This window comes from Planctellipticum variicoloris (assembly GCF_030622045.1).
Classification (GTDB): domain Bacteria; phylum Planctomycetota; class Planctomycetia; order Planctomycetales; family Planctomycetaceae; genus Planctellipticum; species Planctellipticum variicoloris.
Genome location: NZ_CP130886.1, coordinates 461,371 through 576,713, shown reverse-complemented (window position 1 = coordinate 576,713; position 115,343 = coordinate 461,371). Strand labels below are relative to the sequence as shown.

General features: G+C 64.1%; 93 protein-coding genes and 1 tRNA gene (1 of these 94 running past the window's edge). 53 read left to right on the top strand and 41 right to left on the bottom strand.

Annotation, left to right across the window (positions count from 1 at the left end):
* Nucleotides 1-471 precede the first annotated feature (471 nt).
* The gene (locus tag SH412_RS02275) at nucleotides 472-834 is read left to right on the top strand and encodes an HDIG domain-containing metalloprotein (protein WP_336521886.1); all 363 of its coding nucleotides are present in this window, start codon (nucleotides 472-474) and stop codon (nucleotides 832-834) included.
* Between the two features lie 265 nt (nucleotides 835-1,099).
* On the opposite strand, the gene SH412_RS02270 is transcribed toward SH412_RS02275, so the two are convergent.
* Entirely contained in the window at nucleotides 1,100-2,386 is a 1,287-nt protein-coding gene (locus SH412_RS02270) for an acetyl-CoA hydrolase/transferase family protein (protein WP_336521885.1), read from the bottom strand.
* Between the two features lie 236 nt (nucleotides 2,387-2,622).
* Between SH412_RS02270 and SH412_RS02265 the strand changes: the two genes are divergently transcribed.
* Genes SH412_RS02265 through hypE form a run of 12 tightly spaced genes read left to right on the top strand, consistent with a single transcriptional unit; the run spans nucleotide 2,623 to nucleotide 13,380 of the window.
* Nucleotides 2,623-3,132, top strand: coding sequence for a cyclic nucleotide-binding domain-containing protein (locus SH412_RS02265; protein ID WP_336521884.1), 510 nt, complete (start codon nucleotides 2,623-2,625; stop codon nucleotides 3,130-3,132).
* A 35-nt stretch (nucleotides 3,133-3,167) separates the two neighbouring features.
* Nucleotides 3,168-4,274 carry a 4Fe-4S dicluster domain-containing protein gene (locus tag SH412_RS02260; protein WP_336521883.1) on the top strand — a complete coding sequence of 369 codons (1,107 nt, stop codon included), beginning with the start codon at nucleotides 3,168-3,170 and terminating at the stop codon, nucleotides 4,272-4,274.
* On the top strand, nucleotides 4,271-5,110 hold the full coding sequence (locus SH412_RS02255) for an FAD/NAD(P)-binding protein (protein WP_336521882.1): 840 nt from the start codon (nucleotides 4,271-4,273) through the stop codon (nucleotides 5,108-5,110). The genes SH412_RS02260 and SH412_RS02255 overlap by 4 nt, the downstream gene beginning before the upstream one ends.
* Complete coding sequence (locus SH412_RS02250; protein WP_336521881.1) at nucleotides 5,110-5,904, top strand: NADH-quinone oxidoreductase subunit B family protein; 795 nt, start codon at nucleotides 5,110-5,112, stop codon at nucleotides 5,902-5,904. Before SH412_RS02255 ends, SH412_RS02250 begins: the two co-directional genes overlap by 1 nt.
* The gene (locus SH412_RS02245) at nucleotides 5,901-7,202 is read left to right on the top strand and encodes a Ni/Fe hydrogenase subunit alpha (RefSeq protein WP_336521880.1); all 1,302 of its coding nucleotides are present in this window, start codon (nucleotides 5,901-5,903) and stop codon (nucleotides 7,200-7,202) included. The genes SH412_RS02250 and SH412_RS02245 overlap by 4 nt, the downstream gene beginning before the upstream one ends.
* A complete protein-coding gene (locus SH412_RS02240; protein ID WP_336521879.1) occupies nucleotides 7,199-7,645 on the top strand; it encodes a hydrogenase maturation protease in 447 nt (148 codons plus the stop codon). The genes SH412_RS02245 and SH412_RS02240 overlap by 4 nt, the downstream gene beginning before the upstream one ends.
* Nucleotides 7,638-8,009 (top strand): hydrogenase maturation nickel metallochaperone HypA/HybF, encoded by a 372-nt coding sequence (locus SH412_RS02235; RefSeq protein ID WP_336521878.1) that lies wholly within the window; start codon nucleotides 7,638-7,640, stop codon nucleotides 8,007-8,009. The genes SH412_RS02240 and SH412_RS02235 overlap by 8 nt, the downstream gene beginning before the upstream one ends.
* On the top strand, nucleotides 8,000-8,674 hold the full coding sequence (gene hypB, locus SH412_RS02230; protein ID WP_336521877.1) for a hydrogenase nickel incorporation protein HypB: 675 nt from the start codon (nucleotides 8,000-8,002) through the stop codon (nucleotides 8,672-8,674). Before SH412_RS02235 ends, hypB begins: the two co-directional genes overlap by 10 nt.
* Before the next feature lie 10 nt (nucleotides 8,675-8,684).
* Nucleotides 8,685-10,973, top strand: coding sequence for a carbamoyltransferase HypF (gene hypF / locus SH412_RS02225; RefSeq protein ID WP_336521876.1), 2,289 nt, complete (start codon nucleotides 8,685-8,687; stop codon nucleotides 10,971-10,973).
* 4 nt (nucleotides 10,974-10,977) lie between these two features.
* Nucleotides 10,978-11,229, top strand: coding sequence for a HypC/HybG/HupF family hydrogenase formation chaperone (locus tag SH412_RS02220; RefSeq protein WP_336521875.1), 252 nt, complete (start codon nucleotides 10,978-10,980; stop codon nucleotides 11,227-11,229).
* Entirely contained in the window at nucleotides 11,226-12,332 is a 1,107-nt protein-coding gene (gene hypD, locus SH412_RS02215; RefSeq protein WP_336521874.1) for a hydrogenase formation protein HypD, read from the top strand. Before SH412_RS02220 ends, hypD begins: the two co-directional genes overlap by 4 nt.
* Complete coding sequence (gene hypE / locus SH412_RS02210) at nucleotides 12,325-13,380, top strand: hydrogenase expression/formation protein HypE (RefSeq protein WP_336521873.1); 1,056 nt, start codon at nucleotides 12,325-12,327, stop codon at nucleotides 13,378-13,380. The genes hypD and hypE overlap by 8 nt, the downstream gene beginning before the upstream one ends.
* Nucleotides 13,381-13,465: 85 nt before the next feature.
* Here hypE and SH412_RS02205 read toward each other — a convergent pair whose 3' ends face one another.
* From SH412_RS02205 to SH412_RS02195, 3 genes are all read right to left on the bottom strand, one after another.
* Complete coding sequence (locus SH412_RS02205) at nucleotides 13,466-13,609, bottom strand: hypothetical protein (protein WP_336521872.1); 144 nt, start codon at nucleotides 13,607-13,609, stop codon at nucleotides 13,466-13,468.
* Nucleotides 13,590-14,438, bottom strand: a complete 849-nt coding sequence (locus SH412_RS02200) for a hypothetical protein (RefSeq protein WP_336521871.1) — start codon at nucleotides 14,436-14,438, stop codon at nucleotides 13,590-13,592. The genes SH412_RS02205 and SH412_RS02200 overlap by 20 nt, the downstream gene beginning before the upstream one ends.
* Nucleotides 14,439-14,572: 134 nt before the next feature.
* Entirely contained in the window at nucleotides 14,573-15,244 is a 672-nt protein-coding gene (locus SH412_RS02195) for a hypothetical protein (RefSeq protein WP_336521870.1), read from the bottom strand.
* Between the two features lie 606 nt (nucleotides 15,245-15,850).
* On the opposite strand from SH412_RS02195, the gene SH412_RS02190 reads away from it, so the two are divergent.
* The 9 genes from SH412_RS02190 to SH412_RS02150 all read left to right on the top strand — a co-directional run bounded on the left by SH412_RS02190 (nucleotide 15,851) and on the right by SH412_RS02150 (nucleotide 27,255).
* Nucleotides 15,851-17,092, top strand: a complete 1,242-nt coding sequence (locus SH412_RS02190; RefSeq protein ID WP_336521869.1) for a GspE/PulE family protein — start codon at nucleotides 15,851-15,853, stop codon at nucleotides 17,090-17,092.
* Nucleotides 17,093-17,463: 371 nt separating this feature from the next.
* A complete protein-coding gene (locus SH412_RS02185) occupies nucleotides 17,464-18,654 on the top strand; it encodes a DegT/DnrJ/EryC1/StrS family aminotransferase (protein ID WP_336521868.1) in 1,191 nt (396 codons plus the stop codon).
* 204 nt (nucleotides 18,655-18,858) lie between these two features.
* Nucleotides 18,859-20,001 (top strand): hypothetical protein, encoded by a 1,143-nt coding sequence (locus SH412_RS02180; RefSeq protein WP_336521867.1) that lies wholly within the window; start codon nucleotides 18,859-18,861, stop codon nucleotides 19,999-20,001.
* 601 nt (nucleotides 20,002-20,602) lie between these two features.
* On the top strand, nucleotides 20,603-21,796 hold the full coding sequence (locus SH412_RS02175) for an HlyD family secretion protein (RefSeq protein WP_336521866.1): 1,194 nt from the start codon (nucleotides 20,603-20,605) through the stop codon (nucleotides 21,794-21,796).
* Nucleotides 21,797-21,836: 40 nt separating this feature from the next.
* On the top strand, nucleotides 21,837-22,538 hold the full coding sequence (locus SH412_RS02170; RefSeq protein ID WP_336521865.1) for an ABC transporter ATP-binding protein: 702 nt from the start codon (nucleotides 21,837-21,839) through the stop codon (nucleotides 22,536-22,538).
* 31 nt (nucleotides 22,539-22,569) lie between these two features.
* Nucleotides 22,570-23,835: an ABC transporter permease gene (locus SH412_RS02165; protein WP_336521864.1), complete on the top strand. Its 1,266-nt coding sequence runs from the start codon at nucleotides 22,570-22,572 to the stop codon at nucleotides 23,833-23,835.
* A gap of 36 nt (nucleotides 23,836-23,871) precedes the next feature.
* Nucleotides 23,872-25,245 (top strand): ABC transporter permease, encoded by a 1,374-nt coding sequence (locus tag SH412_RS02160; RefSeq protein WP_336524186.1) that lies wholly within the window; start codon nucleotides 23,872-23,874, stop codon nucleotides 25,243-25,245.
* An 84-nt stretch (nucleotides 25,246-25,329) separates the two neighbouring features.
* The gene (speB, locus tag SH412_RS02155) at nucleotides 25,330-26,271 is read left to right on the top strand and encodes an agmatinase (RefSeq protein WP_336521863.1); all 942 of its coding nucleotides are present in this window, start codon (nucleotides 25,330-25,332) and stop codon (nucleotides 26,269-26,271) included.
* A 270-nt stretch (nucleotides 26,272-26,541) separates the two neighbouring features.
* On the top strand, nucleotides 26,542-27,255 hold the full coding sequence (locus tag SH412_RS02150) for an RluA family pseudouridine synthase (protein WP_336521862.1): 714 nt from the start codon (nucleotides 26,542-26,544) through the stop codon (nucleotides 27,253-27,255).
* Nucleotides 27,256-27,264: 9 nt separating this feature from the next.
* Here SH412_RS02150 and SH412_RS02145 read toward each other — a convergent pair whose 3' ends face one another.
* Both SH412_RS02145 and SH412_RS02140 read right to left on the bottom strand, forming a co-directional pair.
* Nucleotides 27,265-27,576: a DUF1559 family PulG-like putative transporter gene (locus SH412_RS02145; RefSeq protein ID WP_336521861.1), complete on the bottom strand. Its 312-nt coding sequence runs from the start codon at nucleotides 27,574-27,576 to the stop codon at nucleotides 27,265-27,267.
* Nucleotides 27,577-27,627: 51 nt separating this feature from the next.
* Nucleotides 27,628-28,995, bottom strand: coding sequence for a hypothetical protein (locus tag SH412_RS02140; protein ID WP_336521860.1), 1,368 nt, complete (start codon nucleotides 28,993-28,995; stop codon nucleotides 27,628-27,630).
* Nucleotides 28,996-29,105: 110 nt separating this feature from the next.
* Here SH412_RS02140 and SH412_RS02135 point away from each other — a divergent pair, with 110 nt between their 5' ends.
* On the top strand, nucleotides 29,106-30,227 hold the full coding sequence (locus SH412_RS02135; protein WP_336521859.1) for a mandelate racemase/muconate lactonizing enzyme family protein: 1,122 nt from the start codon (nucleotides 29,106-29,108) through the stop codon (nucleotides 30,225-30,227).
* Between the two features lie 82 nt (nucleotides 30,228-30,309).
* On the opposite strand, the gene SH412_RS02130 is transcribed toward SH412_RS02135, so the two are convergent.
* The 4 genes from SH412_RS02130 to SH412_RS02115 all read right to left on the bottom strand — a co-directional run bounded on the left by SH412_RS02130 (nucleotide 30,310) and on the right by SH412_RS02115 (nucleotide 38,180).
* Nucleotides 30,310-31,653: an MFS transporter gene (locus SH412_RS02130; protein WP_336521858.1), complete on the bottom strand. Its 1,344-nt coding sequence runs from the start codon at nucleotides 31,651-31,653 to the stop codon at nucleotides 30,310-30,312.
* Between the two features lie 277 nt (nucleotides 31,654-31,930).
* Nucleotides 31,931-33,064 (bottom strand): mandelate racemase/muconate lactonizing enzyme family protein, encoded by a 1,134-nt coding sequence (locus tag SH412_RS02125; protein ID WP_336521857.1) that lies wholly within the window; start codon nucleotides 33,062-33,064, stop codon nucleotides 31,931-31,933.
* Between the two features lie 355 nt (nucleotides 33,065-33,419).
* Entirely contained in the window at nucleotides 33,420-34,682 is a 1,263-nt protein-coding gene (locus SH412_RS02120) for a Gfo/Idh/MocA family protein (protein WP_336521856.1), read from the bottom strand.
* 114 nt (nucleotides 34,683-34,796) lie between these two features.
* Complete coding sequence (locus SH412_RS02115) at nucleotides 34,797-38,180, bottom strand: DUF1553 domain-containing protein (RefSeq protein WP_336521855.1); 3,384 nt, start codon at nucleotides 38,178-38,180, stop codon at nucleotides 34,797-34,799.
* A gap of 244 nt (nucleotides 38,181-38,424) precedes the next feature.
* Here SH412_RS02115 and SH412_RS02110 point away from each other — a divergent pair, with 244 nt between their 5' ends.
* The 7 genes from SH412_RS02110 to SH412_RS02080 all read left to right on the top strand — a co-directional run bounded on the left by SH412_RS02110 (nucleotide 38,425) and on the right by SH412_RS02080 (nucleotide 48,960).
* Nucleotides 38,425-41,202, top strand: coding sequence for a WD40 repeat domain-containing protein (locus SH412_RS02110; protein ID WP_336521854.1), 2,778 nt, complete (start codon nucleotides 38,425-38,427; stop codon nucleotides 41,200-41,202).
* An 89-nt stretch (nucleotides 41,203-41,291) separates the two neighbouring features.
* The gene (locus SH412_RS02105) at nucleotides 41,292-42,395 is read left to right on the top strand and encodes a DUF2156 domain-containing protein (protein WP_336521853.1); all 1,104 of its coding nucleotides are present in this window, start codon (nucleotides 41,292-41,294) and stop codon (nucleotides 42,393-42,395) included.
* A 181-nt stretch (nucleotides 42,396-42,576) separates the two neighbouring features.
* On the top strand, nucleotides 42,577-43,368 hold the full coding sequence (gene dapB, locus SH412_RS02100) for a 4-hydroxy-tetrahydrodipicolinate reductase (RefSeq protein WP_336521852.1): 792 nt from the start codon (nucleotides 42,577-42,579) through the stop codon (nucleotides 43,366-43,368).
* Nucleotides 43,369-43,549: 181 nt separating this feature from the next.
* Nucleotides 43,550-44,581 (top strand): ComEC/Rec2 family competence protein, encoded by a 1,032-nt coding sequence (locus tag SH412_RS02095; RefSeq protein WP_336521851.1) that lies wholly within the window; start codon nucleotides 43,550-43,552, stop codon nucleotides 44,579-44,581.
* Nucleotides 44,582-44,614: 33 nt separating this feature from the next.
* A complete protein-coding gene (locus SH412_RS02090; protein ID WP_336521850.1) occupies nucleotides 44,615-45,559 on the top strand; it encodes a ribonuclease H family protein in 945 nt (314 codons plus the stop codon).
* Between the two features lie 63 nt (nucleotides 45,560-45,622).
* Nucleotides 45,623-45,796 (top strand): hypothetical protein, encoded by a 174-nt coding sequence (locus tag SH412_RS02085; RefSeq protein ID WP_336521849.1) that lies wholly within the window; start codon nucleotides 45,623-45,625, stop codon nucleotides 45,794-45,796.
* A 281-nt stretch (nucleotides 45,797-46,077) separates the two neighbouring features.
* Nucleotides 46,078-48,960: a fused MFS/spermidine synthase gene (locus SH412_RS02080; protein WP_336521848.1), complete on the top strand. Its 2,883-nt coding sequence runs from the start codon at nucleotides 46,078-46,080 to the stop codon at nucleotides 48,958-48,960.
* Between the two features lie 84 nt (nucleotides 48,961-49,044).
* Here SH412_RS02080 and SH412_RS02075 read toward each other — a convergent pair whose 3' ends face one another.
* Nucleotides 49,045-49,557, bottom strand: coding sequence for a hypothetical protein (locus tag SH412_RS02075; protein WP_336521847.1), 513 nt, complete (start codon nucleotides 49,555-49,557; stop codon nucleotides 49,045-49,047).
* A 312-nt stretch (nucleotides 49,558-49,869) separates the two neighbouring features.
* On the opposite strand from SH412_RS02075, the gene SH412_RS02070 reads away from it, so the two are divergent.
* Nucleotides 49,870-51,507, top strand: a complete 1,638-nt coding sequence (locus tag SH412_RS02070; protein ID WP_336521846.1) for an SGNH/GDSL hydrolase family protein — start codon at nucleotides 49,870-49,872, stop codon at nucleotides 51,505-51,507.
* A 117-nt stretch (nucleotides 51,508-51,624) separates the two neighbouring features.
* Here SH412_RS02070 and SH412_RS02065 read toward each other — a convergent pair whose 3' ends face one another.
* The 5 genes from SH412_RS02065 to SH412_RS02045 all read right to left on the bottom strand — a co-directional run bounded on the left by SH412_RS02065 (nucleotide 51,625) and on the right by SH412_RS02045 (nucleotide 57,315).
* Nucleotides 51,625-51,918, bottom strand: coding sequence for a DnaJ family domain-containing protein (locus SH412_RS02065; protein ID WP_336521845.1), 294 nt, complete (start codon nucleotides 51,916-51,918; stop codon nucleotides 51,625-51,627).
* Nucleotides 51,919-51,927: 9 nt separating this feature from the next.
* Nucleotides 51,928-54,357, bottom strand: coding sequence for a transglutaminase TgpA family protein (locus SH412_RS02060; RefSeq protein WP_336521844.1), 2,430 nt, complete (start codon nucleotides 54,355-54,357; stop codon nucleotides 51,928-51,930).
* A gap of 2 nt (nucleotides 54,358-54,359) precedes the next feature.
* A complete protein-coding gene (locus SH412_RS02055; RefSeq protein ID WP_336521843.1) occupies nucleotides 54,360-55,829 on the bottom strand; it encodes a DUF58 domain-containing protein in 1,470 nt (489 codons plus the stop codon).
* An 85-nt stretch (nucleotides 55,830-55,914) separates the two neighbouring features.
* The gene (locus SH412_RS02050; RefSeq protein WP_336521842.1) at nucleotides 55,915-56,787 is read right to left on the bottom strand and encodes an NAD-dependent epimerase/dehydratase family protein; all 873 of its coding nucleotides are present in this window, start codon (nucleotides 56,785-56,787) and stop codon (nucleotides 55,915-55,917) included.
* Between the two features lie 27 nt (nucleotides 56,788-56,814).
* Nucleotides 56,815-57,315: a hypothetical protein gene (locus SH412_RS02045; RefSeq protein WP_336521841.1), complete on the bottom strand. Its 501-nt coding sequence runs from the start codon at nucleotides 57,313-57,315 to the stop codon at nucleotides 56,815-56,817.
* A 376-nt stretch (nucleotides 57,316-57,691) separates the two neighbouring features.
* Here SH412_RS02045 and SH412_RS02040 point away from each other — a divergent pair, with 376 nt between their 5' ends.
* Nucleotides 57,692-58,852, top strand: coding sequence for a M24 family metallopeptidase (locus SH412_RS02040; protein WP_336521840.1), 1,161 nt, complete (start codon nucleotides 57,692-57,694; stop codon nucleotides 58,850-58,852).
* A 105-nt stretch (nucleotides 58,853-58,957) separates the two neighbouring features.
* Here SH412_RS02040 and SH412_RS02035 read toward each other — a convergent pair whose 3' ends face one another.
* The gene (locus SH412_RS02035) at nucleotides 58,958-60,223 is read right to left on the bottom strand and encodes a pyridoxal phosphate-dependent aminotransferase (protein ID WP_336521839.1); all 1,266 of its coding nucleotides are present in this window, start codon (nucleotides 60,221-60,223) and stop codon (nucleotides 58,958-58,960) included.
* Nucleotides 60,224-60,276: 53 nt separating this feature from the next.
* Nucleotides 60,277-61,020 (bottom strand): hypothetical protein, encoded by a 744-nt coding sequence (locus SH412_RS02030; RefSeq protein ID WP_336521838.1) that lies wholly within the window; start codon nucleotides 61,018-61,020, stop codon nucleotides 60,277-60,279.
* Nucleotides 61,021-61,198: 178 nt separating this feature from the next.
* Here SH412_RS02030 and SH412_RS02025 point away from each other — a divergent pair, with 178 nt between their 5' ends.
* The 3 genes from SH412_RS02025 (at nucleotide 61,199) to SH412_RS02015 (ending at nucleotide 66,251) form a co-directional block, all read left to right on the top strand.
* Entirely contained in the window at nucleotides 61,199-61,789 is a 591-nt protein-coding gene (locus SH412_RS02025; protein ID WP_336521837.1) for a methylated-DNA--[protein]-cysteine S-methyltransferase, read from the top strand.
* 190 nt (nucleotides 61,790-61,979) lie between these two features.
* Complete coding sequence (locus tag SH412_RS02020) at nucleotides 61,980-62,360, top strand: BlaI/MecI/CopY family transcriptional regulator (protein ID WP_336521836.1); 381 nt, start codon at nucleotides 61,980-61,982, stop codon at nucleotides 62,358-62,360.
* Between the two features lie 78 nt (nucleotides 62,361-62,438).
* Complete coding sequence (locus tag SH412_RS02015) at nucleotides 62,439-66,251, top strand: carboxypeptidase regulatory-like domain-containing protein (RefSeq protein WP_336521835.1); 3,813 nt, start codon at nucleotides 62,439-62,441, stop codon at nucleotides 66,249-66,251.
* Between the two features lie 80 nt (nucleotides 66,252-66,331).
* Here the strand turns inward: SH412_RS02015 and carB are convergent, their stop codons facing one another.
* From carB to SH412_RS01990, 5 genes are all read right to left on the bottom strand, one after another.
* Nucleotides 66,332-69,589, bottom strand: coding sequence for a carbamoyl-phosphate synthase large subunit (gene carB / locus SH412_RS02010; RefSeq protein WP_336521834.1), 3,258 nt, complete (start codon nucleotides 69,587-69,589; stop codon nucleotides 66,332-66,334).
* Nucleotides 69,590-69,921: 332 nt separating this feature from the next.
* On the bottom strand, nucleotides 69,922-71,091 hold the full coding sequence (lpxB, locus tag SH412_RS02005; RefSeq protein ID WP_336521833.1) for a lipid-A-disaccharide synthase: 1,170 nt from the start codon (nucleotides 71,089-71,091) through the stop codon (nucleotides 69,922-69,924).
* A gap of 144 nt (nucleotides 71,092-71,235) precedes the next feature.
* Nucleotides 71,236-72,312, bottom strand: coding sequence for a mannose-1-phosphate guanylyltransferase (locus SH412_RS02000; protein ID WP_336521832.1), 1,077 nt, complete (start codon nucleotides 72,310-72,312; stop codon nucleotides 71,236-71,238).
* A gap of 91 nt (nucleotides 72,313-72,403) precedes the next feature.
* Nucleotides 72,404-73,462, bottom strand: a complete 1,059-nt coding sequence (locus SH412_RS01995) for a PDZ domain-containing protein (RefSeq protein ID WP_336521831.1) — start codon at nucleotides 73,460-73,462, stop codon at nucleotides 72,404-72,406.
* Nucleotides 73,463-73,670: 208 nt separating this feature from the next.
* Nucleotides 73,671-74,510, bottom strand: a complete 840-nt coding sequence (locus SH412_RS01990) for a SirB1 family protein (RefSeq protein WP_336521830.1) — start codon at nucleotides 74,508-74,510, stop codon at nucleotides 73,671-73,673.
* 327 nt (nucleotides 74,511-74,837) lie between these two features.
* Here SH412_RS01990 and ppc point away from each other — a divergent pair, with 327 nt between their 5' ends.
* The 3 genes from ppc to SH412_RS01975 all read left to right on the top strand — a co-directional run bounded on the left by ppc (nucleotide 74,838) and on the right by SH412_RS01975 (nucleotide 80,258).
* Complete coding sequence (gene ppc, locus SH412_RS01985; RefSeq protein WP_336521829.1) at nucleotides 74,838-77,606, top strand: phosphoenolpyruvate carboxylase; 2,769 nt, start codon at nucleotides 74,838-74,840, stop codon at nucleotides 77,604-77,606.
* A 116-nt stretch (nucleotides 77,607-77,722) separates the two neighbouring features.
* The gene (locus SH412_RS01980) at nucleotides 77,723-78,967 is read left to right on the top strand and encodes a M16 family metallopeptidase (RefSeq protein ID WP_336521828.1); all 1,245 of its coding nucleotides are present in this window, start codon (nucleotides 77,723-77,725) and stop codon (nucleotides 78,965-78,967) included.
* Nucleotides 78,968-79,028: 61 nt separating this feature from the next.
* Nucleotides 79,029-80,258 carry a M16 family metallopeptidase gene (locus tag SH412_RS01975; protein WP_336521827.1) on the top strand — a complete coding sequence of 410 codons (1,230 nt, stop codon included), beginning with the start codon at nucleotides 79,029-79,031 and terminating at the stop codon, nucleotides 80,256-80,258.
* Nucleotides 80,259-80,284: 26 nt separating this feature from the next.
* Here SH412_RS01975 and SH412_RS01970 read toward each other — a convergent pair whose 3' ends face one another.
* From SH412_RS01970 to SH412_RS01950, 5 genes are all read right to left on the bottom strand, one after another.
* Nucleotides 80,285-81,310 (bottom strand): S1C family serine protease, encoded by a 1,026-nt coding sequence (locus tag SH412_RS01970; RefSeq protein ID WP_336521826.1) that lies wholly within the window; start codon nucleotides 81,308-81,310, stop codon nucleotides 80,285-80,287.
* Nucleotides 81,310-81,783: a hypothetical protein gene (locus SH412_RS01965; protein WP_336521825.1), complete on the bottom strand. Its 474-nt coding sequence runs from the start codon at nucleotides 81,781-81,783 to the stop codon at nucleotides 81,310-81,312. Before SH412_RS01965 ends, SH412_RS01970 begins: the two co-directional genes overlap by 1 nt.
* 48 nt (nucleotides 81,784-81,831) lie before the next feature.
* Nucleotides 81,832-82,365, bottom strand: a complete 534-nt coding sequence (locus SH412_RS01960) for an RNA polymerase sigma factor (protein ID WP_336521824.1) — start codon at nucleotides 82,363-82,365, stop codon at nucleotides 81,832-81,834.
* A gap of 67 nt (nucleotides 82,366-82,432) precedes the next feature.
* Nucleotides 82,433-84,706: an efflux RND transporter permease subunit gene (locus SH412_RS01955; protein WP_336521823.1), complete on the bottom strand. Its 2,274-nt coding sequence runs from the start codon at nucleotides 84,704-84,706 to the stop codon at nucleotides 82,433-82,435.
* A 66-nt stretch (nucleotides 84,707-84,772) separates the two neighbouring features.
* Entirely contained in the window at nucleotides 84,773-85,672 is a 900-nt protein-coding gene (locus tag SH412_RS01950; protein ID WP_336521822.1) for a peptidylprolyl isomerase, read from the bottom strand.
* Nucleotides 85,673-85,838: 166 nt separating this feature from the next.
* Here SH412_RS01950 and SH412_RS01945 point away from each other — a divergent pair, with 166 nt between their 5' ends.
* From SH412_RS01945 to SH412_RS01930, 4 genes are all read left to right on the top strand, one after another.
* Nucleotides 85,839-87,503 carry an NAD+ synthase gene (locus tag SH412_RS01945; RefSeq protein ID WP_336521821.1) on the top strand — a complete coding sequence of 555 codons (1,665 nt, stop codon included), beginning with the start codon at nucleotides 85,839-85,841 and terminating at the stop codon, nucleotides 87,501-87,503.
* Nucleotides 87,504-87,592: 89 nt separating this feature from the next.
* The gene (locus SH412_RS01940; protein WP_336521820.1) at nucleotides 87,593-88,792 is read left to right on the top strand and encodes a cofactor-independent phosphoglycerate mutase; all 1,200 of its coding nucleotides are present in this window, start codon (nucleotides 87,593-87,595) and stop codon (nucleotides 88,790-88,792) included.
* Nucleotides 88,793-89,151: 359 nt separating this feature from the next.
* Entirely contained in the window at nucleotides 89,152-89,946 is a 795-nt protein-coding gene (locus SH412_RS01935) for a sensor histidine kinase (RefSeq protein ID WP_336521819.1), read from the top strand.
* Between the two features lie 88 nt (nucleotides 89,947-90,034).
* Nucleotides 90,035-90,766, top strand: a complete 732-nt coding sequence (locus SH412_RS01930) for an SDR family oxidoreductase (protein ID WP_336521818.1) — start codon at nucleotides 90,035-90,037, stop codon at nucleotides 90,764-90,766.
* Between the two features lie 208 nt (nucleotides 90,767-90,974).
* On the opposite strand, the gene SH412_RS01925 is transcribed toward SH412_RS01930, so the two are convergent.
* The 8 genes from SH412_RS01925 to SH412_RS01890 form a co-directional block, all read right to left on the bottom strand.
* Nucleotides 90,975-92,000, bottom strand: a complete 1,026-nt coding sequence (locus tag SH412_RS01925) for a glycosyltransferase (protein ID WP_336521817.1) — start codon at nucleotides 91,998-92,000, stop codon at nucleotides 90,975-90,977.
* A gap of 1 nt (nucleotide 92,001) precedes the next feature.
* Nucleotides 92,002-93,345, bottom strand: a complete 1,344-nt coding sequence (locus SH412_RS01920; protein WP_336521816.1) for a glycosyltransferase — start codon at nucleotides 93,343-93,345, stop codon at nucleotides 92,002-92,004.
* Between the two features lie 40 nt (nucleotides 93,346-93,385).
* Nucleotides 93,386-95,647, bottom strand: a complete 2,262-nt coding sequence (locus tag SH412_RS01915; RefSeq protein WP_336521815.1) for a serine/threonine-protein kinase — start codon at nucleotides 95,645-95,647, stop codon at nucleotides 93,386-93,388.
* Between the two features lie 166 nt (nucleotides 95,648-95,813).
* A complete protein-coding gene (locus SH412_RS01910; protein ID WP_336521814.1) occupies nucleotides 95,814-96,425 on the bottom strand; it encodes a DUF7691 family protein in 612 nt (203 codons plus the stop codon).
* 35 nt (nucleotides 96,426-96,460) lie between these two features.
* Complete coding sequence (locus tag SH412_RS01905; RefSeq protein WP_336521813.1) at nucleotides 96,461-98,890, bottom strand: DUF1553 domain-containing protein; 2,430 nt, start codon at nucleotides 98,888-98,890, stop codon at nucleotides 96,461-96,463.
* Between the two features lie 53 nt (nucleotides 98,891-98,943).
* Nucleotides 98,944-99,204 (bottom strand): hypothetical protein, encoded by a 261-nt coding sequence (locus tag SH412_RS01900; protein ID WP_336521812.1) that lies wholly within the window; start codon nucleotides 99,202-99,204, stop codon nucleotides 98,944-98,946.
* Between the two features lie 18 nt (nucleotides 99,205-99,222).
* The gene (locus SH412_RS01895) at nucleotides 99,223-100,611 is read right to left on the bottom strand and encodes a DUF1501 domain-containing protein (RefSeq protein ID WP_336521811.1); all 1,389 of its coding nucleotides are present in this window, start codon (nucleotides 100,609-100,611) and stop codon (nucleotides 99,223-99,225) included.
* Between the two features lie 197 nt (nucleotides 100,612-100,808).
* Nucleotides 100,809-101,240, bottom strand: coding sequence for a GNAT family N-acetyltransferase (locus SH412_RS01890; RefSeq protein ID WP_336521810.1), 432 nt, complete (start codon nucleotides 101,238-101,240; stop codon nucleotides 100,809-100,811).
* A gap of 192 nt (nucleotides 101,241-101,432) precedes the next feature.
* Between SH412_RS01890 and SH412_RS01885 the strand changes: the two genes are divergently transcribed.
* From SH412_RS01885 to SH412_RS01870, 4 genes are all read left to right on the top strand, one after another.
* Nucleotides 101,433-102,155 carry a hypothetical protein gene (locus SH412_RS01885; RefSeq protein WP_336521809.1) on the top strand — a complete coding sequence of 241 codons (723 nt, stop codon included), beginning with the start codon at nucleotides 101,433-101,435 and terminating at the stop codon, nucleotides 102,153-102,155.
* A gap of 40 nt (nucleotides 102,156-102,195) precedes the next feature.
* On the top strand, nucleotides 102,196-103,146 hold the full coding sequence (locus SH412_RS01880) for a Gfo/Idh/MocA family protein (RefSeq protein ID WP_336521808.1): 951 nt from the start codon (nucleotides 102,196-102,198) through the stop codon (nucleotides 103,144-103,146).
* A gap of 163 nt (nucleotides 103,147-103,309) precedes the next feature.
* Nucleotides 103,310-104,728, top strand: coding sequence for an aspartate aminotransferase family protein (locus tag SH412_RS01875; protein WP_336521807.1), 1,419 nt, complete (start codon nucleotides 103,310-103,312; stop codon nucleotides 104,726-104,728).
* A gap of 14 nt (nucleotides 104,729-104,742) precedes the next feature.
* Nucleotides 104,743-105,417: an HAD family hydrolase gene (locus SH412_RS01870; RefSeq protein ID WP_336521806.1), complete on the top strand. Its 675-nt coding sequence runs from the start codon at nucleotides 104,743-104,745 to the stop codon at nucleotides 105,415-105,417.
* A 307-nt stretch (nucleotides 105,418-105,724) separates the two neighbouring features.
* Here SH412_RS01870 and SH412_RS01865 read toward each other — a convergent pair whose 3' ends face one another.
* Nucleotides 105,725-106,975, bottom strand: a complete 1,251-nt coding sequence (locus SH412_RS01865; RefSeq protein WP_336521805.1) for a hypothetical protein — start codon at nucleotides 106,973-106,975, stop codon at nucleotides 105,725-105,727.
* Nucleotides 106,976-107,200: 225 nt separating this feature from the next.
* On the opposite strand from SH412_RS01865, the gene SH412_RS01860 reads away from it, so the two are divergent.
* Complete coding sequence (locus SH412_RS01860; RefSeq protein ID WP_336521804.1) at nucleotides 107,201-108,301, top strand: cis-3-hydroxy-L-proline dehydratase; 1,101 nt, start codon at nucleotides 107,201-107,203, stop codon at nucleotides 108,299-108,301.
* Nucleotides 108,302-108,350: 49 nt separating this feature from the next.
* A complete protein-coding gene (locus tag SH412_RS01855; RefSeq protein WP_336521803.1) occupies nucleotides 108,351-109,355 on the top strand; it encodes an NAD-dependent epimerase/dehydratase family protein in 1,005 nt (334 codons plus the stop codon).
* Here the strand turns inward: SH412_RS01855 and SH412_RS01850 are convergent.
* Nucleotides 109,352-109,993, bottom strand: a complete 642-nt coding sequence (locus SH412_RS01850; protein ID WP_336521802.1) for an RsmD family RNA methyltransferase — start codon at nucleotides 109,991-109,993, stop codon at nucleotides 109,352-109,354. The genes SH412_RS01855 and SH412_RS01850 overlap by 4 nt on opposite strands.
* Before the next feature lie 45 nt (nucleotides 109,994-110,038).
* Nucleotides 110,039-110,584 carry an FHA domain-containing protein gene (locus tag SH412_RS01845; protein WP_336521801.1) on the bottom strand — a complete coding sequence of 182 codons (546 nt, stop codon included), beginning with the start codon at nucleotides 110,582-110,584 and terminating at the stop codon, nucleotides 110,039-110,041.
* Nucleotides 110,585-111,074: 490 nt separating this feature from the next.
* Here SH412_RS01845 and SH412_RS01840 point away from each other — a divergent pair, with 490 nt between their 5' ends.
* The 5 genes from SH412_RS01840 (at nucleotide 111,075) to SH412_RS01820 (ending at nucleotide 114,229) form a co-directional block, all read left to right on the top strand.
* Entirely contained in the window at nucleotides 111,075-111,395 is a 321-nt protein-coding gene (locus SH412_RS01840; protein ID WP_336521800.1) for an HU family DNA-binding protein, read from the top strand.
* Nucleotides 111,396-111,917: 522 nt separating this feature from the next.
* Nucleotides 111,918-112,139 carry a carbon storage regulator CsrA gene (gene csrA / locus SH412_RS01835; RefSeq protein ID WP_336521799.1) on the top strand — a complete coding sequence of 74 codons (222 nt, stop codon included), beginning with the start codon at nucleotides 111,918-111,920 and terminating at the stop codon, nucleotides 112,137-112,139.
* Nucleotides 112,140-112,277: 138 nt separating this feature from the next.
* Nucleotides 112,278-112,350: transfer RNA gene (locus SH412_RS01830), tRNA-Glu, on the top strand.
* Nucleotides 112,351-112,433: 83 nt separating this feature from the next.
* Entirely contained in the window at nucleotides 112,434-112,703 is a 270-nt protein-coding gene (locus SH412_RS01825; RefSeq protein ID WP_336521798.1) for a hypothetical protein, read from the top strand.
* 92 nt (nucleotides 112,704-112,795) lie between these two features.
* Nucleotides 112,796-114,229, top strand: a complete 1,434-nt coding sequence (locus SH412_RS01820) for an IS1380 family transposase (RefSeq protein ID WP_336519468.1) — start codon at nucleotides 112,796-112,798, stop codon at nucleotides 114,227-114,229.
* A gap of 193 nt (nucleotides 114,230-114,422) precedes the next feature.
* On the opposite strand, the gene SH412_RS01815 is transcribed toward SH412_RS01820, so the two are convergent.
* Together SH412_RS01815 and SH412_RS01810 are read right to left on the bottom strand one after the other, a co-directional pair.
* Entirely contained in the window at nucleotides 114,423-114,845 is a 423-nt protein-coding gene (locus SH412_RS01815) for a hypothetical protein (protein WP_336521797.1), read from the bottom strand.
* Between the two features lie 21 nt (nucleotides 114,846-114,866).
* On the bottom strand, nucleotides 114,867-115,343 hold the final stretch of the coding sequence (locus tag SH412_RS01810) for a HEAT repeat domain-containing protein (RefSeq protein WP_336521796.1). It continues 1,098 nt past the right edge of the window; only the last 477 of its 1,575 coding nucleotides appear in the window; its start codon lies off the right edge, out of view; its stop codon occupies nucleotides 114,867-114,869.

Below are 115,343 nucleotides of genomic sequence, written 5' to 3'. Positions count from 1 at the left end.
TCCCGGAGCGAATCCGAATCCGTTCAAGTTTCCGCCAGCAGAACCGTCATCCCCGACGGGCGGGTTGGAGTTGATCGCACGATCGGGGATGACTCGTCTCGTCCCGACAATCGTTTCCGATGAAGTTCCGAGGCGATGCTCGAACCTACTTCATACTTTGCGCAAGACAACTCGCGACTTGCGTTCACATTTCCGCGTTTGGGCCGCCAGCCGACCGGGACGCTGCAATCGCTGTATTCAGGAGAATCGGTATGATCGATTTCGGGAGACTCCGTGCCGGAATCGTGACCATCGCGTTGAAGAATTCCGGCAAGAGTCCCGGGCAGGAATGACTGGGGCGCCTTTTCCGAAGAATTCTCGTCAGTTGGGACAGACAATCCTGTCTGTCTCCAATTCTTTAACAGGCTGTTGCGCGCCGGGAGGCGGGCGCCGGGGCGAGAGAGTTGCTAAGCAGCACGAGGGCGAACCGGGATGCCGTCAATCTGTCCGCCGCGCGAGGCGAGCCTGCTGCTGGTTCGCGAGTACGTCAGCAATGAGGGACTCATTCGCCATATGCTGGCGGTCGAGGCGGCCGTGCGGGCCTACGCCCGGAGATTCGGCGCGGACGAGCATCTGTGGGGGACGGCTGCGCTGCTGCACGACTTCGACTATGAGCGCTGCCCGAATCCTCCGGAGCACCCGCTGCGGGGGTCTCGGATTCTTCGGGAGCGGGGATACCCGGAGGAGATGATTTACGCGATTCTCTCGCACGCGGACTCCCTGCAGGCCGAGTTCCCGCGCCGCTCATTGCTCGACAGACGCTGTATGCGTGCAATGAGCTGTGCGGCTTCCTGATGGCCTGCGCCCTGGTGCGTCCCGAGCGGCTGGCGGGCATGAAGCCATCGAGCGTGCGCAAGAAGATGAAACAGGGGAGTTTTGCCGCGGCGGTCCGTCGCGAGGATCTGCTGCGGGGGGCGGCGGACCTGAGGGTCGAGTTCGACGAACACGTCATGTTCTGCGCGGCGGCGCTGGACGCGATCGCGGGGGAACTGGAATTATACCGCCGGCGAGTGATTGATCGGCAGCGACGAAGAAGAGGGCCTGGCGCGCCCGGCCCTCCTCAGATGAAGCGTTTCAGATTTCGGAGCTGGTTGCGCAGTTCGGCCCGGAAGTCGGGATGGGCGATTGAGACGAGGGCTTCTCCCCGTTCGCCCAAAGCCTTGCCGTGCAGGTTGACGGCGCCGAATTCGGTGACGATCCAGTGGACGTGGCCGCGGGTGGTGACGACCCCGGCGCCGGGATTCAGCTCGGGAACAATGCGGGAAATCTTGCCTCCCGCGGCCGTCGAGGGCAGGGCGATGATCGGTTTGCCGCCGCGCGAGACTGCTGCACCGCGGATAAAGTCCATCTGGCCTCCGATACCGGAGTAAATCCGGTGGCCGATGGAGTCGGCGCAGACCTGGCCGGTGAGGTCGATCTGGATCGCCGAGTTGATCGCGATCATGTTATCGATCTTGCGGATCAGCGACGTATCGTTGGTTCGGTCGCAGGGGTGGAACTCGACGAGGGGATTGTCGTCGATGAAGTCGTAGAGCCGGCGGGAGCCCATGACGAAGCTCGTAACAATCCGCCCCGGATGAATGGATTTGAAGCGGTTGGTGATGACACCTGCTTCCGCGAGAGGGACGACGCCGTCGGAGAACATTTCGGTGTGGATGCCGAGATCTCGCTTATTGCCCAGTCGGCTGAGGACGGCGTCGGGGATGCCGCCGATGCCGAGCTGCAGACAGGCCTGGTCTTCGACAAGGTCGGCGATCAACTCGCCGATGCGGGCTTCCACTTCAGTTTCGACCTGCAAGGCATGAGCCGGCAGTTCGCGACGGGTGGCGGCGAATGCTCTGACGCGCGACAGCGGGAGTGCGCTGTGTCCGTGCGTGCGGGGCATGCGTTCGTTGATCTCGGCGAGGAGCAAGGGGGCTTTCTGGACGGCGGCAAGGGCAGAGTCCACGGAGGTTCCGAGCGTACAAAGTCCATGAGTGTCAGGGGGCGACAATTGGAGCAGAGCCGCGTCGAGTCGGATCTGACCGCTGAGAAACAGTCCGGGAATGTCGGAGAGGAAGACCGGTATGAAGTCGGCGCGTCCCTCCGCGACCGGAGTGCGGAGTCCCGGACCGGTGAAAAGCGAGATGGAGCGAAAGCGGGGGCTGTGCTCCGGTTCGGCGAAGGGGACGGGACCATCCAGGTGCATGTGGTAGAGACGGATGTTTTCCAGGTCCGGACGGCGGACCAGGGCTTCGAGGAGGGGCGCGGGGGTGGCGGCGGCGCCGTGAACGAAGACGTTCATTCCGCTGCGCAGGTGAGCCACGACCTGGTCTGCGTCAACGGCATGCTGCTGCCACTCCGTCATGACTGTCCCTTGTCGAGTCCGTGCCACGTTGACTCCCGACGACCATCGATTCCGACGAGTCGGATGCGTCGAGTTACATCAGCTCGCTGTCAGTTCAGTTCGTTCGTGAGATTTCGAAGATTCCAGAATGGGAGCCGGCCCCATCGGGACGCAGGGGTTTGTTATAATGAACCTTGCGACATGTCGACAGGCATGGGCGGGCAGCATCCCGAGAAACGCGGCACGGAGGAGGGATCATGGCGCTTCCTGAAGCTGTTGGAGAGAGCGATTTTCTCCGGGGGTTGCCGCAGCGCTGCCTGGAGCGAGTGTGCGAGCAGATCTCGGTGCGGCGCTACGATCCGGGCGCCACGCTCTTCGAGGAAGGCTCGCGGCACGACGAATTGCACATTGTGGCGTCCGGGCATGTCCGGCTCGACATGCGCGTGCCTGGTAAGGGGCGGATTCCCATTCTGACAGCCGGTCCGGGGGACGTGCTGGCGTGGTCAGCGGTCATCGGTAATCAGGTGATGACCAGTTCGGCGACGGCGCTGGAGCGGGTCGAGACGGCCGCGATTCCCGGGGCCGAGTTGCGGGAGTTGTGCGGGGCCGATCACGAATTGGGTTACCATGTGATGCGACAGCTCGCCGCTGCGCTGTCGCGGCGACTGGTGGCCACGCGGCTGCAGTTGCTGGACCTGTTTGAAGGGCACGTCCCGTTTCTCCCCGGTTCCGACATTCGCGGGCGTCAGCTCGATCCGGAATGCTGAGCGAGCACGACGGACCGGGAGAGGAAGTGCGTTCTATGCCGGATAGCGAGCGTTTTCTGCCGAAGCCGGGCCTGCAACAGCTTATCGACGAGCTGCACCGGCGGGGCTACGTGGTCGCGGGGCCGACGATCGCCGAGGAGGCGATCACCTACGACGCGATCGACTCGGTCGACCAGCTTCCGGCCGGCTGGACCGACGAGCAGGGACCGGGGCACTACCGGCTCAAGCGACGCGAGGACGAGGCCTGGTTCGGCTATGTCGTGGGGCCGCACTCGTGGAAACGGTATCTGTTTCCGCCGCAGGTGGTGTTGACAACGTCGACGCCGGAGGGGGCCGGCTGGACGTTTTCGACGCCTGCGGACGATGTTCCGCCGCATGCGTTTCTGGGGGTCCGGGCGTGCGAGCTGGCGGCGATTCGGATTCAGGACAAAGTGTTTCTGGATGGGCCGTATCAGGATCCGATCTACCGTCGGCGTCGGGAACAGACAGTGCTGATTGCTGTGAATTGCACGCAGGCGGCCAGCACGTGTTTCTGCCAGTCGATGGAGACGGGGCCGCGCTGTCAGTCGGGGTTTGATCTGGCGTTGACCGAGCTGGCGGACGGTTTCGTGTGTGAGATCGGGACCGACCGCGGCCGGAAACTGCTGGAGGCCTGCGAGACTGTGACCGTCGCGGACGGACAGTTCGATGCGGCCGAAATTGCCCGGCAGCAGGCGGTCGATCAGCAGGGGCGGCAGCTTGAAACGGCGGGACTGCCGGAACTGTTGGCCGCGACGCGGAATCATGCGCACTGGGAGGAGGTGGGGGATCGGTGCCTGTCGTGCACCAACTGCACGATGGTCTGTCCCACCTGTTTCTGCAGTTCGGTTGATGAGGTTCGCGATCTGACTTCGGGACGGGTCGACCGCGAGCGAAAGTGGGACTCCTGCTTCCACACGGACTTCAGCTACATGAACGGCGGCGTGGTCCGGACCGAGACGGCCCATCGATACCGGCAGTGGCTGACGCACAAGCTGGGAACGTGGCATGCCCAGTTCGGAACATCGGGCTGCGTCGGGTGCGGGAGGTGCATCGCCTGGTGTCCGGTCGGCATCGACATTGTGGCCGAGGTCCAGGCGCTGCGGGAGGAACCCCGGGAATGACGCCATCACTGCACGCCGATCCGTGGCAGCTTCAGGCGGCGACGATCCGGGAGATTGTGCCGGAGCTGGATGACATTGCCACGTATCGTCTGGAAACGAGTACCGGCGGCGATTTCTCGTTTCAGCCCGGGCAGTTCAATATGCTCTACCTGCCGGGTGTGGGGGAGGCGGCAATTTCAATGAGCGGCGACCCGCATCGGCGGGGCGCGTGGATTCACACGGTGCGCGTGGCGGGGAATGTGACGCGGACGCTGGCGGGGTTGCGCGTCGGAGACACCGTGGGAGTGCGCGGGCCGTTCGGAACCGGCTGGCCGGTCGACGACTGGATCGGGAAGGACGTCGTGCTGGTGGCGGGCGGCGTGGGCCTCGCGCCCCTGCGGCCGGTGATTTATGACATTCTGCATCGGCGGTCGCTGTTCGGTCGCGTCTGGCTGATCCTCGGTGCGCGCACGCCTGGGGGTCTGCTGTATCCGGCGGAACATGCTGCGTGGACGCAGGGCGGGATTCGGGTCGAGCAGACGGTCGACCGGGCGCTCGGTGACTGGACAGGGCATGTGGGAGTGGTGACGCTGCTGCTCGACCGACTGCGACTGCCGTCGCCGGAAAACACCTGCGTGGCGACGTGCGGACCTGAAGTGATGATGCGGTACACGGCGATCAGCGCGGAGCGGCGCGGGATTTCCGCCGAGCGGGTGTGGGTGTCGCTGGAGCGGAGCATGCAGTGCGCGGCCGGACTGTGCGGGCACTGTCAACTGGCCGAGCAGTTCGTCTGCAAGGACGGGCCGGTCTTCCGGTACGATCGCGTGGCGCGACTGATGACTGTGGAGGGACTGTGATGAGCCAGCGACCGCGAGTGGCGGTGGCCAAATTCACTTCGTGCGACGGCTGCCAGTTGTCGCTGCTGGACGCGGAGGATGATCTGCTGGCCGTGTGCGAGCGAGTCGAGCTGGCGCACTTTGCGGAGGCCAGCAGCGATCTGCAGCCGGGGCCTTACGATGTGGCGCTGGTCGAGGGTTCGATTACGACAGAGCACGACGCCGAGCGATTGCGCGAGCTCCGGCGACAGGCGCGGTACCTGGTGACGATCGGCGCGTGCGCCACCTCCGGGGGCATACAGGCGTTGCGGGCATGGGGCGATGTGGGGGAGTGGGTGGAGGCGGTCTACCCGACGCCGGCCTTCATCGACACGCTGGCAACGTCGACGCCGATCGCCGAGCATGTCCTCGTTGATTTTGAGCTGCGGGGCTGCCCGATTTCCGCGAAGCAACTGGTGACGGTGATTACCGCCCTGGCGGAAGGCCGGCGACCGAAGCTGCCGTCGCACAGCGTCTGTCTGGACTGCAAGCGGCGGGGGACTGTCTGCGTGGTGGTGGCTCAGGGAACGGCGTGTCTTGGACCGGTGACGCAGACCGGCTGCGGCGCGATCTGCCCGGCTTACAATCGCGGATGTTACGGTTGTTATGGACCGATGCCGCAGGCGAACGGGCGCCGGCTGGTCGATCAGTTTCAGCGACTGGGACATGGAGCGGACCGGCTGGTGCCGCTATTGCGGAACTTCAACGCGGCAGCCCCGGACTTTCGGCGGGAGTCGGAACGGCTGGAGCAAGCTGCGGACGGAGGCGCGTCGTGAGCGATGAGCTGGTGGACGTGCCGATTCTGACTCGCGTCGAAGGGGAGGGAGCGCTGACGCTCCGGCTGCGCGACGGGAAGCTCGTCGATGCGCAACTGCGGATCTACGAGCCGCCCCGGCTGTTCGAAGCCCTGCTGCGCGGCCGGCCGTTGGAGGATGCGCCGGACATCACGGCCCGGATCTGCGGGATCTGTCCGGTGGCGTATCAGATGAGTGCGGTCCATGCGTTGGAGATGGCGCTGGGGGTGATGATCTCGCCGGAGATCCGCCGGTTGCGCCGGCTGCTGTATTGCGGCGAGTGGATCGAGAGTCATGCGCTGCATACGCACCTGCTGCAGGCGCCGGATTTCTTTGACGCAGCCAGCGGAATCGAGCTGGCGCAGCGGTTTCCGGAGGAAGTCACCCGTGGGCTGCAGCTCAAGAAGTTTGGCAACCGGCTGCTGGAGATGCTGGGGGGGCGGGCGATTCATCCGATCAATGTGGCCGTCGGCGGGTTCCATCGCTGGCCGCCCCGCGCGGAGTGGGACGCGTTGATACCCTCGTTCGAATGGGGGCTGGAAGCGGCCCAGGCGGCGGCCCGCTGGGTGGCGACGTTTCCGTTTCCGGACTTCGAACAGGATTATGAAAGCGTGTGCGTCGCGGGGCCGGGGGAATATCCTTTCAACGAAGGAGACATCGCGATCGGTCCGTCCATGACGATTCCTGTCGCCGAGTATGAGCAGCATTTCGCTGAGCGGCAGGTGGCGCATTCGACGGCGCTGCAGTCGGTGCGGCTGCCGGCGGAAACGGCCTATCTGGTCGGACCGCTGGCGCGAATCAACCTGCAGAGGGAGCATCTGCGGCCCGTGGCCCGGCGGCTGGCGGATGAGATTGGATTCGAGAATCCCTGTCGGAATCCGTACCGCGCCATCGTGGCCCGCGGGCTGGAACTGGTGCAGGCGTACGAGGAAGCTCTGACGATTCTGCGGGAAGGAGTTCCGCGGGGGCCGAGTCGGATTTCGTACACGCCGCGGGCGGGGCAGGGCTGCGCTGCGACGGAAGCTCCGCGCGGGCTGTTGTATCACCACTACGAGGTGGACGACGCCGGCCGGCTGGTGTCGGCGCGGATCATTCCGCCGACGTCGCAGAATCAGGGGCAGATCGAGAATGATTTGCGGGCCTATGCGACGCGGCAGCTACTCACCACAACGCGGCGGGATGTGATTGCGACCGGTTGCGAACGGCTGGTGCGGTCGTACGATCCGTGCATCAGTTGCGCGACGCACTTTCTGAAGGTTCGCTGGGAGGACGCGGTATGACGTTCCCCCTGATCGTCGGCCTGGGGAGCCCGCATGGCGATGACCAGGCCGGGTGGCTGGTGATTGACTGGCTGCACACGCTGGGAGCGGACGTGCAATCCGCGCGCAAAGCGGTTCATCCGGGGGACCTGTGGAGCTGGGCGGAGGCGGGGCGCGCGCTGACCGTCTGCGATGCCGGTCACGCAAACGGGCAGCCGGGGAGGGTTGGCCGGTGGACGTGGCCGGAGGATCGGCTGGAAGGGTCGCGGCTGGGAGGGACGCACGATCTGCCGCTGGCGGATGTGCTGATGCTGGGACGTCAGACCGGGTGTTGTCCGGAGCGGGTGGAGATCTGGACGATTGAAGGCGTTCAGTTTGAGCCGCTGGGGGCCGTCAGCCCAGCGGTGGCCGAGGGCGCCCGGCGAGTGGCGGAGACGTTGTGGCGGGGAGTTGACCATGCATGAACGGTCTCTCGTCCGGGCGCTGCTGGAGCAGGTGCGCGAGACGGCGGCAGCGCGGGAGCTGCCGCCGGTGCGGGAAGTCGTGCTGGAGGTGGGGGAGTTCTGCGGGGTCGACGCGGAGCTGTTGGAGCTGGCGTTCGCGGAGATGGCTCCGGGGATTCTGGGCGAGGATGTGAAGCTCGAACTGAGGTCGACGCCGTTAACTGTCGAATGCCGGCGTTGCGGGCATGGGTTTGCTGTCGAGCGGTTCCGGTTTGTGTGTCCGCTCTGCAGCGGCGATGTGACGGTGACAGGCGGAGAAGAGTTCCGGCTGGTGAGCCTGCGCGTGGCGGCCGGTCCGGTCGGGGAGGAACAGGCATGTCGCTGACGGAAGTGCCGATCCAGCGCGATCTGCAGGCGGAGCGCCGGGCGGCGGCCGAGGTCTTTCGCGCCGGTCTGACGCGTCAGGGGATTCTGTGTCTGAATCTGATCTCGTCGCCCGGGGCGGGGAAAACGACGCTGCTGCAGGCGATGGCGAAATACTGGGAGGGCCGTCGGAGGATGGCGGTGCTGGTGGGGGATATCGCCACCGATCGCGATGCGCAGCGGCTGGCGCCGTTTGTGCCGGTGCGGCAACTGACGACGGGGGGGGCGTGTCATCTGGAATTGCCGCTGGTGGAGCGCGGGCTGGGGGAACTCGATCTGGAGGGGCTGGAGTTTCTGGTGATCGAGAACGTCGGTAACCTCGTTTGCCCGGCGTCGCACGATCTGGGAGAGCACTTGCGGGTGGTCGTGCTGAGCGTGACCGAAGGTGACGATAAACCGGGGAAGTATCCCAAGGCATTTCGGACGAGCCAGGCGTGTGTGATCAACAAGGCGGACCTATTGCCGCATGTGCCGTTTTCGATCGAGGCGGCGACGGCGGATGCTCATCTGGTGCAGCCGGGGTTGCCGGTATTTACCGTTTCGGCATGGCGGGAGACAGGGATTGCTGAGTGGTGCGCGTTCCTGGAAGCTGCCCGCGCCACGATGCTGACTTCTGCGACGGAATAGCGACACGACCATGCCCCGCGTCGCTTACCAGTTTCTGCTGCAGGGGGCCGTCCAGGGGCGGGGAGTTCGCCCGGCGATTGCGCAACTGGCCGAGCAGAATGGCTGGTGCGGCACGGTTCGCAATACGGCGGAAGGGGTTGAGCTGCGGGTGGCGAAGGACGGTCTGCAGCCCGCGGACCTCGAATTGAGGTTGCGGAGTTTGCTGCCGAGGCTGGCAGCGCTGCGGATCGAATCAGTTCCCGATGCCGGCTGGACAGGATTCACGATCGAACCGTCGACGGAGGATGCCGGACTGACTGTTCCCGTGCCGCGTGACGTCGCGATTTGCACCGAGTGTCTGAGTGAGACTGAAGGCACGGGCAATCGACGATTCCGGTACGGGCTGACGAGCTGTGCGACGTGCGGGCCGCGATACAGCGTGATCCGGGTAATGCCGTTCGATCGGCCGAGGACATCGCTGGACGGCTTCCCGCTCTGCCCGGCCTGTCGGGCGGAGTATGGATCTTCCACTGACCGGCGAAGGCATGCGCAGACGATGGCCTGTCCGCTCTGCGGTCCGCAGGTGTGGGCGAGCGATCGGGAGGGGCGGCTGTTGGCGGAGGGTGACGAGGCCGCTGTGATGGCCGGCCGGGTCCTGCTTGAGGGGCGGATTGTGGCCCTGCGTGGCGTGGGAGGGTATCAGTTGCTGGCGGATGCGACGAACGGCGTTGCCGTCGACGAGCTTCGCCGTCGCAAAGCCCGCCCGGCGAAGCCGTTTGCAGTTTTGTGCCGGTCGATTGAGGCCGCACGTGAGCTGGCCAAACTGGATGCCGTTGGCGAGCGGGAGCTGCTTTCGGGGGCCAATCCGATTGTGCTCGCGCCCCGGCGAATCGGGAGCATACTTGTGGCGGGCGTGAGCCCGCACCTGAGGGACATCGGCCTGCTGCTGCCGACGACGGCGCTGCATGCGCGACTGGCGGAACTGACGGACCGTCCGCTGGTCTGCACGAGCGCCAATCACGACGGCGATCCGCTGGCCTTTCAAGTCGAAGACGCGGAACGCGTGCTGAACGGGATTGCCGACCTGTTTCTGCATCACGACCGTGAGATTGTCCATCCGATCGATGACAGCGTGGTGCGGCCGATGGGGGGAACGGCGGTCACGCTTCGCTGTGCCCGAGGTCTGGCGCCGCTGCCGTTGCCGCTGTCCGGATCGCCGATCTTGGCGCTGGGGGCGCAGCTCAAGTCGGCCTGTGCGTGGTCAAACGGGCGGCAGGGGGTGCTGGGACCTCACGTGGGGGATCTGCAGGGGCTGGCGACGCGAGATCGATGGAACGAACACATCGCGGCGATGTCCGGACTGTATGGACTCGCGGACGCGAGGATCGTGGCCGATGCCCATCCGGACGGGTTTTCGCGGCAATGGGCGCAGGAGACGGGACGAGACGTCTTGCCGGTGTGGCATCACCATGCGCATGTCGTGGCTGGCATGGTCGAACACGGGTGGCTCGACGAGCAGGTTCTGGGAATCGCGGCGGATGGGACTGGCTGGGGACCGGACGGGACGTTGTGGGGCGGTGAAGTTCTCTGGGCGACGGCGACGGAATTTCGTCGGGCGGCCCACGTAAGGACTTTCACGCTGCCGGGTGGTGAGGCGGCGATTGGCGAGATCTGGCGGGTGGCTGTCGCTGCTGCGGGACAGATTGAGGGCATGACTCCGGAGTCGTTGTCGCAGGTTGTCGGTCTACCGGAGCAAGTGGTGCGACGAGTGCTGCATGTCAGCCGTTCGCGATTGTCGGCGGTCACTTCCAGTCTGGGACGGCTGTTTGATGTCGCGGCGTGCCTGGTTCTCGGGTTGAATCGCGTCAGTTTCGAGGGGGAGGCGGCGATGCGGCTGGAAGCTGTGTGCGATCCGGCGGGCGATGGCGAGTATGCTTGGCATATTGAATCGGGAGACCCGGTTCAACTCGACTGGCGGTCGGCGCTGCAGGCATTGCTGGCGGATCGCAAGCGCGGCGTGGCTGCCGGTGTGATGGCGGAGCGGTTTCATCGGGGGGTGGCATCGTGGATGATCGACGTAGTCCGCAGGCTGTCTCAGACATCGGCGATTCCGTCTCGCATTCCGGTGGTTTTGTCGGGGGGCGTCTTTCAGAATCGGCGGCTGGTAGAATTGCTGGTCGAGCACTGGCCGGCGGACTGCAGCCTGTTGGGACTGCCGGGGCGGATTCCGCCCAACGACGGCGGGCTGGCCGCGGGACAACTGGCGATCGCGCTGGCGCGTGGTCGCGCGGGTCGAGCAAGTTTCCGGAAGGAGTGGTGACGGCATGTGCCTGGGCGTTCCCGGACGGGTCCAGCGGTGGATCGATCGCGACCCGCTGACCGGTCTGGCGGAGATCGACTTCGGCGGCGTGCGCCGGACGTGCCATATGGCGTGCGTGCCGGAAGCGATCGAAGGGGATTTCGTGCTCGTGCACGCGGGCGTGGCGCTGACGATCGTGGATGCCGAGGCCGCCCGCAGGACGCTGGAGGATCTGGAGCGGCTGACCGCCGAGCCGTCCGGCGAGTCGACGCCATGAAGTACCTCGATGAATACCGTGCCCCCGAGGCGATTACGGCGAGTCTGGATCGCATCCGGCGGAAGTGTTCGCGGCGGTGGGTGGTCATGGACGTCTGCGGCGGGCAGACGCACAGCCTGCTGAAGCATGGACTGGAGCCGGCGCTGGAAGAGTCGCTGGAACTGCTGCATGGTCCGGGCTGTCCAGTCTGTGTGACGCCGGCCGCGGTGCTGGATGCAGCCACGTCCCTTTCGCTGGAGCGGAGAGTCACGCTGTCCAGCTTCGGGGATATGCTGCGGGTTCCGGGACGGTCCGGTTCGCTGCTGCAGGCTCGGGCCCGCGGGGGTGACGTGCGGACCGTGTACTCGCCGCTGGATGCGGTTGACTGGGCGGTTCGCCATCCGGAGCGGGAAGTCGTCTTTCTGGCGGTCGGTTTTGAGACGACCGCGCCGGCGACGGCGCTGGCGATCCTGCAGGCGCAGCGAAGCGCGGTCAGGAACTTTTCCGTGCTGGCTCACCATGTCCGGGTCGAGCCGGCGATGCGGCAGATCGCCGCCGACCCGGCCGGACGGGTGCAGGGCTTTCTGGCGGCGGGTCACGTCTGCACGGTCACCGGTTACGAGGAGTATCACGCATTCGCCCGCGAAACGGGTCTGCCGGTCGTCGTCACCGGTTTCGAGCCGCTCGATCTGCTGCAGGGGCTGGAAACGTGCGTCGAGCTGCTGGAGTCGGGACGGTCCGAGGTGGTGAATGCCTATGCCCGGTGTGCGCGGCCGGAAGGAAATCCTCATGCGAAAAGGCTCCTCGACGCGGTTTTTCGCGTGGCTGATGTGCCGTGGAGAGGACTGGGAGTCATTCCGTCCGGAGGGCTGAAGATTCATTCGTCGCTGGCGAAGCTCGACGCCTGTGAGCGTTTTGGCCTGACAGCGTCCGACGTTGAAGAAACCAGCGGCGAATGTCGGAGCGGCGAGGTGTTGACCGGGCGCCTCAAGCCGCCGGACTGCCCGCTCTTCGGCAACGGCTGCACTCCCGATACGCCGCGAGGAGCGCCGATGGTGTCGTCCGAAGGGGCCTGCGCCGCGTATTTCCGCTATGCGCTGAGCGGAGGTCGGGCTCATGTCTGACAGTGCCCCTGTCTGGCAGCCCGCCTGTCCGCCGCTGGCCAGCCACGACGGCGAGCGGATTACGCTTGCCTATGGCGAGGGAGGGCGGCTGACCCGGCGGTTGATCCAGGACCGGATCGTGGCGCGGTTTGGAAACGCGACACTGGCGGCGCTCGGCGACGCGGCGCTGATTGACCTGCCGGCAGGTCGCTGCGCGATGACGACCGACGGGTATACGGTGACGCCGTTGTTTTTTCCGGGGGGCGATATCGGCCGGCTGGCGGTTTACGGGACGGTCAACGATCTGGTCGTCAGTGGAGCGCGGCCGCGTTTTCTCAGTTTGGCGATGGTGATCGAGGAGGGGCTGCCCTGGGAGGTCCTGGATCGCGTGCTGGACAGTGTTCGTGATGCTCTCGACGCGACCGGGGTCCAACTGGTGACCGGGGATACCAAGGTGGTTCCACGGGAGGCCGTCGATCAGCTCTTCCTGACGACGACTGGAATCGGCGAGGTGATTCAGCCGTTGGCGGGACCGGCAGGCTTGCGAGCTGGAGACGAGATCCTGGTGAGCGGGCCGATCGGGCGTCACGGTGCTGCAGTGCTGTGCGCCCGGGAGGAATTCGGCTTCGATCCGCCACCGCTCAGCGACTGCGGCCCGCTGACCCGACCGATTGAAGCCCTGTGGCACGCCGATTTGCCGGTCCGTTGTCTGAGGGATGCGACGCGTGGCGGCGTGGCGGCGGTGCTGCACGAGTGGTCCGCGGTGGCGGGGCTCGGGATCACTGTCGCTTCTGCGCTGCTGCCGGTGTCGGCGGACGTGCGTGCGGTCTGTGAATTGCTCGGGCTGGAGCCGCTGCATCTGGCCTGCGAAGGAACATTTGTGGCGGCTGTCGCGGGGGGGCAGGCTCAGCGGACGCTGGATGTCATGCGCGCGAATGGATGCCCTGCCGCTGCAGTGATCGGCGAGGTGACGACAGCTCGTTCGACGCCGGCCCGGCTGCGGACGACTGCCGGGCGCGAGATTCCGCTGGATGAGCCCGCGGGGAGTCCGTTGCCGCGGATCTGTTGAACGGCTGCTGGAGTGGAAACGAAATCACCCTGCAGAACCGAGCGGTTCTGCAGGGTGAACGAATTCAGTTTGGACGAACTGCGGCTTATGGAGCCAGCTTGCCGCCGTACTTGGACAGCTCGAGGACCAGGAAGATAATTCCGGTCACGAGGGCGGCGAACGAGACGAACAGCAGTCCCACATAGATGTCGGGGGCGGGGTCGTTCTTCTCAGAATTTCGTGGTGACATTGTCGCCTTTCTCGATGATGGCGTTCTTGGCTTTTTCTTCGATGGTTCCGACAGCCCGATCGCGCTCGACCGATACGAGTCGGATCCGGCCGAGGAACTGGTCGCCACGGTAGAGCGTGGCCCTGTGCCCGCGGACGAGTCCGTCGTTGCTGCCGAGAGAAATTTCGACGTATTCCAGATTGCCCTTCTCGGCCTTGCGGACTTCGTTGACCAGCCCACGAACGATCGGAGCGGCCTGCTCTCGCACCAGCATTTCGCGGGTGTCGGTGGGCAGCCCGTTCGATGCGAGGAACTCGCGCATCTTGGCGTTGTCCCGCAAGGTCTTCTCGTGCTTCTCGTTGAGCTGCTGGATCTGGACGTCCTGGCCAAACAGCTTGTCTTCCATGTCCCGGATTCTGGCGACCATTTCGCCGCGGCTCTTGAAGAGATCGGCGTTCTGGGCGCGGAGCAACTGCGATTCGCGGACTCGCTCGCCCGCTTCGGTGCTGTTGTTCTGGGCGAGATTCCGTTCGGCGTCGAGCGCCACCTTGAGCTGCTTCGATTCGGCTTCCAGCCCGGTGACGGCGGCCTGCAGGTTGGTCCGCTCGCCGGTAAGCTGTGTGACCTGACCTTCGAGGGCGGCGATCTTCTGAGCCGCTTCAGTCCGGGCCGCCTGCAGCTCGCGATCCAAGTCCTGGGCCTTTCGCTGTTCCTGCTGGTACTGAGTCTGGGCCGAGTCGCGGGCCTTCTTCCAATTCGTATGGGCGTTGAAGACCGCACCGGCGAGCGCCATAAACATGATGCTCAGAACCAGATGCAGCACAACCAGCAGTTTGCCAACCCACGTCATGACCACACTCCGCCGAACGTCCGGCAGCACCTGCCAGACAGAATCCGGTTCAATCCGTAATCGTCAAGACACTCTCATGTTCGAAATCGCGACCGGAACTACTGCCCGGGAGCGATGGTAGCCCGGCGTCAAGGCTATGGATAAGGCTTGCCGTCGAGCTGATTCTTCAATTGCTGATTCCGCCGGGCGAGACGTTGCTCAATTTCGTTCAGACGGACCAGTTCGTCGGCCAGTGCGTCGCGCTGTTTCTCGACGGCGTAAAGATCGTTCCGGAGAAGTTCCAGTTGATTTTTCAGGCGAAGGCCTTCATTGCGGCGTTCTTCGGCGTCGGCCCGGATCGCCTGAGCGTCGACCGACTTCTGCTGAATTTCCGTCGTCAGCATCTGAATCTGCATCTCAATCTGACTCAACTGCTCACGGAGGAGCTGCAGGCGCTGGTCGGCCCCTTTCAGATCGGCGGCGATCCGGACGGAGACTTCCGCGATCCGCGGTTTGATCTGTTCGATCTTCTGATTCGTGTCGGTTAATGCCGTCTGAGCGTTCTGGACCTGCTTCAGGCGTCCCTGAACCAGCACTTCCGGGAGCAAAGTGGAACTGCCGATCTGCTGATCGGTGACGCGATCCTTGACGCTGAACTGTGACGGGGGTCCCGGGCGTTCTTCGAGCGCCAGGTCATTCGCGAAGCTGGGGACGGCGGCTTCCGCGCGCCAGTTCGGACCGCCGCTGACCAGCGCCCCAGCGAATGCCGCAAAGCCAAGGCTTGCAGCCGCCGTAAATACGACGAGGATTCGACCGAGGGTATTCATGAAGCGGCCTGCAGGCAGTTTGAAGAAATGCCGGCGAGGGATCTCGACGGTCACTCGACATGGGATGCGAAAATCGGGAGGCGGACACGCCCCGGAACATCCGTTCCCCGCGAGCCGGCCAAGACGGCCTCCCTGCTGCTCAATGCAGCTTACCGGTGCGGAAAAACGGGTGTCAACGACAAACTCAAACTCGGGAGCCCCAATCGCCAGCCCCAGGAGACCCTGCCGATTATTCCAGTCAGCGGGTCTCGGAAAGGCTAACGCTTTCAGAGTCCGACGGACGGACCCTCCGGCCGATGAGAACCGGGACTCACAAGTCTCATTCGGCGTGCGGACGGCGTCGCTGGAACTTGGACCGTACCGAGCGATTTTTCGGCACAAGCCGACTAATCGCGCGCCGAATTGTCGGGCTTCGGTCCAGCGCCGCCAGTCTCATGGGGAATTTCGCGTGACTTCGGTCCACCCGCTCACCGCATCGCCTGCAGCAGACAGTTTCGCGGGCGGGGGTTACCGGTTACAACCGAGTGGCCGCCGGCAGTTCTTGACTGCGGTCAGGCCGCCGCTGCCTGGACGGCCGAGAGCTGTCCCGACTGGAGACTAAAGATCATGACCGACGCGAATGCCCTGCCCGCCGAGACACGAGAACGGGCGCTCAAAGAAGAACTGCGGGAACTGGTGAACGTTGTCGGTCCCGGGCCGCTGGTCGATCTGCTGCTGGAGCGGGCGTTTCAGCTCAACGTGACCGATATTCACTTCGATCCGGCCCGGACGGGCTTGCGGATCCGGTTGCGGGTGGACGGCGTTCTACACGACGTCCTGCAGCTTCCGACCGACATGATGTCGCACATCGTGTCGCGCGTGAAATTGATGGCGAACATGGACATCACCGAGCGCCGATCCGCGCAGGACGGTCATATCACCAGCGCTTCGCTGAAGCGGCAGAGGGATGTGCGGGTCGGCAGCGGGCCGACGATCTATGGCGAACGCCTGGTGCTCCGGCTCATGCCGGACGAGCAAATCTTCTCGCGTCTGGAGGATCTGGGCCTGGAGGACTCCCAGGCGGAATCGGTGCGCCGGTGTCTGGCTCGTCCGTATGGCATGGTGCTGAGCGTCGGACCGGTCGGCAGCGGGAAGAGCACCACGATGTACAGTTGCCTGGAGATGCTGAATCTACCTGGGCGGAGCCTGGTTTCGATCGAGGACCCCGTCGAGCGTCGAATCGAGGGGGTGAACCAGATTCAGGTCGAGCCGAAGATCGACTTTTCGTTCGTCGAAGCGCTGCGCGGCGTGCTGCGCCAGGATCCCGACGTAATCATGGTGGGGGAGATTCGCGATCCCGAAACCGCCCATATTGCCGTCCGGGCCGGTCTGACGGGGATTCGGGTTCTGAGTACGCTGCACGCCAACGATACGACGGCGACGATCGACGTGTTCCGCGAATTCAGCATTCCGCCGATGTTCATTGCCGACAGCGTGAACGGGATCATTTCGCAGCGGCTGGTGCGAAAGATCTGCACGCAGTCCCGGGAACTGCATCACCCGGACCTGCTGACCTGCCAGCAGCTCGGAATTCCGGCGGCGGACGCCGGTTCGATCGAGCTGGCCCGCGGGATTCCGGCGGATTGCAACTTTCATACGGGGTATCTGGGGCGGACGGGGGTTTTCGAGGTTCTTCCGATCGATATGGAGCTCCGCTCGGCCATTCTTTCGGGGGCCAGTTCCGCGGAGTTGAGGCAGCTTGCGCTGGCGGGGGGAATGCAGACTCTGGAGCAATCGGCGATCAAGAAGATCCTGGCCGGCATGACGACCGTGGAAGAGATGCATCGGGTCCTGATGACGGATCTTTGACAAGTGGATCGCGGGCGACCGGCAGGAACTGCGGACTTGTGATTGGGCCCATCCAGCTTGCGGGAATCTCAGCCACCCAACGCCCCTCAGAGTTGTCCGGGAATTGCCGCAAACTGTTGGCTGGAAAACACTTTTCGGGAATGGGCAGCCGTCGCGGTCCATCTTGACACACTGGATCGAGCGGCCTAGATTCCTTCGGTCCATCCAAGTTCGCTCAGGTTTGACCGAATTCTTGCGAGTTCGTCGAGTTGTTAGAGAGCCGCGGCCCGGCACATGGCGCCGCGCACCGTCGTCCGGTCGATCCAGGAAGGGTCGTCGGTCCACGGGTTGCCGGAATTGTTAACGTCCGTCGGATGCGAATGGAGTCGCTGATGACTTACACAGTGTCGATCAATGCCGACCCCGAGCGGTCGGTGCCGTTCATCGATCTGGTGCCGCAGCACCGCGAGATTGCGGCAGATGTGATGAGCGCCGTCGAGCGGGTCTTTTCCGAGCAGAAGTTCATCCTCGGCGACGAGGTGGTCGCTCTGGAAAACGAAATTGCCGCGTACTGCGACGCCGATCACGCGATCGGCTGCAACTCGGGGACGGACGCGCTGATCATCGCCCTGCAGGCTCTCGGCATCGGCCCGGGGGACGAGGTGATCACGACGCCGTTCTCGTTCTTTGCGACGGCCAGTTCAATCTGCCGGGCCGGCGCGACTCCCGTGTTTGTGGATATTGAGCCGGACACGTTCAATCTCGATCCGAACCGGGTTGAAGATGCAGTGACGCCTCGCACAAAAGCGATTATGCCCGTGCATCTTTACGGGCAGTGCTGCGAAATGGATCCGCTGCAGCGGATCGCGACCCAGCACAATCTGGCGATCGTGGAAGACGCGGCTCAGGCGATCGGGGCGGAGTACCGGGGCCGTCGGGCCGGCGTGCTCGGTACGATCGGCTGTTTCAGTTTCTTCCCGACAAAGAATCTGGGCGGCGCGGGCGATGGCGGCATGATGACCACCGACGACCCCGAGCTCGCGGCGCGGATGAAGCGACTGCGGGTGCACGGCGACGTGGGGGGCTACGAGCACGTTGAGATCGGCATGAACAGCCGGCTCGACGCGCTGCAGGCGGCTGTGTTGCGCGTGAAGCTGCAGCACCTCGACCACTGGTCGGTTCGCCGGCAGCATCATGCGAAGCGTTACGGCGAGCTGTTCCGGCAGACTGGAGTGCTCGACCTGATCGCCCCGCCGAGAGTCCGGGCCGACCGTCGTCACGTCTACAACCAGTACTGTGTGCGGGTTCGCGAAGGACACCGCGATGCGGTCCTGCAGGGGCTGAAGTCGCGCAAGGTCGGCTGCGCCGTTTACTACCCGAAGCCGCTGCATCTGCAGACTTGCTTCAAGTCTCTGGGCTACACTCCCGGGGATTTCCCGCATGCAGAGGCGGCCTGCCACGACGTGCTGGCGCTCCCGAGTTATCCGGAGCTTCCGGCGATCGATCAGCAGCGCGTCGTCGACTGCCTGGCGGACATCTGCCAGGAATTGCGCGGCGTCCAGCGGCGTCGGCTGGCGGCTTAAGTTCTCGTCGAATCGATTGCAGAACACAACGAACGGCACGGCGTCCTGAGGGATCGCCGTGCCGTTCGGCGTTTTTTGCGCCGTTGAGACTTCGAAATCTGTGTGAATCGTCGAACGCGGGACTTGCACGGTCGTCGCGTCTGTGAAAGGCTGCTGCTCCAGTCGGTCAGTTTCCATCAGCCAGTTCTGGTCTGGAGCCATGCAATGGGGGGCTTTCTTTACACGCTGCTGATCGGTTTTCTCGGCGCGCTGCTGTTCTTCGTGCTGTTGATCGTCGGCGGCTATTTCGGAGTGAAGTTCTGGTTCCGCTGGAAATTTGGCAAGATTCTGGAACAGATGAAGAACCTCGGCGGCGCCATGGCGGGTGCGATGGTGCCCCCCATGCGATTGACATTCCAGCGCGAGGACGAGTTGAACTGGGCCGATGAGGAAGCCTTGAAACGGGACACGGCGTTTCTGATCGCGGAAGGTTTTCAGCAGGTCGGCGACTTCGAAGGGGAAGAGAGTCCGGTCTCGATGCGGGCGTTCGTCCACACGGAGCACCACATCTGGGCCGCCATTCAGAGCGCGTACGGCATGAAGCAGTGGACCGACCTCGTCACGCGCTACGCCGACGGAACAAGCTGGACGTTCGCGAATCTCGCCGATCATGGCATGGATTGTCCGCCGTGGCGGACGGCGAACTACCTGCCCGATTCGCCGATCCCCGATCTGCTGGAACGCTGCCTGGCGGATCGTCCGCAGGGCAAAGCGATGTTGCCGGCGTCGGCCGCCGACTTTCCGCAGGTCGTATCCGACGCCTATGCCCGCGAGATGGACTGGCGGATGGAACGGGGGGGCGTCACGGCGGAAGAGATTGAACGGACGCTGGCCAAGGACAATCAAACGGCGGAGCCGCAGTCGATTCGCATGATTCAGTTCGGCTGGACGCAGGCCATTTCGACGTTTCTGGACGAGCAGTGCCGGGAGCGGTTTCTGGAGGGTGGGGGAGTCTCGGCGCGCGAATGGGAAGAGGTCCGCGACCGGGTGCTGGTGATCCATGACCGTACGCCGGCCAACGTCCTTTTCGACATATTGCCGGGAGCCGAGGACGACGACGAGTCCCCGCCGGAAGACCTCTGGTCGGGCGCAGAGGGCGACGATGCGGATGAGCTTCCGCGCCTGCAAGCTCTCCGCAAGAGGATGGCGGTCGATGGTCCGCGGACGGTATTTGCAGAGCTGAACGCCGAGCTTCCGGAAGGTCGGCGTTCCCGGAAACTGGGGCAGGTGACCGTGGAAGCGGTCACGGCCGATCTCTACGTCCAACCGGAGTGGGAGGACGACTTCGACGATGATGATGACGACTGAGTCTGCCAGCTCACTCCGGGAGAGTTTCCGCGGCGGGACGCTGATCGGCTCGCGTCCGCGCGGGTTTTGAATCCGCTGCCGCGCGACTCGTTCGCGCCCCGCCGTCTGCCGGGGCCGTATCGGACTGGACTCCGCTCGGACATTGCCCGGTCAGCGGGTTGCATCCGACCGATCCCGGCGCGAAGGCCGAACCTGCCGAGCCAATCGCAGCGGCGAACAGCAGAAAATTGCGAATCTGGCGCTCCATATGCCGCGTGCCTCCGTCAGTCATTGTAACGGCAGCGCCACGCCGGGCTCAAGATTGGTGGCCGTCCGTTTGCGATGGCGGGTTCCGCGGGATCGGGCGAGACGGCACTGGCTTTTCGGAAGCATCGTGTAATGATGTCGGGTATGCGAATCACTGCATGAGCCGCTCTGTCCCATTCGAAACCGGCCCGTCAGGCTGCGACCCGCTCGTCATTGCGAGGAATCCGTGGAAGTATCTTCGTCCGGTTCGATGACCAGACCGGCTTCGACAGGAGCGCGTCCAGCCCCTGGAGACTCGCCCCTTTCGCAGCGAGTTCAGTCGTTGCGACTGCCTGCGCAGAAATCATCGACAGGAGTGAGCGGCAGGCTCGGCTGGCTGCTTGCCGTCCTGTTTGCCAGCTCGACGGTCTGGCTGTTCCTGTTTCCCATCGGCCAGGGCGTGAAGAGCGAGACGTCGCCGAGCCCTGAAGCGGCTGCGCTGCGTGAGAAACTGAGATCCGCTAGCGACGGAGGGGCGATATCGGTCGGACATGATGCGGCGGCGCCCGCGACGATCGTGCTGGAGTCCAAGGGCTACATCATTCCGGAACAGCAGATTCTGGTCAGCCCGCAGGTCAGCGGTCGCGTGATCGAGCTGAATTTTGACGCAGGCTATCAGGTTCAGGAAGGGGACGTGCTGGCGGTGCTCGACAGCACCGAATATCGGGCCGATCTGGACCGGGCCAACGGCATGGTGGCGGCGGCCAGAGCCCGCTACAACGAGCTTCACGTGGGAAGCCGGCCGGACGAGATCGTCCAGGCCCGGGCGGAACTTGATGAAGCGGAAACGACGCTCGAGCAGACCGAGCGGGACTATTTGCGGACCAAAGATCTTCGCCGGCAGAACATTGCCACGGTCCAGGAATACGAACAGGCCGAGAGCACGTTCCGGGCTCAGGCAAAGCGAGTCGCGAGGCTGGAAGCGGCGCTGCGGCTGATGCAGGAAGGGCCGCGTGAAGAAAAAGTCCTGGCGGCAATGGCCGAATTGCAGCAGGCGGAGGCGGAAGTCCGGCGATCAACGTGGAGACTCGAGAACACGACGATCCGTGCACCGATCTCGGGCACAATTCTCAAGAAGAACGCTGAGTTGGGCAATCTCGTCAACCCGATTGCGTTCAACGGTTCGTTCAGTTTGTGCGATATTGCCGACTTGTCGAAGCTGGAGGTCGAGTTGACGATCCAGGAGCGGGACATTTCCAAAGTCTTCGCCGGTCAAGCCTGTAAGCTGCGGGCCGAGGCCTTTCCGAAACGGATCTACGAGGGTGTCGTCTCGCGACTGATGCCGATCGCCGACCGGGCCAAGGGAGCGATCCCTGTGCGGGTCCGCGTCGAAATGCCTCCCGGAGAAGAGGGACAGTATCTGAAGCCGGAAATGGGCGCGATCGTCCAGTTCTTTTCCAGTTCCCGGGAAACGGTGGCCAATTCGGACCTCACGGATCAGGCCGTATCAAACGATCCCGCGTCGGCTCTGACCCCGGCCAATGTTTCAGCGGTCCCTCGTCGACTGTGACCTCCAGCAACCTCAGGCCGCAGTTTTCTCAGGAATCCCTATGACTCCCTGTGTTGAAGTTCGCGATGTCTTCAAGTCGTTCCGACGCGGCAGCGAGGTCGTCGAGGTTCTCAGCGGCCTCAGCCTGGATGTTCCTGTGGGAGAGTTCATGGCGCTGATGGGACCGAGCGGTTCCGGGAAGACCACGCTGCTGAACCTGATTGCGGGACTCGATCGTCCCACCGAAGGCGAAGTCCTGGTGGGGGGCGAGCGGATCTCGACGATGACCGAGAGCCAGTTGGCGAGCTGGCGAACGCGGAACATCGGCTTCGTGTTCCAGTTCTACCACCTGCTCCCCGTACTGAGCGCCTACCGCAACGTGGAGCTGCCGCTGCTGCTCCTGCCGCTGTCCGGAGCGCAGCGCAAGGCACAGGTTCTGAACGCTCTCGATATCGTCGGGTTGTCGGACCGCATTCATCACCGACCGGGCCAGCTTTCGGGCGGACAGCAGCAACGGGTCGGAATCGCTCGCGCGATTGTCACCGACCCCGCGCTGATTGTCGCGGACGAGCCGACCGGAGACCTCGATTCCAAATCGGCTGACGAGATCCTGGCGTTGCTCGGGGAATTGAAACGCTCGTTGCAGAAGACGATCGTGATGGTCACGCACGACCCGCGAGCCGCTTCCCGCGCCGACCGCATCCTGCATCTCGAGAAGGGCCGCCTCGTCGAAGAAACCAACAACGCCCTGGCGGCGTCGTAATGCCCGCCAGCCCCTCGGAAACCCTGCGAACATGAAACTTCTGGCTCTCGTTTTCGGCAACATTTTCCGGAATCCGGTGCGGACCGTGCTGACCTCGCTGGGGACGATGGTGCTCGTCCTGGTGGTAACGCTGGTCTTCACCGTCCTCGCCACGCTCGACCAGGCGACGACGGAAAAGTCCCGAAACCTCAAGGCGATCGTAACCGAGCGCTGGCAGATCCCCAGCCAGATGCCTTACGCCTACGCGGCGACGCTGACCGAGGGCGCACCGGCCAATGAGGGGGACTATCACGTCCCGCCCGACGACTCGATGACCTGGGGATTCTTTTTCGGTTCGACCGAGAAGGAACCGAACAAACGGACCATGGACAACAGCCTGTTCGCCTTTGTGATCGAGCCGCCCAAGTTGCGGACGATGATGGACGAGCTCGACTCCCTTTCCGACACGGATGCAAAGCCGCTGACGGACGCCATTGAAAAGATGCAGTCCTCCCGGCAAGGGATCATCGTTGGTGTCGACCTGCTGAAGAAGCTCGGCGCCCGCGTCGGCGACCGGATCACGCTCTACGGACGCAATTACCGCGACATTACGTTCGAAGTCGAGATCGCCGGCGTGTTTCCCGAAATCGTCTCCCGATACCGCTCCAGCGCGGCGCTCAATCGGGAGTACTTTAACGCGACGATGGATGCCTACGCTGCTGCGAACGGCGGCAAAGCTCACCCGCAGGCCGGCAAGACGCTGAATCTCGTCTGGCTTCGGCTGCCCGACCGGGAGATCTTTCAGAAAGTCGCCAATCAGATCCTGACCTCGCCGAGCTACACCGATCCCGCAGTCAAGTGCGAAACGGCCTCGTCGGGGGTGGCGACGTTCCTGGAAGCCTACCGGGACCTGATCTGGGGCGTCCGCTGGCTGCTGGCACCCGCCTGCGTCTTCACGCTGGCGCTGGTCATTTCGAATGCCATCAGCATCAGTGTCCGCGAGCGGCAGATCGAGTTCGCCGTGCTGAAAGTTCTCGGCTTCCGTCCGAACCAGATTCTGGTGATGGTCATGCTGGAGGCCCTGCTGATCGGACTGCCGTCCGGACTGTTGAGCGCGGGCGCGACATACGGCCTGATCAACTGGTATTTTGGCGGGCTCAACTTTCCGATCGCCTTTTTTCCCCGCTTCATGGTGCCGGCCGCGGCCTGGTGGTGGGGGGCTGCGATGGGAGCCGGGACCGCGTTCGTCGGCAGCATGATTCCCGCCTGGAACGCCCGACGGGTTAAAGTGTCGGAAGTCTTTTCCCGCGTCGCCTGAGGCGCTGGACGACCACCTGGAAACCACGTTGTGACCATGTTCGAACTGCAGTGTCTGGCGGCAGCACCCTGGGCATTAAACTCCTGGCAGGCGGCGATTCCGTTCGTGGTGACTTTCGCCGCGATCGGGTTGCTGCTTGCGATGGGCCGCGTACCGCTGAGCTACAACGTGCTGAACGTCGTCGTCCGATGGCGGACGTCCCTGATGACGGCCCTCGCGTTCACGCTGGTCATCGGCCTGCTGACGGTCATGCTCGCCTTCGTCAACGGGATGTACTCGCTCACAGAATCGAGCGGTCAACCGGGTAACGTGGTGATTCTCGCCGAAGGAGCAACCGACGAAGCCTTCAGTAATCTCGGTATGGCCGATGTTTCCGACCTCGAGCGCCAGCCAGGCGTGCTGACGGATGGCAACCGACCCATGTCCAGCCGGGAGACCTATCTCAGTGTCAACCAGCTCATCGAAAATCCGCTGCCGGGCCGGCCCGGGCGCAGGTTCCTGCAGATCCGCGGCATCGAAGACCCCGCGATGTCCGCCCGCGTGCATGGGCTCGAACTCGAACCCGGCAGTCAGTGGTTTCCGGATTCGGGCGTCGAAGAGCTTCCTGGGACCGGCGGTCAGACAGCAGTCGCGGTTGTGCTGGGGGCCGGCATCGCTCGGGAACTGGGCGCCGATCGCAGTCCGGAGATGCTCGCCAAAGCCGCCAGCAAGACCCACCTCGCCGTCGGAGAAACGTTCGTCGTCGGCGACCGGACGTGGATTGTGGCGGGACTGCTCAAGTACTCCGGCGCGACTTTCGATTCTGAGATCTGGGGTAAGCAGTCGCTGATCGGTGAAACGTTTGGAAAACCCAGTTACACCTCGGTCATTGTCCGGACGGCGGGTCCGGATGAAGCCGCGGAACTGGCCCGCTATTATCGCGAAGATTACGAGAAGGCCGCCGTCGCCGCCCAGGTCGAAACCGAGTACTACAAGAGCCTCTCCAGCACCAATCTGCAGTTCCTGATCGCCATTCTGGTGGTGACCGGGATCATGTCGCTGGGAGGGATTTTCGGCGTGATGAACACGATGTTCGCGGCGATCAGCCAGCGGACGAAAGACATTGGAGTTCTCCGTCTGCTGGGCTATCGCCGGAGACAGATTCTGATTTCGTTCCTGCTCGAATCTCTGGTTCTAGCGGTGATTGGCGGCCTGCTCGGCTGCGCCGTCGGCTGCCTGTCGGATGGCTGGCAGGCCAACAGCGTCGTCAGCGGCGGGCAGGGGGGCGGCAAATTCGTCACGCTCCGCCTGACGGTCGATGCCAGCGTGCTCGCGGTCGGAATGTTCCTGAGCGCGATGATGGGTTTCTTTGGGGGGCTGATTCCCGCTTTGAGCGCTATGCGTCTGACCGCCCTGGAAGCTCTTCGCTGACCGGCTCGCCAAACTGGGTTTCCTCGTGTACTGTGCTGACGGCCCCGTCAGCACCGCCTGTTCATTCTGCTGATTCAAACCGATATGACTTCTCAACCTGTCTTCGCGGCTCAGCCGTATGCCGGCATTGCCACGTTCGCCCGGGCTCCGTATCGGCCGGAGCCAGTTCCGGTCGATGTCGCGATTCTCGGCGTCCCCTACGACAGCTCGACCTCGTACCGCAGCGGGACGCGGTTCGGGCCGCGGTCGATCCGGGAGCAGTCGCTGCTCCTGTGGGGTTACAACAACGCCCTGCAGGTCAAGCCGCTGGAGGTGTTGCGCGTCGTCGACGCCGGCGACGTGGATGTCGTACCTCCCAGCATCGTCGATACGCATCGGGCGATCGACAATCACATCCGGCGCTGGCTGGATGTCGGGGCGCAGGTCATTGCTGTGGGGGGCGATCACTCGCTGTCTCTGCCGGCGTTGCGGGCGCAGGCCGCGAAGCACGGCCCGGTCGCGTTGATCCACTTCGACGCCCACCCCGACACCTGGGACTCCGAATACCCCAACCAGAAGTACAGCCACGGCACGCCGTTCATCCGCGCGATCGAAGAGGGGCTGGTCGACGCGGCTGCCTATGTCCAGCTTGGCATTCGCGGTCCAACAGCCGGTCCCAGCGACTACGAGGATGCGCTTCGCCTGGGGGCTAAGATGATCACGCTCGACGATTTCCGCCGGATCGGACTCGAAGCGTCGATCCGGACGCTGCGCGAGACGGTCGGCGACCGGCCGGTGTATGTCACGCTCGATATCGACTGCGTCGACCCGGCCTTCGCACCCGGCACCGGCACCCCGGAAGTTGGCGGGCTGACGAGCTGGGAGATCCTGCAGCTCGTCCGGGGTCTGGCAGGGCTCAAACTGGTCGGCGGAGACGTCGTCGAAGTTTCGCCGCCGTACGATCACGCCGGGATCACGGCGATTCTCGCGGCGAACCTGGTGTTCGAGCTGCTGTCGCTGCTGGCTTTGCAGCGCCAGTCGACGTAGCGGAATTCGCTGGCAGTCGACGGCGAAACGGCGAACAGTCCTGACTTCTTCAAGCCGTCTCTCGTTAGTCCCGGTCGTTCCGCCGGGATGGATTGATTTCCGCGGCTGCGATGCAGTGATTCATCTGAAGAAAACTCCTTGGCTGCCGGCGCGGTGAATTTGAAGACTATCAGCTCTGGAAGGCCTGGATGACAGTCTGACTTTGTCAATTCGAGCGGATGCAATCTCCGGTGGCTTGTGGCAGAATCATCCATTTCCGCGAATTCGCCCATGTTGGGATCGCTCCTCGTGCCGCCTGCTGCTTCTCTGGAAATCCTCTACGAAGACAACCACTGCCTCGCTGTCAACAAGCCTGCGGGGCTGCTGACGATGGGGGATCAGACCGGAGATCGGACGCTGCTGGATCTGGCGAAGGTCTACGTCGCCCGCAAGTACGCCAAACCCGGCGCCGTCTTCCTGGGGGTCGTCCACCGATTGGATCGACCGGTTTCCGGCGTCGTCCTCTTCGCCCGGACCAGCAAGGCGGCTGCAAGATTGTCCGAGCAGTTCCGGGCTCGCACCATTGAAAAAACCTACTTTGCCCTGGTGGAAGGCTTGCCCCGCCAGGCCAGCGGGCGGCTGATCGATCAGATCGCCAAGGACGCCGGCCGCAATGTTTCCACCGTCGTCGACGATGATGACGTTGTGGCCGATGGTCGCGAATGCGTTCTGGACTGGCGGCGCGTCTCGCAGCACGGTTCGTTTTCGCTGTTGGAAATTCACCCCCTCACCGGCCGCAGCCACCAGATCCGCGTGCAGCTTGCCCACGCCGGCTGGCCTATCGTCGGCGACGCCAAGTACGGCGCCCGCACGCCGGGGCAGGGGATGCTGGCACTGCACTCGGCTTCCCTGACGTTTCAACATCCGACGTTGAAGACGCCGGTGACGATCTCAGCCGATCGGCCCTCCGCCTGGTCGCGGTGGCTCAAGCCGCGCCGCGTCTGACGCTGGCTGTCACCGACCCGGAAATCGTCGCCACAGGTCATGATAGGCGTGCAGCGCCGTTCCAATGTTTTTCATGTTGGCCTGCGCCTGCCCGCGGCGTGACGACTCGCGAACCATCAGCAGCCAGGGGATCATTAAGGCCAGACCGACCATACAGATCAACCACAGCACGACCAGTTCGGCAAGCGTGATTGCACCGCGCCGAGTTCTGCCTCCGCTCAGTCGCTCGAAGAAACGCATCCGGCAGTTCTCTACGATCGGAGTGTTGTCTTCCCAGTCGCCCATCTGATCGACGATACTGACACAGCGGGATTCCGGCAATCAGTGAGTTCAGGACCAACGGCCCCGGCACGGACTCGCCGGCCGATCCGCTTACGACTGCGATCCGCCGTTCGACCGACATCGCTCCAGCACCCGCAACATCGCGTCGCACATTGCCGGCCCCGACTCCGGCGTAAACGGGAACTGGTTGCAGTACTTCGGCGACTGGTATCCCGCATAGCTGCGAACCTCGATATCGTGTGCGTCCGGCAGGTAGCCGATCCGCCCGTTCGAATAGCAGGCCATCAGCAGTTTCTCGTCGCCGAACCGCTGGCGGATGCCGATCGCGAACGGCGAGAAGAACTCCGACGAGTTCGCCACGACGTACGCATCCCCCACTCGCAGCGCCTGGACTTCGGTCTCCAGCGTCTCCGGCCGGGTCTCCCAGTCGCGAAGCATCAGATCGGTCCACTCGATATGGAACCGGCACATCGCGGCCACGGCTTTCCATTCGTCGCCACCGTGCCGTTTGACCATGTCGTCCGGGCGGTTGGTCATCGAGCGTCCGATGGTTTCCCGCCAGCGGCTGGCGTCATGTTCAGCCAGGCGGCGTTCGGCTTCCTGGCGGTCCTTGAACAGTTCCTCGCGCGTCCAGCGCCGGGTTGGCAGGATCGCCCGCTCCGCCGCGGCTGCAACGCGCGGTTCGGAGCAGAGTTTCGCCCGATCGAGGGCCTGTCGAGTCGCGGCAAGCAACCGCTGAGCCGGTTCGTGCTCGCGCTCCGGCGTGGCAAACTCCCGATGGAAGTTTGCGTCGCCACAGGCTCCCTGAATGTAGAGCGCCAGTGCCCCGGGGAACGCAGCTTCCAGTCCGTCGCAGACCTGGCCGGGCACATCACGGCTGACGTCCCACGGCCGCAGATCGGTAGTGATGGTGGGATGCGCCCCGAAGTTCGTGACGATCACCAGCGGCGATCCGTCGAGCCGATCGATCCGCAACGCCGTGAGGGTGGAATCAATTACACCGGCGGAGCGAGTCCGGTTGAAGCTCACGTCGTCGACCGTCGTCCGACCGCTGCGCAGCTTTGCCGGCGCGCGCTGTCGCCAGGCGAGAATCGCCGCGGTCGCTGCCTGCCGACTGGCCCAGTCCTCGAAGAAAGGATCGCATTCCCCCACGCCCAGCAGCCCCCCCGCCGCGGGAGCGTTGTGGCTGTGGGAGCAGTTCAACAGGATCGCGGTCGGTGGCAGGCCGGTCGCTTCGTGGACCATCTCCCGAGTCCGCAGCGCAAAGGCCTCGTCGATGACCATCAGATCGAGAGCAATCAACACCGCCTGCCGCTCGCCATCGTCCACGGCGAGAGCGGTCGCCGAGAGGCGGTCGTGAATTCGCTGCCAGCGGCGTTCGATGTAGTAGCCCCACCCGGTCAGCTCGACGCCCCAGTACGGCGTCAGATCGGTCCGCGCGACTCCCGCCTGAAACATTGTCCTGCCCTCCTGATTCCGGAATGGAAAGCGAATATACTCCAGACCGCCGCCGCACACGATTGGCCATCCGGGATTTCATTCGTTCCTCTCCTGCCCGAAAGCCACGCATGAAGATCGTCTCCGTCGAAGCCATTCCCGTCCGGATTCCCCTCAAGCCCGAGCGGCGGATGATCTCCGCCCTCGGAAAACACGACGTCTCGGATTTCGTCCTGATCCGCCTGCGGACCGACGACGGAATGGAAGGGGTCGGCGAAGCCACGGTCACCGCCCGCTGGAGCGGCGAAACCGTCTGGGGCGCGCAGGCCATCATTGAGCACGTGCTCGGCCCCGTCGTGCTCGGTTGCGACCCGCACGACATCGCCGAGATCGACCGGCGAATGGAAGCCGTCGCCGTCTACAACTGGTACGCCAAGTCCGCCATCGAAATGGCCTGCTGGGACGTCGTCGGCCGGGCGGCAGGAAAACCGGTCTACGATCTGCTCGGCGGCGCGTGCCGGTCGCTGACCATCCGCAATCGCTTTTCGCTGGGGGCCTATGCGCCAGACGTCGCGCGAGAACGGGCGATCGAGCGCGTCGGGCAGGGCTTCGACACGATCAAAGTCAAGGTGGGAACCGATCCGGCGGAAGATGTTGCCCGTGTGAAAGCGGTGCGCGAAGGGATCGGCCCCGACGTCGCCCTGATGATCGACGCCAACGGCGGCTGGAACGAAGCGCAGGCGACGTCGTGCCTCAAGCAGCTTGAAGACTGTCGTCTGGCGATCGTCGAGCAGCCGCTGCCGCGCGGCAACTACGCGGGCCTCAAAGAGTTGCGGAAGGCAACCGGTTGTAAGATTCTCGCCGACGAAAGCTGTTTCGACGAAGTCGAGGCCCGCGAGCTGCTACTGCAGGACTGCTGCGACGTGCTGAGCCTCTACCCCGGCAAGCAGGGGGGGATCGCCCGCGCCCGCCGGATCGCCGAGCTGGCGGCGGAGTATAACGTCCCCTGCTCGATCGGCTCGAACCTGGAATGGGACGTCGGGGCGGCGACGATGCTGCACTTCATCGTCTCGACGCCGAACATGCAGGTCGACCGCTACCCCGGCGACTGCCTGGGTCCGTTCTACCACGAGGTCTCGATTGCGAAGAACCCGCTGCCGATCGACGGCCCGCTGATCACGCTGCACACGGGGCCGGGGTTGGGGATCGACGTCGACTGGGTCGTGGTGGAGAGGCAGCGGATGCGGGGGTGATCGCTCTGTAAGATTCCGTCGCTCAATGCAGATGACGCCTGCCAGTTGCAATCGGCTTGGGCGACTGTTTTCATGTCCGTCTTCACGCAAGCGACTGCTCAGAAGTATCCAGTGTCTTCGTGCAGTCAATCAGCAGCCAGCAGAAGCCGCTGCCGAAATACATCGCGGCGATCAGGTAGAACAGCGGCGACCAGTTCGTCATCTTCAGCGTTTCCCCCGCCACCGTCTGCGTCGTCGTGAAGGCGTCCAGCAGGTATCCGAAAGCCGGCGGCATGATCACGCCCCCCAGCGTGCCCGCCGTATTGATGATGCTGAACACCGTCGCCGAAAAGCGGCCTCCCAGATCGGTGCAGGTCCCCCACACCGTCGGCTGACTCCAGTCGCTGAAGAACTTCGCCACCCCCAGCATCAGCCCGGCATACAGCGGGTTGGCGAGGGTTGCCATCAGCAGGAGGCAGACGCAGCCGACGATCTTCCCCGTCGCCCCGATCAGACTCCGCGACCACCGCCGGTTCCCCGTCGCACCGATCAGCGTTTCATTCAGCCAGCCGCCGACGATTCCCCCCAACGCCCCGCCCCACAGCGGCAGGCTGACCAGCCAGCCGGTCGACTTGATATCCACGCCGTGAGCCTGCAGGAAGTACGCTCCGATCAGCGAGACGAAGACCACATCCGAGCCGGCATCCAGATACTGCTGCACGACAAACACGCGCAGACTGCGGTTGCGAAACGCCTGCCCCCACGGGAGCACGCCGGTCTGCGGCGCTGCAGCGACCTGGCCGTCTCGAATGATTGACAGCTCGGCCTCGTTGACCTCCGGGTGCTCCTCGGGGGTGTTGCGAAACAGCAGCCCGAACCCGATTCCGAACACAACGCCGCAGCCTGCGAGAACCCACAGCGCCGACTGCCACGTGAATCCGCACCAGCCCATCAGGACCGTCCCCAGCAGGATCGGGGACATCGCTCCGCCGGCCCTCCCGAATGTCGTCGCCACCCAGCCCTGGATCATCGTCCGGCTGCGCAGCGGAAACCACGACCGCGTCACCTTCGTCAATCCCGGGTAACATCCCGCCTGCGCCGCACCAAACAGCGCCCGCAATCCGCCGAGCGCCCACAGATTGCCAGTCAGGCCGAATCCCGCCAGGCATGCCGACCAGAGCACCGCGATGATTGAGAGAAAGCGGTGCGGGCCGAACCGGTCGATGAAGATGCCGCTGGGAATCTGCCCGGCGGCGTAGGTCACATAGAACGCGGCAAAGACCCAGCCCGCCAGCGCGTGATCGAACTGGTATGTATCCTGCAGCTTCGGCCCGACGATGTTCCAGGTGTAGCGATGCAGGTACAGCAGAAACGAACAGCCACAGGCCAGGGCGAACACCCGCCAGCGCACGCCAGTGGGCCGTTCGGGAACTGTGGCGTCGTGCATCGAGTCGGCTCCGGAAGGGGCAGAAGCGAATAGGGAATAGGGAGTCGCCAGAGGAAGAGGGCTTATCGCAGTTCGCTTATCGCGGATCGCCGGAGGAAGACGCCGTCGCAGGACGCCTTCTCTCTGGCTCTCGTCTCTCGACTTCCTTTCGACATTCCGCCTTCGACATTTCCTCTTCACGTCTTGGCGTTCTTCTTAGCGTCTTGGCGTGAAATCTTCTCTCTCCTGTCTCCTCTGCGGCCTCTGCCCACTCTGCGAGAGATCTTCCTCCAGGACTTCACCGGAACTCCACCGGTTGCGGGCAGAACCGCTTCAACTTCTCGCGATCCACGTCGATCCCCAGACCGGGCTTTGTCGGAATCTCCAGCAGGCCCTCGGCGTCGATCCGGAACGGCTCCGTCATGAGCTCTTCGATGTACGCGCAGGGGGTCAGGTACTCGACGTACCGCGCCACCGGAATCGCCGCCGAGAACTGCAGATCCGCCGCCAGTCCCAGCGCGGTATTCCAGCCATGCGGCACGACTTGAATGTTGTGATCGTACGCCATCCAGGCGATCCGGCGCGACTCGCTCAGGCCGCCGTTCTTCGTGCAGTCGGGCTGCAGAATGTCGACCGCCCGCTGCTCGATCCACGGCTGAAAGGCCTGCCGCCGTGTGAGGACTTCGCCCCCGGCGATCGGCACCGGCGAAACCCGGGTCAGCTCGGCGTAGCCCGCGATGTCGTCCGGCGGCAAGGGCTCCTCGAACCAGGTGATCGCATAGTCCGCGAGCATCGAGGCCGTGTTGCGGGCCCAGTTCGTGCCGTGCGGCCAGAACTGCTCGCTCCCGCCGGCGTCGACCATCAGTTCCACACCGTCGCCGACCGTCTGCCGGGCCGTCTTGACCAGCAGTTCGTCAAACTTCCGGTTCCGCCGGCCGAACGGCCGCCAGCCCATCTTGATCGCCTTGAAGCCCCGGCCGACGACGCTCTCCAGCGTCTGCCGCAACCGGTCCGGTTCGTCGAACAGGATCGAGCCATACGGCTTGATCGTCGACCGGTAGTTGCCTCCCAGCAGTCGCGAAACCGGTTGCCCGCAAGCCCGGCCCATCAGATCCCACAGGGCGATGTCCAGCCCGCTGATTGCATGCTCGACCGAACCGCCGCGCCCCTGCCAGAATGAGGATTGTCGCAGTTTTTCCGAGACCCGTTCGGGCTCGACGCCCGATTCCCCCTTGAGCAGCGGCCACAGCAGTTGCACTGCGCCGGTGACCAGGGTCCCCGAGGTGAAGCAGCTCCCGAAGCCAGTCAGCCCGGCATCCGAGCGGATTGAGACCAGCGTATGCAGGTTCTCCTGCGGCTCGTGTCCCTGCGGCCAGCCCCCATCCACCGTGGCCCCGGTCAGCGGGTACACGTCGACAGCAACAATCTTCACGCGGCGCCTTTCTCGTGACAGCTTCCGGTCGAACGCATCGAGTACGCAGAATCCTGCCAGACAACGTCGCGCGGCACAATCGCCGGCCGGCTAGATTCTCTTGGACACAAGAAGGCCCCTGGCCTTCCGAAGGAAGAGAAGACAGGTTTTCACCGAGGCGCAGAGGACGCGGAGAAGAGAAAACGATCGACGGTGAGGACTCAGAGATGCGAATCCCACTTCGGGTCAGGACGGTCGGCCGATCTGTCTTCCATTCGACGTTCCGCCTTCCTCATTCGACATTCCCCTGTCTTCTCTCCGCGGCCTTCGCACTTCTGCGGTAAAAACTGTTTTCTCTATCCCCATCAGCGAGGGCTTACCCCAGCGTCCACGGCGATCGGTAAGGGCGGGACAGCATTGCTGTCGCTTCTTTGTCGCCGGGGATCGTTTCCTGCTGGGGATCCCAGGCGATCTTTCGTCCGAGCCGGATCACCAGGTTTCCCAAGTGGCAGGCGGTCGCCGAGCGATGCCCGATCTCGACGTCGCAGATCGGCAATTCGCGGGACTTGATGCAATCCAGGAAGTTCTGCTGATGGTTCTTGCTGACCGTCAGATGAACGTCGCTTTCCTTGAGCGGTTCCGTGATGATCTCCGCCGGGTTGCTGGTCAGCTTGCCGCGCGTGACGTAGATCTCCCCCTTCTCGCCCTTGAAGGTCACCCCGCCCATGATGTCCTTCTGCTCCTGGCCGACGACCATTTTGGCGCCATTGGCGTAGGTGTAGGTCAGCCGGCAGGTGCTGGAGACTTCGTACCGGTGCGCCGGATCGAACGTCGCCGTCCCTTCGACGGCGACCGGCCCCGAATCGTCCATCCCAAGGCCCCACTGCGCGATGTCGATGTGGTGCGCCCCGAAATTGGTCATCTGCCCGCCCGAGTAGTCCCAGAAAAAGCGGAACAGGTAATGGACGTGCTTGGCGTTGTAGGGCCGCTGCGGCGCCGGGCCGAGCCACAGATCGTAGTCCAGTTCGGCGGGCGGTTCCGAATCCGGTACGGCGTCGCCCGAGAAGTTGCAGCCGGGAATCCCGACCAGGACTTCCTTGATGGCCCCGATTCGGCCCGAACGGACCAGCTCGCACGCCAGCCGGAACTTGTCATCGGAGCGCTGCTGCGAACCGGTCTGCACGATCCGCTTGTTCTCGCGGGCGGCCTGGACCATCTTCCTGCCTTCAGCCACCGTCAACGACAGCGGCTTCTCGCAGTAAACGTCTTTGCCCGCCTGGCAGGCGTGAATCGTCGCCAGCGCGTGCCAATGGTCCGGCGTGGAGACGACTACCGCGTCGATATCCTTTCGCTCCAGCGCCTTCCGGTAGTCGCGATAGCCTTCGCAAGTGATCCCTTTCCCGTTCACCAGCGATACCGCTTTCGCCAGGTGCTTGCTGTCGACGTCGCAGAGCGCCGCGGGAGCCGTCCCGCGGCCCAGGAAGGCATTCAGGTTTGCAGTTCCCTGCCCGCCCACGCCGACGTGCATGGTCACGATCCGCTCGTTCGCCCCGAAGGCGGAGCTGGGGATGATGTACGGCGCGGCAAACGCCGAAGCGGCGGCAGCCAGGAACGTTCGACGGGGCAGTCGCTGAGTCACGGCAAAGTCCTCTCGCAAGGGGCGATGGCAATCAACAGGGAGGATCTCTTGATTCAGGAAGTTCCGAGAGCGCCACGGGCGGGCGAGCCGCCCGTGGCGCTCCATTCTCATTTCCTAAGGAATCACCAGAAATTCTGGCGAATTCAACAGCGCCCAGACGCAGTCTTCGGCCCGCTGACGCCAGTCCGCCGTCAGTCGGGCCGTCGGCGGATCTCCTGCTTCCAGTTCCCGCGCCAGAGCCAGCTTGCGCTCGGTCGCTTCCGGCAGCAGGTGATTCGACCAGGAAACGCCGGTCGTTCGCGGCGGACCCGGTTTCCGGACCTGAGGATTTCCCGGCACGATCCGCTCGTCAAAACCGTCCTTCAAGAGATCGACCATGACGCTCCTCTCGCCGTCCGTCGGCCTGCGGGTCAGAACGTGCAGATACAGAGCGTCGACGTAGGCGTCGGGAGTCGCGGTCTGCAGGGCCAGTTCGGTGAAAACGCTGTCATCGGAGAGCTGTGACGCCCGCCGGCCTGCCAGTCCGTTCGCCAGAATCGCCGGCTGGAGCACCGAGGTTTCCTCGGGACGGACCGAAATCGGATCCGGACGCGACGACCGCCAGCCGAAGGTCTCCAGCACGTTCACGAACGCCTGAGCCGCCGGAAGCGACAGACTCGGCCGGTCGCGCTCGTTGCTCATCGAAGTAAACTGCCAGGCGCGGGTCGGGAATCCCAGGCTGATTGACGACTTGTAGCTCCGGGTGCCGTCAACGTCGATGCTCAGCTCTTCCGTATTGAAGGGCTTAGCCGCCGCGGTAAAGAGGGAGTCAACCACCTGCTCGGCAGACAGCCGGCGGGGTTTCGGACCGGCAAACAGCTCGGCCCGTTCGGGCTTCTCTTCCAGCGTCAGATCCGACTGCCGCTGATAGGTTTGCGACGTCAGGATCAGCCGGGACAGATGCTTGAGGTCGTAGCCGGAGGCGACCAGTTCGCGAGCCAGAAAGTCGAGCAGCTCGGGATGAGACGGTTCGGAGTTTTCCCAGTCGTCGACGGGTTCGACGAGTCCCCGGCCGAGATAGCGCTGCCACATCCGGTTTGCGATCACCTGCGGAAACCGGCGATTGCCGGGGTTGGTGACCCACACGGCAAACTGCTCGCGGCTGTCGTCCGGCTTCTGCATCAGCCCCGCCGCCAGTTCGCCCGAAATCTTGTCGGCGAACGGCCACTCGGGCTCCACCGACTCGCCGGGTTTGAGCGTCACCTTCACGCGACCGGCGGCCAGGCCGGCGTTCCCCGTGGGCACAGTGCTGGTCTTCGGCACCGCCTCCGGCCCCCGTTTCAGCAGGGCGGCCAACTGAAACAGGTCGGACTGTTTGAAGTCGTGATAGGGCGCGTCGTGGCAGCGGGCGCACTTCATTTCCAGCGCCAGAAAGGACTGCGAGATGATGTGGGCCTTGGCGGCCATCGGGGCGTCGTTCTGCGAAGCGGTCGCAAAACCGCCGACGCCGCCGTAGCGGTCACTCCCCTCCATCAGCACCAGCTCTGTGGCGAACCGGTCGAACGGCTTGTTGTCGACGAACGACTCGTGCAGCCACCAGCGGAACGGCCCGGTGTTGTTGAGCGTGGGGTTGACGATGTTCGGGTTCTCGGCGAGCACGTCCTGCCAGTAGGCCACCCAATGGTCAGCCCACTCGGGACTGGCCAGCAGCCGATCGATTAGCCTGGCTCGGTCGAGCGGTTGTCCGCCCAATTTGACTTCCGCGAGCAGTTCCGCGGGTGGAATCCGGCCCCAGACATCCAGGCAGGTACGCCGCAAAAACGACGCGTCGTCCGTCAGCGGCAGCGCAGCCACCTCTTCCTTCTCCAACCTCGCTCCGATGAACCGGTCGATCGGATTTGCGTCGGCGGGCTGACCCGAAACCACAGGCAGTTCCGGGGCCGGCCAGTCCTTGAGAGACTCCCGCGCCAGGTCATGCCGCTGTTCCCAGAACTTCGCGTACTCCCGGCCCGTCTCCAGCCGGCGGAGGCGATTCTGTTCGGCGAGCCAGGTCTCGAACTGCTGAGCGTGTGCCAGCCAGGCCTCGTCGGTCAGCGGCGCCGGCGCTGCGGTCCCCGCCAGGTAGAACATGCGGTCACGCTCGATGGCGATCAGCGACTCGCCCGCTTCGGGCCGACGCTCCTTGCCGCCAAGCTGCATTTCCCAGGTGACGAGGACCGGTTTGCCATCGGATGTGAACTCGAAATCCTGCTCGCGATCGCCGGGCTGGGGAATGCGGATCGACTGCGAGATCTTACTTCCCAGTTCGGGAACCGGGTTGTGCCCGTCCCCTTTCAACGGAGTAAAAGGGATGTCCGCCTGCAACTCGCCGTTGAAATAGACTTTCGACGCCCCGCGCGAGCGGACCATCAGCCGGGACTTTCTCTCGGCCAGCGTCAGCCAGCCGGTCAACCGGACGAATGTTGGATTGCTGCGATCGATCCGGATGCCGTGGGCATTGTATGCGTTGCGAATTCCCGTCAGCGACCAGTCCGGCTGGATATAGTTCTCGACCGGAGCTGGAGTACTGAAATCCCAGTTCCCCTTGTCCGGAACCGGTCCCATCACCTCGACCAGCACGCCCTGCTGCGGCACCGATTCCAGCGGCGTCGCATAGGCCGGCGGACGATGTTCTTCAAACCGCAGAGCCATTCGCTCCGCCGGGACAGCGCTTCGATAAATCGCGACTTCGTCGATTCCACCCTGAAACGTGCTCCCGGCTGACCCACCCATTGAGGAGCCAATCCACAGCTCATCGTCGTCGACCGCGGGGCCGGCCGTCGTCGCGCCACCGTAGTCCCATGTCCCCTGGACCGGTTTGCCGTCGATGTAGCCGCGAATGCTCTCCGGCTTGCCGAAGGTGTAGCTCACCGCCACATGGTGCCAGCTCCCGTCGGTGCTGCAGCCGGTCTTCGAGTTCCAGCGATGCCAGTCCTCGGTCTTCCCCGGTCGATTGCCCGCCTCGCGAAACAGAAAGCTCAGACAGGCCTCGCCGCGCGTCTCAGTCACTCGCAGCCCATAGTTCTGATTGTCATTCGCAACGCCCGGATTTTTTGTCCGACCTTTGCCGAGAATGTAAACCTGCTGACCGGCTCCGAGCTTGGACGGCGAAATCCACGCTTCGAGCGTCAGCGAGTCTCCGGGGCCGAAGTCGAGCGGGCTGTTCTCGCCCGGATCTTTGAGCTTCAGGTACGCTCCACCGCCACCCAGGACAACCGCCGAGTTGTCCGCTTTAAATCGAGGATAGCGCTCCGGCTGCGGCCCCGGTTGCCCCCACTTCACGGCTCCAACCGGCGCCAGCGGACCGAGATCGGCTGCAGAACGGGAATCGGCGTTCAGCCGGGCTTTGGCATCGCCCTCAAACCGCCACCACAGCAACGGCTGATCGGCGGCGACAATTTCATCATAAGGAGCATCAGCGGCAGAGCCGACGGCGGCGGGAATCAGCAGCAGACCGATCAGAGCCAGGCAGCGCAACATGAGGGCAGGTCTCCGGAATCGCCGGGGAGGATGGTTGGACCGTGTAGTGTAACCCATCTCAACCGGCTGAAGCCAGCACCACAGAATTCCGTTCAGGTCCGCACCGCACAACTCCTTCGTCATTTTGCGACTGGCATTTTGCACTTTTCATTCTGCAATGCCCTCAACTTCCGAGTGCTCTCCGTCCCCTGCGCTGGTATCCTGAATCCCGTCCGCCCGCCTCCCTCACCGAGAGACCCCACCGATGTCTCGTGCCTCGCAAATCTGCTGCTGGACGGTGCTGCTCCTGACTGCCGCGGGACCGGCGATCGCCGCCGATCCGCCCGACTTCAACACCGATGTCCTCCCGGTCTTCCGCAAATACTGCAACGGCTGCCACAACGACAAAGACGCCGAAGGGGGTCTGGTTCTGGCCAACTTCGCCGCCACCCTCAAGGGGGGCGACAACGGCGCCACTCTGGTCCCCGGCAGGAGCGGCGACAGCCGGCTGTGGAAAATGCTCGCCGGCAGCCTCGAACCTAAAATGCCCCCCGAGGACCAGCCGGCCCCCAGGCCAGCGGAACTGGCGATCATTCGCGCCTGGATCGACGCCGGCGCGAAGGCCCCCGTCGGCAAGATCGAAGGTCTCGTCACTCCGACCGTCCGACCGACCGCGCCGGTCCGCGAACCGGTCACGTCGCTCGCCCATGCGCCCAACGGTCGCTGGGTCGCCGTCGCCCGGCCGAACGCCATCGAAATCCTCAGCGTCAGCGAGAAGAAGCCAGTCGTGACGCTGACCGGCCACACCGGGGCCATCAACGAGGTCGGCTTCTCCGCCGACAGCGAATGGCTCATCGTCGCCGCGGGCGAAGTGGCTCTCGCCGGCGAAGCCACCCTCTGGAAGACGGCCGACTGGTCCCGCGCAAAGATCTTCCGCGGCCACCGCGACGCCCTCTACTCGGCCCAGCTCAGTCCCGATGGGTCGCTGCTCGCGACCTCCGGTTACGACAAGCAGATCCTGCTCTGGGACGTCGCCACGGGGCAGGAGCAAAAGACCCTCGCCGGACACAATGACGCCGTCTACAGCCTGGCCTTTCATCCCGCCGGCAAGCTGCTGGCCAGTGCCAGCGGGGACCGCACGGTCAAACTCTGGGACGTCGCTTCGGGCGAACGGCTCGACACCTTTTCGCAGCCCGCCAAGGAGCAGGCCACCGTCGCCGCCAGCCCCGACGGCCGGCTGATCGTCGCCGGCGGCGCCGACAACCGCATCCGCGTCTGGGAGATCACTCAGGGAGGTAAGGAAGGAACCAACCCGCTCCGCTACGCCCGCTTCGCTCACGAAGGCCCCATCCTCCGCATCGCGTTCTCCCCCGACGGCAAACTGCTTGCGTCGTCTTCCGAAGACCGCCGGATCAAGCTCTGGGAAACCGCCTCGTTTACGCAGGTCGCAGTCCTCGACCGCCAGTCCGACTGGGCCGCCGCCCTCTGCTTCTCCCCCGACAACCACCGGCTCTACATCGGCCGGATGAACGGCGAACTGGAAATCGTCTCGGTCGATCCCCGCTGGGCCGACTCGAAATCCAGCCTCAAACGCCTGACCGAGGGCTCCATCGCCTTGATCCCCGCCAGCGACCGTCCCCTGCAGGAAGTCGCCGAACAGGAACCGAACGACACCCCCACCCAAACCCAGTTGCTGGAACTGCCGGCGACAGTGAATGGCACATTCGCCGCGACCGCCGCAGGCGACCCCGATCTCTACCGGATCGACGTCAAAGCCGGCGAGTCCTGGATCGTCGAAACCAACGCCGCCCGCAACAAATCGAACGCCGACACGCGGATCGAGATCCTCCACGCCGACGGCGCCCCGGTCCTGCGGGCGCTGCTGCAGGCGGTCCGCGATTCGTGGATCAACTTCCGTCCGATCGACTCCAGCCAGGCCGACGTCCGCCTGGAATTCTGGGAAGAAATGGACCTGAACCAGTTCCTCTATATGAACGGCGAAGTCGGCAAGACGTTTCGCGCCCCCCAGGGGCCAGACTCCGGTTACCAGCTCTACCTCAACGGCGGCAAGCGACGCTGTTACTTTGATACGACCGCGGTGGCGCACGCCAAGGACGAACCCGCCTACATCGTCGAGGCCTATCCCCCCGGCTCGGGCATCGTCGACAACGGCCTGCCGGTCTTTCCGCTCTACTTCGCCAATGACGACGACGACGAACGCGAGCTCGGCAGCGACTCCCGCCTGACCTTCACCGCCCCGCAGGACGGCGCCTACCTGGTCCGCGTGACCGACAGCCGCGGCTTCGGCGGCGACGGCTTCACCTATGCCCTGACCGTTCGACCGCCGAAACCCGACTTCAACGTTTCGATCGGCACGAAGAACCCGAAGATCCCCGCCGGGAGCGGCCAGCGGCTCTCGTTCAGCGTCGACCGGATCGACGGCTTCGATGGCGACATCCAGCTCGAAATCACGGGGCTTCCCGCCGGCTTCACTGCCGAGACTCCGGTCCTGATCCCCGCCGGGCATCTGGAAACCCGCAGCGCCCTCCACGCGGACGGCTGGGCCATGCAGCCCAGCGAGCAGGAATGGTCTCGCGTCGAAGTCACCGCCACCGCGGTCGTTCGCGGCCAGACGGTCCGCAAGCCGCTCGGCAACCTCGGCGAAATCAAGCTGGAGAAACCGGCGACGATCCGCGTCTTCCTGCAACCGGACGACTCGCGGTATCAGACGCCGGACGGCGGGCTGGTCATCGCGCCGGGAACGACGATCACGGCCCTGATCCGCGTCGAACGGCACGGGTTCGACGGCGACGTGAAATTCGACGTCGATAACCTTCCCCACGGCGTCATCGTCGATAACATCGGCCTGTCGGGGGTGCTCGTCCGGGCGAAAGAGACCGAACGGCAGATTTTCCTCACGGCCCGACCCTGGGTTCCCGCCACCGAACGGCTGATCCACGCCGTCGCCCAGACCCAGGGCAATCAGGTCACTCCCCCGATCCGGCTGACGATCCGCGGCACAACGGAACTGGCCGGCCCGTAGGCCGCGCTCCCTGCGTTCTTTTCTAAACTCTCCGAAACGTCGAGGCTGAAACCTCTGTCCCGATCTCCGCTCAGGATTAAAATGTCGGCGTGACCATCCCGCCGCCTTCCCCCGCTGAGCCCGGCCGCCTCGAAGCGATGGCTTATGCGCACGGACTGACCAGCGACGCCTACCTGGCCGTCGAGCCTTGGCGCCAGACGTTTTGGGGCAGTCATGGTGGCGCCATCGCGTACGCCCGAGTCGGCCCTTACCTCAAGGCAGTCGGCTCCCTGCTGGCCCCCGTCGGCGAGCGAGACCAGCTCCTGGCGGAATTCCTCGACACCGTCCACACCCGACGGCAGACCATTAGTTTCTTCAATGTGATTCCGGGAGAAGTCGATCGTTTTCGCCGACAGGGCTTTACTGTCGTTAAATGGGGGGAAGAAGCTCTCCTCGATTTGCCCGGCTGGACTCCTGCCGGCTCGGCCTGTGCCTGGCTCCGCCGGCAGCGGCGGCATGTCGCCCGGCATGACGTTGTCGCCGAAGAGCTGACCGCCGACCGGCTGACCGCGCCGGTTCGCCGGGAATTGGCCGAGGTTTGCGCCGCAAGCCTGCGGCTGAAACCTCAGTGGGCCGATATGCGTTTTTTCGAAGGATTGCCCGAGTTCGACCGGCCGGGCCGGCGGCGGATCTTTGTCGCCCGACGGGAATCCGGAGCAGGTCGGATCGATGCGGTCGTCGTTGCCAACCCGTACTCCGACGGGAAAGGCTGGGGACTGGAACTGTATCGCCACCGCCCGGATGCCATCCGGGGAGCCGTCCCCTCGACAATGCTCTTCGCGATCGACCGGTTCCGCGAGGAGGGAGTCCGTCAGGTCTCGCTCTGCCTCTCTCCCGGACGAGGCTGTGGAACCGTCGATGAAACCGGCGACTGGCTGGCCCATCAGGCGATGCGGCTCGGGTCCAGCCGGTTCAACGTCATGTTCGATCCGCACGGGCTCTACCACTTCAAGAGCCGGTTCCGTCCGCGGTTCGAGCCGCGCTACGTCTGCGTCTGGCCCCGAGTCACCCTCGGTTCGCTCCTCTCCACCGGCTGGCTGTGGGGAATCTGGAAGGTCTCCCCGTGGCGGCTGGGACGCGTCATCGCGCGGCGACTGCAGGCCGCGAGCGCGCGGCGGAGCCTGGAGCGACTGGGTACGGCGGCAAGGCACTGACGGCTCGAGATCGCCCGGCGTTACCCTGCAGGCCAATCGGTAGACGCCAGGACGCTGCTCGCCCGGCACGAGTCTGCCCTATGCCGGCGATTCTCTATTCTCTGCTCCCAGAGGGCGGTACGATCAGGACGCTGACGGGACTGTCAATCATCAACGATCGGGCGAGTGAGGGAGAGCGGCCGTGTTAAAGGTGGGTGTGAACGGGGCGGCCGGGCGGATGGGGCAGCGAGTCGTCGCGCTCGCGGTTCAGGATCACGGCCTGAAAGTCGTGGCTGCGTACGAGGCTGAGAACAGTCCCCGGCTCGGTCAGGACGCGGGCGTGCTGGCCGGGATCGGACCGATCGGTGTCCTGGTGACGAGTGACGTCGGCGAAGCGCCGGATGTGATCATCGACTTCTCCGTCCCCGACGGAGCAGTGCGGATCGCCGGAATTTGCGAAGCCCGCCGGATCCCGCTGGTTGTTGCGACGACCGGACTGAGCGCCGAGCAGAAGGACGTGATTCTGACCGCGTCGCAGGTGGCGCCGGTGCTGATGGCCCCCAGCATGAGCCTGTCGGTCAACATCGCCATGAAGCTTGTCGCGGAGGCGGGGCGCGTGCTGCGAGATCAACCCAACGGCGTGGACGTTGAGATCATCGAGCGGCATCACCGCTACAAGGAAGACGCCCCCAGCGGCACGGCCCTGAAATTCGGCGAAATCGTCGCCGGGGTGATGGGGCAGACCGAGCATATTCACGGGCGGCACGGCCGACCGGGGAAGCGGCCGCCAACCGAAATCGCCTACCACGCACTGCGGGTGGGGGACAATGTCGGGGAGCACACGATCGTCTTCGGCATGCCGGGAGAAACCCTGGAAGTCACGGTCCGGGGGCAGTCGCGCGACAGTTACGCGGTCGGCGCCCTGACCGCGGCCAAGTACATCGTCACCAAGTCCGCCGGCCTGTACTCGATGAACGACGCCCTCGGCTTGTAGAAGCGAGCGGAAGGCTAAAGGCGGAGAGCTGAAAGCCAGAGGCCGATCTGGAATTCCCATCAACGTCCGTGAATCGCAGGCCATTTAAGTCGGCAAGTATTGTCGTTGCCATCAACTCGTATTCCCTTTCATGCTGGCTTTCCGCTGATTGCTTTCCGCATTTCGCTCTCAGGAGTTCATCATGCTGCGTGTTCTGCTGGCGGTTCTGTTGTTGAATGGAGCGGTCACGGCGGCGACCGCCGGGGACCGGCTCGACATCTATTTCATTGATGTCGAAGGGGGGGCGGCCACATTGATCGTCACCCCCGCCGGCGAGTCGATGCTCATCGATTCCGGCTACCCCGACTATGGCGGTCGGGACCGGGACCGGATCATTCGCGTCGCGAAAGACGTCGCGAAACTGGACCATCTCGATCACGCCGTCGTGTCACACTGGCACCTTGATCATTTCGGAAATCACGCGGCACTGGCCGCGCCCCTGAAGATCCGCAACTTCTGGGATCGTGGAATTCCGGAACGGCTGGAAGAAGACGCCAAGTTCCCCGAGCGGATCGCCCTGTATCGCGCGGCCTCGCAGAACCAGTCGAAAGCGCTCAAAGCGGGCGAACTGCTGCCGCTGAAATCGGGAACGACGCCGCTCACATGCAAAGTTGTGACCGCCAGCGGCGAAGTGATCCCCAACGCAGGACCGGCGAATCCGTTCGCCGACCGTCACAAGCCGCAGGCCGATGACCCGTCCGACAACGCGCGGAGCATCAGCCTGCTGCTGGGATTCGGCAAGTTCCGCTTCCTCTGCTGCGGCGATCTGACCTGGAATACTGAAGCGAAACTGATGACGCCGAACAATCCGATCGGCCAGGTCGACCTGTTCATGGTGACGCATCACGGTCTGGAAGTGAGCAATAACCCGGTGCTGGTTCTGGCGATCGATCCGCGGGTCGCCGTGTTCTGCAACGGGCCGACCAAGGGGGGGCACGAGACCGTGCTGACGACGTTGCGGGAAGGGAAGTCCTTGCAGGACATCTATCAGCTTCACCGCAACGTGAAACTGGCCGCCGACCAGCAGGCGCCGGCGGAATTTATCGCCAACCAGGAGGACACGAACTCCTGCAAGGGAACTTGGGTGAAGGCCTCGGTGGCGCCGGACGGGAGCGAATATACCGTGCAGATCGGCCCCGAAGGGAAGCCTCGAAAGTACAAGACCCGCAGCTGAACCGCGACCTTTCCGTCAGGATGACGAATCCCTATGCCACTGCTGATCGGAATCGATGAAGCCGGACTGGGGCCGAATCTCGGTCCGCTCGTGGTGGCTGCGACGGTCTGGGAAGTTCCCGGTCCGCCGGCGGACGCGGATTTCTGGGGGACGTTCGCCGACGTTCTGACGAATTCCCCGACCTGTAACGACCGACGGCTGCACGTCGCCGATTCCAAGGCGGTCTATAAACCACCGCGGGAACTCGGTCCGCTGGAGCGGAGCGTCCAGACGCTGCTGCGACTGGGCGGCGTTGAGGCAGGGACGCTAGGCACTCTGATTTCAGCACTGTTGCCCTCCGCGGAGGAATTCCCGCAGTCGTCGCCGTGGGGCCAGACCGCAGCTCCAGTTCCGGCGGCGTGGGTTCCCGACGTCGATGCAGAACTGCTTCAGCAGTGGCGGGACACGTGCGGGGAAACCGGCTGGAGGCTCAAACGGGTCTGTGCGGCGGTCGTGATCCCGGAGGAGTTCAACCGGAGGATCGCACGCTGGGAAAACAAGTCGTCCGCGTCGTCGGAAGTCCATTTCGAAGTTCTCCGCAGCGTGTGGCCGCGGGACGGACGGGAGCCCGCCCTCGTTGTCAGCGACAAGCACGGCGGACGCAATCGTTATGGCGATCTGCTGACCGATCTGGCGGACGGGGAGCTCGTCACCTGCCTGCGCGAGTCGGCAACGTGCAGTGAATATCGGCTGGGGAAGTCGACGTTCCGCTTTCAGCCGCGGGCGGAGGAACACGGGCCGGTCGCGCTGGCCTCGATGGTTGCCAAGTACCTGCGGGAGCTGGCGATGCACCAGTTCAACGGATTCTGGAAACAGTACGTCCCGGACTTGAAACCGACTCAGGGGTATCCCGTGGATGCCCAGCGGTTCCGACGGGACATCGCCGCAGCCCAGGCGACGCTGGGAATTTCGGACGACGTGCTGTGGCGATGCCGGTGATCCGGCGACCGACTGATGACGTTGTTCTGCAGAGAGTTCTCACGTGAAAAGGAAGCGTCCGTCATGAATAACCCGGAGTATTTCGTCGGCTGGGGCACGCTCTGTCTGATCAACGCGGGCCTCGCCCAGGGGAAGAATCGCAGCGGGCTCGGCTGGTTCCTGCTGTCGCTGCTGCTGGGTCCGATCGCCACCTTCCTGCTGCTGCTGGTTCGGAAACTTCCGGAAGAGCGGTACTGAAGGCGAACGTGATCCCGCCGCGTCCCAGGAAACTTCAGAGTTTCGCAGCAGGTCGAGTCGGCGAGGCTCACCCCTGCGGTGGTAAGTTGCGGTGAGCCTCGCGGACTCGACTCACCCTACCGCTGGCTCAGGCCAACCTGAACGTCGTAGGAAGCAGCCATCGCGGTTTGCCTGCTCCCCAGAGGTCGGCGGGCGTGGTATCTTCGCGGAACAGCGAATGAACCACCTCTCATTTCCCGATTCCGCCGGGCTGCCGCGCGGGTCGCCTCCGGGAGCCCCGCATGACCTCCAGTTCGACCGGCGAACACGACGACTCAGCCTGGGAACCCGAGCCCGCAAAGCCGGCTGCCGGCAGTGGCAACGGCGAGACCTACAAGCTCGCCGGCGGTTACACCGGCTCCGACATCGTGATCACGCCGATGCCGGTCATGGCGCCCCCCGAGCCCCGGAAATCGGCATTGAGGAAGAAGAGTCGGCGGGGGGACTTCTGGCCGTTGATGGGCTTCAATCTGCTGGTCTTCGTCTCCAGCGTCTGCGTGATGACGCTCGAGCTGACGGCCTCCCGGCTGGTGGGCAAGCACGTCGGAAGTTCTCTCTACACCTGGACTTCCGTCATTGGCGTGGTACTGGCGGGGATTACCGTCGGCAACTATCTCGGCGGCTACATCGCCGATCGCGTCGACCGCCGCAAAGCCCTGAGCTGGATGTTTCTGATTTCCAGCATGCTCTGCGCCGCAATTCTGTGGATCGACCTGCAAATCGCGGGGATTCCGCGGCCGGAGAGTTTCAGTTGGCCGATGTGGGTGCTGACAATCGTGGCAGCGCTGTTCCTGCTGCCGTCGATCGCCCTGGGGGCGGCGTCGCCGCTGGTCGCCAGCATGGCGATCTCGCGAAGTTCGAAGACTGGAATCACCGTCGGAAATGTCTACGCCTGGGGCGCGCTCGGTTCCATTGTCGGCACCTTTCTGACAGGTTTTTACCTGATCGATGCCTGGGGAACCCGTTCGATCATCGGCTGGACCTCCGCGGTGCTGGCCATGCTGGGCGTGATTGTCGCCAGCGGCCAGTGGGTCTTTCGCACGGCCGTCGTGCTGGGCTGGCTGCAGACGCTGGGACTGCTGGTGCTGGCGACGATCGGCAGCGGCGATCTGTTTGCCGGCGTCGTCGAACGCCTGGCCGGGCCGCCAGCGGTCGACGACGATGCTCCCGGCGAATGGCGGCAGTTCGCACGGGCGGTCGGGGAGAAATTTCACGAGTTCGGGCTGCTGCTCAAACTGCGCGACGATTCGCCGGGACGCTACTACGACGAGAGCCAGTACTCGTACCTGGAAGTGGGGGACGACTACGTTAACGACGCTCCCGTGAAGTACCTCCGACTCGATAAACTGATTCACAGCTACTATAACCCGGAAGAACCGACGGCCCTGTACTACGAATACGAGCAGGTCTACGCCGCGGTGACCAAACGCGTGGCGGGATCGCCCGGCCCGGTCACGGCGCCGCTGGCCCAGTTTCCCGGCTCGGCAGAACTGCTGGCAAAGCTGCCGGCGGGAGTCATCTGGGACGAGGCGACCGGCGTGCTGCGGGTCGAACGCCCGTCGGAACAGCTCTTCGAGCAGCTCTCAGCGATCTCGCCGGATGCTCCGTTCTGGGATGTGCTGAACCGGCTGGAACGGGAGACGACGCGGCCTTCGTGGGGCGGCTTCACTGCGCTGCCGCTCGACGGGCTGCCGGGTGGCTTCACCTGGCCGTCCGATCTGGAGCCGGAACTCCGGTACGACGAATTGCTGCACACGATTACGGCCCGCCAGCCGGTCACGAAGGCGATCCGCGACCGGCTCGTCGGATTGACGGCCACCGCCCCCTGGCAGCGTGCCATCCAGAAGTTGCGATTGGAGTCGGGCCGAGTCAATGCGCTGTTCCTCGGCGGCGGAGGCTTCATTTTTCCGCGGTGGGTGCTGGAACACTTTCCCGGTAGCGAACATCTCGATGTCGCCGAGCTGGATCCAGCCGTCCTGAAGGCCGTGATTTCGCAGTTCGGCTTCACCCCGGCAGACCAGGAACGAATCACCACGACGATCGGGGACGCCCGGAACTTCGTGGAAGACCGCTACCGGCAGAACGAACGACTGCTGCGCGACGGGCATGCTCCGGTCCTCTATGACTTTATCTACGGCGACGCCTTCAACGACTTCGGCATCCCCTGGCACCTCGCGACGAAGGAATTCACCGAACGACTTCGCAGCCTCCTGTCGGAGCGCGGCGTCTTTCAGGCGAACATTATTGAGATCTATCCCCGGACTGAATTTCCCGGCGGTCTGGTCGAAACTTCCCAGGTCGTCTATCCCGGGATCCTGCCAGGACGGTTTCAGAAGCAGAACGGCGCCGAGTTCGTCAGCGCCGAGCTCCTTCCGGAATTGACCAGGCTATCGACGTCCGCCGCCGACGGAGTCGGATCGACGCTGACCTGGCGCGGGCCGATGTCCAACGCGCTGCGCGATGCGCTGCACGGACTCGACGACGCGAATGTCGCCTGGAAGGACGCGATCGACGATCTCTGGAAACAATCGCACCAGCGACGGGTCTTTGAGGGGACAATTCCCGAGGGACTGCTCCCGGAGTCGGTGCCCGTCGAGTCCTGGATGCCCTGCCCGGGGAAGTTTGAGGGGGTCGAAATCTGGAAGCGCGACGACGGACGATACGTCGTGGCGGTTCGCGGCGGCATGACTTCGGAACTGCGCGATCGACTCTTGCACCTGGCCCCCGCGGATCCTGCGTGGCTGATCGCGATCGACGATCTCGACCGGCGTTCGCATCGTCCCGAGGCGGGCGGACAGTTTCTCGGGCGTTACACGGCCACCTGCGCCGCGCTGTTTCCGAATCTGTATCTCTTCAGCACGTCGCAGCAGCAGCCTGGAAACGATCGCGACACATTCGTGCTGGTCTGTTCCAACCAGCCGCTGGATCTCGACCGGCTGGAGGAAACTGGCGAGTGGAACCATCCGCCCTTCGCGTCACTGGAAACTCGCGCCGCTGGACAGCCGCCGGCGATCTCCGGGCACATGGCTGCGGTGCTGGAGCTGTCGCAGGACCAGATCCTGACCGACGATTTCGCACCGGTCGATACGCTGCTGAAGCCGGTCTTTACGCAGCAGGACGACTGAGCCGCCAGCGCGGACCGATGACAAACGACAACGCCCACGGAATCCCGTGGGCGTTGTCGTTGGATGTTGAACGGGAGGCGGGGACTATTCGTCGGAATCGTCGTCTTCGTCCTCGTCCTCGTCTTCTTCGGCGTCGGCAGCAACTTCATCGGGAACTTCGTCGGCGATTTCGTCTTCGTCTTCCTCGGCTTCAGCCTCTTCAACGGCTGCTGCCGCGGCAGCGGCGGCGGCGGCATTTGCAGCAGCGGCGGCTGCCGCGGCAGCCATCATGCCGGGGCCTTCGCCGATGACTTCCTTCACGGGCTGAATGAAATACATCTTTTTCGACTTCTGTCGAAGCTGCTCGATCTTTTCTTCAGCGGCGGCGTACTGGTCGTACGAGAAGCGTCCTTCTTCCTTCATGCTGCCGTTGTAGACCACCCAGACCAGCCGCTTGCGGGCCTGGACCTTTTCTTTGGTCCGCCGGGTTTTGGTCGCGGTGGTCTTTTTCGCTCCGGTCGCCTTGGCCCGTGTGGCCTTGGCTTTGGGTTCCGCGACGTCGCCGCGCGCTTCGGCGGCTTCGACTTCTTTACGCTTATCGAGCAGTCTGCGAGCCATATCGGACGTCAACCTCAAAGGCGGGCGAAGACAGTTTTCCGGCGACGGTCGCTCCGACCCGAAAGAATCCGGCGAGTTCCGTCGCTCGTGCGAATCGGGAAGTTTAGCTGGAAGGCGTTGCAGACGCCAGTCATGCCGGAGCAACACATGATCATATCCACACATCTCCTTCGCCGCAGCGAGGCGGCCGGCGGAGCGAAATCCCGATTCGGCGGTAGTCAGCGGCTTTCCGGGGGAGGTATGCTCGTGGGAACGCCGGGTGGAGCCCGGTCTTGGCGAATCCGGTCGCAGTTGGGGAACGAGGAGGCCGCCGTGCAGACTGTTCGAAGACTGAGTCTCTGTTGCGGGCTGCTGATCCTGTGGAACGCGTCCGGCGCATTTTCCGCGGAGCCCCGGCGAGTGGATCGGCTCGACCTGCAGGACGGCGACACCATCGTCTTCCTCGGAGACAGCATCACCCATCAAAGCCTGTTTACGCAATACGTGGAAGACTTCTTCTACACGCGCCTGCCCGGTCTGCGAATTCGCATCCACAATTCCGGGGTCGGCGGGGCGAAGGCGTCCGACGCCCTGCAGCGATTCGATCGCGACGTCGCGGCCTACAAACCGAAGTATGTGGCGGTGCTCCTCGGAATGAACGACGGCGGCGTGAAGCCGTATGACGACGAGCTGTTCCAGACCTATCGCCGGGATATGAATCGGATCGCCGATCGGATCGTCGAAATCGGCGCCACGCCGATCTGGATGACGCCCACGATGTACGACGCGACGGCGGCCCGGGCGAGCGGGAGGCCGGTTCCGGCGGAACGGACCGAGTTCTACAACGCGACGCTCGCCTATTACGGCGCATGGCTGCGGGAGTTCGCCGGAACCAGAGGGGGAGCGTTCGTCGATCTGTACGGGCCGCTCAATGAGCTGACCCATCAGGCCCGCCGGGATCAGGCGGACTTCACGATGATCAAGGACGCCGTACACCCGGACGCTCCCGGACAGCTCGTGATGGCGGCGGCGTTTCTCGAGGATCTGCAGTTCGCTAAACCCCTGTCAAACATTCGCATCACCGTCGGCAGCCAGGCGCCCGTCGTCCGGGCGACGGGCGGAGTCGCGACCGAGGTGACTGGAACCGGCGACGAATTGTCGTTTCTCTGGGAAGCGGACGGGCTGCCGTGGGCTCCTCCGCCCGAGACCGAGGCGGGCATCAGACTGCTCAACCTGGGTCACCGCTGGACGCGGGAAGCGCTGGAAGTGCACGGACTTGATCCGGGCCAGTACGACTTGCTGATCGACGGCGAGCCCGTGGGACGATTCTCCGCCGAGCAACTCGCGCGGCACGTCGAGCTGCAGTCGAATCCGAGAACGCCCCAATATCAGCAGGCGGTGCAGGTGGCGGAACTGAATCGAAAGCGAAACGACACGGCGATCAGGCCGTTGCGCAACGAGTGGCGGGATTTTCAGGCAGCCCGACGGGTCGAGGCGGGTCTGGCGTTTCAGCCCGACAACGAAAAACTGAAGGCGCAACTGGCGACGCTGCAGAAGAGTCTGATCGGAATCGAAGAGCGGATCGCCGCTCACGAGACCCTGGCGAGCGAGATCGACAACGAGATTCGCAAAGTCAATCGCCCGCTGCCGCGCAAATACGAGTTGAAGAAGCATGTACCGGCGGAAGTCTCGGTGCGGATTCGCGAAGGAGGCCGGCCGTTGATGAATGCCCTGGTCCAACTCCACGGTCTGCTGGGGGTGATGGCGGAGGCCAGGACGGACGGGACGGGGGACTGTCTGCTGCAGACGCAGTCCGGCAGCGACCTCGATCCCGGCGACTACTGGCTGGTGATCAAGCCAGGACCGCGGATGGAACTGGCGGCGGCGGACATGTTTTCGCAGATGGTGACCGTCCGGTCGGGGCGGAACGAATTTGAGCTGCAGCTCGAAACGTGTCTCAAGTCCCAATAGTGCTTTGTCAGGGCCACGTTTTCGGGTGCACCGGGGGAGCGAATAGCGAGTAGGGAATAGCGAGTAGCCAGAAAAAGGCGAAACCAATGCGACTCCCTCTGGCGATTCGCTACTCGCTTAACTCGTCCACGGGACCTCGGAACCTGAGAAGTGCGAGGCGCGGATTTGCTGATCGAGCGACTCCAGGAACTTCGCGCGGTCGAGTCGGGCCTGCAGGATCGGCGGGAGGGCGCTGAACTGCTCGTCGCGGAGTTTTTGCTTGAGCCACCAGTTCTCATCTGGCGGATCGTCGATGCCCGGGATCGGCTGGCCGAAGCCGGGCAGCTTATCGAACAGACCGTCTGCTTGAGCCTGACGGATCCGGCGGTCGGCAACGTCTTCCCAGGATTCCGTGACGCGACGCTCGATCATGGAGAAATCTCATGGGCGCGGCGCGGAAGTGCGGGTCGAGGCTGCTGGTCCGCGAGCTGTCGCGAGTACCCGTTCGAGTTGGCCGAGCTGCCGATCGAGTTCGGCCAGTTCCTGTTCTGAAGGAGGGGCTTCGCCGAAGCGAGCTCTGTAGAACCAGCGGGTGATCTCCAGTGGGAACGCGGCCAGTCCCGCGCCGGTCAGCGCGGGCTGCAGGCGTTCGGCGGCGGCCCGCGCGAATTCTTCGGGGGTGACCGCGGGTTCGCGGGTGAGACCGGCCCCCTTCAGCAGCCGGCAGAACCGGTCGTAGAAGGCGACGAAACGATGCTGGCCGGCGACGGCGGAGGCTCGTCGAGTCTGCAGGAGCGACCGAATCCAGTTCCAGGTCCAGCGGGCGAGCCAGATGGCGGCCGAGACGAGCAGCAGTATGACGGCCGTAATGATTCCCCCGGTGAGACTGAACCAGTTGCGGGGATTCGACAGAAACTCCTGGTCGACGCCGAACCAGGCCAGCAGACTGCCGGCGAGCGCTTTCACACGGTTGACGATCTGCATGGTCATGGTTCGCAGCGGCTGGTAGATCAGTTCCTGCTGCCGATCGAGCGAGACGGAGACGACATAGTCGTCCCAGAACCCCGTCCCCAGCGTCTTGATCCAGCCCCAGAAGTTGACGGACGGGGAGAGGGACCGGACGCTTTCGGAACGTGCCACGGCTGGGGTAGCGTCGAGGGTGAGGAAGTTCGATCCCCCCACCTCGGCTTCGACCCACGAATGCGCATGGCGCTGCTGAACTTCGAACGAACCGCTGAGAGGGTTGATTTCGCCCCCTTTGAAACCGGTGACGAGCCGGGCGGGGATGCCTTCCGCCCGGAGCATCAGCGTCAGAGCCGTGGCAAAATACTCGCAGTTGCCCTGACGTCGGTTGAAGAGAAAGTCTTCAACGGGATCGAGATCGCGGTCGAGGATGTCGAGTTTGAGCGAGTACGAATACTCTCCGGAATCCCGCAGGTAGGATTCGAGGCCACGAGCCAGCTCCAATGGAGTCGGTTCGCGGTCGGGACGACGCCGGCGAATTTCGTCAGTCACTTTTCTTGCCAGCGCGCGGAGCTCGCGGAGTTGATTCCGTGGTAATTGTCGCAGATGTTCGAGGTAGGAATATCCGCGCGACATGAAGAGGCGATTTCGACCGTCAGCGGCCTCCGTCCCCATTTGAAACGGCTCGGCGTCGGGCCAGCGGCTGTAGACCGTGTAGGCCAGCTTGCGCTGTCGCCCGTCGGGGGCGTCCAGGAACGTAAGGCCCGTTGTCGGCGCCCAGATCGCGGACTCGGTGCTGTTGCGCAGGCGAACGGCTTCGGCCTGATCGAGGCAGAACAGGACATCGGCGCCAACCGGTTCGAGGACGATTTCCTGACGAACGCCGGGAAAGTTCCAGGTCAGCGGTCGCTTCTGGGCGGGGGCGCCGAGAGAATCCGCCTCCCAGCGGCCGTTGTTGTACCGGGTGAGGACGGCGCCGCGGAACAGCGGCTCGTCGCCTCCCTGGCGGGCCGTGTAGGTCGAAATGTCGACGGACTGGTCCGTCAATGCGTCATAGAGGCGAAGGGAGAGGACCGGCGCGGAGCTTTCCAGGATCTGGCCCAGGTCTCCCAGGCGGACTTCGGTCGTGAAGCCGGTCAGCTTCCGACGCCCCAGCGGTTCGTCTCTGCCGTCGCCGATGGAAAGCGGCTGACCGATCCACATGCGGGGAATCAGCAGAAAGAACATCGCCCCGATCAGCAGCGACATGATTGAGAGCGAGAAGACTCCGCCGGCAAATCGGGCCGTCAGCCACCGCCTCTGAACGTCGTAGTGCATGGTGCTGCGGGTATCGGCCGGCCGCTGATGCCAGCGCTGGCCGTCGAACGCGGCGGACTGCAGCGGTCCTTGTCCGGCGAGCACGGCCTCGTGCGATCCGGTCTGCAGCACCGCCTGGCCGAACTGCAGGTCGGCCTCGTGCAGCGAGAAGACCGCCAGCGTCCACATGGCGAGCGTGTTGAAGGCAACCAGCGACACTCCGAACCAGCCGCCGCTGGTCAGCACCGAAGCGACGGCGACCTGCAGGATCGAGAGCCCGAGCAAGGTCCAGTACTGACGGGCGGCCTTGGGCTGGAGCAGCACGATCCAGGTCACGTAAACGATGAGGTGCGAACCGGAGAGGAGTCGGCCTTCGGGGTTGTCGCTGAAGAACTCGATGGCGCTGGCAAGGACGGCCACCAGCCCGAAGACGTTGGACAACCACCCGGGGGTGCCGCGTTGCCGGGGCGGTTCCGTGAGATACCAGCCCAACGCCGCCATCAAAATGGTCAGGTAGGATGTGAGATAGCCATCCTCGGCGCGCCCGAGGATCGCCGCGGCGAAGATCACAGTGCCGTACAGGCTGATTCGAAACGTGTGAGCGAGCGACATCGTCAGACCCCACTCACGACGGGACGGGAATCGCGCGGGTTCTCGGCGCAGGGGGCGGAGGGCAGATTGTCGGGCCGTCCGGCAGTATCGTCGTCGAAGACCAGCCATTCGCGAACGGAGGCCGGATCGACGTAGATCACCTGCGAACGGGGGTCGGCGCCTGGCAGGGCCGAGGGCTGATCGACGGTGGCTGCGGGGCGCGTCGAGAGGCACAGAATCCGATCGGCGGGACCTGCGTGCTGCAGCGCCTCGTGGGCCAGGGATTCGGGGAAATTGCCGGGGCCGGATTCCAGGACCGCCAAGACATCGAACAGGTCCTCGAGGCTGGCCGCGGAGGCCTGGCCCTCCCAGGTCTGCTGGGAACTTCCGGAGGCCAGCAGCCGGATGGAACTTTCGCGGCTGGCGCGGCGATGTTCGAGGCAGAGCGTTCCGACGAGGGACAGAGCCCATTCGACGCGATCCACATCGGAAGGGGCGGGGCTCGGGGGCGCCCAGAGGTCGAGCACTACGATGAGGTTGTGTTCGCGGCTCTGGTGATACTCTCGCAGGATCAGTTCGTTCCGGCGGGCCGAACTGCGCCAGTGGATGGCGCGGGGATTGTCGCCTGGGCGATACTCGCGGAGACGGTGGAACTCGTCGTCGTAGAGCCCGGAGCGGGATTGCGGAATCGTCACCAGTTCCGAGGCATGCAGCAGTTCGCGCTGCCAGCCGGTCCGCAGCCGGCCGAGTCGGGGATAGATCAGGATTTCGTCGCGGGCGGGAAAGACGCGGGCGCGTTCGATGAGCCCGAGCGGAAACCGCGACGCCACCGAAATCGGCCCGAACTGGTACCGGCCGCGGCGATAGAGGCGGGCGTCGTAGTGGCCGATCTGTCGTTCGCGCGGCGCGACATGCGTAAACAGAACCGAAGCGATCACGACGTCGTCATCGTCTCGCGTCACTTCATCCTGCACAAGCATCATCCATGCGGAGAAGATCGGCCGCAGATTGGTAAAACTCACTTCCACCGCGAACATTTCGCCCGCCATCGCCCGGCGGGGCGCGGACCGGGCCACGGCGGCGGCCTGAAGCATGGTGAATGTCGCCCAGCCGTTGATGACGAACGGTCCCGCCATCATGGCGAAGACGAGCATCAGGCGGTTTTCGCGACCGAGCAGCGAGCCGATGAACAGGACGACCATAATCGTCAGATAGATCAGTCCCTCGCGGGGAAATCGGACCCGATAGCGGTTGAGCGATGGGAGCCGGCGTTTGCGGGCGGCGGGCGTCCAGGCGTTCGCGACCTGCTGGATCCCGGTCGCCGCGAGAATAACTATCAATCCCCAATAGACCCCCTGGGAGAGCATTCCACCGCCGCCGAATCCGCGAAACCACAACGGCAGCACGATGGCCGCGACCGTCAGGACCAGCAGCGTGCATCCCGATGCGATCGCGGCCCGGTCGACGCGACGCTCGGGGGGGGAACCGGCCATCCAGAGAATCCCAGTCAGACAGAATTCGCATCCGTACCAGTTTCATTACACGACGGACGAAGCGGACCGTCCAGCCCGCAGCGAATCAAACTCGGCCCGATCCGGAAATCCCGCTTTCGGCCACGGCATCGACCAACCCCTGTTCCCAGGTCGGAAACTGCAGCGGCCGACCGAGCAGACCTTTCAGCCTGGCGTTCGAGCAGCGCTTGTTCAGACCTCCGGAACCGCGACGGGACGGCGAGTCCGCATCGAATCGCGGCGGCGGAGCGTCGACGAGCGCAGCCAGACGGGAATAGTAGTCCTCGCGGGTCACAGGACGATCGTCGCAGACGAGCAGGGTTCCGTCGAAGTCCGGCCGGGTGAGCGCTGCGGCGGCGATCGAGGCGGCGTCCGCCACATGGATCAGGTTGAGCCAGGCGTCGCCCCGTCCGGCCAACGGTTCCCCGGCACGGAGTGTTTCGACTTTTGCCAGCACGCGGTCCGGCCCATAGATCCCTGCGAGCCGCAGAATCCGGGCCTGACCGGGGGCGCACGCGCCGCGGACGAGTTGCTCGGCCGCCAGGCAGCATTGCCCTCCCGGCTGGACCGGCTCGCAGGGGGAGTCTTCATCCACCCAGTCGCCATTCGACTGACCATAGACGCTGGTGCTGGAAATGTAGACGAATTGCCGGCACCTTCGAGACATCCGCTCCAGGACGTGACGGACGCCTTCCACGGCGACCTCGACCTGAGGGCGTCCGGCGCTTCGATCAAAACCGACGGCATAGAGCACGGCATCGACGGGGGGCAATTGTTCCAGTGTGGACGGTTCGCAGACATCGCCCACAACCGGTTGCCAGCCGAGGGCCGCGAACTCGGCGGCTCGATCGGGGCTGCGCGTCAGGGCGTGAACTCGCCCAGGCCAGTCCCGGGCGACCCGGCGGCCGAGATATCCGCAACCAATGACCAGCAGGTCCATGTTCTGAGCGTCCCCCGTCAAAAGCAATCAGCGTTTGCCTCGGATGACCGGCGCGAGCCAGTCGGATCGGTCGAACGGCAACAGTCGCAACAAGCGGTCGACCAGCCTGGCGGCGACCTCTCCGGACTCATCGGAAACACTCCGTGACGGTCTGACATCCGGGCGCTGTACGGTCTGGCTCACTTTGTGCAGGTTTGCGCGCAGGTCCGCACGAACGGCTTCCAGTTCGGTCGCGGTCAGGTCGGTCCGTCGCAGGACTGTCGCGTCGCCGGTGCGGTCGCGGATCAGCCGAGCCAGAGTCACACCCTGGGTGCGGTACAATGCGGGGGCCACATACGCCCGTCGAAGCCGGTTTTCGGCATCGAACTGGTAGTAATTGTCCTGTCCCAGGTAGATCGAGTACCAGCCGTTGTCTCGCTCGCCGAGCAGGACCGGGCCGGGCAGCTCAGGGACATGCCACTCCGCCCGATTGACGAAGGCAACGGCTTCGGCGAACAGATCTTCGCGGTCGGTTTCGTGACGGGCCATCGGTCGGAAAGTCTTCGGTCCCTGGGGACGTGTCTGGGGCAGGCGACAGCGGGATTCGGCTCAAGTTTCGTTAACAGAATTGTTGCGGATGTTCAGTCGGATTTCACGGAATCTGCCGAAAAACCGGTCGCAATCTCCGGGAGAAAGGCTTTTCAAACCGGAATTCAGGCGGCAGAATGCCATACAATTCCTGAAGGGGAAATCTCCCCCGCTCCTGATATGCATGCGTCGTCCCGCTCTCCTTGCTCCGAATTTTTTGGTTGTCGTCTTTCCTCCTCAGCCCGTCCCGTCCGTCGTCGTCCGAGAATCGATGCCATCTCCGCCGCGGTGCTGGATGCGCGGCGACACGTCAGACCTGCAGTCTGGGAATTGCACGATGCCCGTCATTCTGGACGCTTCGACGCCGTTGTCATCGGGAGAATTCGCCGCCGTCGATCTGGATCGCCTGGCGGAGGTGAACCGGCGGCATCAGCTCGTCAGCGAATTTCTCGTGCGCGAGGGCTACGCAGGACTCGCGCTGCAGCAGCCTTGCAACCTGGCCTGGCTGACGGCCGGAGCGGACTTGAGCCGGGGGACCTCCGGCGAAACCACGGCGGCGCTGTTTATCACGCCGGATGCCCGGGTCGTCGTCTGCGGGAATGCCGATACCGCCGAGCTGTTCGAGCACCACGTGCCGGGGCTGGGGTTTCAGCTTAAGGAGCGTCCGTGGACCGAGCCGAGGCAGGTCATGCTGGGCGATCTGTGCCGCGGGCGGAAGATTGCCAGCGACGCCCCGCTCCCCGGAACAACCGATATCGGCCTGCGGATGCTCGGGCTGAGAACGCCGTTGTCCGAATACGAACATGCGCAGTTGCGGGAGGCGGGGCGACGAGTGGCGCATGCCGTGGAAGCGACGGCCCGGGCCATCGTCCGCGGCCGGACCGAAGCCGAAACGGCTGGCGAGCTCTCGCACCGCCTGCTGAAGCACGAGGTGCACCCGTTCCGCATGCAGATTCTCGCCGACGGGCGGGCGATCCGATTCCGGCACTGGACCTGGTCCGATTCGCCGATTCAGAAGTTCTGCACCGTCGCGGCGGTCGGCCGCTTTCGCGGTTTGAACGTCGGCGCCGCCCGGACGATTTCGCTCGGGGAGCCGCCCGAACAACTGCTGGCCGCGTTCCAGAAGGCCGCGATGGTCCACGCGACCGGCCTGTTCTTCTCGCAGGTGGAATGGGAATTCTTCGAGATCTGGAACCGCATTCGCCGGATCTACGAAAAATCGGGCGCGGATGAAGAGTGGCGGCTCGCCGATCAGGCCAGCCTGTGCGAATATCAGTATGGGGCCGTTCCGCTGACTCCCAACAGCGAATTCCGGCTGCCAGCGGGGGTTCCGCTCCACTGGCATCCGTCGGTCGGCCCGATCGCCTGCGGCGACACGCTGCTGACCACGCCCAAGGGGGCCGAGGTCCTCACACGAGCCATCGACTGGCCGCACCTCAGCATCAGCGTGAAGGGAACGGCAGTCCCCGTCCCGGCAGTGCTCGTGCTGGAGTCTTAGCGAGTCGGGTGGCACGCCCTGAGTCTTCGAAGGGCGTGGCCTGCACAGCCTCAAGAACGCGCCCATCGCAAAGTCTCTGGGCGTGCCACCCCTATCGAACAACTCTCAGTCGATTTCGTAGGGCTTGGCGAGTTTGAACTTCGGGTGCTTTTCCAGGTAGGCTTGGACGCGATCCTCGCGGCCGATCGCCGTCGGCAGGAACGCCAGCGCTTGCTGGAGACGATCATCGGGCTCGGCGCAACTGAATCGCAGGAAGCCGCCGCCCGCTTCACCAAAGCATTCGCCCCCGAGACAGGCGACGCCAAACTTGTCGTCCGCGCCTTCGAGCAGGTAGAGCGCCAGGCCGTGACTGGTAATTCCGAGCCGGTTGCAGATCGGCTTGACGTTCGGGAAGACGTAGAACGTGCCGGCCGGATCGAGCGAGCGGAAGCCGTCGAGCCGATTGAGCCCGGCGGTCAGCAGTTCCACTTTGCGGCGGAACAATTGCATCTGGTCGTTGCGTTCGCCGGAGTCCCGCTCGAGGGCCGCTTTGCCGGCAAGCTGCACGAGGGGGGGCGTGCAGGAGAGGGTCGTGTTGATCATCTTGCTGATGGCGTCGGCGACTTCGGCGCCCGCCACGGCGAACCCCAGCCGCCAGCCGCTCATGCTGTAGGACTTGCTGAAGGTGTAGGCGGCGACGCACTGGTCGAGCATGCCGGGCTGGGCCAGCGGTGAAACGTGTTTCCCGCCCCAGACCATATGGCAGTAGGGTTCGTCGCTGAAGACGGCGATGTTGGTTCCGCGGAGCAGGTCGGCGACGTCGCGCATATCCTGCTCGGTCATCACGCCCCCCGTGGGGTTGTGCGGCGAATTGAAGAAGATTGCCCGTGGCGAGGGATCGGTCTTGAGGAACTTTTCGATCTCGGACATCTCGGGACGGAACCCGTTCGATTGTTTCAGGGACGAATAGACCGGACGGGCTCCGCGGCGAAGGATGTTGGGCACGTAAGTGGGGAAGTAGGGGCTGAAGACCAGGACGCCGTCGCCCGGATTCAGGAAGGCTTCGCAGAAGAATTGTTCGAAGACCTTGGCGCCGGGGGCCACTACGACGTTTTCCGCCTTCGCGGGGATGGCGAATTCTTCGCGGACGAAGCGGGCGGCGGTCTCGCGGAACTCGGGGAGCCCGGGGGACGGACAATAGTGGGACTTGTTTTCCTGAATGGCCAGGACGCCGGTGGATTTCGCCGAGGAGGTGCTGTCGAACGGGCTGTCGCCGATTTCGAGTTCGACGACGTCTTTGCCTGCGGCCTTGAGGGCTTTGGCGACGGCGAGCACGCTGAAAGCGGTTTCGACGGTCAGGGAGCGGGCGAATTCACTCAGTTGCGGAGCCATGCAGAAATCCTTGGGCGTCGGGGAGCGGCTTCGGAGGGAGGAATATGCGGCGGTCAGCGGGCCGAGGTGGCTTGCTGGAGCGGGCGCAGCACCTGTTCGATGACGGACTGTTCCATCAGCTCTTCGCAGGAGTTGCGCAGCTCCTGGAGGGTGGCGGCGTAGGATTTGGAAGAATCGAGGCTGCCGTACTGGCGGACGGTGAAGTAGACGCTGATCTGCTCTTCGGGGAATTCGCCCCGGCGGACCTGGTAGGCGTTGGTTCGCGTTTCGATCATCAGCCGCGCCTGGCGCCGGCAGGTGTCGTCGAGACTGATGGTGATCGAGGGCTCGTAATTGAGGAGCTGCGAACCGGGGACGTTGATTAATCCTTCGAGCGAGTGATTGACGCCGAGCGCCTCGGCGACGAGCGCGTCGTGGTTGCCGCGGTAGGAGAAGTCGAAGCCGAGCATGTAGTCGAGGGCTTCGCAGTCGAGCGGGCTGACGGAGAGCATGTACGGAACGAGTTCGAGCAGCAGCGAGTGCTGCTCGAAGGATTCGTCGGGATTATCGGGGTTGATATGCCCGCTGCAGATCCGGCGGGGTTCGAGCGAAATCCACCGCTGCTGAACCTGCTCCTTGTCCTCTTCGAGAACGAAATCGCCGTTGTCGCGGGTGTAAAAATTGCGGAGCGAGGGGTATTTTTTCTGGACGCGTTCGAAGAAGCTGAGAATGGTTTCGCGACCGGCGGGGAGTGCCATCTCCGTGTTGAGAGTCATGTTGACGTAGAAGTCGTCCGCCAGCGACGCGTAGGCGTACATCGCAGCATCCTTAAATAAAGAAAGACGTGACGGCAACGACTCCGCCCGGAAGTCTTCCGGGACTTGTCCGCTGCACGGCTCACGTCAGCACTGGTCACCAGCGACGGCCCTCCTCAGGCCACGACCGCACACGGAAACCGCCTGCGGCCATCTTGCATATTCTATAGGGGGTTCGGTCATGGGTCAAAGAGTCGCCCGCGAGTCGATCGGTCAAAAGTCGGCGGGAAATCGCGAAGAAGTCCAGTTTTGCGTTTTTTCGACCGCCAGCGGCTGGCTGGGGCTGGCTGGCCGGAATGGCCGGGTCTGTGGGCTGATGCTGGGGCACGCGGATCGGCAAACGGTCATTGATCAGGCGGCGTCGATGTATGGCGACAGTTGGCGGCAGTCCGACTGGGCGCCGGAACTGGCGGCCCGCCTGCAGGCTTATTTCCACGGCGCTGTCGATGACTTCGCCGACATTAAACTGGATCTTCCGGAGAGCACGGCATTTCAAGTGGCCGTGCGCAAAGCGGTTCGCGCCATTCCCTATGGCCAGACGGCCACGTATGCCGAGATCGCTCGCCGGGCGGGCACCCCGCGGGCGGCCCGCGGGGTGGGAGGCGTGATGGCGTCGAACCGGATTCCGATTCTGATTCCCTGCCACCGCGTGGTAGCCTCCGGCGGGAGGTTGGGCGGATTTTCCGCTCCGCGGGGGGTGGATCTGAAACGGTGGCTGCTGGAGCGGGAGGCGGAGGGGTTGGCGGATGTCGCAGGATCGCCGTGCGAATGAAGCTCGCCGAGGCCCCCCGTCGGCGTCAATCGACGTCGCGAAGATTGCGGCGGTCAGGATGCAGAAGTCGGCAAATCGAATCCCCGCCCTCAGTCGCTAAAATTTTAGCGAACGATCTTGACGGGAACTGCCATCTCCGCTAATAAATTAGCGCTCGCCGAATCTGCTCACCGAACGTGGGATTCCCGTCATGACAACGCCTGCTCCCCATTCGCGCCGGGAGAGTCAGATCATGGACATCATCTTCGCCAGAGGCGAAGCGACAGTGCGCCAGATCCGGGAGGGGTTGCCCGACCCGCCTACCGACATGGCTGTGCGGCGGATGCTGCAGATCCTCGAAGAAAAGGGGCATCTGCGTCGCCGCACGCAGGGACGCGAAGTCGTCTATCTGCCGAAGCAGTCGAAGGCCCGCGCGGGAACCAACGCCCTGCAGCACGTGCTGAATGTCTTTTTCGGCGGTGCGATGGACGAAGCCCTCGCCTCGCACTTCGCCAGCAAGGAAACGCTCACCGACGAGCAGCTCCAGAGGATGCAGGAGCTGATCCAGCAAGCCCGAGCCGGCGGACGCTGAGCCTCCAGCGACAGCTTTCACAACTCGCTTTGCCAGTCGGCACCCCGGTCGTTCTTTCACCATGAGCAGGGATGTGCAATGGAATCGCTTCTGGCCGATGCTGCAGCAAAGAGCGTTCTGCTCCTCTTGATGACCGCGATCGCGTGCTCGGTTCTGCGCAGCGCATCTGCGTCGACCCGGCACTTCCTCTGGGTCGTCTCGCTGGCAATGCTGCTCGCGCTCCCGGCCTTGGCCATGCTGCTGCCTCCAGCCTTCATCTGGCATCTCCCCGCAGACGCGTCGGCCTGGGTTCCCGCCGCTCCCGAATCGCGAGAACTTGCAACTGCGACCGAACAGGCCGGCGCTGCAAGACCCCTGAAGATGCGACCGCGTGCTCAGCTCCTGGTCGACGACGAGGGGGACTTGCTCCCCATGCCCGGCGCTCCAGGATTGATCGCAGAAAGGCCGGCGGAACGTGTGGAACCGAACCACCGTGCTGCGCTTTCATCCGGATCTCTCCTCCTGACGGTGTGGGGCATCGGAGCCGGACTGATGCTGCTTCCGCTCGTTGTCGGAACCTGGGCCGGTTTCCGGCTCCGCGGGACGTTTCCTGCCGTCCGCTGCGGAGTGCTGCACGACGCCCTGACTGCAGCGGCCGGCGAGCTGCGGATGACGCCGCCGGTGCTGCACGTGAGTCCCGGCAACGCCATGCCGATGGTCTGGGGAGTCTTGCGCGGCCATCTGCTCCTGCCGGACGCCGCCAACGCCTGGGAAGCCGGTCACCTGCAGGCGGTGCTGCTGCACGAACTGGCGCATCTGCGTCGCCGCGACCCATTGAGCATGGTCGTCGGGCAACTGGCGAGAGCCGCTTACTGGTTCAATCCGCTGGCCTGGTGGGCCGTCAGCCAGATGCGTGTCGAACGCGAACGAGCCTGCGACGACTACGTCCTGCGCCGCGACATGAAGCCGAGCGACTACGCCGCACTTCTGCTGGAGCTGACCGCGAATCTTTGCCCGGCCGGCGCGGCATCGGTTGCTCTCGCGATGGCCGACGCGCCCCGGCTCGAAGGCCGGCTGCGCACCATTCTCGATCCGCACCAGAACCGCCGCGTCGTGACGGGGGGCGCGGTCGCCGCCACTCTCCTGGCGGCCGTTGCGGCCACGGTGTCGCTGTCGCTGGTGCGTGCGTCGGACGAACCGCCAGCTTCGCCGGCCCCGAGCTCGCCTGCAGAGCCCGTCGCAACTGAGTCCGCATCCATGCCGCCGGTCGCTCCGGAAAGCCCGCCCGCCGGAACGACAGAGCCGGACCAGGCCGAGAACGCCAAGCTCCAGGAGATGGTCACGAAGCTGACGGCGTTGTCGCAGGACAAGTTTCGCGACATGCAGCCGGGCGAACTCGCCGGGATCGTCTTCGACGAGCAGTTCCAGCCCCTCGCGGGCGTGCAGGTTGACGCGTGGACGTTCCAGGCCGGCAACGAAACAACGACCGACGCCAATGGTGCATTCCGTCTGAAGGTCGGCGACGACGACCCGAACGTCGAAATCCGCTACAGCAAACCGGGCTATTCACCGATGCATCTCACGGAATGGCCCGTCGGCGAATTCGCCCTGATGCGTCTCGACAAGAAGACCTGGATCGAAGGGACGGTGCGAGACTCGGCCGGTAAACCGGTTGCCAGGGCAACGATCAAGGGCGTGCAAGGGGAAAAACATACGCTTCACGCCGTCATCCCCGGTCCGACGACGCTGACGACGACCGATTCCGCCGGCAAGTATCGCATGTACGTCTTCCCGGACACGTACGACATTCAGGTGAGCGTCCCCGGCGTCGGCGTCTCCCGCACCACCGGGCTCGAAGTGGCCCACGGGGAAGCGAAGCCGCTGGACATCGGTCTCAAGCCCGCCGTGCGCTTCGAAGCTCGTGTGGTCGACGCCACAACGCGACAGCCCGTCGAGAAAGTCGTGTTGTGGAAGTGTTTCGACGCCAGCGTCCTCGGCGTGTCCGACGCAGAGGGCAAAATTGTGATCGACGGCTTGCTGCCGGGCGAATTTGAATTCAATGTCGGCCAGGGCGAGCCGGAATCCTGCAGCGAAACGCCTTGCTACCGGCACGGAATCCTGGGCCGCTGGTGGTCGACGGACGCGGTCCACGAGCACCAGCGACGCGAGATCGAACGCGACGGCCGGCAGCGCAATTTCGACGACCTGACGTTCAACCTGTCGGTCGGGATGCCGCCGGTCACGATCGAAGTCGAGCGCGGAGTCACCTTCAGCGGCCACGTTTACGATCCGGACGGCAAGCCGGTGGAAGGGGCCACGGTCGCACCGGCGAAGACTGGTTCCGGCAACTCGCTGACCGGCGACACCCGCTACAGCACCCGGACCGGCAGCGACGGCAGCTATCGGGTGGTCATGCCGGCCGGCAACGGATTTCAATACAACCTGATGGCGCACGACGGCGATTACTCCGAGTGGCGGAACTGGGCGAATACGGTTTCCGATCCGCTCCGGACGAAGCCGGGGCAGTCGTTCGACAATTTCGACTTCAAGCTCAGCCGCCCGGCGACGGTTCGCGGACGATTGGTGATCGACGGCGACCGCATCGTCGGCGATCGCGAGGTCACCGCGCAGGCGGCCGATCTGCGCGAGAACCGCTATTACGATCCGACCGTTAAAGTGAAGGAGGATGGCTCGTTCGAGCTGAAGTTTATCCGCCCGGGACGGCAGCGGATTCAATTGAAACCGCGCGGGACCGTTGTAGAAGTGGATCTGAAGGAGGGGCAAGTTCTGGAAGGCGTTGAATTGCGCGGGGAACCCGATCGTCGATCCATCACGTCACAGATGAAAAACCGGACGTTTCGTGTCAAGATCCTCGACAGTTCAGGCCTGCCGGCGGCCGGGCAGCAGATCCGACTTAATACCGACCATCCCCTGTCGTTGAACTTCTACGAACTGGCCGGCGATCGAGACGGCCTGGAGGGGCGACTACGAACGTCGGGAAACTATCCCGCCACCGACGCAGAAGGGCACATCGATCTTCCAGGCGGCAATTCTCTGTTCGGCGAGTATGACACGGAAGCCATGATCGTCGCCATTGATGCAGTCCAGCGAGAAGGAGCGATCGGCCTACTGCATGCCGATTCGAAATCTCCGGAAACGACGCTTCGCATGGCCCCCCTGCAAGAAGTCGCCGTCTCCGTATCGACTGAAGCCCTTCCACCGACTGACGAAACGATTTCGTTCCGTCTGGAGTCAAGGCGTCGATCGGTCGTGTACCGCGATTCGGTGACGAGCCCGTTTGCTCTCCAACTGCCTCCCGGTGACTTCGCCCTGAAGATCACCCACCCGCTCGCAATCCCGGAAACGGTGAACTTCACCGTGAAACCCGACGGCCCGCCACCGACGCTTCCTGCGATTCGCCTGCGTCCCTCTCCCCTGGCCAAGCTGCTGGGCCAGCCGGCCCCCGAGCTGCGCAGCGTCGAGGAATGGCGTTTCGGCGACGCCGTCCGGATGGTCGATCTGCGGGACCGCGTGGTCATTCTGGCGTTCTGGGATCGTTCGGATCACGGCTGGAATACTTCGATTCCCACGCTCAAGAAGCTCCGCGCGTCCTATCCCGAAACAGAAGTTGTCATCATCGGCGTCTTCAACCACTTCTGGCTGGACCAGCTTCCGCAGTCGGAACTCTGGGGCGGGCAGGATCTCCCCTTCCGCGTCGCCCTGGTCGACAGGAGTCGGACGGAATTTGAAGGAATCGAAAGCCCGATCCAGGGGAGGGTCATGGCGGACTACGGCGTCACCCGTTGTCCGACCACGCTGCTGATCGACAAGCGGGGCAATGTCGCATCGCTGCTGCACGCCGACGATTTCGAAGGGACCAAGGAGCAGATCGACAGTCTTCTTGGCAAGTAGCCTGGAGGGCCTGCGAAGTCGGGACCGGAATCGGCGACGGGTGAAATTCTTGCGGTCCCGGGCAAGCATGTCACCGAGTCCTACCCCTTCTTCGCCCAGTCCTGCAAGGTGCAGACCTGCGGTTCGGGCTGGCGGGCGAGGGCTTCCAGTGCCTGGACCACCGCGATGCAGCCCGGCAGCGTGGTGGCGCACGGGACGCCGTTGATCACGGCGGCGGCGCGGATCCGGCCTTCGTCGGTCCGCGGCCCCTTGCCGCTGGGCGTGTTGAAGATAAACTGGATCTCCGAGTTGGCCATCAGGTCGAGCAGGTTCGGCCGGCCTTCCTGCAGCTTGCGGACGATGTCGACCTCGATGCCGGCTTCCCGCAGCACGCGGGCGGTGCCGGAGGTGGCCACGATTCGGAAACCCATTTCCTTCAGCCGGCGGGCGGAAGGAATGATCTGGTATTTGTGCGGGCCGCACAGGCTGATGAAGACCGCTCCCGTCCGCGGCAAGGCATTTCCCGCCGCGATCTGACTCTTCAGATAGGCCACGGGGAAGTCGTCGGCGATTCCCATCACCTCACCCGTCGATTTCATCTCTGGACCGAGAATGATGTCGACGCCGGCGAAGCGGTTGAACGGGAAGACGCTTTCCTTGACCGAAACGTGCTTCGGCGTCACTTCAGTCGTGATGCCCTGTTCCTTGAGCGTCGTACCGACCATCACCTTGGCTGCCATGCGGGCCAGGGAAAGGTTCGTCGCCTTGGAGACGAACGGAGACGTCCGGCTGGCGCGGGGATTGACTTCCAGCACGTAGACCTGGTATTCGCCGCCAGTATGCTTAACGGCATATTGCACGTTCATCAGGCCGCAGACCTGCAGTTCCGCCGCCAGTGCATACGTCGCCTGCTTGATCTCCTGCACGACGGAATCGGGCAGCGAGTAAGGGGGCAGGACGCAGGCGGAGTCGCCCGAGTGAACGCCGGCTTCTTCGATGTGCTCCATCACGCCGCCGACCAGCGTCGTTTCGCCGTCGGAGATGGCGTCGACGTCGACCTCGATGGCGTCTTCCAGGAACTTGTCGATCAGCACGGGGCGATCGGGCGAGGCTGAGACCGCCTCGATCATATACCGCTGCACCTGATCTTCGTCGTAGCAGATTACCATCGCGCGACCGCCGAGCACGAAGCTGGGACGGACGAGCACGGGATAACCGATGCGGTTGGCGATCTGGCGGGCGCCGGCGACATCGACGGCGATCCCGTTCTCCGGCTGCCGCAGGTTGATCTTATTGAGGATCGCCTGGAACTGCTCGCGGTCCTCGGCGGCGTCGATCATCGCCGGGCTGGTCCCGATGATCTTGACGCCCGCCCGTTCCAGTCCGCGGGCGAGGTTCAGGGGCGTCTGGCCGCCGAACTGGACGATGACGCCGTCCGGCTGCAGGCGGTCGCAAATATTGAGCACGTCTTCGGTGGTGAGCGGTTCGAAGAACAGCAGATCGGATGTGTCGTAGTCGGTCGACACGGTTTCGGGGTTGGAGTTGACCATCACGCTCTCGATGCCCAGTTCGCGGAGGGCATACGAGGCCTGGCAGCAGCAGTAGTCGAACTCGATCCCCTGGCCGATCCGGTTGGGTCCGCCGCCGAGGATGACGACGCGCCGCTTACCGTCGGTCCGCGGTCCGGGAGCCTCGTCCTCGGACTCGTACGTCGAATAATAGTATGGGGTGTACGCCTCGAACTCCGCCGCACAGGTGTCGACCTGCTTGAACGTCGCGATCACGCCCAGCTCCACCCGTCGGGCGCGGACTTCCGGTTCGATCGAGTCCCACCAGTAGGCGAGTTGCCGGTCGGAGAATCCGTACTGCTTGAACCGCCGCATCTGCGCCGGCGAAACGGCGTCCAGCCGGCCGACGGCGTTGATTTCGTCCTCCGCGAGGAGCAACTGGCGGATATTCTCCAGGAACCACGGGTCGATGCGGGTGAGCTCGTGAATGTGCTCGATGGTCATCCCTGCCTTGAACGCATACCGGATGTAGAAGATCCGTTCCTCGTTGGGGCGGGCCAGTTTGCTTTCAATTTCGTCGGTCGAGGGCTGGCGATCGCCGCCCCACAAGTCCTTTGAGCCGCCTCCGAGCCCGAAGTGGCCGATTTCGAGGCCGCGAAGGGCCTTCTGAAGCGATTCCTTGAAAGTCCGGCCGATGGCCATCGTCTCGCCGACCGACTTCATCTGGACGGTCAGTTCCGTGTCGGCTTCGGGGAATTTTTCGAAGGTCCAGCGGGGAATCTTGGTGACGACATAGTCGATGGTCGGTTCGAAGCAGGCCAGCGTTTCGCGGGTGATGTCGTTGGCGAGCTCGTCGAGCCGGTAGCCGACGGCCAGTTTGGCGGCGATTTTGGCGATCGGGAAGCCGGTCGCCTTGGACGCGAGCGCACTGGAACGGCTGACGCGGGGATTCATCTCGACGACGATCATCCGGCCCGATTTCGGGTCGATCGCGAACTGCACATTCGAGCCGCCGGTCTCGACGCCGATTTCCCGCATGACGGCGATCGTCGCGTCGCGCATCCGCTGGTACTCTTTGTCGCTCAGCGTCTGGGCGGGGGCGACGGTGATCGAGTCGCCGGTGTGGACCCCCATCGGATCGAAATTTTCGATGGCGCAGATGATGACGACGTTGTCGGCAACGTCGCGCATCACTTCCATCTCGTATTCTTTCCAGCCGATGATGGACTCTTCGAGGAGCACCTCGCTGACCGGCGACAAGGAGAGTCCTTTACGGACTTTTTCGTCGAATTCCTGGCGGTTGTAGGCGACGCCGCCGCCCGTCCCCCCGAGCGTGAAGCTGGCCCGGATGATCATCGGCAGACCGAGTTCTTCGAGCGCCTGATAGGCCTGGTCCATGTTGCGGACAGCCCGGCTCTTGCAGACGTCGAGGCCGATTTTCAGCATGGCCTGTTTGAACAGATCGCGTTCTTCGGCCTTCTTGATCACGTCAGCCCGGGCGCCGATCAGCTCGACGCCGAGCCGTTCGAGGATTCCGCGGCGGTGCAGCTCCATCGCCGTGTTGAGACCTGTCTGACCGCCGAGCGTCGGCAGCACCGCGCAGGGCTTCTCGACTTCCAGGATTTTGGCGACATATTCCCAGGTAATCGGCTCAATGTAGGTCCGATCCGCGGTCCCGGGGTCGGTCATGATCGTCGCGGGATTGGAATTGACCAGAACGACCTCGTAGCCCTCTTCGCGCAATGCCTTGCAGGCCTGGGTTCCGGAGTAATCGAATTCGCAGGCCTGCCCGATGACGATGGGGCCGGAACCGATAATCAGAATCTTCTTCAGATCGTCGCGACGAGGCACAGTTGGTTCCTCCGGCGGACCGCGATCCGGGACCGGTCAGGTCCGGCACTGCGGCGGGCGTCGGTTTCTGCTGCGGGTGGTTAAACAGCGACCGGATGCCGTCTGGGGAAGGCGGCAACCGGTCGATATACGGGCGGCGGGCTGTCCAGGGGAAGACCGCCCGGACAGGGTTGAATGCGCGCAAAACTGCTGCAGCGTACCAATCCCGCGAAGAGATTCAAGCAATCGGGCTGAATCGCGAATTTGACAGGTTCGTCGGGGCGCCGCGAAGCTGCACGCCGACGTCCCCTTCAGCGGGCTGGAAAGCGTTTGACGGCCGAGGAAATAGCCGTTCAGGCGGCGATGCGATCTGCCACTTCCGCCGGCTGCAGTCGCTCCAGCAGCAGTCCGGCCACGCGTCCGGTGGCGCCCGTACTGTGGATTCGCTCACGGAGCTCGCCAAGCTCCGTCCGGGCATGTTCCAGGGCCGCCGGCTGACTGAGCCAGGTGTCGAGATCGACCACGAGCTGCCGGACCACGGCTTCCGGATCGCCCACGCACACATACTCGGGCATGATCTGCCGACGGGCGATCAGATTGGGGAGTGACATGTATCGGCAGGTCACCAGCAATCGACCAAGGATATAGGTGGGCCAGTTGCACTGGTAGAGCACCGCCGCGGGCGTCCGACGGGCCAGCAGTTCGAGGCTGACGGAGCCGGAGACCATCAGGGCGCAGTCGGCGAGTTCGATGATTTCCGAGGTCTTCCCGACGAAGCAGGTGACTGGTAATTCCGGAGCGTGCTTCTGGAGGTAGTTCGAGCACTCGCCCCGCTGCTTTTCGCGGTAATTGGCGACCAGGAAATTGACGTCGGGATGCCGCTGGTGCAGGCGGCGGGCGACTTCGACGATGACGGGCCAGTTTCCGGAGACTTCGTGCGTTCGCGATCCGGGCAGCAGGGCGACCGTCGGAGCTTTGGCGCTGGTCCACTCGCGGCAAAACGCCTCATCGAGCCGGTGCTCGGCGATTTCGTCGAAGAACGGGTGGCCGACGTAGAGCACGGGGATCTTGCGTTCGGCATACCAGTCGGTTTCGAACGTCAGCCCCGAGAGCACCAGGTCGACGTACTTGCGGACCCGCCAGATTCTCCAGGGCGCCCAGGCCCAGAGTTGCGGCGGCAGGTAGTAGACGACGGGAATGCCCGCGCGCTTGGCGGCGCTCGCAATCCACCAGTTGAATCCGGGGAAATCGACCAGGACGACGAGATCAGGCTGATGCCGCTGCAGGTACTCGCGAGCCTGACGGTACAGGCCGTAGAACTTCCAGATCATGGGAATGACGCGGAACACACCCATTACGGCCATCGTGGTCAGCGGGAAGAGAAGGCTGCAGCCAGCCGCTTCCATTTGCGGCCCGCCGAATCCCGAGACGCGGAGGCCGGGCGCGCGACGCCGCAGTTCCTGAATCAGATGGGCGGCGTGCTGATCGCCGCTGGGCTCGCCGACAGAGAAGAATATGTGCATGAACCGATCCGTGGTGGCGTCGCCTCGGAATCCTCCGAAGTTCTCGGAGCACATCCTGAGGCTCCTGCTGCACAATGGCAATCGATCCCAGAATTTCGCCGGACCGTCAAGGCGAACTTGGACGGAACGTGGACGTCGCCGGTCCTAGAGGTACTCTGCCCACCCCTTTCGATCAAGCTCGGAAATCAGCTTGCGAAGGCCGGTTTCATCCCGTTTGTCGGCGATCAGCGTCGCGGTGGGAGTGTGGATGATAATCAGGTCTTTGACGCCGACGGTCGCGATCAGGTGCCCGCGTGTCGTGCGGACCAGACACCCCTCCATTTCGACGCCGCAGCAGGGGCCGTCGATCGAGTTCCCGTCCTTGCCACGCGGGAGGAGTTTGGCCAGAGCCTGCCAGGTCCCGACATCGTCCCAGGCGAATGTCGCCTCCTGGATGTAGACGTTGTCTCCGCGTTCCAGCAGGACACGGTCGATCGCCAGCGAAGGGAGCACTGCAAACTGTTCCTGCAGCGTCTGTTCCCACGTGGGGCCGCCGAACGCCGCTCGCATCTGGGCAAACCCCTGATGGAGCTCGGGAGACAGGTGTGCGAGCGAACGGAGCAGCGTTTCGGCCCGCGTCACCAGGATTCCGCAATTCCAGTAGTATTCGCCGGTCGCCGCATAACGGGCGGCCTCCAGCATCGTTGGCTTTTCCTGGAAACCTGCCACGCGAAATGTGCGGGCGCCTCCCGTCACCGCTTCTGCTCCGCAGTGAACGTAGCCGTAGCGGGTCGAAGGCAATTCTGCAGGGGCGCCGAACAGCACGAACGCTTCGGGAGAGTGTTTGATGAACTGTTCCGCCTGGCGGACGGCCAGGACGAATTCTTCTGCCGGTTCGATCACCTGGTCGGCGGGAAGCACCAGCATGATGGCTTCGGGATCGACCTGAACTAGATGCAGCGCCGCCAGCGCCAGGCCCGGCGCAGTGCTGCGCGCACAAGGCTCGGCCAGAATCTGCTCGCCGGGAATGTCCGGGAGCTGGCGGGCGGTTTCCGCCACCAGCGAGCCGCCGGTCACGACCCACGACTGATCCGGAGCCACCAGTTGACGGCATCGCGACCAGGTGGTCTGGATCAATGTCTCGGGGCCGCTGAGGTGGAGAAATTGTTTCGGCAACTGCCGTCGACTTTGCGGCCAGAATCGCGTCCCGCTGCCGCCGGCCAGAATCACAGAATGCAACATGGGCGAATCGAATCTTCACAGAGGACCGGAAACTGTCAGCTTTGCCGATTGTAGCCGGGCCGCGCCGGGCGACGGAAATTCTGCGGAAATTTCAGCGCGGTGCGCCGGGAGAATCCGCCAGGGACGTCGGCGTCGGCTCCCCCGGACGGACGCTCGGCCGGCCATTCGCCGGCAAATCTGCCGTGCTGGAATCGGCCGGATCCGGTTCTCCGGTGCACGTGCAGGTTCCCTTGCCGAACGCGTCGCCCAGCTCAACGCTGACGGAGAAACAGGATCGAGCGCGACGCACATGCAACCGCACAACGCGCCCCGGCGCATAGCGTGTGACTCTCACCGCGACCGGTGTCGCTGGAGGCTGCGCAAAGTCGTCGCAATCAATGATGACGTCGCCCGGCTGAATTCCGCAGCGGGCTGCGGGCGTGTTCCGCCCGACCCCCCTGACATGAAATCCAAACCCGCTGTCTTCGCCTTCGATTCCCAGGCACCCCTGACCTTCGAACACGACATGCGTCCGCGGAAGCCGGCGAATGACCTCATCGAATGCGGCCTTGGACAACTGGGCGCCGGGATGAATATGCAATTGCGACAGCCCGCGAATTCGTTCGATGTGGATCAGCCCCGCATTTCCGCCGTGCCAGCGGTGGTCCAGCAGGACCAGTCCGGCCGATGCCGACTCGCGGGAACGGGCCGAATCGAGAGGTCGGTAGATACCCCCAAGTTCCTGAATCCGGATCAGCGCCCGGTTTGTTCGCAACCCGGCATTCTCGTTCAGAATTCGGTCAGCGGGCATCGACAGATCCAGTCGGACGCCACGCTGGAATTCTTCCAGCGACTCCTCGGCGAGTTCGGCAGTCCGAGTTTCCGACGACAGAAACTCCTGCTCCAGCACATAAAAGAGTCGCAGGCGAAGCTCTGCGGGAGCCTGCGGAATGGCCGCGATGCAATCCGGGATGCAACGAGCGCCGCGCCTGAGGATCTCGTCCGCAGCCGCGCGCCAGACGTGGTCGTCCATGTCGCCCAGAGACTCGATCAGTTGCCGCGCGGGGGCGGCCGTCATCCGTTCGGCGACGGGTTCAGGAGCAATCCAGACCGAGGTCAAGCCGATCACGACGACGGAGCCAACGAGCCATCTCCAGGGAATGCCTCCCATGATGGAGCCTGCATCTTCCTGAAACGGAATATCGGACTGAGATGCGACGAAGATTCGGATGTCGGAAATGACAGCGACAAGAATATCAACCGCGGCGTCTGCCGCGGGACATCAGATTACGCCTGTACGCCGTCCGCGAGAATCCCCCAAATCGGAATTTCCGTCGGAAATCCGGAGGAATTGCGGCACGCCGCAAACGGCGGAGCGGTCAGTTCCAGCCGGCGAGCATCCGCTCGGCGGCTTGCAGATGCGTCAGCAGGAGGGCTTTCTCTTCGGCGTCGCAGACGCTCAGGCAATCCTCAAGCAGGTCGATCGCAATACCTGGACGGTTGGACCTGATCGCAACCAGCGCCAGGTCGCGCTGATGTTGATAGGAACCGGGCATCAGGGCGGTCAGTCGCTGTTGAACCCGCCAGACCTGCTGCCAGTCTTCGTGCTTGAGATGCAATGCTTTCAGGTTATTCAGCATCCGCAGGATGATTTCCCGAGGAGTCGCCGGTTCGAGCGACTGAAGCACCTGAGCATCGTCGAGACCAGAAATCGATTCCAGCCAGGTGACGCAATCGTGGTACTTGAGAATCTGACCGGCATGAAATGCATCGACAAACAGCGGACCGTCGACCGAATCGAACCGCGTGAGAAAGTGCATGGGTGTCGCGACGCCTGCGAGCTCAATCCCCGCAGCATCGGCCACGGCCATGTAAACGACCGACAGGCTGATCGGAATGCCGACGCCGGTTTCAATCACGCGATTGACGTAACTGCTTGCCGGCTCGTCAAATGCGTTGCGATCTCCATGGAGGCCGTGCATCCCGGAAAGGCAGCGGGCGAGTTCTTTCAGGGCGTGTCGCTCGTTGCGGGCTTTGGCGACCGGTCCGCGAAGCTCTTCGCCCCGCCGGGCGATCCATTCGAGAGTATGGCTGAAATCGAGCTGCGGCTGTGCGTCGCGGGCGATTTCAAGAGCGGCGACGACGAGGTTGACGTCGCGTCGCCGGGACAACAGCTTCGCAAACTCGGAATCCTGTGAGAACTCTTCGCCGACCGTCATCGCGCATCCACCGAATTATCTGTTGGAGAGGGTAATTCTAGTCTGGCTCGGAAGTCGAGTCGAGCGGAGTCTCAGACCGAGCCGGCCGATCAATTCGCAAGCACGATCGACTTGCGATATCGAAAGGCATTTGCGAGTGATCCGGCCTATGGCGTGCGCAGGGCTGCCCGAAAATCGAGCAATCGGATCGCACAGGCTTTCGGGTGAGGCATTAGAAATCGGGCACGCGTTTTCCGGACCCGAACGTGCACGGTAGGATGCCGGCGGACTCAAGCGTCCGGAGCCTCCAGTCACTCGAACCACCACGCCCGTTGAAGACCGACGACCATGTCGCAACCTCCCGTCCTCAAACATGATGTCGAAACGCTCCAGCATCTGCTCGAACAGATCGTCACCGAGCAGGCGGGAGAAGAGTCCTGTCGGCTGATCTCCCAGTTGCGGCAGTTGGCTCGCGAACGCCGCGTGGGACTGCCGGGGGCTGACGATCGGCTCGCCAGCCGAATTCAACAGCTCGACGAGGAAGAAATCGCGGTCGCCGTTCGGGCGCTGAGCATTTACTTCGATCTCGCCAACCTCGCCGAGGATCTGCAGCGGGTGCGCGTGCTCCGCGAACGCGAACTGGCTGCTGGTCGTCAACCGCGGCCGGAGTCGCTGGCGGCGGCCGTAGCGTCTCTGAAGCAGGCCGGGAAGTCGCCCTCGGAGATGCAGACTTTGCTCAACAAGCTGTGCGTCGATCTGGTCTTTACCGCCCACCCGACGGAGGCCAAACGACGAACGACACGGCGGATTATCCGGCAGTTGCGCGAGGAGTTGCGAGCCACGCACGGTGTGACTCTGTTGCCTCAGGAGGAGACCGCCGCCCACGAGCGAATGCTGAGCGAGCTGGCGCTGCTGTGGCAGATCGACCTGATGCGCCCGCAGCCGCCGACTGTTATGCAGGAAGTCGAGCGCGGGCTGTTTTTCTTCGACAATCTCTGGGAAGTCGCCCCCCGCCTGCGCGGCGAACTTCGCGCCGCGCTGAAGTCTCAGTATGGAGATCTCCCGGCGGAACCGGAGAGCCAGCCGGCCTTTGTGAAGTTCGGGTCGTGGATCGGCGGCGACCGGGATGGCAATCCCTACGTCACCGCGGACCTGACGGCCCGGACGCTGGATGTCCTCCGGAAAGCGGCGATCGAACGGCACCTCGCGGAGTGTCGGCGGATTTCGCAATTGCTGGTGATGTCGGATCGCCGGATCGCGGTTTCCCCCGAGTTCCAGACGGCGATGCAGGCGACGCTGTCGAAGTTCGCCGGCCTCCGGGCGGCGGCAGAGACGGTTGCCGACGTGGAAGTTTACCGGCGGTGGCTCAAGATCATCGAAACTCGTCTCTCGGCGGCGCTCGCATCGACGGGCGCTTCATCGAGCGAGAGTTTCGCCTATCGCGATGCACGAGAGCTGCTGGCGGACGTCGTTCTGCTGCGTAGGAGCCTGGTTCAGCATCGCGGAGATCGCATCGCCGCCCGTTACGTCGACGACTGGGTCGATCAGATCATCACGTTCGGTCTGCACTTCGCGACGCTGGATGTCCGGCAGGATTCTCGCGTGCATGTCGAAGTGCTGGCTGAGATGTTCAAGTGCGGCGGCAAGTGCCTGGACTACGGGGCGGCGACAGAAGTCGAGCGACAGTCGCTGCTGCTGCAGGGTCTCGCCGTCGGCAACGACGTGCTGCAGGAAAATCTGTCGGACATGGCCCGCGAGACGTTGTCGCTGTTCAAGTTGCTGGCTCGGACGATCCGGTCTCAGGGAGCCGAACGGCTGGGCGGTCAAGTCATCAGCATGACGCATTATTCGAGCGACGTCCTGGCGGTGCTGGCGCTGTGGCAATGGGCCTGGAAGGCCATCCCCGGCGATGGCCAGCGACCGCTGGCCTATCTGCCGATCGTGCCGCTGTTCGAAACGATCGACGACCTGCGTCGCGGCCCCGAAATTCTCGACGAGATGCTGTCAATTCCCCAATACAGGGATTATTTGGGAACCTCGGGCGAAGCCGAGCCGCAGCAGATCATCATGGTGGGATATTCCGACAGTACGAAGGACGGGGGATATCTGGCGGCGAGCGTCGGGTTGTACCAGGCCCAGGAGAAACTCGCGGAAGTCGCCCACAAGCACGGGATTCGCCTCGTCGTGTTCCACGGGCGCGGCGGCTCATTGGGTCGCGGCGGCGGCCCCGCCGCGCGGGCCATCCTGTCGCTCCCTCCCGACTCCATCAACGGCAGCCTGCGGATGACCGAACAGGGGGAAGTTCTCGCCGAACGCTACGACGACGCCAACATTGCCTTCCGGCATCTGGAGCAGGTCACCTGGGCGACGCTGCTGGTCAGCGGAGGGACTGCCGAGACTCCTCCGTCCGAGTGGACGGGGCAACTCGAACGTCTCGCCCGACGGTCATACCTGCGCTATCGCGAACTGGTGGAAGCCCCCGGTTTCCTGGCCTATTTCGATCAGGGAACTCCGATCTCGGAAATTGAGCGAATGCCGATCGGATCACGACCCTCACGTCGTCGCGAACGCAAGTCGCTGTCTGACCTGCGGGCGATTCCATGGACGTTCGCCTGGACGCAAAACCGGCACTTCCTTCCCGCCTGGTTCGGCTTGGGGACCGCTCTCGTGGAAGCCGTCCAGGAACGGAATGGCGACTGGTCCGAATTCCAGCAGATGTACGAGCGCTGGCCGATGTTTCAAGCGATCATCGACAACGCGACGCTGGCGCTTTCGAAGGCCGACATTGCCATCGGGCAACGCTATGCCGAGCTCGTCGACGATCCGGAAATCGGCAGGCGATTGTGGTCGATGATCGCCGGCGAGTTCGAGCAGAGCCGGGCCTCCGTCCTGATGATCACCGGGCAGCCCTCACTGCTGGCGGAAACGCCGTGGCTGCAGCAGTCCATCCAGGAACGGAATCCCTTCGTCGATCCGCTGAATCTGATTCAAATTGAACTGATTCGACGTCTCCGGACAGCCGCGGATTCCGGTGACGACGCGTCCGTCGAACGTCTCAGGCAGCTTGTCCGGCTGACAATCCAGGGAGTCGCCTCTGGGCTGCGAACCACAGGTTAAGGCTCGCGTTTCCACGCCCCGCGTTGTTTCAATCCCGCCAATCTGGAATACTTCGCAGATTCCGGCGGAGGCAGGCGTCTCTGCGGAAGTCCGCTTCCTCCGAGACTTTGTGCTGCATGAGCATTCCGCCCGTCATCGTTCCTCCGCCCGCCGGCGGCGGACTCACCTTGATTCTGGAACCGATGGCGGACGTCGAGTCTGCAGCCTTCTCGCTGCTGGTCCCGGCAGGGACGAGCTGGGAACCGGAGGGCGGCGGAGGAACTGCGGCCGCAGCGGTCGACTGGATGCTCCGCGGGGCCGGCCCCTACGGCAATCGCGAGTTCTCAGACGCGCTCGATCACCTCGGAGTCCAGCGGCACGAGTCCGTCGCCGCCCACCAGATGGCTTTTCACGGTGCGTGCCTGGGCGACAACCTGCCAGCGATCCTCAAGCTGTACGGCGAGCTCGTCCGGGCGCCCCGACTGGAAGAGGAATTCTTCGAACCGGTCATCGCGGGAGCCGAGCAATCGTTGCTGGCGATCGAAGACGATCCTCAAAAAAAGGTCATGGTCGAACTGACCCGCCGCAGCTATCCGGATCCCTGGGGCCGTCCCTCGGAAGGAAACCTGACGGACCTCGAACAGGCGACGCCCGACAGCGTCAGACAATTCTGCCAGGATCGAATTCGTCCCCAGGGCGCCATTCTGGGCCTCGCCGGGAAGTTTGATCCCGACCGGCTGATCCCGCAGATTCAAGCCGCCTTCGCGGGCTGGGATCGGCCGCCCGTCGACGGAGCCCCCCCCGAGACCGGCGATTTCACCCCCGGCTTCTCCCATCTCACGCAGGACTCCACGCAGACGCATATCGGCGTCGCGTTTCCCGCGGTGCCGTACCGCGACCCCGATTACTATGCGGCGTGGGCGGCTGTGGACATCCTCAGCGGAGGCATGAGCTCCCGGCTGTTTACGGAAGTCCGCGAAAAGCGAGGTCTCTGCTATTCGGTCTACGCCTCGCTGCATTCTCTGCGGCACGCCGGCCGGGTGCTCTGCTATGCGGGGACTACCTCCGAGCGGGCGCAGGCCACGCTGGATGTGCTGCTCGTCGAGCTGAAACGTCTTGCAAACGGCATCGAGCCGGCGGAACTCGCCCGCTGCCAGGCCCGGGCCAAGAGCTCGCTGATCATGGCCCAGGAATCCACCGGAGCGCGGGCGTCCTCGGCGGCCCGCGACTGGTTCCACCTCGGACGAGTCACGTCCCTCGAAGAAGTCCGCGGGCGGATCGAAGCCCTCACCGTCGACAGCGTGCTGGACTATCTGCGGCGCCACCCGGCCGAAAGCTTTTCGATCCTGACCGTCGGTCCGGAGCCGCTGGCTCAGGTCTGAACCGTTCAGCCATCCCGCTCCGTAAATCCTAGCGACCGACTTCTCCGCGGAACCGTCTCCCATGCCTCAGTTTCACCACGCTTCGCTCGAAAACGGCCTGCAGGTCATCGCCGAACTCGACACCACCGTCCAGAGCGTGGCCTTCGGGTTCTTCGTACGGGCCGGCTCGCGCGACGAAACCGACGAAGTCTCCGGCGTCAGCCATTTCCTCGAACACATGGCCTTCAAAGGGACGGAGAAGTTCTCCGCCGAAGACGTCAACCGCGTCTTCGACGAAGTCGGCGCGCAGTACAACGCGGCGACGGGCGAAGAGAGCACGATGTTCTACTCGGCGATTCTCCCCGAGTATCTGCCGCAGACGTTCGAACTTCAGTCGAGTGTCCTGTTTCCGTCGTTGCGGGAGACCGACTTCGACATGGAAAAGCAGGTCATCCTCGAAGAAATCGGCATGTACGACGATCAGCCGTCGTTCGTCGCCTACGAACACTCCATGCGCCGGTTCTTCGCCGGACATCCGCTCGGTCGCTCGGTCCTCGGAACGCGTGAATCCGTCGGCGGGCTGACTTCCGCGCAGATGCGGGATTATCACACCGCAAATTACCGGGCTGGGAACATCACGCTGGCGGTCGCCGGCCGCACCGACTGGCAAACGGTGCTCGAACTGGCCCGTCAGCACTGCAGTCACTGGCCGGCCGGCGATTCACCGCGAACAAAGCGTCCGCCACAGCCGGTCGCATCCCGGGAATGGATCGTCAAAGACTCCGTCCAGCTCGAACAGGTGATGGAGCTGGCGGCGGCCCCGAACGGCGCCGATCCGCTGCGTTACGCGGCGGAACTGCTGACGGTCATCGTCGGCGACGATTCCAGCAGCCGGCTTTACTGGGACCTGGTCGATCCCGGCCACGCCGAGGTCGCGGAAATCAGCTACAACGACTACGAAGACGCCGGCACCTATCTGACGTATCTGAGCTGCGAAGCGGAATTGGTCCGCGAGAACCGCGAGCGGATCCGGGCGATCTACGAGACGCTGAACCGGGACGGGATCACGGCGGACGAGCTGGAGCTGGCTCGGAACAAGGTCAGCACGCGGATCGTCCTGCGAGGCGAACGTCCGATGGGCCGGCTGTCATCGCTGGGGGGGAACTGGCTGACCCGGCGGGAATACCGTTCGGTCGCCGACGACCTGGCCATCCTCCGGGGGATCACGCTGGACGACATGCACCGGCTGATCGAGCAGTGGCCGCTGGGACAGACGGCGACGGTTGGGGTGGGATCGCTGACGGAGGAGTGAGCGAACGCTGCCGGGCGCGATCCTGCCTACTGCGACTCTTCCCGCTTCAGGCCCACGGCGGGCAGCGACGCTGTCTTGAGCGTCTGCTCGATCCGGGCGCGGACGGCCGGGTCCATGTCGCTGAGCTGAGACTGGACTTCCGGCAGATCGAGCGTCTGGGACAGTCGCATGGAGCCGGGGCCGGCCGCGATGGTGCGTTCCAGTTCGAACCAGCGGACCGCTCCCGACGCCTCTGGCTGCCGGACGCTGATCTGCAGCGTCCGTTCCGCGCCAAGCTGCCCGGGACTGCAACGAAACTGCACAGTGCGGGCCAGGAGTTTCTCGCGTTCCGCGGCGTCGAGGTGCCGGCCGGCGGCCTGCTGGACCGCCTCGGGCAAAGATTTGAGATCCTCACGCAATGTCGTCACGTCTCCCGACAGCGCTGCGGCCTGCGGCTGGCCTTTGGCATCGAGATACTCGAGGCTCAGATTGAACTGTCGGCCGTCTTTTGTCCGCAGCGTCAGGGCATGCAGCGTGCGGGGAATGGTTTCCACGGCCGCCAGGGCATCTGTCGGTTCTGGCAACAGGGAGCGTTCCGCTCCGCCGGATCCTGCCTGCGGAGGGAAATGTCGGGCAATCAGCGTCGAGACGGTCCGCTCCCCCAGAGGGACGTCGAGCGATTGCGTTTCCCCCTCGCGGATCACGCTCATCTTCAGGAGCTCGGCGGGCTTGCGACGGACAACTCGCTCTTTGAGATCATCCGGACGTCCGACCGGCTGGCCGTCGGTGGCTGCGATGATATCCATTGGCCGCAGCCCGGCCCGTTCCGCGGGCGAACCGGGGAGCAGGCGTTTGACCAGCAGGCCACGTCCGCCCGGCAACTGCCGGCGCAATTGCGTCGCCATCGCTTCGGAAACCGGTTCGGTGATGACACCGAGATAGACCTCCGTCTGGCGGGTCACCGTTTCGGTCGGCTGGCCGGAATCCTGCGCGGCGGTGCGCGGCAATTCGATCGCCAGCAATGCAGTGGAGGCAATGACGGCAATCAGGCTTCGGCAGATTGGCGAAGTCATCAATGGTCTCCTGCATCGTTGGATGCCACGGGCACAATGTCGATCGCCAGTTCGGGAACTTGCCACTCGATCGCTTCGCCGGAATCCGGAGCAACCCACGAAACCGTGGTCACCTTCAGGTCCGTCTGTTGCCGCATCAGGCCGGCGGTCGTCGCAAAGATTTCCCGCGGCCCCGGTTCCGTCACGGTCACGACGACTTCCTGAGGCGGCTTCTCTGTCGTTTGAATGACGGCTGGCGGTTGTCGGTCTGGCGGAGCGATCACAATCAGCAGCCCGGCCACAACGATTGCCGAGACGATCGTCGCCACTGTCCCGCGCGTCGCCTGGCGACGTTGTCGGCGGGCCGGGGCCGGCGACTGCCGGATCGCAGGCCGCGGCGGGACGCCTGGCATTTCCGACGGCCATTCGGCGGCGAAGAACCGCGTCAGTGCGCGGTCGACATCGGCGTCGGTCCAGGGATGGGAATCAGTCATGGCTCTCAGGCTGCAATCGGGGGCAAGGGTCGGTTTGCGGGAAACGAATCAGTCGCTTTCGGGAGGTTCGATCTGCATGCGGTTCAGGACGACGGCCAGGCGCTGGCGGGCGCGCGTCAGTCGCATATCGACCGAAGCGGCCCGAACCCCGAGCTGTTCGCCGATTCTCTGGGAGGACCAGCCGAGCGCGTACCGCAGGACCAGCACTTCCCGATCCTCCTCCCGCAGCTCCGCGAGCGCCTCCCGCATGGAAAGCTGCAGCTCATGTCGGAAAAACTCCTCTTCCGGCCCACTGTGGGACTCTGTCAGGTCGTGAAACTCGACGTTGGATTTCACCGAACTGGCTTTCCGTCGGGCCTGATCCCGCAGCCAGTTGCGTCCCACGAACAACAACCAGCCTTTGGGATCGCGAATCGGCTCTCCCCGGTGTTCCTGCAGCCGGAGAAACGCCTCCTGCACCGCCTCCGTCGACCGCTCCGGGTCGCTGCAGATCGTGTAATACAGCGCCCACAACTCCCGCGCGTACGCCTCGTACCACCCGGCGATCTGCTGAGACCATGCATTGCGGGACGGTGCCGTCATTGGCTCCCTGGAATCGCCCTGCCAGGCACTTTCCCGCTGCGGACAGGACGCAAGCGGGCGGAAAGTCTCACACGTCGCATGCGGGGGCGGGATCGGAAGAGCCATATGGCCTTGCGTCCACCATCCGCAAGAGAAGCGGTAGCAGTACGAGATTGCCGAACAAGCCGCCCAGCATCGAGACGCTCACGAGAATTCCAAAATAGACCAGCGGGATAAAGTGCGAGAGGGTCAGCACCGAAAATCCCGCCACGAGCGCCACATTGGCAAACACCAGGGCCAGCCCGACCCCTTGGCTGGTGGCGTCAAGTGCTTCGCTGACCGAGGCGCCGCGACGTCTGGCGGCGTGATACGACGTGATATAGTGCACACTGGAATCGACCGTCAGTCCGAGCGAGACGCTGGCGATCATCGCGGTGGCAATGTTCACCGGCAGTCCGATCCAGCCCATCGTACCGATGACCAGCAAAATCGGAAAAATATTAGGGATCAGTGAAATCAGGCCGATCCGCAGACTGCGAAACGCGATCGACATCTGAATGGTCAGCGCCGCCCCCGCCAGGAGCGAACTGGTGAGCTGGTCGCTCATCAGACTTTCAATAATAAACGTCAGCAGGACAAACAGCCCGGTGGCGTTCGATTCCGGAAACCGCTTGCGGGCCAGTTGTTCGACGTCCTCAATCAGCTTGAGTTTTGTCTCGGAAGGCTGCCGCTCCATGGCCCGCAGCATGATCCGCATCCGGCCGGCTTTGGGGTTGTAGAGGCTGGAGGTGAATTCGGACTGAATGCCGCTGAGGAGGCCCAGCCGGGTCTCCAGCGACAGCCGAGTGAACAGAATCCGCTCGGGAATCAGGTCCAGCCCATCCGTGATCGAAACGACTTTGGTCAGTCGATCCTGCGTCGTGCGAAGTTCGAGCTGACGCAGGTCGTCAGCCAGCCCGCGGACCTGACCGAGAAATTCTTCGGTCAACCGAGCCGGAGCCGGAAAGCTCACTTCCCAGGTTCCCGCCCCCCCCAGCTTGGATTCAAAGAACTCCAGCGCCTTCACCACCGGGCTTTCCGCCCGGAAATTCTTGCTGAAGTCCGTTTCCACCTGGAGACGAAACAGCCCGGCTCCGCAGACGGTCATCAGCGTCGCCATGCTGACGCCAATCAGCAGCGGCGCCCGTTCAACCGCCCCCGTGATCCGAGAGAGCGCACCGGCGATCAGATGTTCGGCCGGGACAACGGATGGAGTCTGAGTGACCCGGCCCAGCAGGATTCCCGCCGGTACGATCGCCGCCGCGGCGACAGCAACCATCAGGGTCGCCAGCGTCATCATCACGCCGAAGCTTGCGACCGGCAGAATGTGGCTGGTGATCAGCGCGGCAAAGCCCGAGGCCGTGGTCACAATGGTCCAGAATGTCGGCACGATCAATTCCGCCAACGTCGCCCGGGCGGCGTCGACCCGGCCAAGCGTCGCCCGTTTGTCTCGATAGCGGACAGTGACGTGCATGACTGTGGCAATGCCGATGATCGTCACCAGTGAATTCAGCATCGAGCTGACCATGCTGAGCTGCAGCCCGCTCAAGACCAGCACCGCCCGCGTCCAGAGGAGCGAGACCTGCACCACAATAATCGGCAGCAGCATCCAGCGCAGGCTGCGAAACAGAACGATAATCACGATCATCAGCAGACCGGTCGACGCCGCCCCCAGCGTGCCCCCGTCTTCTTCCACATAGCGAAACATCTCGTGGACCTGGATCGGTTCTCCGACTACTACAGCGGGCAGTTCGTGCGCGGCGGCAATCTCCCGGATCTCACGGAAGGTTTCCGCCCGGGGCGGCGCCGCGGCCCCGGGCGGCTTGAGCCGCGCGACGATCGCCGTCGTCACGCCGTCGGAACCCAGCAGAATTCCCGTCAGGAACTCCCGGATCTTGCTGCGGCCGTATGGAAACCGGAGCGCGTCGGCCAGACTCTGAATGCTCCCCGGCTCGATGCCCGACAGAGCACGGATTTTATCCGCGAGAGCGTTGATCCGATCCTGCGCCGCCTGCGACAGCTTGTTGGATTCGGCATCTTCGAACAGATCGGGATCGGCGTAGGAGACGATGACGAATTCGTCACCGCCAAACGTGTTCCGGCTGACGCGGTAATCGATCAGCCGCGGGTGAGACTCGGCGTAAAGCGACTCAATCGACTGTTCGAACTGCAGTCGCGACGCCGGAAACCAGGCGAGCGCCGCGAGGATCAGGGCTCCGATCCCCAGAAACGGCCACAGCCCGATCAGCCAGCCAGCCAGCATCTGCGTCCAGTCCGGTGTTGAGTCCGGGCTGGTCGTGGAAGGCGGTTCGGCGGGCTCCATAGTGCGACGTTCTTGACGGAAGTAAGGGGGAGGAAACGCTTCAGCGGAAGTCAGCAGCGGTCGCCACTACAGTTTGGGGCGAGTGATCTTCACTTTGCCCCGCTGCTGTTTCGCAGTCTGCTCCCAGATCCCCTTGCCGAACACCTCCAGAATCTGCGGCCGTGCGTCTTCCAGGCTTAATTGCCCGGGAATCCGCTCCTCGACGAACACCAGATGGACGCCGAACGGACTGACCACCGGTTCGGTGATCTCGCCGGACTGGAGGCGAAAGGCGGCCTGCGCCACCGAAGCGGGAATTCGACCGCGGAAAGGAATGATCCCCAGGTCGCCGCCAGTTTCTTTACTGGGAGACTCGGAGATCTCGCGGGCGGCGGCGGCGAAGTCTCGTTGGCCGGCCAGAATTTCCTTGCGAACGGCGGCCAGTCGCTGTTGACGGATCTCAAGATCCTTCGGAGGCGCGTCTTTGGGAAGCTGTAGAACAATGTGCCGGGCGCGGATTTTTGTCCCGTCGAACTCGGACCGATGCTCGTCGAAATACTGGCGAATCTGCGTTGCATGAACCGTTCGTCGGACGTATTCCGCCCAGGCCAGCGGCAGCGAAAGCTCCTGTTCGAGCTGTTCCTGCGTGAACCCGAGCCGCGTGAGGAACGCCTCTGGCTCCTCCTGCCGACGGCGAATCAGCGCCTCGACCTGCTGCAACTGCTGGGCGAGAAGTTCCGGATGGGCAGTGACCTTTTTCTCCGCGAGAAACTGCCGGATCAGCTCTCGGTCGATGGCCTCGTCGACGATGCGATCGGGAATCTTCGCTCCACGGTCGAGCGGTTCGCCGCGCAGCTCCGCCAGAAACGTGACGTCGCGGATCGAAATCTTCTGACCGTCGACCTGGGCAACATAGCCCGGTTCGTCGGCGTCGGCGAACCAGGGCGCAATCAGGACCGTCAAGAGCATGAGGGAGCTGGCGGACACGGAGAATCCTTCCCGGCACGTCGGCACAGTACGGGTCAAATCGATGTTCGGGTAGTATACCCATCCGCGAGTTCCGGGCGAAATGCGTCGGGCCGACTGCATGCGGAACGGCATCGGGCGCCCCGCCGGACCCGATTTCGGTCGTCCTCTTGAAAATGTGTGTCGAATGAAGATTGCGCTGGCTCAGCTCAACCCGACTGTGGGGGATTTGTCGGGGAACATCCGGCTGATCGAACGGGCAATTGCCGAGGCCGAAACGGCGGGCGCCGATCTGCTGGTCTGCAGCGAACTGGTCATCAGCGGCTATCCCCCCAAGGACCTGCTGCTGCGGGAAGGCTTTGCGGTCGCCTGCGACCGGGCCGTGGAGAAGCTGGCCGCCCGGACGGCCGGCGGCCGGCTGGCTCTGCTGGTCGGGCATCCGTCGGCCCGCGGCTTGCCGGATGACCGGGTCGCCAACGCCTGCAGCCTGCTGGCCGACGGCCAGATCGTCGACACGATCCACAAACTGCTCCTGCCGAACTATGACGTCTTTGACGAGCGGCGCTACTTCCGCCCCGCCGATCGCGTCCGCCCCATCGAATTCCGAGGTCGGAAGCTGGGCGTGCATATCTGCGAGGACGCCTGGTGGGGCGAGGCGGACACGTTTTACCACACGGACCCGTATCTGTTGCCCGATCCGGTGGCCCAACTCGCCGCGGCGGGGGCAGAGATTCTGATCAATGTTTCCGCCAGCCCGTTTGAGGCGGGCAAGGTAAACCGCCGGGACGGAATTCTCCGTCGGCACGTCGACCGCCATCACCTGCCGTTTGTCTTTGTCAATCAGGCCGGCGGCAACGACGACCTGGTCTTCGACGGCCACAGCGTTGTGCTTGATGGACGCGGAAGCTGTATCCTCCGGCTGAAGGGCTTTGAGTCACAGTTCGCAATGGTCGACCTGGACCGATTGCCGCAGCCCGTTCCGCCGCGCGACGTTCCGCCGCCCGCCGATCTGCTCGATGCACTCATTCTGGGCCTCGGGGACTACATGCGGAAGTCGGGTTTCACCGACTGCGTGCTGGGGTTGTCGGGCGGAATCGACAGCACGCTCGCCGCCTATATTGCCGCCAAAGCCTGCGGCCCGGATCACGTTCACGGTCTGCTGATGCCCAGCCGCTACAGTACCGACCACAGCATCAGCGACGCCCGCAAACTGGCGGAAAACCTGGGAATCGACGCTCAGATCGTGCCGATCGACGCCGTCCACAAGTCCTATGAGGCCACTCCCGTCGTCGGAGCGGATCTGGCCCTGTCGCCCGCGGGGCTGGCCGATCAGAACCTGCAGGCCCGCATCCGCGGGGCGATGGTGATGATCCGCAGCAATCACTACGGCTGGCTGGCGCTGGCCACTGGAAACAAGAGCGAACTGGCCGTCGGCTATTGCACGCTCTACGGCGACATGGCCGGCGGCTTCGCCGTCCTGTGCGACCTGCTGAAACGCGACGTCTACGCCATCTGCCGCTACATCAACGATGTCCGCGAGGGCCGGGAAGTCATCCCCCGGCATGTGATCGACAAGCCCCCCAGCGCCGAACTGGCCCCCGACCAGTTCGATCAGGACACCCTCCCCCCTTACCCCGTTTTGGATGCCATCCTGCAGGGGCTGGTCGAGGACGAACTGTCGGTCGAGACTCTCAGCAAACTGCACCCGGCGGAAACGGTGAAATGGGTCGCCCGCCGGCTCGACCGCAACGAATTCAAGCGCCGGCAGATGCCCCCCGGCATCAAGCTCTCGCCGCGGGCCTTTGGCAGCGGACGCCGGATGCCGATGGCCGCAAAGTTTGAAATCGAGTAGACGCACCGGACTCGAAAATCCGCGGGCTGCCCGGCCATAATCCGGGTTCGAGTCACCCAATCCACGCAATGACGAAAACTTGCCGACCCATGAAATACGTCCTGATCATTCCCGATGGCGTCGCTGACGAACCCCAGCCTTCCCTGGGAGGCAAAACGCCGCTGCAGGCGGCGGAGATTCCCCAGATGGATGCCGTCGCCAGCTCAGGCGTCGTCGGGCGGGCCGATCATGTGCCGGCTTCAATGCCCTCAGGATCCGACGTCGGCACGATGAGTCTCTTCGGCTACGACCCGCTGCGGTTCCATACCGGCCGCGCCCCGATCGAAGCCGCCGCGCAGGGAATCGAACTTGGCGACAACGACTGGGCCGTTCGCTGCAATCTGGTGACCGTTCTCGACGGCGTCATGAAGAGTTTCACCGCCGAGCAGATCTCCAGTGAACTGGGGCGGCTGCTCTTGGAGAAAATGCAGCAGGCGCTTCCGTCGGGCAGCCACTGGCAGTTCTGCCCGGGAGTGAGTTATCGCAATCTATTGATGTATCGCGCTGGCGACTGCAAAGGTCCCTTCAGCAGCGAGACGTTCACCACGCCGCCACACGACATTACCGATCAACCAATCGCCCCGCATCTGCCGCAGGGACCGGGATCTGAAGCGCTGCTGCAGCTCATGCGACAGAGCGTCGACGTCTTTCGCGGGGTTCCCGAGAACCTGTCGCGCGGCACTCACCCCGCCACGCAGATCTGGCTGTGGGGACAGGGCCAGCGACCGGCGCTGACGCCGTTCCTGGACCGATTCGGGAAGACCGCCGCCGTGATCACCGCCGTGGACCTCCTCCGCGGAATGGGCCGGTTGCTGGGCTGGCAGGTGGTGGAGGTCGAAGGGGCCACCGGGTATCTCGACACCAACTACGCCGGCAAGGGACAGGCCGCCATCGAAACCCTCAGGTCCGGCACGGACTTTGTCGTCGTCCACGTCGAAGCGACCGACGAGGCCTCGCATGAAGGGAATGCCGCAGAGAAAGTGCGGGCGCTGGAGAACATGGACCGTCACATCGTCGCGCCGGTGCACGAATACCTGCGGAATCAGGGTGACTATCGGCTGCTGATCTGTCCCGACCACCCGACATTTCTGCGGACCAAGACCCACAGCCACGGCTACGTCCCGTTCGCCCTGTGCGGGACCGGCATCACTCCAGCCGGAGCGGAGACATACGACGAAGCGGTCGCCGCGGCGAGCGGATTGTGCCTGGACCGGGGCTGCGAACTGATGCCGCTCTTGTTTCGACCGTAAAGTCCCCACGGTATCGCCACAACTTCCACACCACCCATTCTCTCTGTTCTCCCGCTTCGGCACAAAGCTCGTTTGCGTCAGGGACATAACATTCTTGCGGAACGGCGTTTACCGCCCATTTCACGCGGGTGGCGTCATTCTCCGAGAAACCGGCCACCTGGAGAAACAGCTCGCGGAACCGGCAACGTGCGGCGCAATCCGCAAACTCAACCCGGTTCCGCCAGACCCGCCACAGCCCCCTTGCGGAGGGACCTGCAGGGGACTCCACCGGCGTGCGCAGTCGCGATGAAGCTCTCTCGGGACGCCGTCCGATAGCCACTCTCGGTGAAGATCGGCAGAGGCGTTTTCCAGGGCGGGTCATGAGCGAACGAGAGTTGCAGGCGCAGGTCGAGGAACTTCAGCAGCAGGTGCGGCAACTTCAGGCGCAACTGATGCAGGCGCAGAAGATGAGCGCCGTCGGTTCGCTGGCGTCTTCCATCACGCACGAGTTCAACAACATCCTCACGACGGTCATCAACTACGCCAAGATGGGGATCCGGCACAAAGACGTCGCCACCCGCGAGAAAGCGTTCGACAAGATCCTCGCCGCCGGCCAGCGGGCCTCGAAGATCACGACCGGCATGCTCTCGTACGCCCGGCCGCAGGGCGACCGCAAGGAACCGATGGACCTGATCAACCTCGTCGAGGACGTCCTGATCCTCGTCGAAAAAGACTTGCAGCGTTACCGGATCCGCGTCGAAACCCGCTTCGAAGGCCGTCCCTGGGCCAGCGTCAACTCGGGCCAGGTGCAGCAGGTCCTGCTCAACCTGATCATCAACGCCCGCCAGGCGATGGCCAACGGCGGCAACCTGACCGTCGCCGTCCGCTCCGACGGGACCGCCGGTCTGGCCGAGATCATGGTCCGCGACACCGGCTCGGGCATCCCCGCCGAGAAGCTCAAGAAGATTTTTGAGCCTTTTTTCACAACGAAAGAAGTCGATTCCCAAGGCCAGGGGGGAACGGGCCTCGGTCTGTCGCTTGCGAAGGACGTGATGGAGTCGCATGGCGGCCGGATCCGCGTGGAGAGCGCCGTCGGTGCGGGAACCTGCTTCACGTTGAAGTTCCCGCTGGTGATCGCCCCGACCGCCACGCCTCGGCTGCAGAAGGTCGGCTGATTCCCGGCTCCGACAGAGTTGCAGAGAGCGACCGTCGCCTGGCATGCTGACCCTCATGGCGGAATGGTCCGCCCGTGAGGACCGCAGAATGACTCAGGATCTGGCCGGACAGACGGCCGTTGTCGTTGGGGCCTCCAGCGGCATGGGGCGGGCCATCGCCGGCACGCTGGCCCGTGCCGGCGCTCACGTTGTCGCCTCGGCCCGGCGGGCCGACCGGCTGGCGGAGCTGCAGACGCAACTCGCCGACGAAGGGGTGCAGATTGACGCGTGCTCCGGCGACGCCGGCAATGTCGCCGACGTTGACCGGCTGATGGCTCAGGCTGCGGCGAGAACCGGCCGTATCGACTTGCTGGTATACGCCGCGGGAACCAACACTCCGCAACGGGGGCTCGACGTCCTCAGTCCAGAGGGCTGGGCGCAACTCCTTGATGCGAACCTGACTGGAGCGTTCCTCTGCACGCGGGCCGCAGTCCCGGTGATGGCGGGCCACGGCGGGGGGCTGATCGTCTATCTCTCCTCGGCGGCGGTGCAGCGGCCGGATGTTTCGGGTGTGGCGTATCAGGCCAGCAAGCACGGCCTCGTCGGGCTGGCGCATGGGACGCGGGTCGAACAGAAGTCGCACGGCATCCGGACGTCGGTCATCTTTCCGGGCCTGTGTGATACGGACATCCTGCTGGCCCGCCCGGTCCCGACTCCCCGCGAAGTTCTCGACCAGGCCCTGCAGCCGCAGGATGTGGCCGACGCGGTGCTGTTTCTGGCGAAGCTGCCGGCCCGGGCGCTCGTTCCGGAGCTGGAGCTGGTGCCCACATCGCTTTGGTAGAAAAACTGCCGATTCCGGACCGTTCTCCTCGTTCCCAGGCTCCGGCTGAGAATGCTGTCTTCGGACGCTCAACGTCCTTCTGGTTGGCGCCTCGTTGGCGGTCTGACGGCAGACGAGGCAGAGCCTCGGAAGAGGGCGTTCCCAGGCGGGAGCCTGGGAACGAGGAAAGCTGCAAGATCTGATCGTTCGCGATTCCTCCCGACTTCGCTCACCGCGCGCTGCTCGCCACCGACTCGCGAATCGCCGCCGCGTATTGGTCGGCAATGGCGTCGGGGTGGCGGGCGCGGAGGACGTATTCTCGCAGTTCCGGCGTCCGGGCTGCGAATGCCGGCCATTGGTCGAGCACTTCGGCAACTCTCTCGCCGAGGTCCGCGAAGTCGGGACGGCAAGCGACGTAGTGCCGGTCGTCGAGCGGCAGGGCGGAGTCGATGAAATCGGTGCGGGGCTTGATCAGCACGCACCCGGCGAGCAGGGCCTCGTAGTCGCGGATGCAGGTTTCTCCCCAGCCCCAGGGCGAGACGCAGATGCGGGACCGCTGCAGCAGCTCGCGGTACTGCTGATCGGCAAAGACCCGTCCGTGCCCGAGAACGGTCCGGATGCCATGCAGACGCGAGAGCCTCTCAATGGCCGTTTCGCGATGCCAGGTGATCGTCGGGCAGGAGTAGTCGACAGAGACCGCACAGAAGACGTCGATCGGACGCTTTCGGTCTTCCCGAAAACCACCGCACGGTTCCAGCGGAGCACATTGGTCGAACGCCCAGTAACCGACGCCGAGCCGGATTCGCGAAAATGCCTGCTCGGAAATCGGTTTGACAATGGTCTCGGATCCGGCCGGCAACCCCGAGGGTTGTGCGTCGCGAATCAACCGGGCGTGATAACTGGAGTCGGTTCGTTCCGTGTTGTAGGAGTGGCGCGTGGGATAGCGCGAGATCTTGATCAGCCCGAGCAGATTCGGGGACTCAAGGATGGTACGGACAACCTGCCCCTGGGGCTGAAATCGCCACCACAGGAACGCTCCGTCGGTGCGATCGAGCAGCACGAGCGGGCGGTCGGCGGCTGGCGGACCGTGATCGCTGTCGGCGAAGACGAAATCGCCGGAGGTCGGATGGAACTCGATTCCCCGATCGCGGAGTCGCTCGTGGACGCGCGCGAACGGCATCAGAAACTCGTCATTGAGTTCGATTGCGCGACGGAAATCGATATTGGTCTGGAACCGCAGAGCGCCTGCGCCCATGTCAGATCAACCCGCGGAGGAGCTGCTGATAGTCGCGGGCCATCCGCCGGGCGCCCGCAAAGCGCTCGACGAGGCGCCGACCGTCGTCGGCGAGGTTCATTCGCCAGTCGTCGCGTTCGGTGAGCAGACCCAGCGCCCTCGTCAGATCGCGGGGAGAGCCGTCAAACAGGAGTCCGGTCACCATGTCTTCAATGACTTCTGCGGCGCAGCCGACAGGAGTCGAGACCACCGGCAGGCCGCTGAGCATCGCCTCCAGCATCGCCAGCGAACACCCTTCCTGGTTGGAGGCGAGACAGAAAATGTCGGCCGCAGCGTACAGATCTCCCATGCCTCCGTTGCTCGACGTGAAGATAGCGCGTCCCGGAAGGTGCTTGTCGGCAAGCTGGCGGAGGCTGGATTCCAGGTGCCCCGAGCCGATGACCAGTAGTTTGACGCGAGGGGGCAGGCAACCGATGGCTTCGATAATGCTGTCGACTCGTTTCTCGGCGGCCAGCCGACCGCAGAAGGCGACGACCAGGTCCGACCGGGAAAAACCGAGCAACCGGCGGGTTTCGTCGCGGTCGCGGGAACGGACCAGCCGACGGTCGTCGATGCCGTTGTAGATCACAGTGGCGGGAACGTCGACGCAGACTCGATGCCGGACCCGATGGCTGACCGCGATGAAGTGGTCCACTGTGCGCCGGCTTCCTTCGAGGAAGAAACGATTCCATGGACCGTCGCCGTGGACAACCTGAACCGAGAGGGGACGCGGAGCGTCGCCGAGGTATCGGTCGAGCTGGATGCCCCAGCTCAACAGGATGTCCGCGTCGCGGGCCGCCGCCTGCACGGCCCGCGGCCCGCCGACCTCGACCGAGATATTGGCCTCCGCCAGGCGAGTCACATACTCGACGTCAATCGTGGCGGCATTGACCGCCACGTGACGGGAGATCCGCATGACTGAGGGATCGAGAGAACCCGCGAGATCGAGCAGCCACTGTTCCGCGCCGCCGAGTTGCAGGTGCGGGCCGATGTGCACGACATTGAGGGGACGTCCGGACCGGGGCACCGAGGGCTGTCGACAGACAGGAGCTGCGACCGGTGTCGCAATCCCGGCGGCCGGCTCCGATTGAAGATCGATCTCGGCGGTCAAGAAGTCGTAGTAGGGACTGGGATGGCCGGTCGCGAACTGGCTGGCAGGCGAAATCGCAAGCTCATCGGTCCGCGAGGCGGCGCCGAACAGGTAATAGGGGTCGTCGATTCGACCTGCCGCCTGCGGTGCTGCGGCCTCCGGGCTGCCTGGGGGCGAAAACGCCCCGGTGTTGATCTGTTTGGGGACGAACCCGCCGTTAAAGGAACTGGACGACATCCGCAGTGGCCCTTGGAAGAGGAGAATCGTCGAGGGGAGATCAGTGCGTGTCGGGGGCACGCGCTCCGACGTAGGAGGGGAGGCCATCGCCTGCGCCGCCGGAGGCCGCAGGGCTGGTGGCTTGCGGGCGCAGGAAGCCCGGTTCGCCGGGCGATCGCGACTCCAGCAGGGCGTCGCGAACGATCAGCCCCAGCGGAGAGGCGAGCGTGGGATCGGCGGCGTTTCCGTCTTCGCAGATATTGTTGAAGAAGCGCCACTTTCCCGAGCGTCGATCAAAGTCGGGCGTCCAGGCCGGTCCGCTGACCGCAACCAGGAGATTGTTGCCGACCTTGCCGTCGAACTCGGCGTCGGCCGGTCCAAGTTGCAGCCAGTGGCGGACTTCGAAAAAGGAATTGTTGCAGATGCTGAATCCGCCGCTGCCGGCCGCGGCGGGGAGCCGCAGGTGGATCGCGTCGCCGTTGCGAAAGACGTTGTGCTCGATTCGAACGTTGCGGGCGGCGTGAGCCAGCTCGATGTGCGTCCCGTCGCCGAAAAACTCGTTGCCGTCAATCAGGACCTGGTCGGCCTCAACAGCCGTAGGCGTATCCTCGCGGCCTGAGAAGATCCCGTACTTTCCCGTCGCGAAGCGGCAGAGGCGGATCGTCAGGGGCGCCTCCGCGGTTCCGCGGCACTCCCGGGCCAGCATCAGATTCGCCCAGGTGGCCCCCGGCGGCTGTGCAATCGTCAGGTCCTGGAGAGTCGTTCCGGCAAGATCGCCGCTGAGATAGACGGCATGATGTTCGGCGCCCCCATTGACGAAAAAACCTTCGACGAAAACGTCGCGCGTCCCCATGATAATGAGCGAACCGAACCGGCCATTAGGATTGGACGCGTTGATGGTCGCGTGCTGCGGGGAAATCAGCCGGACGCCCCGGAGGCGGACGGGCTCGTCGATGACGATCGGGCCTTCGTACCCGGCGTTGTCCAGGACGCGAATTTCATCGCCGGGTCCGGCGCTCTTCAGAGCGCCGCGCAGCGAGTCGAAGTCCGCTGTTCCGTCGGAAGCCACGGTCCAGGTGCGGGGAGCGCGCGGCCCGGCGTCGTGAGGTTCGGGCGCTGCCGGTGTGACTGGGACGGGCAGAACCGACGTTACGCCAAGCGGTTCTTTGTCCGGATGCTGCTGCGACGGGAGAAACGCTGGTCGGACCACAAAGGCTCCGACCAGGGTCGCGGCCATCGCCGCCAGGGCGATGCGCCCCAGCGCTCCGCCTGCCAATCGAGGGGGGGGCACGGAGATACGGTCGTCGGAGAAAACCTGCGTCACTTCGAAGTCAGATTCCAGCGCCTCCTGCTCCGGGTCAAGGCAGCGGCTCAGCGCCTGATCGACTTCCTCCGCGGAGCCAAACCGCGCGGATGGCTCCTTCTTGAGCAGTCTGTCCACGATGCGCGCCAGCCCCCGGGGGACTCGTACGTCGAGCTTGTTGAGCGGTTGGGGCGACGCCTCGATGATTCGCCACGTTGTGGTCGCCATCGTTTCGGAATGGAAGGGGGACTCGCCCGCGACCATCGCGTAGATCACGCAGCCGAGGCTGAACAGGTCGGTCCGGTGATCGATCGTTTCACCGCGGATCTGTTCCGGAGACATGTAGTTTGGAGTGCCGAGCGGACGACCGGTGGTGGTGAGATTGTCGGAGCCTTGCGCAAGCATGGCGAGGCCGAAGTCGGCGATGCAGGCGTTTTTACCTTCCTTGTCGAGGAGGATGTTCGACGGTTTGATGTCGCGATGAATGACGCCAGCGACATGTGCGACCGCGAGGCCGCGAGCGAGCTGACGGGCGATCGAAACGATCCAGTCGACCTCGCGCGTCGGGTGCTGCTCCAGCCAGGTCTGCAGGCTTCCGCCGTCGATCCGCTCCATCACCAGATAGAGCGTGTCACGTTCCTCAAACATGCCGATGACGGGCACAATATGTGGGCCGCGGAGGAGCGCGCCGGCCCGTGCTTCGCGGAGGAAGCGTTTGCGGAACTGCTCGTCCTGCGAGTTTCTCGGCAGCAGCACCTTCACTGCGACCGATTGTCCCGTCGTCAGGTCCCGGGCGGCATAGACGATGCCCATGCCACCCTGCCCCAGGGCGTGCAGAAGCTCGTAGTTGCCGATCTTCCGGACAACACCCGGAGCGGGCACTTTAACGGTGAGGTCGTGGGCGTGATTGGTTTCTTGCACGGGTTCAGCAGCCAGGAGTTTGGAAGAAGCTGACGGAACGCGTTGAAGGGTCCTGTGGAGCGACTTAGGACGGGTTTGTGATCCGCGCGGGGTTAGCAACGAACAGGATTGGCAACGAAGCCTGCAGGGAATGGTATCGCGCGCACGATTCCCGTTCAATTTGTTTCAGCGGTTCCGGCACGGCCCCCGTAATCCTGGCCGGCGGTCCGCAAAAATACCTAGCCGCCCGAGAAGTATTTCCACCAGGATTGGCGGGAGCCGGCCCTCAGTGGCGGAAGGATACGATGGAAACGCCCTGCTCCAGGGCTTCCTTCAGCACCTCGCGGTAGGCGTCCATGTCTTCGCTGGCTTCTTCGTTGCTCATCTGACGGCCGAGGACTCCCTTGGTGAGCCACGACAGCAGCGTCAGGGAGAAATTGCGCGTTGCCCGACGCGGAGCCGCATCAATCCTCTGAATCTCCGCCGGAATGTCTGCCAGCGAGAGATGGCCGATTTCCGGGAAATCTTCTCCGGTGCAGGGAATTGGCAACGGCGGACCGGAAGCGATCAGTTGCGACCGGTAGGGGTGATCCCGCACGGCGGCTACGTCGCCGTCGATCATCTCTCCCAGATGTTCGCAGAGGATCTTGAGGACGTAGCCATAGACCGGAGCGGCGGCCTTTCCGTGTGAGATCGCCCCCGCGACGATCGCACCGAGAGCGACTTCCGAGGACGGCAGCTCGCCGGGGGCGCCTATGTTTTCGAAGAAGTCGTCGTTGTCGCGCAACGCCTGCGATTGCGCCTGCAGCACGTTGGCCAGGAACCGCTTGTCGCGCGAGCCGAAGACCGCCTTCAGCCGGTCGAGGTCGACGCCGTAGAACATGTGGCAGTAGCTCATGGCGGCGACTTCGAATTGAACTGAGATCCGGCGGCCTAATGCTGAAACAGAAACTCCCGGCTGGTCAGCACGCTCCAGGCCAGATCTTCCAGCGCCTGCCGGCGATCCGACTCGGGCGTCTCCGCCAACAGCGGGAGAATCTGCTGCAATTCGGCTTCTCGCGGCAGACGCGACAGTGCCGCCAGGAAAAACTCTTCGACGACCTGGCGGTCGGGCGTCTTGTCGGCGATCCAGCGGGCGATCCGACCTTCCTTCGCTTCCAGCTTTTCGAGGACCGTTTTGCCGTTCGCCAGGTGCAGCACCTGCGTCATGTTCGGTTCGTCCGCCCGCTCGCAGGTGCAGGTCAGCACCCGTTCCGGCCGGCCGAACGTATCCAGGAAGTAGGAAGCGACGCTGGCGTCCGGAAGCTGCAGGGCCCGCGTCCCGGCGGGATAGTCCTTGAACGGCGTCGGCACGTCGGTCGCCTGGGCGAAGGCGTCCAGCAGGACTTCTGCTGAGAGACGGCGGGGATAGAACCGGGCGTAGAATCGCTCGTCCATCGAGTTCTCGGGGAGGATTTCCGACGATCGCTGGTAGGTTTCCGACGTGAGAATCAGCCGCATCAGCGCCTTGAGGTCGTACTTGTTGCGGACCAGTTCGGCGGCGAGGGCGTCGAGCAGCAGCGGATTGCTGGGGGGATTCGTCAGTCGCAGATCATCGACCTGCTCGACGATGCCGACCCCCAGGTAGTTCGCCCAGACGCGATTGACGATGGCCCGCGTGAAGTAGGGGTTCTCGGGCGAGCAGACCCAGTCGGCGAGGGCTTCCCGGCGGTCGCGCGGGTCGTCGAAGGCGAGGGGTTGCGCATCGAGCGGACGGGGGGGCTGCGGCTTTCCGGTGCGGGGTTGGATCACTTCGCCGCGGTTGGTGGCGAAAATCATCCGGTTGCCGTCGCCGTTGCGGAAGTCGCCCCCCCAGCCCTTGCCACGGACGCGGGCGAAGAGACTGGCCATGCCGTAGTAATCGTCGTTGGTCCATTTTTCGAGCGGGTGATCGTGGCAATGGGCGCACTGGATCGACATCCCGAGGAAGGCCATCGAGACCGTCTCGGACATGTCCTGCGGGTCCTGGTGGAGGGCGTAGAAGTTCGTCGCGCCGTTTTCGAGGGTGCTTCCCTGGGCAGTCAGGACCTGGCGGACGAACTGGTCCCAGGGCAGATCCTCGGCAACGCGCTGGCGAATCCACTGGTAATAGGCTTTCACGGCGTCGGGCCGCAGCCGGCTGCCGGTCACCAGCAGCAGATCGGACCACTGGTAGGCCCAGTAGTCGACGAACTCAGAGCGGGTCAGCAGCCGGTCGACCAGCTTCTCGCGCTTGAGCGGATCGGTATCGGTCAGAAAGGCTCGGACTTCGTCCACCGTCGGCAGGACGCCGATCGTGTCGAGCTGCGCCCGGCGAAGGAACTCGACGTCGCTCGATCGCGGCGACGGCGGGACGTTGAGCGATTCGAGTTTCGAGAGGACCAGCTCGTCGATCAGATTGGCCCGCGGTGAGGCCGCGAAGATTTGCGGGGCGACCTGGTGCGTATAGGGGACGGTGACCGTGGCGGTGACGTTCTGTGCGAGATACCAGGCGGTGATGGCCCCTTCGCCGCTGCCGGTGACATCCACCAGGCCCTGGTCGTCGACGGTGGCGACGGAGAAGTTGGTGCTGCTGTACTTGGCCCAGCGGGTGACGTCTTCGGAGCGGCCGTCGCTGAAGTGCGCCCGGACGACAAACGGCTGCTTCGCTCCGACGGTCAGGCGCACGGCGGGCGGCAGGATCTCCAGACGCTGGATGCGGGCGTCCTCGGCGGCGGGCCCCGGCTGACCTTGGGCGATCCATTCGGAGAGGACGCGGTATTCGTAGGAGTCTTCGGAGAAGCGCAGCCCTCCCTGATGGGGAATGGCGCCGGTCGGCTTGGTGAGGATCAGGCTCCGGCCGGGGTCGTGCGGGACGATGCGTCGGCCGCGGGCCTGGCGGGTGATGGTGTTGAAGTCGGTTTCCGGGTCGTAGCCGCGCAGGGAGAGTCGAAAACCCCCTTTGCCGGCAGTTGCGCCGTGGCAGGAACCCATGTTACAGCCGGCCTTGGTCAGGACGGACTGGACGTGGTTGCGGAAGCTCCAGGCGTGCGACTCACCGAAGTCTTTGACGACGACTGGAATCGTGGCCGTGTCCGCGCCGGCACGGACCGAAACGGTCGCTTCGCCATTACCGACGGGGAAGATCCGGCCGGCTTCGATTCTAGCGACCTGCGGATCCGACGAGGCGAATTCGAGACCCTCTGAGATGTTCCCGAGGACGCGGCCGGCAGAGGTCTGCTGGACGACGAGCGGCTGGGCGGCTTCGCGGCCGGTGAGTTCGACGGCCGCCGGGAAGACGGCGATGCCGGCGTGGGCGGGGATGGAGGCCAGGCAGAGAACAATCAGGCAGGCAGGGCGCAACATGGGGGAGGGCTCGATTGTTGGTGATCTTTTGATTCGCGGGTTGAGGACTGCACTCAGGCGATACTTCCCGGCGATAAGTCGCTGTAAATCTCCATCTCGGGATCGTCCCAGCCGGCGCGACGCGCGGCTTCCGCCAGCAAGTAATCCTGCTCGGCATCGCTGAAACCGCCTGCTGCGGACGCGCGGGAGAGCGATTCGAACTCGTCGGCCGCCACTACGATGTTCTCGGCGTGCGTCTCGGGATCTTCCACGCGGACCGGAGCGCCGCCGGCCGCCTGCAGAGCCTGCTGCAATTCTTTCGGGAGAGCGATCATCAATGTGCCTCGCGCGAGTTAGCCGAACAATTCCAGAATCGGCTTCGTCCCCGAATCGACCAGCGGGAATGGCCGGCCGGCGGGGCCGGGAAGGTGGTGCTCCACGCTGTAGCCGAGGCTGTGGTAGATCGTGGCCACGACTTCGGACGGCGTGACCGGTCGTTCGGCGGGGAAGCCGCCGACGGGGTCGCTTTTGCCGATGACCTGGCCGCCCCGGACGCCGCCGCCGGCGAAGTAGACCGTCCAGCACTGCGGCCAGTGATCGCGACCGCCCGCCGGGTTCACGCGGGGGGTACGACCGAACTCGGAGACGTTACAGACCAGCGTGTCGCCCAGCAGTCCGCGCTGGACGAGGTCCTCCAGCAGGGCGGAGTAGGCCTGGTCGTACATCGGGGCCACGATGTCCTTCATCCCTTCGATCGAGGTGAATGGGGCGGTGCCGTGGATGTCCCAGGTGACTTCGTTGAAGACGGTGAGGAACGTATTGATGGTGACGAAGCGGACGCCAGCTTCGACGAGCCGGCGGGCCAGCAGGCAGCACTGGCCGAAGCGGTTCATGCCGTAACGCTCGCGGACTTCGACCGGCTCCTTCGACAACTCGAAGGCCTCGCGGGCCTGGGGGCTGCTCATAATGCGGAAGGCAGACTGGAAACCGGAGTCGAGAAGCTTGGCGTCTTCACTCCGCTCGAACGCAGCCAAGGTCTGGTCGACCGCACTGCGAAGTTTCTGCCGACGTTCCATCCGGACTTCGCCGATCTGCTTCGGAGGGAGCAGGTCGGGGACGACGAAGTCCGGCTTGGAGGGATCGGCATTGAGGACGAAGGGATCGTAGGCTTTGCCGAGAAATCCCCCCGCCTGACCATTCGGAAGATTGCCGCCGCCGGCGCCCATTAACTCAGGGAGAACCACGAACGGAGGCAGGTCGGTCCGGCGGCCCATCAGATAACTGGCGACTGCTCCGGCATGGGGCGTATTAATCCCGCCGGAAAAGAAACGACCGGTCTGCATCAGCTCCCAGCCGACGTCATGCACGGCGGGGGCGTTGTCGTTGACGCTGCGGACCAGCGAGAAGTACTTCGCCAGCTTGGCGTGGCGGGGCAGGATCTCGCTGATGCGGATGTCGGACGACGCGGTGGAGATGTCTTTGAAGGGCCCGCGGATTTCGAGCGGGGCCTCGGGTTTGGGGTCGAAGGTGTCGAGCTGACTGGGCGCCCCCAGGTTGAAAATCATGATCACGGAGCGATTCGCGTTTCCGGGGGCGGCCCCAGTTTCCGCAGCGCGGGCTTCGAGCTGCTGCAGATGGGCCAACGACAACCCTGCGGCGCCGAGCGTGCCAGCCTGGAGAAAATCGCGGCGGGTCACGCCGCCGCAGGTCTGGGCCGTTCCCTGTCCGGTGAGATCGAGCATGGGTGAAATTCTCCGGTCCGGCGATCAGCAACTTTTCGACGAGATCATTCCGCACAGCGGCGGAATCGATCAACGTCAGTTTACGTGATTCGGGCCGCCGACGGCCAGCAGGAACTGACGAACGGAGCCGACGGCCAGCACGTTGTGGACGGCGCCGCCAGATCTGGCTTTCCGCATTCCGCTGTCAGCTCACTCGCTCAATAGCTCTCGCGGGTCTGCAGAAAGAGAGCCTTCTTCTCGCCGGGAAGCGTAAAATCGAAGCCGCAGCGCTGGAAAAACTCGTCGGACGAGGTGACGGCCATCAGCTCGAAGACGCGACGTTCACGGGCGCGATCGATACAGGCTTTGACGAGGGCCTTGCCGATCCCTCGGCCTTGGAAGTCGTCGGCGACGGCCAGACTGCGAATCTCGCCCAGCTTGGTCGAATAGATTTCCAGGGCCGCAAAGCCGACGATACGGCCGTCGGCGATGGCCACAAATCCGTTGTCGGTCAAATCTTCCAGCTCGTCGCGGGTCCGCGGCAGCAGACGTTCGCGGGCGACGAACGGCTCGATGAACCGCCCCAGATCCTCGACATCCCCCGGCGCGGCCGGACGGACCAGAAAAGCGGGAACGGGCTCGGCTGACATCTTCGATGATCCGTGGAACTGGCGGGAAATCGAGCGTGATCGTCGTCGGTCACCTGGAGAGCGTCAACCCCGCACGGCCCCCGTGGTGCGAAAGTCGCCGCAACGGGGAGCGATTGCACAGGGTCTCGGCATGTCGTCTAATGCGAAGCTGGCAGCGTGCCAGTCTGCGGACGAATTGTGAGAGGATATCCTATGAGACAGCCAACCTCGGTCAACCTCTGGTGTGGCATCGCCGCTGTCGTCGCCGTCGCTGCCATGGCGATGCACGGGCCGCTGGCGGCTCAGACCCCCAAATCGAAAGCTGCGAAAGCGAAAGGGGGGAGCTTGGCGCCGGCCGCCTCTCCCGCAGTCCGTGCCATCGATGTGAAAGTGGAAAAACTCCAGGACGGATTTGTCCGGGAGTCGACCGACATTATCAAGCAGTACGAGGACGCCGGGCAGTACGACCGGGCGAAGTTTCTTTGCGAAGTGCTGCTGAAGCTCGATCCGAAGATGCCGGGTCTCAAGGAGAAATTGGACAAATTGACGGATTTGTCGCTGGAATCCAATGAGTTCGAGTTCGATCTGGACGTCAGCCGGGGCTGGACGAACGTGGGAGCGATGGCCGTCAAGGATCGTCTGGTGCGGATCGAAGCCAAAGGTGATTTCAAGTTCTCTGTGACTCTCGAAACCACTCCGGACGGGTTGCCGACCGACGATGCCGCCGCCGACTTCGTCGCGGGGATTGCACCCGGTGCGTTGATGGGCGTCCTGGTGGTCGACAACAAGCCGGGCAAGCCGTTTGCGATTCGCAGCCGGCACGAGTTTACTCCGGATAAGAACGGCGTCCTGCTCCTGAAAGTGAATGCTCCCAACGGTCACAAGTGCAGTGGAAAAATCCAGGTCAAGCTGAGCGGGTTTTCTCGCGGTTCCTGAAGCTGACTCTCTGCGTTTGTCTCCAGAAGCAGAATTCTCCATGAAGCTGGGCGTGATTGGTCTCGGTCGGATGGGCCGGTTCCGTCTGGAGCAGTTGCGACTCTTTGACGAAGCGGAAGCCGTCATCGGCTGCGACCCGGATGCTGCGGCTCGCGAGCGGTCGCGAGAACTGGTTGGTCGTACGACGTCTGTGATTGATGACGTCTGGTCCGCTCCCGGTCTCGACGCCGTCCTGATTGCGTCCTCGCCCGACAGCCAGATTTCGCTGATCCGCGCGGCGACTGAACGCGGATTGCGAGTGGCCGTCGAAATGCCCCTGGCAATCTCAGCGGACTTGCAGGAACTCTCCACTGCCGAACATGTGCTGGTGCTGCACGACCCCGAGAGTGACACGGATTGGGCTCTCGCCCAGCATCTCGTTGATTCCATGTCTCTCGGAGACGTGCGAAATGTCCGTTATGTCTCCCGGGAACTTCGGCTGCCGGAGTCACACGGAGTCTCGCTGAACAGGTCCGTCCGAATGGAACACGGAATCCTGGAGCGCTTCGCTCCGTCGCTTTTTGCGCGACTGTTTCGGCTGATCGCCACGCCTGAGAGCGCATTCGGCCGAGTCTTCCGGGACGCCTCCGGGATCGAGACAGGTTTTGCCGCCTTCTTCGCGGACCGGGCGGGGCGAACGGCAAGTCTCGAGTTTCGGATCGATTCACTGATCGGCGAACGATCCGGCTGGGTGATCGATGGAACTCTCACAACTCTTTCCCGCAAAAGACTTTACTCCCGACTGCCCGACGGGGAAATTCTGGACCAGCCTGCCGGTCTGGATTCCGACCATGACGCCCATTCCGCCGACCTCTGGTGGAGACGGCTGAATGACAGGGAGTCGTGCCGACGTTCGATGATGTCGGCGATCTGGGCGGCGACCGCGGTGGCCGCTGTCCGGGAATCGGACCGAACTGGCACTGCGGTGACGATCGCCGGACGTGCGGATTGACGAGTTTCGGGGCCAGTTCGCTCGCCCCCGTGACAGAAGAGGGGGCTGCGTGGCATAATTGTGTCCCCGCCGAACCCGCCTGGGTTTCAGGCGTCTGTCCTGCCGTACCCCAGGGAAACTGCAACCGCCCGCCCCGCCGTTCCGTTCTGGTTCGAGGACCCCCATGCCCAAAGCCATTCAATTTGCTGGTGAAGATCGTTCGAATGCCGCCCGTCGGATTATCGCCGAGCACGAGCCGCTCGGCCTGCGGACCTTTACCCCCACGCAAGCGGTCTTCGCCAAATCCGCCGGTCCTTATCACTGGACGCCGGAGGGGCGGAAGCTGTTCGATTTCTCCTCCGGCGTGCTGGTTGCGAACTTGGGTCATAACCCCAAGCGCTGGATGCAGCAGTTCGCGGGCTACATGGGCTGGCAGCCGGAGTACTTCGGCGGAGCTCCGGCTCGCGCGGGGGAATATGTTGAAGCCTTGACGATGACCGCCTACAACGGCGTCACCGAACTGGAGACGGAATCGGTCGAGCGGCTGCTGGCCAATCTGAAGCGTTCGCCCGGCAGCGACCGACTGCAGACGATCATGTGGGCGGCTTCAGGGTCCGAGGCCATCCAGAAGGCGCTCTGGGTGGCGCTGGCCCGCGATCGGACGCGGGACATGATCATCGCCACCCGTTACGGCTTTCACGGCAAAAAGGGACTGGCCAACGCCGTCACCGGCAGCGAAAAAGACGCCGAGCGCGATCCGCGAGTCCGTTTTATCAGTTTCCCGATGGAAGAGATCGCCGACTGGAACGGCGACCACGACAGCATCAGCCTCGATTCCTATCGGCAGGAACTGGAAGCCCTGTGGCACCAGTATGGCAGCCGGCTGACGGTGCTGATTACCGAGCCCTATCTGGGCGGCGGCGGCAGTTTCCATCCGCCGCTGAGCTATCACCGGCTGCTGCAGGACTTCTGCCGGAAGCACGACATCCTGCTGATCTTCGACGAGGTGCAGGCCAACTTCGGCCGGACCGGCAAGATGTATGCGTTCGAGAAGTACGGCGTCGAGCCCGACATGGTGGTCCTCGGCAAGGGGCTCGGAAACGGGGTGCCGGTGGCGGCGGTGGCGCTGCGAAGCGACTTGGCGGCGACCCTCAAGTATGGCGAAGCTTCGGACACCTGGAGCGCGAATCCACTTTCGTGCGCGGCGGTGCTGGCGACGTTGGACGAGTTCGAACAGACCGACGTCCTGGCTCACACGGAAGAGCTGACTCCCGTCTTCCTGCAGGGACTGGAACGGCTGAAGGAAACCGGGCTCGTCACGAAAATCCGCGGCGAAGGTCTGGTTTTTGGCATGGAATGCGCTCCCGTCGGTGATCTTTCGGCGGCCGAGGTGGCGGCGAAAATTGTCGAAACCTGCTACTTGGGTGAGCACAACGTCGGGATCCATCTGCTGGGCGCCCTGGCTGGTAAGGTGCTGCGAGTCAGCCCGCCGCTGACGATCACGCACGAGGAGGCGAAGGAGTCGCTGGAACTGCTCAATCGGCTGCTGGCCCGCCTGGGCAAGCAGCTCGGCGCCCGCTCGCTGGCGGGCGCTGCCGTTTGAGAAGCCCCTCCTCCATGCACGTCCTCCTGTTCGATATTGACGGAACGCTGCTGAATGCCGGGGGATCCGGCCAGGCGGCCATGGAGGCGGTCCTGGCGCGCGAGTTCGGCGCGTCCGGCCCGGTGGAGGGAATACCCACCGCCGGCCGGACCGACCGAGCAATCACGCGAGACCTGTTCGCGTACTACAGTCTTCCGGACGATGAAGCCTCGTGGAATCGCTTTCACGAGGCCTATTTTACAGAGCTGCCGCAGCATCTCAGCGGACGCGAAGGGGTGGTGCTTCCGGGCGTGCGACCGCTGCTGGCGACGCTGACGGAGCGGGAGAACGTCACGCTGGGACTGCTGACCGGAAACCTGGCGCGGGCCGCCAGGGTGAAACTCGAACACTTCGAACTGCACTCGCACTTCGGCTTCGGCGGCTACGGGGACGAGCACGCGGATCGGGACGATGTCGCCCGGCAAGCCCGCCAGGAAGTCCGTCGGCGGCTGCCCGAGGTGCCGGATGAACGGATCTGGGTGATCGGCGACACGCCTTCGGACATCCGCTGCGCGCGGGCCATCAATGCCCGGGTCCTGGCGGTGGCGACGGGGATCTTTCGGTCTGACGAGCTGTCGCCCCATCAGCCGGACGTGCTTCTGGAGGATCTGTCCGATCTCGCGGGAGTGCTGCAATCGCTGGGCTTGTGATCGACGAATCTCTCACACCGTACAGCGCGGAGCCGCAAAAGCAAAAACGCCCCCGACCGTGATTCGGTCGAAGGCGTCTCTGTATGCCCGGGGTTTGAATAAACAGATTCCGGCGATGACTCATCCCTGACAGGGCATACCCAAAAATGATGCGGCCATTATCGAGGGTGCAAGCCTTCCGTCAAGAAAATTCCGTGAAGGTCGAGCAGATTTTCCCAGCCGACGGAGCCTCGCCGGTGGCCTCAACACAAACAATGACACATCAAGGCTTTGCGGCTGATTTCGCACCGTCAACCATCGCCAGAATTCAGTTAAACCAGACGGCGAACCCGATAAACTGCCCCTGAAACGTCTGCATCAGGCGATTCCAGGTTTCCTGGCGGGTGCAGAGCCCCCGTTCGACGAATGGAGCCACGCCGGCGCCGTGTGCCCAGAGCACCAGGTCAAGCTCCCGCGGCTCTGTGAAGACGCGTTTCAAATTGATTCCGTATTCCCCTTTCACGCGCCAGTGCGGGGCCAGCTTCCGGCCCTGCAGCAATTGCTCGGCTTCATCCAGAAAGGTATGCCAGCCGGCGATCATGTCCTGGGTCACGCGGACACCCGGAATGACGCCGGTCTGCCGTGGATTCGGCACCCATTCGCGGTCGTCGTCAGCCTCTTCCTGAATGGCCAGCCAGCTCAATCGGCTATGGCGGATGACCGCCTCCAGATGGTTTAGAGCTTCGGGACCGCGCTGCGGCTCTTTGACCGGCATTCGCAGCAGATGAATCGCGGCGATGGCGTCGGCGATGTCCTCCGTCCAGCGATTGTCGGGGCGGATCATCAGCTCCTCTTTGAGGAGCGGGTGCGCCGGCCTGGCGAACGCATGGGACGCGATGGCGTTGAAGAAGGCTTCGCCGTCGTACGTCAGCGCCATCTCGCCGAGCGCTGACAGCAGATGGCAGTAGCCGGCGAGCCAGTGGACGTCGCCGTAGTCGAAACTGATCGTAAACGCCTCGGCCTCGGCCTGCGTGAATTGCTGATCCGCTCGCGCATTGCGGCTGACGGCGGCATAGATCCGCCACAAGGTTTCTTCGTCAGTCGCCCGGCCGTCCCCGGTCAGATCGAGCCGGATCTGCGCAAATCGCAGGGGCAATTTGACATCGCGATCCTTGATCGCAGACAAGGTCTGCTCGGCCTTTGCCAGATCGTCGATCAGCGTCTGCAGCATCCGGCGAAAATCGGCATAGCTGATCGGTTCCGGATCGGGGTTCTCCGGCACCGGCATCTGCAACAAAGGGACTCGGATTCCGAGCGGAGTCCGCGAAGTCCCGGCGCCGTAGCGGTACAGCGACTGCCCGAAGTGCTCAACCGCCTGCAGAAACTGCAGCGCCCCCAGGCCGAACCGCGTCTGGTCGTCCCAGGGTTGAGCCTCCAGGTGCGCTTTCAAATCCCGCGCGCCGTCGGACAGACGTCCGGCCATCAGGAACGGCTCTGCACGCGGCGGATCGGCCGCGTTCGCGGTCAGCGAAGGTACTGTCAGACAGATTGCCAGGAATCCGGACCAGGAGCTGTTCATCAGAAGCGTCCTTGTGGCATGACCGGGTGTTGCCGCGAAGTGCGGCGCGAGTCGCCGACGGGAAATACCATCGCAGCCGGCGGCAAAGTTTCACGCAAGACCGCCCGGCCTGAGAGTTTGCAAATTCCCGGCGATCGGCGGCGATGCTGAATCGCGGGAACGCTGCGTGTAGAGTGGAGCCGATTCCCCCCGGCGCCACAGCGGCCCCACCCCGGACGACACAGCATGCGCATCACCGGACTGACGGTCTACCAGGTCGATCTCCCGTTGCGGGAAGGGGCCTACAAGTGGTCCGGCGGAAAATCGGTGACGGTCTTCGACAGCACGGTCGTGTCCGTGCAGACTGACGCGGGACTGACAGGCTGGGGCGAAGTCTGTCCGCTGGGCCCGGCGTACCTGCCGGCCTATGCGGCCGGCGTGAGGGCGGGGCTGGTCGAACTGGGACCGCAGCTTGTCGGCGAAAATCCGCTGGAGCTGGCAAAGCTCAACCGCCGGATGGACGCCATTCTGAAAGGCCATCCGTACGTCAAATCGGCGGTCGATATCGCCTGCTGGGATCTGCTGGGACAGGTCGCCGGCCTGCCGGTCTGCAGCCTGCTCGGCGGGCGCTATGGCGAGGATTTCGGGCTGTACCGGGCCATCTCGCAGGAGCCTCCGGAGGCCATGGCCGCGAGTGTTGCCGGGTATCGCGCGCAGGGCTATCACCGGTTTCAGCTCAAGGTGGGAGGCGATCCCGACGTCGACATCGAGCGGATTCGGGCCGTTCGGGCGGTCCTGCAGCCGGGCGACCGATTGATCGCCGATGCGAACACCGGCTGGACGCAGCACGAGGCCCAGCGCGTCGTCCGCGCGGTCCGGGACGTCGACGTCTACATCGAGCAGCCCTGCCTGACGTATGAAGAGTGTCTTGCGGTCCGGCGGAACTGCGATCATCCGTTCGTGCTCGACGAAGTCGTTGACGGGATCGACATGCTCGTCCGAGGCAAAGCCGATCTGGCAATGGATGTCGTCAACATCAAGATCAGCAAGTTCGGCGGGCTGACCAAAGCCCGGCAGGCCCGCGATCTGTGCGTTTCGCTGGGAATCGGCATGACGATCGAGGACAGTTGGGGCGGGGACATCGTCACTGCGGCGATCGCCCACCTGGCCCACAGCACGCCAACCGACTTTCTGTTTACGTCGACGGACTTCAACAGCTACGTGACGCAGTCGATCGCCGAAGGGGCGCCGCAGCGTCAGAACGGCCGGCTGGCGGCCTCCACGGCCCCGGGGCTGGGAATCACGCCGCGGCTGGACGTGCTGGGCCAGCCGGTCTGGTCCTGTTGAAGGGCCTCGGCGGATCGAATCAGATTCTGGGTCTGAGGAAAGTGTCGGCATGCGGGCGCTGGTGACAGGGGGCGGAGGATTCCTGGGAAGTGCGATCAGTCGCAGGCTGCAAGCGGTCGGGTATGAGGTTCGCATTGTGCAGCGGAGTCCGGCGCCGGAGCTGGCGGGAATCGGCGTCGAATGCCGCCGGGGAGACATCGCGGATCCGACCGTCGTGATGGAAGCGGCGCACGGCTGCGACATCGTGTTCCATACGGCGGCCAAAGCAGGGGTCTGGGGATCGGCGGCGGAATTTCACCGGGCGAACGTGACCGGCACGGAGAACGTGCTGGCCGCCTGCCGGGCTCTGCAAATTCCCCGACTGATCTATACCAGTTCGCCCAGCGTGGTTTACGGCGGCAGGGATGAAGCGGGGATCGATGAATCGACGCCGTACCCGAAGCGTTATCTAGCGCACTACCCGCGGACGAAAGCGATCGCCGAGCAGGCGGTGCTGGCGGCGAACGGGCCGGGTCTGGCGACAGTGGCGCTCCGGCCGCACCTGATCTGGGGGCCTGGCGACAATCACCTGGTCCCCCGGCTGCTGGAGCGGGCGAGAACCGGCCGACTGCGGCGCGTGGGGAGAGGAGACAATCTGGTTGATACGGTCTACGTCGACAACGCCGCGCAGGCCCATCTGCTGGCGGCCGAGCGGTTGCGGCCCGGGTCGCCCGTTTGCGGCAAGGCATACTTTATCACCAACGACGAGCCCGTCCCGCTCTGGAAGCTGATCGACCGCATGCTCGCCTGCGGCGGGCTCCCTCCCGTGAAGCGATCAATTTCCGCCGGGGCGGCGTATGCCGCGGGCGCCCTTCTGGAAGGTCTGTACGCGGCATTGGGCTGCCGGGACGAGCCGCCGATGACGCGGTTCGTGGCCCGGCAGCTTTCGACGGCCCACTGGTACAACATCTCCGCCGCGAAGCGGGACCTAGGTTATCGGCCCGAGGTCGGCGTGGAGGAAGGGCTGCGGCGGTTGCGGGACTGGCTGCAGCGGACTTCCGGCGAACCGGGTTAGTCGCCCGCGACTTCATCCGACTCTTCGTCGGCGACTTCGCCAGTTTCTACCGGGCCGGCGTCGGCGTTCTTACGCAACAGAAAGATCCGCATACTGGCGACTTCGAAGACCATTTCGGTTGACCATGCCGGCGGGAACGCGGGCTCGCATTGCAGCGGAGTCCGGATCACCAGGAGTGCGTTGTCGGTCGTCGTATCCGGTCGAGCCAGTCGTTCGAGGCAACGAAAGATTGGCGTCCCGGGCTTCAGGTCGTCCGCCATCTTGTACGGCGGATCGAAGAAGACGGCTCGATACGGCGTCCAGTCGCCAGTCCCCTTCGGCCGGAACGAGCAGCGGAGGACGTCGACCCTCCAGCAGAGGACGTCGTCCGTGACTTTCAGAATCTCGGCGTTCTTGCGGAGGAGCTCGTGGGCGCGATGATCGGCTTCGCAGAACACGGCGCTCTTCGCGCCGCGGCTGAGGGATTCGATCCCCAGGGTGCCGGTCCCGGCGAAGACGTCCAGGACGCGGGCGCCGGGCAGCTCGTGCCGGATCAGATCGAACAGCCGGACTTTCGCGCGATCGATGATGGGGCGAGTGGTCTGTCCGGGACTGGTCAGGAGTTTGCGATGCCGAAACTTGCCGGCGATGATCCGCATGTAATGCCACCGTTTGCGCAGGAGTTGCTCAGGAACTCCTGGAGATTATGCCTTGCGGCGGCGCTCAGCCCAATGCCGACGGATAATCTCGCTGACCTGAGCTTTGACGGGATCGACCCGCACCGGCGTCGTCTGCACCTTGCTGACTTCGTCAATCGCATCGCGGATGGCATTGGCCATCGCGGGGCCGATCTCGGCGGTATCGCCTGCCGCCGGACCGCCCGCGTCGTCGAGCCAGGCGGCAATATCGGCGTCGGAGGCGTCCTGAACGAGCTCCGACACAACCTTTTTCGGGCGTGGGGCGCTGGGGACGGCGAAAATCATGGCCCCGATTCGCAGTAGATCGCCGGGCTTGAGAATCGTCGGTTGAGCAATCGGAACGTCATTGATCAGAGTGCCGTTCTGGCTGCCGAGATCTTCGACAAGAATGCCCTCGGTCGTGTGAACCAGCCGGCAGTGGCGTCGACTGACCAGCGATGAGGGTAAGCGAACCTGGCATTCTTCGCCGCGTCCGACCACCAGCTCCTTATCCGGCGGCAGCACGAGTTTCTTGCCGGCCAGTTTTCCCGTCTGAATGACCAGTTCCGCCATGCTGTCCCGCCTTGCTGCAAAGCCCGATGGATCCCGTCCCGATTGCGGTGGCCGCGGGGATGACGTCCCCGGTCATCGTCAGCACGCCCTTGAAGGGATAACGCAATCGGTTGCCGGACGCAATCGGATGTGGAGCGCCATCGACCGTTTTTCACGCAGGAAACGTGCGAATCATGCGAAAAGGACGAAGTCGCTCGCCGGGTCTGTGGAATGACTTGCCAGGCTCGCCAAAGTGCGACGAATGAGCCGGTTTCTCATGGGATTCCGACGGCGTCGCCTCAAGAAACTGCGGGATTTGACGGCGGAACTGGCTGCGACTCGCGGAAAATCCCGGAAAAACCTGCAGAAAACTGGGGTTCATGTCATTGACTTTCGAATTTCGCCGCAGTTAACTACCCGCCAATGAGGATGCACGACGCCTCACGAGACATGGCAGTCGCATTCGTCAGGGATGTCAGAGAGACAGGAACGTCGCCAGCAGGAGTCCGGAATGGTTGAGAAGTCCCCCAAGCCGTTGTCGAAGTCCGAAGTGTTGAACGCGCTCGCCGAGAGCACGGGTCTGGCCCGGAAGGACGTGGCCAGCATTCTCACCGAATTGTCGGGGCTGATTGCGAAGAATCTCGGCAAGAAGGGCCCAGGCGTATTCGCCCTGCCAGGCCTGATGAAGATCACCGTCGTCCGCAAGCCGGCCACCAAAGGCGGCATGCGAGCGAACCCGTTCAAGCCGGGCGAGATGATGAAGGTCGCCGCCAAGCCGGCCAAGAACGTCGTCAAGATCCGTCCGCTGAAGAGCATGAAGGACATGGTCTGAACCAGACCGTCCTGCTGGACTCGTCAGTGCCTCATGAACGGCGCCGTGGGACGGTGACGGAGTTGTCCGTCGCCGTCGCTCGGGCTCCCTCTGGATCCTCGGGGCGAATCCGCGGAGCAGGACGACCTCTGCTCCCGAAACCGCCTGCCATCCCCCGGGTTTCTACCGGAAATGGCTATTGCGACCCGCATTTTTCCTGCAGGCGCCATATCTGCGCCTGATTCTCGCTTCACGCCAGTCCTGAAATCGCTCCGGGAACTCGGGTCGCCATTGCGCAACTTGAGCAGATTCTCGTATTGACCGCGATTTTTGTAACCTCTACAATCCTGAAGTGTCAGGAAGTAGGAGAGGGTCCGGACCGGGTCCGGTCGCTCTCAGGGTTGGCAACCTGCGCTCCTGCGGACGGGGATTGTGTCCGCGCAGAGCGCAGCGGCTGCAGCCGGGGAAATCGGCGGCAGCGGGAATTCACTCCCCGTGAATTCGCTTGCTCTCCCAGGTCGGCTGCTATGGGAGTGCAGAATCATGCTGGTGCTGTCGCGCAAGAAGAACGAGAGCATCGTGGTGGACGACGCCATTGTCATCACGATCATTGAGATCCGTGGCGACAAAGTCCGTCTCGGAATTGAAGCCCCGCGGGAAGTTCCGATTCATCGGAGCGAGGTGCACGCAGCCATTCAGGCCGGCGAAATCCAGTCCCACCTGCCTGGCTCCGAATCCCAGAACCACGAAGAACTTTCGACGTAACACCCGTTTGAGAGTGTTGTTACGCTCATCTCCCAGAATTTGGCCGAGATGACTTTCGCGTTTTTCCAGCAAATGTCGATTCCTGAGATTTGGCTTGCTTGCCGTTTCCTCCGGAACCGATATACTCTCGCGTCTTCCGGCCCCATCGTCTAGAGGCCTAGGACATCGGATTTTCAGTCCGAGAACAGGGGTTCGACTCCCCTTGGGGTCATTGGCTCGGGCTGTCTGCAGACGGCCCGAGCCAATGTTGTTTCTAGAATCTCATTTCGTCGACCGGCCCTTCGAGACACTGCCATGAATTCCGCAGACGGCTGGCGCAACCTGTTCGAAAACTGGCCGGCCTCAATCCCGCGGGCCGGGATGATCGTCACCAGCTTTGGCGAGTCGGTGCCGTTCCGGGATTTCATGATCTCCGGCTCCATTCTGCTGGTCGACCGCGATGTTCCGGACAGCTACGGCGCCCGGAAGGTGATGCTCACCTACGATTCCATCGCAGCGGTGAAGCTGACCAGCACGCTCGAACTGGCCCGCTTCCAGGTGATGGGCTTCCAGGGGACGCTCTAGCCCGAATTATTCACGGCGCTCCAATGCAAAGGCCTCCCGCGGCGTAGAAGGTGTTGTCAGATCAGCACTTCAACGCCACAAGGAGGCCGGGCATGAGTTTACAGGGTGTGCTGCCGTTTGTCCTCGATTTCCTCCCCCGAAAACCGATCGAAATCGAAGTCTCCCGGGCGCAGCTCACCGGCGACGCCGGGCTCTTGCCGATCCGCCAGTTCGATGAGGCGATTTGTCTGACGCAGCGCTTCGCCGACGCGCTGACCGACGCCCGAACCGGGGATGTCCGGCATTCGAATCGGTCGCTGGTCCGGCAGCGGATCTACGGCATCCTGGCCGACTACGAGGACCAGAACGACCACGATGCGCTGCGCAGCGACCCCGCCTTCAAGCTGGTCTGCGATCGCCAGCCGGACGGGCGCGATCTGGCCAGCCAGCCGACGCTCTCGCGGTTCGAAAACGCCGTCACGATCGCCGACCTCAAACGTCTGCGGGACGTCCTGTGCGATCAGTTCCTCGACGCCTTCGCCGCGCCCCCGTCCCGCATCACGCTCGACATCGACGCCTTCGACGATCCCGCACACGGCCGGCAGCAGTTGATCGCCTTTCACGGCTACTACGAGCAGTACCAGTACCTGCCGATCGCCATCACCTGCGCCGAGACGGACACGGTCGCGCTGGTCGGGCTGCGTCACGGCACCTGCGCGGCGTTCCTCGGAGCGGACGACGACCTGCGGTATCTCGCCCGCCGCATCCGCGAGCGATTCCCGGACGTGGAGATCGTCGTCCGCGGCGACAGCGGCTTCGGCGTGCCGCTGATGTACGACGTCTGCGCCGAACTGGGGCTGACGCACACCTTCGGCTTGGCGATGAATGCCCGCCTGAAAGCCGCCAGCGACGCCCTGCTGGCGCAGGCCCAGCAGCAGTTCGACGAGACCGGCGAAAAGCAGCGGCTGTTCCTGGCGCTGGAGTACCAGGCCGATGCGTGGCCGCAGCCGCGGCAGGTCGTCGTCAAGTGCGAAGTCCACGAACAGGGGACCAACCGCCGGGCCGTGTCGACCAACCGGCCCGGCTGGACCGTCAACCCGGCGGCCGTTTACGACGAGTACGCCGAGCGGGGCGAGAGCGAGAACCGGAACAAGGAGCTGAAGCGGGAGCTGGCGGCGGATCGGCTCAGCGATCACCGCTTCCTCGCAAACTTCTTCCGGCTGCACCTGCACACAGCGGCGTTGAACCTGCTCGTGCGTCTGCGGCGGGCGACCGCGCGCCCGCTCCCCACGATCGATCCGAGCGGAGAGATCCCGGTGGAAGCGTTCGCCGACCGGCAGCGGCGAGGCTGGTTCAATCGTCGTCGTCGCGAGGATCCGCTGGGCGAGGGGTTCGCTACGACATGGCGTCAGCATCTGATCAAGGCGGCGGCGGAGATTACGGTCAGCGCCCGCCGGGTGGTCGTGAAGTTGAGCGCGAGCTGGCCGTATGCGGAAGAGTACCGCCGGATCTCGCAGGCGGTGCTGGCTTGGCCGCGCACCTCCTGACTGGCCTCCTCCGTCGCGCCGCCACGGACCCGACATCACCATTCAACGTCCCCGGGGAGGGGGGCCTTCCGCGCACCGCCCGGCGCAGATCACCGTTCAACGGCCACTTGCTCTCAGACCGCTGCGACGAACCGGGTGATGAATAATGCGGGCTAGTCGCCCGCCGCACACGGCAGGAGGCCGTTGCCGGCCTTCAGCCGGCCCGTTCCAGCAGCGCCAGCGCTCCGAACAGTCGCGTCTGAATGGACTCCAGCATCAGGCGATCGGCGGGCTGAGTCGACAGTCCGCGCCACCGCCGCGGGTCGACGAAGAACTTGCACGCTTCGGTCTCGTCCGTTCCGGCGAACTTCCGCATCATCGCCTGCTCCTCGGCAGTCAGCTCGTGCGCCTGGCTGAGCTGCTCAAAGAGCGAAGAAGGCGAAAGCTTCTCCTGCTCGGCCTGTCGCCGCCGCCGGTCAACCGTATAGATCGCCAGCCACAGCACGCCGACGGCGCCGATCGCCGCGAACCACCATCCTCCGACAAACCGGTCGCCGATCGGTCGATTGATGTATTCGCTGGCGACTTCGAACGGATTGACCTTCGGAGCAGCAAGGAGCGGGGTGAGCCACGACATGGCGATTCAGTCCTTTGCCATTCAGAGTTCGAATCCGGCTCCGTAACCGACCGGTTGATCGATCGGCGACGCCTCGGGATGCTCCGCGACGATCTGCAGGAGCCCGTTCGTCGCGACTTCCCGAACACGCGGATGGCTGTCCCGGGTCAGCTTGGAGAGAAGCTGCCAGCCGCTTTCCGACATGCTGCGACTCAATGTTTCGGCAACGCTGTGGCGGAGGACGTAGTCGGGGTCATCGGCCAACTGACGGAGCGCAGGCAGCAACTGGTCCACCAGGTTCAGCGTGCGAATTGCGACCAGGGCTTTCATTCGTCGCTGTCGAACGGGGTGAGACAGGTCCGCGGTGAGCCGCCGCAGCGCCGTTTCATCGACTTTTAACAGCAGTTGTCCCACCCGGGATCCGGTCTCGCCATCCAGCGACGAACAGAGGGGCAGAACGCGGTCAATGTTAAAGCTCGACAGTTCCGCGCGAGCCGCATCACGCACCTCCGCATAGGG

Coding starts and splice junctions, on each gene's coding strand:
- SH412_RS02275 (WP_336521886.1), top strand. CDS start 472: ATGCCGTCAATCTGTCCGCCGCGCGAGGCGAGCCTGCTGCTGGTTCGC.
- SH412_RS02270 (WP_336521885.1), bottom strand. CDS start 2,386: ATGACGGAGTGGCAGCAGCATGCCGTTGACGCAGACCAGGTCGTGGCT.
- SH412_RS02265 (WP_336521884.1), top strand. CDS start 2,623: ATGGCGCTTCCTGAAGCTGTTGGAGAGAGCGATTTTCTCCGGGGGTTG.
- SH412_RS02260 (WP_336521883.1), top strand. CDS start 3,168: ATGCCGGATAGCGAGCGTTTTCTGCCGAAGCCGGGCCTGCAACAGCTT.
- SH412_RS02255 (WP_336521882.1), top strand. CDS start 4,271: ATGACGCCATCACTGCACGCCGATCCGTGGCAGCTTCAGGCGGCGACG.
- SH412_RS02250 (WP_336521881.1), top strand. CDS start 5,110: ATGAGCCAGCGACCGCGAGTGGCGGTGGCCAAATTCACTTCGTGCGAC.
- SH412_RS02240 (WP_336521879.1), top strand. CDS start 7,199: ATGACGTTCCCCCTGATCGTCGGCCTGGGGAGCCCGCATGGCGATGAC.
- SH412_RS02235 (WP_336521878.1), top strand. CDS start 7,638: ATGCATGAACGGTCTCTCGTCCGGGCGCTGCTGGAGCAGGTGCGCGAG.
- hypB (WP_336521877.1), top strand. CDS start 8,000: ATGTCGCTGACGGAAGTGCCGATCCAGCGCGATCTGCAGGCGGAGCGC.
- hypF (WP_336521876.1), top strand. CDS start 8,685: ATGCCCCGCGTCGCTTACCAGTTTCTGCTGCAGGGGGCCGTCCAGGGG.
- SH412_RS02220 (WP_336521875.1), top strand. CDS start 10,978: ATGTGCCTGGGCGTTCCCGGACGGGTCCAGCGGTGGATCGATCGCGAC.
- hypD (WP_336521874.1), top strand. CDS start 11,226: ATGAAGTACCTCGATGAATACCGTGCCCCCGAGGCGATTACGGCGAGT.
- hypE (WP_336521873.1), top strand. CDS start 12,325: ATGTCTGACAGTGCCCCTGTCTGGCAGCCCGCCTGTCCGCCGCTGGCC.
- SH412_RS02205 (WP_336521872.1), bottom strand. CDS start 13,609: ATGTCACCACGAAATTCTGAGAAGAACGACCCCGCCCCCGACATCTAT.
- SH412_RS02200 (WP_336521871.1), bottom strand. CDS start 14,438: ATGACGTGGGTTGGCAAACTGCTGGTTGTGCTGCATCTGGTTCTGAGC.
- SH412_RS02195 (WP_336521870.1), bottom strand. CDS start 15,244: ATGAATACCCTCGGTCGAATCCTCGTCGTATTTACGGCGGCTGCAAGC.
- SH412_RS02190 (WP_336521869.1), top strand. CDS start 15,851: ATGACCGACGCGAATGCCCTGCCCGCCGAGACACGAGAACGGGCGCTC.
- SH412_RS02185 (WP_336521868.1), top strand. CDS start 17,464: ATGACTTACACAGTGTCGATCAATGCCGACCCCGAGCGGTCGGTGCCG.
- SH412_RS02180 (WP_336521867.1), top strand. CDS start 18,859: ATGGGGGGCTTTCTTTACACGCTGCTGATCGGTTTTCTCGGCGCGCTG.
- SH412_RS02170 (WP_336521865.1), top strand. CDS start 21,837: ATGACTCCCTGTGTTGAAGTTCGCGATGTCTTCAAGTCGTTCCGACGC.
- SH412_RS02165 (WP_336521864.1), top strand. CDS start 22,570: ATGAAACTTCTGGCTCTCGTTTTCGGCAACATTTTCCGGAATCCGGTG.
- SH412_RS02160 (WP_336524186.1), top strand. CDS start 23,872: ATGTTCGAACTGCAGTGTCTGGCGGCAGCACCCTGGGCATTAAACTCC.
- speB (WP_336521863.1), top strand. CDS start 25,330: ATGACTTCTCAACCTGTCTTCGCGGCTCAGCCGTATGCCGGCATTGCC.
- SH412_RS02150 (WP_336521862.1), top strand. CDS start 26,542: ATGTTGGGATCGCTCCTCGTGCCGCCTGCTGCTTCTCTGGAAATCCTC.
- SH412_RS02140 (WP_336521860.1), bottom strand. CDS start 28,995: ATGTTTCAGGCGGGAGTCGCGCGGACCGATCTGACGCCGTACTGGGGC.
- SH412_RS02135 (WP_336521859.1), top strand. CDS start 29,106: ATGAAGATCGTCTCCGTCGAAGCCATTCCCGTCCGGATTCCCCTCAAG.
- SH412_RS02130 (WP_336521858.1), bottom strand. CDS start 31,653: ATGCACGACGCCACAGTTCCCGAACGGCCCACTGGCGTGCGCTGGCGG.
- SH412_RS02115 (WP_336521855.1), bottom strand. CDS start 38,180: ATGTTGCGCTGCCTGGCTCTGATCGGTCTGCTGCTGATTCCCGCCGCC.
- SH412_RS02110 (WP_336521854.1), top strand. CDS start 38,425: ATGTCTCGTGCCTCGCAAATCTGCTGCTGGACGGTGCTGCTCCTGACT.
- SH412_RS02095 (WP_336521851.1), top strand. CDS start 43,550: ATGCTGCGTGTTCTGCTGGCGGTTCTGTTGTTGAATGGAGCGGTCACG.
- SH412_RS02090 (WP_336521850.1), top strand. CDS start 44,615: ATGCCACTGCTGATCGGAATCGATGAAGCCGGACTGGGGCCGAATCTC.
- SH412_RS02085 (WP_336521849.1), top strand. CDS start 45,623: ATGAATAACCCGGAGTATTTCGTCGGCTGGGGCACGCTCTGTCTGATC.
- SH412_RS02080 (WP_336521848.1), top strand. CDS start 46,078: ATGACCTCCAGTTCGACCGGCGAACACGACGACTCAGCCTGGGAACCC.
- SH412_RS02075 (WP_336521847.1), bottom strand. CDS start 49,557: ATGGCTCGCAGACTGCTCGATAAGCGTAAAGAAGTCGAAGCCGCCGAA.
- SH412_RS02065 (WP_336521845.1), bottom strand. CDS start 51,918: ATGATCGAGCGTCGCGTCACGGAATCCTGGGAAGACGTTGCCGACCGC.
- SH412_RS02060 (WP_336521844.1), bottom strand. CDS start 54,357: ATGTCGCTCGCTCACACGTTTCGAATCAGCCTGTACGGCACTGTGATC.
- SH412_RS02055 (WP_336521843.1), bottom strand. CDS start 55,829: ATGGCCGGTTCCCCCCCCGAGCGTCGCGTCGACCGGGCCGCGATCGCA.
- SH412_RS02050 (WP_336521842.1), bottom strand. CDS start 56,787: ATGGACCTGCTGGTCATTGGTTGCGGATATCTCGGCCGCCGGGTCGCC.
- SH412_RS02045 (WP_336521841.1), bottom strand. CDS start 57,315: ATGGCCCGTCACGAAACCGACCGCGAAGATCTGTTCGCCGAAGCCGTT.
- SH412_RS02040 (WP_336521840.1), top strand. CDS start 57,692: ATGCCCGTCATTCTGGACGCTTCGACGCCGTTGTCATCGGGAGAATTC.
- SH412_RS02035 (WP_336521839.1), bottom strand. CDS start 60,223: ATGGCTCCGCAACTGAGTGAATTCGCCCGCTCCCTGACCGTCGAAACC.
- SH412_RS02030 (WP_336521838.1), bottom strand. CDS start 61,020: ATGTACGCCTACGCGTCGCTGGCGGACGACTTCTACGTCAACATGACT.
- SH412_RS02025 (WP_336521837.1), top strand. CDS start 61,199: ATGGGTCAAAGAGTCGCCCGCGAGTCGATCGGTCAAAAGTCGGCGGGA.
- SH412_RS02020 (WP_336521836.1), top strand. CDS start 61,980: ATGACAACGCCTGCTCCCCATTCGCGCCGGGAGAGTCAGATCATGGAC.
- SH412_RS02015 (WP_336521835.1), top strand. CDS start 62,439: ATGGAATCGCTTCTGGCCGATGCTGCAGCAAAGAGCGTTCTGCTCCTC.
- lpxB (WP_336521833.1), bottom strand. CDS start 71,091: ATGCACATATTCTTCTCTGTCGGCGAGCCCAGCGGCGATCAGCACGCC.
- SH412_RS02000 (WP_336521832.1), bottom strand. CDS start 72,312: ATGTTGCATTCTGTGATTCTGGCCGGCGGCAGCGGGACGCGATTCTGG.
- SH412_RS01995 (WP_336521831.1), bottom strand. CDS start 73,462: ATGGGAGGCATTCCCTGGAGATGGCTCGTTGGCTCCGTCGTCGTGATC.
- SH412_RS01990 (WP_336521830.1), bottom strand. CDS start 74,510: ATGACGGTCGGCGAAGAGTTCTCACAGGATTCCGAGTTTGCGAAGCTG.
- ppc (WP_336521829.1), top strand. CDS start 74,838: ATGTCGCAACCTCCCGTCCTCAAACATGATGTCGAAACGCTCCAGCAT.
- SH412_RS01980 (WP_336521828.1), top strand. CDS start 77,723: ATGAGCATTCCGCCCGTCATCGTTCCTCCGCCCGCCGGCGGCGGACTC.
- SH412_RS01975 (WP_336521827.1), top strand. CDS start 79,029: ATGCCTCAGTTTCACCACGCTTCGCTCGAAAACGGCCTGCAGGTCATC.
- SH412_RS01970 (WP_336521826.1), bottom strand. CDS start 81,310: ATGACTTCGCCAATCTGCCGAAGCCTGATTGCCGTCATTGCCTCCACT.
- SH412_RS01965 (WP_336521825.1), bottom strand. CDS start 81,783: ATGACTGATTCCCATCCCTGGACCGACGCCGATGTCGACCGCGCACTG.
- SH412_RS01960 (WP_336521824.1), bottom strand. CDS start 82,365: ATGACGGCACCGTCCCGCAATGCATGGTCTCAGCAGATCGCCGGGTGG.
- SH412_RS01955 (WP_336521823.1), bottom strand. CDS start 84,706: ATGGAGCCCGCCGAACCGCCTTCCACGACCAGCCCGGACTCAACACCG.
- SH412_RS01945 (WP_336521821.1), top strand. CDS start 85,839: ATGAAGATTGCGCTGGCTCAGCTCAACCCGACTGTGGGGGATTTGTCG.
- SH412_RS01940 (WP_336521820.1), top strand. CDS start 87,593: ATGAAATACGTCCTGATCATTCCCGATGGCGTCGCTGACGAACCCCAG.
- SH412_RS01935 (WP_336521819.1), top strand. CDS start 89,152: ATGAGCGAACGAGAGTTGCAGGCGCAGGTCGAGGAACTTCAGCAGCAG.
- SH412_RS01930 (WP_336521818.1), top strand. CDS start 90,035: ATGACTCAGGATCTGGCCGGACAGACGGCCGTTGTCGTTGGGGCCTCC.
- SH412_RS01925 (WP_336521817.1), bottom strand. CDS start 92,000: ATGGGCGCAGGCGCTCTGCGGTTCCAGACCAATATCGATTTCCGTCGC.
- SH412_RS01920 (WP_336521816.1), bottom strand. CDS start 93,345: ATGTCGTCCAGTTCCTTTAACGGCGGGTTCGTCCCCAAACAGATCAAC.
- SH412_RS01910 (WP_336521814.1), bottom strand. CDS start 96,425: ATGAGCTACTGCCACATGTTCTACGGCGTCGACCTCGACCGGCTGAAG.
- SH412_RS01905 (WP_336521813.1), bottom strand. CDS start 98,890: ATGTTGCGCCCTGCCTGCCTGATTGTTCTCTGCCTGGCCTCCATCCCC.
- SH412_RS01900 (WP_336521812.1), bottom strand. CDS start 99,204: ATGATCGCTCTCCCGAAAGAATTGCAGCAGGCTCTGCAGGCGGCCGGC.
- SH412_RS01895 (WP_336521811.1), bottom strand. CDS start 100,611: ATGCTCGATCTCACCGGACAGGGAACGGCCCAGACCTGCGGCGGCGTG.
- SH412_RS01890 (WP_336521810.1), bottom strand. CDS start 101,240: ATGTCAGCCGAGCCCGTTCCCGCTTTTCTGGTCCGTCCGGCCGCGCCG.
- SH412_RS01885 (WP_336521809.1), top strand. CDS start 101,433: ATGAGACAGCCAACCTCGGTCAACCTCTGGTGTGGCATCGCCGCTGTC.
- SH412_RS01880 (WP_336521808.1), top strand. CDS start 102,196: ATGAAGCTGGGCGTGATTGGTCTCGGTCGGATGGGCCGGTTCCGTCTG.
- SH412_RS01875 (WP_336521807.1), top strand. CDS start 103,310: ATGCCCAAAGCCATTCAATTTGCTGGTGAAGATCGTTCGAATGCCGCC.
- SH412_RS01870 (WP_336521806.1), top strand. CDS start 104,743: ATGCACGTCCTCCTGTTCGATATTGACGGAACGCTGCTGAATGCCGGG.
- SH412_RS01865 (WP_336521805.1), bottom strand. CDS start 106,975: ATGAACAGCTCCTGGTCCGGATTCCTGGCAATCTGTCTGACAGTACCT.
- SH412_RS01860 (WP_336521804.1), top strand. CDS start 107,201: ATGCGCATCACCGGACTGACGGTCTACCAGGTCGATCTCCCGTTGCGG.
- SH412_RS01855 (WP_336521803.1), top strand. CDS start 108,351: ATGCGGGCGCTGGTGACAGGGGGCGGAGGATTCCTGGGAAGTGCGATC.
- SH412_RS01850 (WP_336521802.1), bottom strand. CDS start 109,993: ATGCGGATCATCGCCGGCAAGTTTCGGCATCGCAAACTCCTGACCAGT.
- SH412_RS01845 (WP_336521801.1), bottom strand. CDS start 110,584: ATGGCGGAACTGGTCATTCAGACGGGAAAACTGGCCGGCAAGAAACTC.
- SH412_RS01840 (WP_336521800.1), top strand. CDS start 111,075: ATGGTTGAGAAGTCCCCCAAGCCGTTGTCGAAGTCCGAAGTGTTGAAC.
- csrA (WP_336521799.1), top strand. CDS start 111,918: ATGCTGGTGCTGTCGCGCAAGAAGAACGAGAGCATCGTGGTGGACGAC.
- SH412_RS01825 (WP_336521798.1), top strand. CDS start 112,434: ATGAATTCCGCAGACGGCTGGCGCAACCTGTTCGAAAACTGGCCGGCC.
- SH412_RS01820 (WP_336519468.1), top strand. CDS start 112,796: ATGAGTTTACAGGGTGTGCTGCCGTTTGTCCTCGATTTCCTCCCCCGA.
- SH412_RS01815 (WP_336521797.1), bottom strand. CDS start 114,845: ATGTCGTGGCTCACCCCGCTCCTTGCTGCTCCGAAGGTCAATCCGTTC.